At 35.0% G+C, this 115,343-nt stretch carries 104 protein-coding genes (2 of these 104 running past the window's edge); 61 read left to right on the top strand and 43 right to left on the bottom strand.

Annotated features, from left to right (window positions below):
- Positions 1 to 659: the 5' portion of a DMT family transporter gene (locus tag MKS83_RS07590; RefSeq protein ID WP_240582649.1), read on the bottom strand. It extends 256 nt beyond the left edge of the window; the window shows 659 of its 915 coding nt (coding positions 1–659); it begins with the start codon at positions 657 to 659; its stop codon lies beyond the left edge, outside the window.
- A 158-nt stretch (positions 660 to 817) separates the two neighbouring features.
- On the opposite strand from MKS83_RS07590, the gene purE reads away from it, so the two are divergent.
- On the top strand, positions 818 to 1,321 hold the full coding sequence (gene purE, locus MKS83_RS07585; protein ID WP_240582648.1) for a 5-(carboxyamino)imidazole ribonucleotide mutase: 504 nt from the start codon (positions 818 to 820) through the stop codon (positions 1,319 to 1,321).
- A 51-nt stretch (positions 1,322 to 1,372) separates the two neighbouring features.
- On the opposite strand, the gene MKS83_RS07580 is transcribed toward purE, so the two are convergent.
- The 3 genes from MKS83_RS07580 to ahcY form a co-directional block, all read right to left on the bottom strand.
- Entirely contained in the window at positions 1,373 to 2,935 is a 1,563-nt protein-coding gene (locus MKS83_RS07580) for a BspA family leucine-rich repeat surface protein (protein WP_240582647.1), read from the bottom strand.
- A gap of 147 nt (positions 2,936 to 3,082) precedes the next feature.
- Entirely contained in the window at positions 3,083 to 3,475 is a 393-nt protein-coding gene (gene yiaA / locus MKS83_RS07575; protein ID WP_039367415.1) for an inner membrane protein YiaA, read from the bottom strand.
- A gap of 119 nt (positions 3,476 to 3,594) precedes the next feature.
- Entirely contained in the window at positions 3,595 to 4,908 is a 1,314-nt protein-coding gene (gene ahcY, locus MKS83_RS07570; protein ID WP_240582646.1) for an adenosylhomocysteinase, read from the bottom strand.
- 235 nt (positions 4,909 to 5,143) lie between these two features.
- On the opposite strand from ahcY, the gene MKS83_RS07565 reads away from it, so the two are divergent.
- Positions 5,144 to 5,758 (top strand): 4'-phosphopantetheinyl transferase family protein, encoded by a 615-nt coding sequence (locus MKS83_RS07565; protein ID WP_240582645.1) that lies wholly within the window; start codon positions 5,144 to 5,146, stop codon positions 5,756 to 5,758.
- Here MKS83_RS07565 and MKS83_RS07560 read toward each other — a convergent pair.
- The 3 genes from MKS83_RS07560 to porU form a co-directional block, all read right to left on the bottom strand.
- Entirely contained in the window at positions 5,739 to 8,021 is a 2,283-nt protein-coding gene (locus MKS83_RS07560; RefSeq protein WP_240582644.1) for an FUSC family protein, read from the bottom strand. The two genes, MKS83_RS07565 and MKS83_RS07560, sit on opposite strands and share 20 nt — an antisense overlap.
- A 76-nt stretch (positions 8,022 to 8,097) precedes the next feature.
- On the bottom strand, positions 8,098 to 9,261 hold the full coding sequence (gene porV, locus MKS83_RS07555) for a type IX secretion system outer membrane channel protein PorV (protein WP_240582643.1): 1,164 nt from the start codon (positions 9,259 to 9,261) through the stop codon (positions 8,098 to 8,100).
- A 61-nt stretch (positions 9,262 to 9,322) separates the two neighbouring features.
- Positions 9,323 to 13,219: a type IX secretion system sortase PorU gene (gene porU, locus MKS83_RS07550; protein ID WP_240582642.1), complete on the bottom strand. Its 3,897-nt coding sequence runs from the start codon at positions 13,217 to 13,219 to the stop codon at positions 9,323 to 9,325.
- A 163-nt stretch (positions 13,220 to 13,382) separates the two neighbouring features.
- Here porU and gldJ point away from each other — a divergent pair, with 163 nt between their 5' ends.
- Together gldJ and MKS83_RS07540 are read left to right on the top strand one after the other, a co-directional pair.
- Positions 13,383 to 14,984, top strand: a complete 1,602-nt coding sequence (gldJ, locus tag MKS83_RS07545; protein ID WP_100376268.1) for a gliding motility lipoprotein GldJ — start codon at positions 13,383 to 13,385, stop codon at positions 14,982 to 14,984.
- A gap of 63 nt (positions 14,985 to 15,047) precedes the next feature.
- Positions 15,048 to 16,319, top strand: coding sequence for a UDP-N-acetylmuramoyl-tripeptide--D-alanyl-D-alanine ligase (locus MKS83_RS07540; RefSeq protein WP_240582641.1), 1,272 nt, complete (start codon positions 15,048 to 15,050; stop codon positions 16,317 to 16,319).
- 77 nt (positions 16,320 to 16,396) lie between these two features.
- Here MKS83_RS07540 and MKS83_RS07535 read toward each other — a convergent pair whose 3' ends face one another.
- On the bottom strand, positions 16,397 to 17,005 hold the full coding sequence (locus MKS83_RS07535; RefSeq protein ID WP_291887460.1) for an NUDIX hydrolase: 609 nt from the start codon (positions 17,003 to 17,005) through the stop codon (positions 16,397 to 16,399).
- 36 nt (positions 17,006 to 17,041) lie between these two features.
- On the opposite strand from MKS83_RS07535, the gene MKS83_RS07530 reads away from it, so the two are divergent.
- The gene (locus MKS83_RS07530) at positions 17,042 to 17,431 is read left to right on the top strand and encodes an orotate phosphoribosyltransferase (RefSeq protein WP_100376265.1); all 390 of its coding nucleotides are present in this window, start codon (positions 17,042 to 17,044) and stop codon (positions 17,429 to 17,431) included.
- A 30-nt stretch (positions 17,432 to 17,461) separates the two neighbouring features.
- Here the strand turns inward: MKS83_RS07530 and MKS83_RS07525 are convergent, their stop codons facing one another.
- Genes MKS83_RS07525 through MKS83_RS07515 form a run of 3 tightly spaced genes read right to left on the bottom strand, consistent with a single transcriptional unit; the run spans position 17,462 to position 20,431 of the window.
- The gene (locus MKS83_RS07525; RefSeq protein ID WP_240582640.1) at positions 17,462 to 18,505 is read right to left on the bottom strand and encodes an anhydro-N-acetylmuramic acid kinase; all 1,044 of its coding nucleotides are present in this window, start codon (positions 18,503 to 18,505) and stop codon (positions 17,462 to 17,464) included.
- A 9-nt stretch (positions 18,506 to 18,514) separates the two neighbouring features.
- A complete protein-coding gene (lptC, locus tag MKS83_RS07520) occupies positions 18,515 to 19,105 on the bottom strand; it encodes an LPS export ABC transporter periplasmic protein LptC (RefSeq protein WP_100376263.1) in 591 nt (196 codons plus the stop codon).
- Positions 19,106 to 19,108: 3 nt separating this feature from the next.
- Positions 19,109 to 20,431 carry a hypothetical protein gene (locus MKS83_RS07515; RefSeq protein WP_240582639.1) on the bottom strand — a complete coding sequence of 441 codons (1,323 nt, stop codon included), beginning with the start codon at positions 20,429 to 20,431 and terminating at the stop codon, positions 19,109 to 19,111.
- 222 nt (positions 20,432 to 20,653) lie between these two features.
- Between MKS83_RS07515 and MKS83_RS07510 the strand changes: the two genes are divergently transcribed.
- From MKS83_RS07510 to MKS83_RS07475, 8 genes are all read left to right on the top strand, one after another.
- Positions 20,654 to 21,772, top strand: coding sequence for an ATP-binding protein (locus tag MKS83_RS07510; protein ID WP_240582638.1), 1,119 nt, complete (start codon positions 20,654 to 20,656; stop codon positions 21,770 to 21,772).
- A 260-nt stretch (positions 21,773 to 22,032) separates the two neighbouring features.
- Entirely contained in the window at positions 22,033 to 22,659 is a 627-nt protein-coding gene (locus MKS83_RS07505; protein WP_240582637.1) for a TetR/AcrR family transcriptional regulator, read from the top strand.
- Complete coding sequence (locus tag MKS83_RS07500; protein ID WP_240582636.1) at positions 22,643 to 23,965, top strand: TolC family protein; 1,323 nt, start codon at positions 22,643 to 22,645, stop codon at positions 23,963 to 23,965. The genes MKS83_RS07505 and MKS83_RS07500 overlap by 17 nt, the downstream gene beginning before the upstream one ends.
- An 18-nt stretch (positions 23,966 to 23,983) precedes the next feature.
- Positions 23,984 to 25,087 carry an HlyD family secretion protein gene (locus MKS83_RS07495; RefSeq protein ID WP_240582635.1) on the top strand — a complete coding sequence of 368 codons (1,104 nt, stop codon included), beginning with the start codon at positions 23,984 to 23,986 and terminating at the stop codon, positions 25,085 to 25,087.
- Between the two features lie 189 nt (positions 25,088 to 25,276).
- Positions 25,277 to 26,851 (top strand): DHA2 family efflux MFS transporter permease subunit, encoded by a 1,575-nt coding sequence (locus MKS83_RS07490; RefSeq protein WP_240582634.1) that lies wholly within the window; start codon positions 25,277 to 25,279, stop codon positions 26,849 to 26,851.
- 160 nt (positions 26,852 to 27,011) lie between these two features.
- A complete protein-coding gene (locus MKS83_RS07485; protein ID WP_240582633.1) occupies positions 27,012 to 27,911 on the top strand; it encodes an EamA family transporter in 900 nt (299 codons plus the stop codon).
- A gap of 89 nt (positions 27,912 to 28,000) precedes the next feature.
- On the top strand, positions 28,001 to 28,399 hold the full coding sequence (locus tag MKS83_RS07480; protein WP_240582632.1) for a hypothetical protein: 399 nt from the start codon (positions 28,001 to 28,003) through the stop codon (positions 28,397 to 28,399).
- A gap of 186 nt (positions 28,400 to 28,585) precedes the next feature.
- Entirely contained in the window at positions 28,586 to 29,137 is a 552-nt protein-coding gene (locus MKS83_RS07475) for a DNA-3-methyladenine glycosylase I (protein ID WP_240582631.1), read from the top strand.
- 537 nt (positions 29,138 to 29,674) lie between these two features.
- Here the strand turns inward: MKS83_RS07475 and MKS83_RS07470 are convergent.
- The 4 genes from MKS83_RS07470 to MKS83_RS07455 all read right to left on the bottom strand — a co-directional run bounded on the left by MKS83_RS07470 (position 29,675) and on the right by MKS83_RS07455 (position 33,984).
- Entirely contained in the window at positions 29,675 to 30,184 is a 510-nt protein-coding gene (locus MKS83_RS07470) for a hypothetical protein (protein WP_240582630.1), read from the bottom strand.
- 112 nt (positions 30,185 to 30,296) lie between these two features.
- The gene (locus MKS83_RS07465; RefSeq protein ID WP_240582629.1) at positions 30,297 to 31,268 is read right to left on the bottom strand and encodes a hypothetical protein; all 972 of its coding nucleotides are present in this window, start codon (positions 31,266 to 31,268) and stop codon (positions 30,297 to 30,299) included.
- A gap of 42 nt (positions 31,269 to 31,310) precedes the next feature.
- Positions 31,311 to 32,897 (bottom strand): patatin-like phospholipase family protein, encoded by a 1,587-nt coding sequence (locus tag MKS83_RS07460; RefSeq protein WP_240582628.1) that lies wholly within the window; start codon positions 32,895 to 32,897, stop codon positions 31,311 to 31,313.
- A 187-nt stretch (positions 32,898 to 33,084) separates the two neighbouring features.
- Positions 33,085 to 33,984 carry a CorA family divalent cation transporter gene (locus MKS83_RS07455; RefSeq protein ID WP_240582627.1) on the bottom strand — a complete coding sequence of 300 codons (900 nt, stop codon included), beginning with the start codon at positions 33,982 to 33,984 and terminating at the stop codon, positions 33,085 to 33,087.
- A 72-nt stretch (positions 33,985 to 34,056) separates the two neighbouring features.
- Here MKS83_RS07455 and MKS83_RS07450 point away from each other — a divergent pair, with 72 nt between their 5' ends.
- The gene (locus tag MKS83_RS07450; protein ID WP_100376247.1) at positions 34,057 to 35,079 is read left to right on the top strand and encodes a 3-oxoacyl-ACP synthase III family protein; all 1,023 of its coding nucleotides are present in this window, start codon (positions 34,057 to 34,059) and stop codon (positions 35,077 to 35,079) included.
- Between the two features lie 66 nt (positions 35,080 to 35,145).
- Here the strand turns inward: MKS83_RS07450 and MKS83_RS07445 are convergent, their stop codons facing one another.
- From MKS83_RS07445 to MKS83_RS07415, 7 genes are all read right to left on the bottom strand, one after another.
- Entirely contained in the window at positions 35,146 to 36,306 is a 1,161-nt protein-coding gene (locus tag MKS83_RS07445) for a thioredoxin fold domain-containing protein (protein WP_240582626.1), read from the bottom strand.
- 176 nt (positions 36,307 to 36,482) lie between these two features.
- A complete protein-coding gene (locus MKS83_RS07440) occupies positions 36,483 to 36,701 on the bottom strand; it encodes a hypothetical protein (RefSeq protein WP_240582625.1) in 219 nt (72 codons plus the stop codon).
- A gap of 143 nt (positions 36,702 to 36,844) precedes the next feature.
- Positions 36,845 to 37,027 (bottom strand): cytochrome C551, encoded by a 183-nt coding sequence (locus MKS83_RS07435; RefSeq protein WP_240582624.1) that lies wholly within the window; start codon positions 37,025 to 37,027, stop codon positions 36,845 to 36,847.
- 250 nt (positions 37,028 to 37,277) lie between these two features.
- Positions 37,278 to 38,903: an L-glutamate gamma-semialdehyde dehydrogenase gene (pruA, locus tag MKS83_RS07430; protein WP_240582623.1), complete on the bottom strand. Its 1,626-nt coding sequence runs from the start codon at positions 38,901 to 38,903 to the stop codon at positions 37,278 to 37,280.
- Positions 38,904 to 38,983: 80 nt separating this feature from the next.
- A complete protein-coding gene (locus MKS83_RS07425; RefSeq protein ID WP_240582622.1) occupies positions 38,984 to 40,087 on the bottom strand; it encodes a DNA topoisomerase IB in 1,104 nt (367 codons plus the stop codon).
- Positions 40,088 to 40,098: 11 nt separating this feature from the next.
- On the bottom strand, positions 40,099 to 40,266 hold the full coding sequence (locus MKS83_RS07420) for a phosphatidate cytidylyltransferase (protein WP_100376241.1): 168 nt from the start codon (positions 40,264 to 40,266) through the stop codon (positions 40,099 to 40,101).
- Between the two features lie 26 nt (positions 40,267 to 40,292).
- Positions 40,293 to 40,730, bottom strand: a complete 438-nt coding sequence (locus tag MKS83_RS07415) for a DUF6526 family protein (RefSeq protein WP_100376240.1) — start codon at positions 40,728 to 40,730, stop codon at positions 40,293 to 40,295.
- 158 nt (positions 40,731 to 40,888) lie between these two features.
- Here MKS83_RS07415 and MKS83_RS07410 point away from each other — a divergent pair, with 158 nt between their 5' ends.
- The 8 genes from MKS83_RS07410 (at position 40,889) to MKS83_RS22305 (ending at position 50,353) form a co-directional block, all read left to right on the top strand.
- The gene (locus MKS83_RS07410; RefSeq protein WP_240582621.1) at positions 40,889 to 42,658 is read left to right on the top strand and encodes an aminopeptidase P family protein; all 1,770 of its coding nucleotides are present in this window, start codon (positions 40,889 to 40,891) and stop codon (positions 42,656 to 42,658) included.
- 275 nt (positions 42,659 to 42,933) lie between these two features.
- The gene (locus MKS83_RS07405) at positions 42,934 to 43,500 is read left to right on the top strand and encodes a Crp/Fnr family transcriptional regulator (protein WP_240582620.1); all 567 of its coding nucleotides are present in this window, start codon (positions 42,934 to 42,936) and stop codon (positions 43,498 to 43,500) included.
- A 54-nt stretch (positions 43,501 to 43,554) separates the two neighbouring features.
- On the top strand, positions 43,555 to 44,580 hold the full coding sequence (locus MKS83_RS07400) for a saccharopine dehydrogenase (protein ID WP_240582619.1): 1,026 nt from the start codon (positions 43,555 to 43,557) through the stop codon (positions 44,578 to 44,580).
- Positions 44,577 to 45,155 carry an NAD(P)H-dependent oxidoreductase gene (locus MKS83_RS07395; RefSeq protein ID WP_240582618.1) on the top strand — a complete coding sequence of 193 codons (579 nt, stop codon included), beginning with the start codon at positions 44,577 to 44,579 and terminating at the stop codon, positions 45,153 to 45,155. Before MKS83_RS07400 ends, MKS83_RS07395 begins: the two co-directional genes overlap by 4 nt.
- An 83-nt stretch (positions 45,156 to 45,238) precedes the next feature.
- Positions 45,239 to 45,421 (top strand): hypothetical protein, encoded by a 183-nt coding sequence (locus tag MKS83_RS07390; RefSeq protein ID WP_240582617.1) that lies wholly within the window; start codon positions 45,239 to 45,241, stop codon positions 45,419 to 45,421.
- 354 nt (positions 45,422 to 45,775) lie between these two features.
- Complete coding sequence (locus tag MKS83_RS07385; RefSeq protein WP_240582616.1) at positions 45,776 to 48,142, top strand: right-handed parallel beta-helix repeat-containing protein; 2,367 nt, start codon at positions 45,776 to 45,778, stop codon at positions 48,140 to 48,142.
- Positions 48,143 to 48,263: 121 nt separating this feature from the next.
- Complete coding sequence (gene mnmE / locus MKS83_RS07380; RefSeq protein ID WP_240582615.1) at positions 48,264 to 49,649, top strand: tRNA uridine-5-carboxymethylaminomethyl(34) synthesis GTPase MnmE; 1,386 nt, start codon at positions 48,264 to 48,266, stop codon at positions 49,647 to 49,649.
- Positions 49,650 to 50,035: 386 nt separating this feature from the next.
- On the top strand, positions 50,036 to 50,353 hold the full coding sequence (locus tag MKS83_RS22305; RefSeq protein ID WP_410679447.1) for a phage integrase SAM-like domain-containing protein: 318 nt from the start codon (positions 50,036 to 50,038) through the stop codon (positions 50,351 to 50,353).
- 368 nt (positions 50,354 to 50,721) lie between these two features.
- Here MKS83_RS22305 and MKS83_RS07375 read toward each other — a convergent pair whose 3' ends face one another.
- Complete coding sequence (locus MKS83_RS07375; protein ID WP_240582614.1) at positions 50,722 to 52,143, bottom strand: PLP-dependent aminotransferase family protein; 1,422 nt, start codon at positions 52,141 to 52,143, stop codon at positions 50,722 to 50,724.
- 101 nt (positions 52,144 to 52,244) lie between these two features.
- On the opposite strand from MKS83_RS07375, the gene MKS83_RS07370 reads away from it, so the two are divergent.
- From MKS83_RS07370 to MKS83_RS07350, 5 genes are all read left to right on the top strand, one after another.
- The gene (locus tag MKS83_RS07370; protein WP_240582613.1) at positions 52,245 to 52,745 is read left to right on the top strand and encodes a cupin domain-containing protein; all 501 of its coding nucleotides are present in this window, start codon (positions 52,245 to 52,247) and stop codon (positions 52,743 to 52,745) included.
- A gap of 20 nt (positions 52,746 to 52,765) precedes the next feature.
- A complete protein-coding gene (locus MKS83_RS07365) occupies positions 52,766 to 53,665 on the top strand; it encodes a dihydrodipicolinate synthase family protein (protein WP_240582612.1) in 900 nt (299 codons plus the stop codon).
- A 272-nt stretch (positions 53,666 to 53,937) separates the two neighbouring features.
- Positions 53,938 to 54,105 (top strand): 2Fe-2S iron-sulfur cluster-binding protein, encoded by a 168-nt coding sequence (locus MKS83_RS22300; RefSeq protein WP_367142539.1) that lies wholly within the window; start codon positions 53,938 to 53,940, stop codon positions 54,103 to 54,105.
- A gap of 127 nt (positions 54,106 to 54,232) precedes the next feature.
- The gene (locus tag MKS83_RS07355; RefSeq protein WP_240582611.1) at positions 54,233 to 54,679 is read left to right on the top strand and encodes a GNAT family N-acetyltransferase; all 447 of its coding nucleotides are present in this window, start codon (positions 54,233 to 54,235) and stop codon (positions 54,677 to 54,679) included.
- 881 nt (positions 54,680 to 55,560) lie between these two features.
- Positions 55,561 to 56,304 carry an HD domain-containing protein gene (locus tag MKS83_RS07350; protein WP_240582610.1) on the top strand — a complete coding sequence of 248 codons (744 nt, stop codon included), beginning with the start codon at positions 55,561 to 55,563 and terminating at the stop codon, positions 56,302 to 56,304.
- A 414-nt stretch (positions 56,305 to 56,718) separates the two neighbouring features.
- Here MKS83_RS07350 and MKS83_RS07345 read toward each other — a convergent pair whose 3' ends face one another.
- The 4 genes from MKS83_RS07345 to MKS83_RS07330 all read right to left on the bottom strand — a co-directional run bounded on the left by MKS83_RS07345 (position 56,719) and on the right by MKS83_RS07330 (position 60,352).
- Complete coding sequence (locus MKS83_RS07345) at positions 56,719 to 57,516, bottom strand: helix-turn-helix domain-containing protein (protein WP_240582609.1); 798 nt, start codon at positions 57,514 to 57,516, stop codon at positions 56,719 to 56,721.
- Between the two features lie 148 nt (positions 57,517 to 57,664).
- Positions 57,665 to 58,636: an SDR family oxidoreductase gene (locus MKS83_RS07340; RefSeq protein ID WP_240582608.1), complete on the bottom strand. Its 972-nt coding sequence runs from the start codon at positions 58,634 to 58,636 to the stop codon at positions 57,665 to 57,667.
- A gap of 174 nt (positions 58,637 to 58,810) precedes the next feature.
- Entirely contained in the window at positions 58,811 to 59,722 is a 912-nt protein-coding gene (locus tag MKS83_RS07335; protein WP_240582607.1) for a hypothetical protein, read from the bottom strand.
- Positions 59,723 to 59,809: 87 nt separating this feature from the next.
- A complete protein-coding gene (locus MKS83_RS07330) occupies positions 59,810 to 60,352 on the bottom strand; it encodes a helix-turn-helix domain-containing protein (protein ID WP_240582606.1) in 543 nt (180 codons plus the stop codon).
- A 172-nt stretch (positions 60,353 to 60,524) separates the two neighbouring features.
- On the opposite strand from MKS83_RS07330, the gene MKS83_RS07325 reads away from it, so the two are divergent.
- Positions 60,525 to 62,027 carry a carbon-nitrogen hydrolase family protein gene (locus MKS83_RS07325; RefSeq protein ID WP_100376234.1) on the top strand — a complete coding sequence of 501 codons (1,503 nt, stop codon included), beginning with the start codon at positions 60,525 to 60,527 and terminating at the stop codon, positions 62,025 to 62,027.
- 55 nt (positions 62,028 to 62,082) lie between these two features.
- Here MKS83_RS07325 and MKS83_RS07320 read toward each other — a convergent pair whose 3' ends face one another.
- The 4 genes from MKS83_RS07320 to MKS83_RS07305 form a co-directional block, all read right to left on the bottom strand.
- Positions 62,083 to 64,344 carry a glycoside hydrolase family 3 C-terminal domain-containing protein gene (locus MKS83_RS07320; RefSeq protein WP_240582605.1) on the bottom strand — a complete coding sequence of 754 codons (2,262 nt, stop codon included), beginning with the start codon at positions 64,342 to 64,344 and terminating at the stop codon, positions 62,083 to 62,085.
- A 271-nt stretch (positions 64,345 to 64,615) separates the two neighbouring features.
- Complete coding sequence (metQ, locus tag MKS83_RS07315) at positions 64,616 to 65,428, bottom strand: methionine ABC transporter substrate-binding lipoprotein MetQ (RefSeq protein WP_240582604.1); 813 nt, start codon at positions 65,426 to 65,428, stop codon at positions 64,616 to 64,618.
- 203 nt (positions 65,429 to 65,631) lie between these two features.
- A complete protein-coding gene (locus tag MKS83_RS07310; RefSeq protein ID WP_240582603.1) occupies positions 65,632 to 66,288 on the bottom strand; it encodes a methionine ABC transporter permease MetI in 657 nt (218 codons plus the stop codon).
- Positions 66,281 to 67,309, bottom strand: coding sequence for a methionine ABC transporter ATP-binding protein (locus tag MKS83_RS07305; protein WP_240582602.1), 1,029 nt, complete (start codon positions 67,307 to 67,309; stop codon positions 66,281 to 66,283). The genes MKS83_RS07310 and MKS83_RS07305 overlap by 8 nt, the downstream gene beginning before the upstream one ends.
- A gap of 416 nt (positions 67,310 to 67,725) precedes the next feature.
- On the opposite strand from MKS83_RS07305, the gene MKS83_RS07300 reads away from it, so the two are divergent.
- From MKS83_RS07300 to MKS83_RS07280, 5 genes are all read left to right on the top strand, one after another.
- Positions 67,726 to 68,022: a GNAT family N-acetyltransferase gene (locus MKS83_RS07300; protein WP_039367821.1), complete on the top strand. Its 297-nt coding sequence runs from the start codon at positions 67,726 to 67,728 to the stop codon at positions 68,020 to 68,022.
- 323 nt (positions 68,023 to 68,345) lie between these two features.
- On the top strand, positions 68,346 to 69,089 hold the full coding sequence (locus MKS83_RS07295) for a pirin family protein (protein ID WP_240583172.1): 744 nt from the start codon (positions 68,346 to 68,348) through the stop codon (positions 69,087 to 69,089).
- Positions 69,090 to 69,150: 61 nt separating this feature from the next.
- A complete protein-coding gene (locus tag MKS83_RS07290) occupies positions 69,151 to 69,897 on the top strand; it encodes a metallophosphoesterase (protein WP_240582601.1) in 747 nt (248 codons plus the stop codon).
- 458 nt (positions 69,898 to 70,355) lie between these two features.
- Positions 70,356 to 71,807 (top strand): serine hydrolase, encoded by a 1,452-nt coding sequence (locus MKS83_RS07285; RefSeq protein WP_240582600.1) that lies wholly within the window; start codon positions 70,356 to 70,358, stop codon positions 71,805 to 71,807.
- 261 nt (positions 71,808 to 72,068) lie between these two features.
- The gene (locus MKS83_RS07280) at positions 72,069 to 74,192 is read left to right on the top strand and encodes a type IA DNA topoisomerase (protein WP_240582599.1); all 2,124 of its coding nucleotides are present in this window, start codon (positions 72,069 to 72,071) and stop codon (positions 74,190 to 74,192) included.
- A 52-nt stretch (positions 74,193 to 74,244) separates the two neighbouring features.
- On the opposite strand, the gene MKS83_RS07275 is transcribed toward MKS83_RS07280, so the two are convergent.
- Positions 74,245 to 75,411, bottom strand: a complete 1,167-nt coding sequence (locus MKS83_RS07275; protein ID WP_240582598.1) for an FAD-dependent oxidoreductase — start codon at positions 75,409 to 75,411, stop codon at positions 74,245 to 74,247.
- Between the two features lie 24 nt (positions 75,412 to 75,435).
- Positions 75,436 to 76,188 carry a helix-turn-helix domain-containing protein gene (locus tag MKS83_RS07270; protein WP_240582597.1) on the bottom strand — a complete coding sequence of 251 codons (753 nt, stop codon included), beginning with the start codon at positions 76,186 to 76,188 and terminating at the stop codon, positions 75,436 to 75,438.
- Positions 76,189 to 76,308: 120 nt separating this feature from the next.
- Between MKS83_RS07270 and MKS83_RS07265 the strand changes: the two genes are divergently transcribed.
- From MKS83_RS07265 to MKS83_RS07250, 4 genes are all read left to right on the top strand, one after another.
- Positions 76,309 to 76,731 (top strand): PaaI family thioesterase, encoded by a 423-nt coding sequence (locus tag MKS83_RS07265; RefSeq protein WP_240582596.1) that lies wholly within the window; start codon positions 76,309 to 76,311, stop codon positions 76,729 to 76,731.
- A 77-nt stretch (positions 76,732 to 76,808) separates the two neighbouring features.
- Positions 76,809 to 77,153 carry a phage holin family protein gene (locus MKS83_RS07260; protein ID WP_100376221.1) on the top strand — a complete coding sequence of 115 codons (345 nt, stop codon included), beginning with the start codon at positions 76,809 to 76,811 and terminating at the stop codon, positions 77,151 to 77,153.
- A gap of 189 nt (positions 77,154 to 77,342) precedes the next feature.
- Positions 77,343 to 79,337, top strand: coding sequence for a S9 family peptidase (locus tag MKS83_RS07255; protein ID WP_240582595.1), 1,995 nt, complete (start codon positions 77,343 to 77,345; stop codon positions 79,335 to 79,337).
- Between the two features lie 163 nt (positions 79,338 to 79,500).
- Complete coding sequence (locus MKS83_RS07250; RefSeq protein WP_240582594.1) at positions 79,501 to 79,992, top strand: DNA-deoxyinosine glycosylase; 492 nt, start codon at positions 79,501 to 79,503, stop codon at positions 79,990 to 79,992.
- A gap of 47 nt (positions 79,993 to 80,039) precedes the next feature.
- Here MKS83_RS07250 and MKS83_RS07245 read toward each other — a convergent pair whose 3' ends face one another.
- On the bottom strand, positions 80,040 to 80,732 hold the full coding sequence (locus MKS83_RS07245) for an AIM24 family protein (RefSeq protein ID WP_240582593.1): 693 nt from the start codon (positions 80,730 to 80,732) through the stop codon (positions 80,040 to 80,042).
- 198 nt (positions 80,733 to 80,930) lie between these two features.
- Here MKS83_RS07245 and queA point away from each other — a divergent pair, with 198 nt between their 5' ends.
- From queA to MKS83_RS07215, 6 genes are all read left to right on the top strand, one after another.
- The gene (gene queA, locus MKS83_RS07240; RefSeq protein WP_100376218.1) at positions 80,931 to 81,980 is read left to right on the top strand and encodes a tRNA preQ1(34) S-adenosylmethionine ribosyltransferase-isomerase QueA; all 1,050 of its coding nucleotides are present in this window, start codon (positions 80,931 to 80,933) and stop codon (positions 81,978 to 81,980) included.
- Between the two features lie 48 nt (positions 81,981 to 82,028).
- The gene (locus tag MKS83_RS07235) at positions 82,029 to 82,376 is read left to right on the top strand and encodes a four helix bundle protein (protein WP_100376217.1); all 348 of its coding nucleotides are present in this window, start codon (positions 82,029 to 82,031) and stop codon (positions 82,374 to 82,376) included.
- Positions 82,377 to 82,417: 41 nt separating this feature from the next.
- Positions 82,418 to 83,452, top strand: a complete 1,035-nt coding sequence (rlmN, locus tag MKS83_RS07230; RefSeq protein ID WP_240582592.1) for a 23S rRNA (adenine(2503)-C(2))-methyltransferase RlmN — start codon at positions 82,418 to 82,420, stop codon at positions 83,450 to 83,452.
- A gap of 76 nt (positions 83,453 to 83,528) precedes the next feature.
- Positions 83,529 to 84,470, top strand: a complete 942-nt coding sequence (locus MKS83_RS07225; RefSeq protein ID WP_240582591.1) for a sterol desaturase family protein — start codon at positions 83,529 to 83,531, stop codon at positions 84,468 to 84,470.
- 74 nt (positions 84,471 to 84,544) lie between these two features.
- The gene (locus MKS83_RS07220) at positions 84,545 to 85,447 is read left to right on the top strand and encodes a hypothetical protein (protein WP_240582590.1); all 903 of its coding nucleotides are present in this window, start codon (positions 84,545 to 84,547) and stop codon (positions 85,445 to 85,447) included.
- Between the two features lie 72 nt (positions 85,448 to 85,519).
- A complete protein-coding gene (locus MKS83_RS07215; RefSeq protein ID WP_240582589.1) occupies positions 85,520 to 86,497 on the top strand; it encodes a polyprenyl synthetase family protein in 978 nt (325 codons plus the stop codon).
- On the opposite strand, the gene MKS83_RS07210 is transcribed toward MKS83_RS07215, so the two are convergent.
- Positions 86,498 to 86,791, bottom strand: coding sequence for a hypothetical protein (locus MKS83_RS07210; protein ID WP_100376213.1), 294 nt, complete (start codon positions 86,789 to 86,791; stop codon positions 86,498 to 86,500).
- A 137-nt stretch (positions 86,792 to 86,928) separates the two neighbouring features.
- On the opposite strand from MKS83_RS07210, the gene MKS83_RS07205 reads away from it, so the two are divergent.
- Positions 86,929 to 89,361, top strand: a complete 2,433-nt coding sequence (locus MKS83_RS07205) for a thiamine pyrophosphate-dependent enzyme (RefSeq protein ID WP_240582588.1) — start codon at positions 86,929 to 86,931, stop codon at positions 89,359 to 89,361.
- A gap of 105 nt (positions 89,362 to 89,466) precedes the next feature.
- Positions 89,467 to 89,961 carry a DUF4274 domain-containing protein gene (locus tag MKS83_RS07200; protein WP_240582587.1) on the top strand — a complete coding sequence of 165 codons (495 nt, stop codon included), beginning with the start codon at positions 89,467 to 89,469 and terminating at the stop codon, positions 89,959 to 89,961.
- A 65-nt stretch (positions 89,962 to 90,026) separates the two neighbouring features.
- Here MKS83_RS07200 and MKS83_RS07195 read toward each other — a convergent pair whose 3' ends face one another.
- Positions 90,027 to 90,416: a winged helix-turn-helix transcriptional regulator gene (locus MKS83_RS07195; protein WP_240582586.1), complete on the bottom strand. Its 390-nt coding sequence runs from the start codon at positions 90,414 to 90,416 to the stop codon at positions 90,027 to 90,029.
- A 121-nt stretch (positions 90,417 to 90,537) separates the two neighbouring features.
- On the opposite strand from MKS83_RS07195, the gene MKS83_RS07190 reads away from it, so the two are divergent.
- Positions 90,538 to 91,599, top strand: a complete 1,062-nt coding sequence (locus MKS83_RS07190; RefSeq protein ID WP_240582585.1) for an NADH:flavin oxidoreductase — start codon at positions 90,538 to 90,540, stop codon at positions 91,597 to 91,599.
- 184 nt (positions 91,600 to 91,783) lie between these two features.
- On the opposite strand, the gene MKS83_RS07185 is transcribed toward MKS83_RS07190, so the two are convergent.
- The 3 genes from MKS83_RS07185 to MKS83_RS07175 all read right to left on the bottom strand — a co-directional run bounded on the left by MKS83_RS07185 (position 91,784) and on the right by MKS83_RS07175 (position 95,393).
- Positions 91,784 to 91,945 carry a bacteriocin-like protein gene (locus tag MKS83_RS07185; protein WP_240582584.1) on the bottom strand — a complete coding sequence of 54 codons (162 nt, stop codon included), beginning with the start codon at positions 91,943 to 91,945 and terminating at the stop codon, positions 91,784 to 91,786.
- A gap of 131 nt (positions 91,946 to 92,076) precedes the next feature.
- Positions 92,077 to 93,279 (bottom strand): aminopeptidase C, encoded by a 1,203-nt coding sequence (locus MKS83_RS07180; protein ID WP_240582583.1) that lies wholly within the window; start codon positions 93,277 to 93,279, stop codon positions 92,077 to 92,079.
- Positions 93,280 to 93,476: 197 nt separating this feature from the next.
- Positions 93,477 to 95,393 (bottom strand): T9SS type A sorting domain-containing protein, encoded by a 1,917-nt coding sequence (locus MKS83_RS07175; protein ID WP_240582582.1) that lies wholly within the window; start codon positions 95,391 to 95,393, stop codon positions 93,477 to 93,479.
- Positions 95,394 to 95,643: 250 nt separating this feature from the next.
- Here MKS83_RS07175 and MKS83_RS07170 point away from each other — a divergent pair, with 250 nt between their 5' ends.
- The 15 genes from MKS83_RS07170 to MKS83_RS07100 all read left to right on the top strand — a co-directional run bounded on the left by MKS83_RS07170 (position 95,644) and on the right by MKS83_RS07100 (position 111,655).
- Complete coding sequence (locus tag MKS83_RS07170; protein WP_240582581.1) at positions 95,644 to 96,162, top strand: RNA polymerase sigma factor; 519 nt, start codon at positions 95,644 to 95,646, stop codon at positions 96,160 to 96,162.
- Positions 96,163 to 96,174: 12 nt separating this feature from the next.
- Complete coding sequence (locus MKS83_RS07165; RefSeq protein WP_240582580.1) at positions 96,175 to 98,688, top strand: vWA domain-containing protein; 2,514 nt, start codon at positions 96,175 to 96,177, stop codon at positions 98,686 to 98,688.
- Positions 98,689 to 98,804: 116 nt separating this feature from the next.
- A complete protein-coding gene (locus MKS83_RS07160) occupies positions 98,805 to 99,305 on the top strand; it encodes a GbsR/MarR family transcriptional regulator (RefSeq protein ID WP_240582579.1) in 501 nt (166 codons plus the stop codon).
- 79 nt (positions 99,306 to 99,384) lie between these two features.
- The gene (locus tag MKS83_RS07155) at positions 99,385 to 99,765 is read left to right on the top strand and encodes a hypothetical protein (protein WP_240582578.1); all 381 of its coding nucleotides are present in this window, start codon (positions 99,385 to 99,387) and stop codon (positions 99,763 to 99,765) included.
- A 51-nt stretch (positions 99,766 to 99,816) separates the two neighbouring features.
- Positions 99,817 to 100,161, top strand: a complete 345-nt coding sequence (locus MKS83_RS07150; protein ID WP_240582577.1) for a hypothetical protein — start codon at positions 99,817 to 99,819, stop codon at positions 100,159 to 100,161.
- A gap of 7 nt (positions 100,162 to 100,168) precedes the next feature.
- The gene (locus tag MKS83_RS07145) at positions 100,169 to 100,573 is read left to right on the top strand and encodes a hypothetical protein (protein WP_240582576.1); all 405 of its coding nucleotides are present in this window, start codon (positions 100,169 to 100,171) and stop codon (positions 100,571 to 100,573) included.
- A gap of 80 nt (positions 100,574 to 100,653) precedes the next feature.
- Entirely contained in the window at positions 100,654 to 101,037 is a 384-nt protein-coding gene (locus MKS83_RS07140) for a hypothetical protein (RefSeq protein ID WP_240582575.1), read from the top strand.
- Between the two features lie 369 nt (positions 101,038 to 101,406).
- Positions 101,407 to 102,219 (top strand): DUF393 domain-containing protein, encoded by an 813-nt coding sequence (locus MKS83_RS07135; RefSeq protein WP_240582574.1) that lies wholly within the window; start codon positions 101,407 to 101,409, stop codon positions 102,217 to 102,219.
- 94 nt (positions 102,220 to 102,313) lie between these two features.
- The gene (locus MKS83_RS07130) at positions 102,314 to 103,039 is read left to right on the top strand and encodes a YqjF family protein (RefSeq protein ID WP_240582573.1); all 726 of its coding nucleotides are present in this window, start codon (positions 102,314 to 102,316) and stop codon (positions 103,037 to 103,039) included.
- 120 nt (positions 103,040 to 103,159) lie between these two features.
- The gene (locus MKS83_RS07125) at positions 103,160 to 104,053 is read left to right on the top strand and encodes a TIGR01777 family oxidoreductase (protein ID WP_240582572.1); all 894 of its coding nucleotides are present in this window, start codon (positions 103,160 to 103,162) and stop codon (positions 104,051 to 104,053) included.
- A gap of 337 nt (positions 104,054 to 104,390) precedes the next feature.
- Positions 104,391 to 105,833, top strand: coding sequence for an alpha-L-fucosidase (locus tag MKS83_RS07120; protein ID WP_240582571.1), 1,443 nt, complete (start codon positions 104,391 to 104,393; stop codon positions 105,831 to 105,833).
- A 243-nt stretch (positions 105,834 to 106,076) separates the two neighbouring features.
- Complete coding sequence (locus MKS83_RS07115) at positions 106,077 to 108,740, top strand: glycoside hydrolase family 3 N-terminal domain-containing protein (protein WP_240582570.1); 2,664 nt, start codon at positions 106,077 to 106,079, stop codon at positions 108,738 to 108,740.
- A gap of 111 nt (positions 108,741 to 108,851) precedes the next feature.
- Positions 108,852 to 109,112, top strand: a complete 261-nt coding sequence (locus tag MKS83_RS07110; RefSeq protein WP_100376192.1) for a hypothetical protein — start codon at positions 108,852 to 108,854, stop codon at positions 109,110 to 109,112.
- 228 nt (positions 109,113 to 109,340) lie between these two features.
- Positions 109,341 to 110,729 carry a dihydrolipoyl dehydrogenase gene (lpdA, locus tag MKS83_RS07105; RefSeq protein ID WP_240582569.1) on the top strand — a complete coding sequence of 463 codons (1,389 nt, stop codon included), beginning with the start codon at positions 109,341 to 109,343 and terminating at the stop codon, positions 110,727 to 110,729.
- Positions 110,730 to 110,854: 125 nt separating this feature from the next.
- Positions 110,855 to 111,655 (top strand): patatin-like phospholipase family protein, encoded by an 801-nt coding sequence (locus MKS83_RS07100; RefSeq protein WP_240582568.1) that lies wholly within the window; start codon positions 110,855 to 110,857, stop codon positions 111,653 to 111,655.
- 37 nt (positions 111,656 to 111,692) lie between these two features.
- Here the strand turns inward: MKS83_RS07100 and MKS83_RS07095 are convergent, their stop codons facing one another.
- The 4 genes from MKS83_RS07095 to MKS83_RS07080 all read right to left on the bottom strand — a co-directional run.
- Entirely contained in the window at positions 111,693 to 112,124 is a 432-nt protein-coding gene (locus tag MKS83_RS07095) for a hypothetical protein (RefSeq protein WP_100376189.1), read from the bottom strand.
- 132 nt (positions 112,125 to 112,256) lie between these two features.
- Positions 112,257 to 112,952: an ABC transporter ATP-binding protein gene (locus MKS83_RS07090; protein WP_240582567.1), complete on the bottom strand. Its 696-nt coding sequence runs from the start codon at positions 112,950 to 112,952 to the stop codon at positions 112,257 to 112,259.
- Positions 112,953 to 113,027: 75 nt separating this feature from the next.
- The gene (locus MKS83_RS07085) at positions 113,028 to 113,582 is read right to left on the bottom strand and encodes a hypothetical protein (RefSeq protein WP_240582566.1); all 555 of its coding nucleotides are present in this window, start codon (positions 113,580 to 113,582) and stop codon (positions 113,028 to 113,030) included.
- Positions 113,583 to 113,941: 359 nt separating this feature from the next.
- Positions 113,942 to 115,343, bottom strand: partial view of a hypothetical protein gene (locus MKS83_RS07080; protein ID WP_240582565.1) — the 3' portion only. The gene runs 1,004 nt beyond the window's last position; only the last 1,402 of its 2,406 coding nucleotides appear in the window; its start codon lies beyond the right edge, outside the window — the gene reads right to left on this strand; its stop codon occupies positions 113,942 to 113,944.

Genomic DNA, 115,343 nt, shown 5'->3' with positions numbered 1-115,343 from the left:
ATAGCTGAAATACTTTTTATGCTCCAATTTCCAAAATTGTAATTTTCTGAGAAAAGCAAGGCAAAAATAATCTGTACAATACCAGCAAATATGAACTGGTAAAATAAGCTCAGCGAAATATTATGACTCTTAATATTCATTTTTTTTGTAATAAGAGTTCCTGAAGCCCAACCAGCAATGGCAATGAATAAAAATAATATTCCCATTGCATAATCCGGGTTTTGGAGATCCTGAATACCATCCCAAAAAATAACGACAATTCCGCTGAAGCACATCAGAACTCCTATCAATGCTCTTATACTGAATTTTTGCAAACCAAGTGCAACACTTCCAAGAAATATGAGGATAGGAGAACAGGCACTTATCAATGATGTCAGGCTACTGGTTACGGTTTCTTCAGCAACAGTAGTCATTCCGTTGGCAATCACTAACATTAATGAAGAAATCATCAGCTGATAAGACAGATTTTTCCATCCGATCCAGTGAAACTGTTTTCTCGATATAAGAATAATCAACATAATTATTCCGGCCAAAAACTGACGTATACCTGCTACAAACCAGGCCGGGATAGTTTCTACAGCCACACGTATGGATAAAAATGTCGTACCCCAGACAATAGCAACGGTGAGAACGGCAAAAAGAAGCTTATAATCTTTCAATTTGTGATATCAATGTAATAACAAAGATATTTATTTTAGAAACAATTTAATGGGTACAGTTGATCATGTTTTTTAGGGAACAGAACTTGAATTTTACTTTGGCTTTTTGTATTCAGACTTATTAATTCTTTATCTTTGAACATCTAATAAAATTGAAGATGGTAGGAATTATTATGGGCAGTCAAAGTGATTTGCCAATTATGGAACAGGCTGCAAATTTTTTAAAATCTTTAGACATTCCGTATGAACTAACGGTAGTTTCGGCTCACAGAACACCGGAAAGAATGTTTGAATACGCAAAAACGGCAAAAGAAAGAGGACTGAAAGTGATTATTGCGGGAGCAGGAGGAGCGGCACATCTACCGGGAATGGTAGCAAGCTGTACAACATTGCCTGTAATTGGCGTTCCTATTTTGTCTAGCAATTCTATTGACGGATGGGATTCGGTTTTGTCGATTCTCCAGATGCCGGGAGGAATTCCCGTAGCAACAGTTGCTTTGAACGGAGCCTTGAATGCCGGGATTTTAGCAGTGAAGATTTTAGGAACAGGAGATGAAAAGATTGCAGAAAATCTTCAAAAATATCAGGATTCTTTAAAAGATAAAGTATTAGGAACTGTGGATGATATTAAAGCCAAGCATCCTAATCAGTATGATTTGTAATTATTAGCCTTATATAAAAGAAAGCCTCATCATTGCGATGAGGCTTTTCTGTTACTTTTTAATGAATTTGAAAGTATGTATTTTGTCGTTGGCAGTTATGCTTAGAACATAGTTTCCGGGCGCAAGATTCTGAACACTTATGAAATCGCTTGACAGAATATCTTTCACAATGATTCTGCCGCTGGCATCCGAGATGATATAATTCTTTACATTAAAAACATTTTTCAGATGAATGATATTTTCTGCAGGGTTTGGATAGATTTCAGCTTTATTATTTTCTAAGTGGTTATCGTGCAGACCAAGTATTTCGCATTCTGTTGCTGAGTCTCCTGTGATGGTCCAGCCTTTTCCGAGCAGAATATTTCTTTTAGAGGTAATTGCAGTTGAATATTTTAAAGGTGAAACAGACCCTAAATAAATATTGTTGGCTGTTACCGGATTATCTGCCCATCCTGTTAAAATATAACTATAGTTCGCACACTTGAGCCCCGAGTTTAAAAACATATTGTCGGCAGAAATAAGTGTATTCAAATCCCAGTCTTGTAAGGTTTGATCAAAACCAGCTGCGCTTGAAAACATCGTATTGGTATCCGTTACTTTGCTAGTATCCCAGTTATTGATAGGCTGGTTAAATGAAGCGCATCCGTGGAAAAGATGACTCATATTGGTGACATTCGAAGTATTCCACTGATCAAGAGGCTGATTAAAATAGAGAAGATAATGAAACATGAAGGTCATATTGGTTACACTAGAAGTATTCCAATTGTTTAAAGGCTGGTTGAATGCCATACATTCTGCAAATGTGTAGGACATGTTGGTTACGTTCGAAGTATTCCAGCTGTTTAAGTTTTGATTAAACATTTTTCTTCTCATAAACATATAGCTGATATCCTGTGCTGAAGACATATTCCAATTCCCGATGGGTGAATTAAAGGTATCATTCAATGTATAGCCCAGAGGTGAACTGATATATCCGAACATATATTTGAAATTCTGAATGTTTGAAGTATTCCAGGTTGCCATGCTTGGATTTCCTGCAAAGTTATAGGCATTATGAAACATCATGGAGACATCCTGGACTCCGGAAAGATCAGGAGCATCTGTTGCGGTGAGCTGCATATACATACATTGTGTAAAGGCACTATTCATGGATTGCCAATGGATGTTTCCCCATTGTGCAATCTCTACAATTTTATCTGCACTTCCTGAAGTTTGTACGGTTACAAAATCCAGAATTGCAGATGAAGTTACATTAGTATTCGCAAACTTTATCTGCTTGAAAATACCATTCCCATTAAAAGCCTTAACCTTGAATGTTGCATCGGAAAGAGAAGGATTAAGTGGTGTCCCGAAGTCGATGAGAACACGGTCGGTAGAAGTTACATTATTAAGTATTCCTGTATGTTGAGGATAGCCCACTTCCTCCCAGCTTATGGTATAATTATCTCCGATTCCGGGGAACCATATTTGGTTTTGACCTGCAACAGGAAGAACGGGATTGACAAGCGCAACTGAACTCATGTTGGGTTTCCAAACCGTGATAAACTCATTTTGAGCTTTACTTAATTGAAATAAAAAAGTAAAAAGAATACAAGGTAGAAGTTTTTTAAACATATCAATATTTTGTGAAATAAAGATACTGAAAATAATAAATCCGACAAGTTTTCCATTATTTTGTAATAGAAGTGAGTGTTGTCTTTTTGAATTGATAATTTAAGCTCACTAAAATAAAAAACTCTCCAATTTGGAGAGCTTCGTTTTTTATTCCTGTATCATATTGTCCCTTGTATTTTTCTGAACAGCAATGGCTCCAAATAAAGCCAGTAAAAAAGCAAATCCATAGAAGCCTTTTTCGCTTGGCAGAATAGTAGCATTCCACAACCCAATTGCTAATAAAACAATAGATGATAAGGTTGCAAACCAGCAGATACCATAATAAATATCTGTCACTTTGATATTTTCTAATCTGTCACGAACGGCTTTCTGGAGAGAAACCACGGCGAATAACCCGTATAATAAGATGGTAAAATAATACCCTTTTTCATTAAGCTGCATTTCTGCTCTTGCCAAACCTACGATAAAGCCAATCATTCCTGCTCCTAAAGCAATCCAGGATGCGGCAACAAATGCATTCGATACTCCTTGTTTTTTCATTAATTATATTTTTTTGTATAGTGAGGTCAAATATATTGTTTTTTAATAATATTTCCCGAAAAATAAAAGACTCTTCAATTTTTGAAGAGTCTTCTTATCTGTAATAATATTAAAAAATATTAGTATCTGTAATATTCAGGTTTGAATGGTCCTTCAACCTCTACACCAATATATTTAGCTTGTTCAGGAGAAAGAGTTTCCAATTCAACGCTTAATTTCTTAAGGTGAAGAGCAGCTACTTTTTCATCCAAATGTTTCGGCAACGTATACACTTCATTTTTGTACGCTGCAGAATTGTTCCAAAGCTCGATTTGAGCCAAAGTCTGGTTTGAAAAAGAGTTTGACATTACGAAACTTGGGTGGCCAGTAGCACATCCTAAGTTTACCAATCTTCCTTCAGCAAGGATGATTACTTCTTTACCCTCGATTGTGTAAAGATCAACTTGTGGTTTAACCTCAGATTTGGTATGACCGTAGTTTTTGTTTAACCAAGCCATATCGATTTCATTATCGAAGTGACCGATATTACAAACGATCGCTTTATCTTTCATTTTAAGGAAATGCTCTCCTCTTACGATATTGAAGTTACCCGTTGTTGTGATCACGATATCAGCGTTATCAACCACAGTATCTAATCTTTTTACTTCATAACCGTCCATTGCAGCCTGTAGAGCACAGATCGGATCGATTTCAGTTACCGTAACGATAGAACCTGCTCCTCTGAAAGATGCAGCAGTACCTTTTCCTACGTCTCCATATCCGCAAACTACCACTCTTTTTCCAGCCAACATTACGTCTGTAGCTCTTCTTACAGCATCTACTGCAGATTCTTTACATCCGTATTTGTTATCGAATTTAGACTTAGTAACTGAATCATTTACGTTGATTGCAGGCATTACCAAAGTTCCGTTTTTCATTCTTTCGTACAATCTGTGAACACCTGTTGTTGTTTCTTCAGAAAGTCCTTTGATGTCTTTTGTAAGTTCAGGATATTTATCAAAAACCATGTTTGTTAAATCTCCACCATCGTCCAAAATCATATTCAATGGCTTTCTGTCCTCACCAAAGAACAAAGTCTGCTCAATACACCAGTCGAATTCTTCTTCATTAAGACCTTTCCAAGCATAAACAGGAATTCCTGCAGCAGCAATAGCAGCAGCAGCGTGATCCTGAGTAGAGAAAATATTACAAGAAGACCAGGTAACCTCAGCTCCAAGAGCAACCAAAGTTTCAATCAGAACTGCAGTTTGAATTGTCATGTGAAGACATCCAGCGATTCTAGCACCTTTTAATGGCTGAGATGGTCCGTATTCTTCACGGATAGACATCAAACCAGGCATTTCTGCTTCTGCAAGGGTAATTTCTTTTCTTCCCCACTCTGCCAGGGAAATATCCTTTACTTTGTAAGGAATGTATTGTGTTGTAGTACTCATATCTGATGAATAATTTTATTTCGGTTTATAACGAATTGCAAAATTACAACATATAATTTAGATATAAAACATCTTGTTTTGAGATGAAAAAATATTAAAATAAGTAGACCGAATGCTAAATGAAGAAATTATTCAAGTTTTCAATAATCTTTATATGTTTTTAAACGGCCTCATTTTGTTTTCTTGGTCTTTATTTTCATATAATTTCTTTTCATTATTTTTATCGAAAAAAAGAATGCCTCTTTATCGTGATTTTTCTGATGACACTGCTACAATTCTTGTTTGGAAATATGATGAAAACGAAGAATTGAATCCTGATGAACTTTTAGAGCCTGAAAATGCCGAAAAAGTAAAGGATTATCATCCGAAAAAATTATTGGAAGTATTAATGGTGAGAAAATTATTGAAAGGTCTGAAGCCACATTCTAAAATATTATATAAAGAAAGAGAACCATTTCTTTCTCCTAAAGATGCAGAAATTTCCATTACCCATTCTTTTCCTTTTGCTGCCATTGCCATTTCCAAAAATAAAATAGGGATTGATCTGGAAAAATTTAATCCTAAGATTTTAAGGGTAATTGACAAATTCACTTATGAAAATGAGCGGGGATTTATTCCTTTTGATAATGAAGTTACTTTTTATACCATTATCTGGAGTGTAAAGGAAAGTATGTATAAAATTCACCATTCCAAGCACTGGTCTTTGAAAAAACATTATGAAGTAAGACCATTCGAATTAAAGCATCTTCATCACATTAAATGTAGAGTACATGATGATCATATCTCGGATGAACTAAAAGCCAGAGTAGAATTTTTTGATGAGTATTGCTTTACGATTGTTGAGGAATAGGTTCAGAGGCTGCTGCACTTTCTGATTCATTTCTGTATTTTTCAATCACTTTTCGCTGTTCTTTGGCCACATCATAAATAAGCTCCAGGATATCATGAACGTTTTTCAACTCAGTTAGATGTGAAATTTTGCTGGGATCCCTGTAGTTTCTGGCTTCGTGTTCGGCAAGCTCAGTTTTTCTTTTTAAGATCAGATCGTCAAAAGAAGAATCTTCAGGCTCAATACGGCTTTTCATTTTTAGGGATTCGCTGATTTTATCTCCATTCAAAAGATTGGAAATCTGCTGAAGCTCTGCTTCTATTTTTTTACCCCATCCTTCCGAATCTATTTCAGGGTATTTTTCATCATTTTTTACATACTGGGAAAGCGAAGCAGTATAAGCGGTAATCAGATGTGAAGTTGCTACAAACTGATGAACCACTTCCAGTTTTTTCTGCTGATTTTTGGGTTCTGAGATCATTCTCTGGAAACTGTCGGAAAGATTGGCTAATGAGATAATCGCATTTTTACGCTTCATTTTATAATCCTCAATATCAAAATCTTCATCTAAAAATTTGGAAATCACGCTTTGAAAATAAAGGAAATTGGATTCTGCTGATTTTTTCATTAATTCTAAATTCTGGGTATGCTCCCAAACAGGAAGCACAACATAAGAAACCAAAGAAGCAATAATTCCGGCAATCATCGTATCCAGAATTCTGTCTTTAAAGATAATATTTACATTTCCAGGACTTAGAAAATTAAAGCTTAGAAAAACATAAATGGTCATAAATAGAACTGCCCAGAAATATTTTCCTTTTAAAAAGCTGAAACACATCACCATACTTAAAAGAAGTATGGTAAACAAAATCTCATTAATATGTATATAGTGTAGGATTCCATACGCAATGATAGCTCCCGCAATCGTTCCGTACAAACGGAGAAGGTTTCTTTGTTTGGTGATGGAGTAGGCGGGTTTTAAAATTGCCGTAATCGTAATTAAAATCCAATAGGTATGACCGATTCCCAAAAACTGAAATAAAGAAAATGAATATCCGAGCAATAAGGCAATGGTGATTCTTAAAGCATGACGGAAGTGTAAGGAAGAAAGTGATATATTGTTTCTTAAAACTTTAAAATTAATCTTCTCTTCATTCGGCATGAATTTTCTAAGATCTAAGCCGGTAGACAGACTTTTTGCCAGTTTTACATTTTGGGAAAAGACCTTATAGATTTCGTTGATCTCTTTGGTGATTTCATCAATACGCATTAATATCTGGCGCAGAATCATGAAATTCTCAAAGTTATCAGGTGAAATTCGCTCGTTTCTCAGATCAAAATAAAGGTGATTTAATTTTTTTAATTCGAGTTCCAGATCGAACATAGGTTTTGCTCTTGTTCCGATCTGAAGGGCGATTCCGATATTGGTGATCTCTTCGGCAAGCAGATTCAGGTAATCATGAATGTTTACCAAAATCATACTGTCATCAAAACTTTGCTGAAGTTGTTGATAATCGCTTTCTGAAGTCATCAGCTTTTCATGGAGATCCATTGAATTCAGGAACATCAACATCAGCAAACGGCTGGTTGTGGTAGATTCGTTGACAATGGTTCTGGTCTTAAACACCGTTTCGCGGGTATCTTCCTGCAGATTTTTGATTTCAATCTGTTTGGCTATTACCTGAATGGAAAGCTTATCAAAATCCGGATTTTTTTGATAGTAATTCGCTTTTATCTTTAAAAACTCGGCAAGTTGAAGGTAGTTTTCCCCAATCATCTGGCTTGCCAGTTTATAAGGCTGAATGGTTGTTACAATTAAGAATATCAATAAAAACCAAATACAGCCTGAAGCGAAGATCAGTAAACTTTTAAGGATGTTAGTTCCGGTAAGATGCCCGTCAATAAAAATAGCGAGTACAACTAAGGAAAGAGAACCGACCGCTGCTAATCTCTGTCCGTAAACTCCAATTAAAGAGAAAAACATTCCGAAAACAATAATCTCTGCAAAAACAAGGATTTTAACGGTCATTACCAGACTGGCAATAAGAGCAACGACAACAAAGCAAATAATAGCAAAAGCTAAAGCATTTCTTCTACGAATAAAGGGACCGGGCTGATCTGTTAAAGCTACAAAACTGGTTCCCAGAGGAAATAAAAAGTATTCTTTTAAGATTCCGAAATGCGCAAGAACTAAGCATGGTAAAACTGTCGCCAGTGTAATCCTGATGGCAGAATACACATATTGGCTGGTGACGAATTTTTTGAGCTCCGATGAATAGTTCATATTACAAAAATAATTATTGAAAAATAAAAAAGCCTCATAAAAATGAGACTTTTTTGAGCTTTTATATTATGTTTATTTAATAATCTACATTGGATGTTTCTTCTCCGATGTTCCAGGTTAAACCGAAACGAAGCGTATTATCTAGAGCCGTATTAATTTTAGACATATTGATCAGGTAAGATACGTCAAGTCCGAAAGAACGGTATTTTAATCCGATACCTGCAGTCGCATATTGTCTTGCTCCCTGTTCTTCACTTTCGTGGAAATAACCAGTTCTCACTGCAAAAGCGTTGTCATAAGAATATTCTAATGCACCGCTATACATGATAGAGTTTTTGTTTTTGAAAGATTTTCCAATCCCTGCAATAGGTCCTACATTTGGAACTGCATAGATTGGATTTCTGTTAACATCATACTGACCTGTAAATTCAGAACCAGGAACCAAAATTTTTGAACCTTCTACACTAAGACCAATTTTGTTCATGTCATCAAGATACATATCATAACCTACCCCTAATCTTGCCATTGTAGGAAGATAAGATCTGGATTCTTCGTTTCCTGTATAGTCTAATTTTGGACCAAGATTCTGTAATGCGAAACCAGCATTTAATTTTCCGTCCATACCTCCAAAGCTGGAAAACTTAGGAGAGGTATAATATGCAGAAATATCAACTGCAAAAGAGTTAGCAGGTTTCAACGTTGTATCAGTATTGAATCCTCCGGCTAAGTCTGAACGAATGAATCTACCGGTAACAGCTCCTGAGAAAGAATCAGAAAGCTTTAGAGCATAAGCTACGTCAATAGAGAATTCGTTTGGTTTAGAAACCCCGTTAGACTGTACCTGATTATCTACGAAAGAGGTAAGATTAACTTCTCCCATATTGAAATAGTAAATACTCGCAGAGATAGTAGATCTTTCTTCTTGTCCTAAAAACTTATGAAAAGCTGCATAAAGAAGGAAAACATCATTCGTAAGCTTTCCCATATATGGTGTATAATTTATACCAAAGGAAGAACTTGTTCTGCTAAAAGGATATTTTGCGGCATTCCAAAATTGAGAAAATGCATCTGGAGAAGTAGCAACCCCTTGATCTCCCATACCTCCGGCTCTTGCGTCTGGTGCAATTCTTAGAAAAGGAGCTCCGGTTAATACAGGATTCACCTTGCTCAAATCTTGTGAATAGCCTAAAAAACCAGCACTTAAACCTATTCCTAATAGCAGTTTAGTAGTTAAATTCATATGTTGTCTTTTAATATATTATCAGTTTTTTATTAATATTATTGTTTTTGTCATTTTAAAATTATTTCAAAAGTACCATTTTTTCTACAGCTGTAGCACTTCCTTTACATTTTTCTTGATTTTGACTTTTTGCAAATATCTTAAAAATATACGTACCTTTTGCTACTGTATCACCAAAATCGTCTTTTCCGTCCCATTCTATTGCTTGACGAGGTGTTCTAAAGCCCTGTAAGAAGGGTTCTGCAACCACTGCCTGAGACAAAGTTCTTACTAATTTTCCTGTTATGGTATAAATTTGAACATGTACATCTAAAATATCATCACAATTATGCTCAAATTGTATATAGGTCTTATTAGTAAACGGATTTGGCCAGTTTAATGGTCTGTTGATAATTAAATGCTGGTCGGCTTCATCCTTAACCTCAAAATTTAACGTAGCAGTTGTCGAATTATTGTTTATATCCCAAACTTTAAATGTTAATTGATGTTGCCCTATTGCCAGATTCCGGAAAGGATATGTTACATTTCCTTTTTGATAATCTGCCAAACTAGGACTTAAGCATCCATTTCCTTCTCCTGAAGCGTAGAAATCATTCAATACAACGGTATTAATAATTTGACCGTCTAAATATACGGTAATATCGTGACCAATACCAGATCCTGTAGAATTTATTCCTGTGTCATCAGTAACGCAGGCAAGCAACATAGGATTTTGATCTGTAATACCTCCATCCGCGAAGTTAGTGTTATTCATGTATAACTTTACTTTTGGCGGTTCATTATCATTGATTCCGTTAGGATTAATATCACCTACCTGTACAGCCTGATTATTGAAAACATCAGTCGCTTTATTGTCTGCATAGCCTAATAGCCTTCCTTCACCCACTGCATAATTGATATCCTTCGGAACATAGAATTCAATAGTGAAAACTCCATTTACAGCCATTCCTGAAGCTTTTACGATAGCACTTCCTTCTTCAGTATAGTTTAATACAGGAGTTAGGTTTCCATCATTGTTTAAGGTAGCTTTATTGAGTCTCTTATCGAAAATATTAATAACAACCCTTCCGTTAAACGTAGTATTGGTAGTTCCGTTAGGATTGTTGATGTGTCCTTTTATTTTAACAAAATCAAGCCCTCTTATTAATCCCGGAACAGGAGTTTCTATATTATCTATTACCAATAATCTTTGAGGTCTGCTCAATTTCATAGCCGGATCTCCCAGAAAGTTTACTTTTAAATGGTTCGAATCTCCGGGTTTTAGTTTTTTTGCATTTAAATGTGCATTCCCAATAGTGATAAAATCATCATTGGTAAGTTTAAACATCTGCTGTGTGTAAAGATTGGTGAACTGGATTCCATAATCTACACCAACAGCGCGGCTGGAAGTAATCATAGCAGCAGCTCCTCCCTGTTTTAGCTTTATAAATTGTTCTCCTACAGAAAAAGTACTTGGTTCATCCCAAAGCGTAAATTCACAGGTGATAGTGGAAACAAATGGGAATCTGCTGTAAACTTTAGAAAAATTATTGGCATTTTGTACTTCATCAGAAGTTAATACTCTTTCCTGTGACCAGCCATTGATTCCTCCATGCCCAAAATAGAACAGGTACAGACTGTTTCCTATATCATTAGAGATAGCTTGGTTTACTTGTGGATAACGCTGTCCCCCCGCGGTACTTTGAGCCTGGAATGCATCTAAATACAGTTTTCTTACATTGTATTCTTTAAGGAGCGTTCCTGTTTCAAATGTATTTACCAGTGTATTATTCATTACAGTATGGAAAGGAGTGCCACCATCGTTGTCGTCATCTACTACAAAATCAAGCTTCATTTTCCATTCTCCGAAAGGAGTGGACTGACCGGATAAAGAATTATAGTAAGCCAGCGTTTTGTCTATCATGTTGGTAGCTTCGGTTACATTTGCGGCAGGAATTCTACCTACCGGAAGGTCTGGCAAGGTGTTATAAATTAATAAATTTGTTGGAGGCTGCGGGCTGGTCATCACAATATAGTCGTCTGTTACAAACGAGCTTACAAAATCCTGAGAATCTTCACTTTGGTAACTTGGAACAACATTGGTGTTGTTTGGAATTCTGTTTTTATAATCATAAGAAGTATCTCCTAATAAAAAAACATATTTTAAGCTTCCCAGCGGAGTATTAAGTTTAGTGACAAAATCTCTGATCGCTGTAAGATCTCTGCTCCCGCTGCCAAATTCATTGTATATTTTATTAATATCTACGATTTGTACATTAAAACTGTTTTTTGTCTGGTGGTAACTCGCTAATCTTTGCGCCTGTCCCATCATTTCAGGAGTGGTAAGGATCAGGTAATCCACATTTTGTAATCCTGATAGATTCTGATTTCCGATTCTTTCAACAAATTGAGGAGAATAAGCTGCATCAGATCTGAAAGCGACAAATTCATTGTTGAAATTCTGGTCAGAAGCAACATATCCAAAATTAAAAATAGTATTTCCTGTGGCTTTATTTACTCTCCTTGTTGCATTTGTAATGTCGGTAACATCCCAGACTTGTTCAATAGCTGATGCATTATTAATGCTAAACCCGTATGATGTATTGCTCCCGCTTACAAGAGAAAAATCTCTGAAGTTCATTTGTGAACCGTTGAAACTTAAGTTTTCTTTATACTGAACTTCCAGGTAGTCAAAATAAAATACTCCGTTAGGATTTGTACTGATGTTAGGTTTGCAGGTAAGGGTAATTTGATTTCCTTGTAAATTATTTAAGGTTCCTTCATATTTCAATGGAAGATAATCATATACATAGTTTGGATCGTTTGGTGGAACCAAACGTGTTACGAAATTTTGATTATTAATGTTAAATTCAACTGAATTCTGCTGGGACTTAAACCCGATTACCTGTGCTTTATATCGTATTATATCTCCGCCCTGTATTGGTGAGTTGGTGGTGAATGTTACAGTTTTATCGGTAGTAAAAGGAGAATCTTCAACCCAGATTCTACCTATTTTTAACAAGTTTTTTTGGTCATTATTAACTACCTGATAACTATCGTATCTCGTAATTAGTGGAGTAGAAGGCAGGTTGATGTCCGCTGACTGAACTCTTTTTCCGGCTCCTTTATCAAAATTGATGAAATAATAAGAATAATCTTCGTAGATATTTTTTACGTTATTACTCACATTATTTCTTGTTTCGTATCTCTTAAAACCATTCCCGTTGGATTTATCATACAGATTATATCCATTAGGCCCTTGTGCATAGAAAATGGCATAATCGTTATCATTCCACACACCGTCATCTTCTCCTACAACCTGGATGGCATTTTCCTGAAGAGCACTATATTTTACATCTTGGTTATGTTCAGGAAGCATAATTCCTCCGTTTCCATAAATTCTGAAGTTCTTAGGGTTTATCGAACTAGGATTGATTCCGTTATCTTTTAAAAATTGAGTAGTAATTTTAAAAATACCCGATTTGTCTACTTTTATCTTGTAAAAAGTGCCGGTAGAAAGAGGATTAATAGTAGTTCCTACTTTAGCAGCAATATTTTTTGTACTGACAGTGGATTCGTTAACGTCGAATGAAGAAAGCCTTAGTATTTTTCCCTTTTCGTTCTTAAATAAAGCAACAGAAATGCTCGCATATCTTTCTCCTTCAAAATAATAATAACTGATATCGGCAATATCACGATTGGGGAGAAGGTCCTTTTTAATTTCATACAATTCCTTATACGAAACGGCTTCCCAGTTTAGATTTGAAACTTTTAAATCTCTTTCTCCTATTTTTTGTTTAGTTGATATAAAAATATTATTTTGGCCAAATGAAAACCCCTCGTTTTTGAAATTTGGGAGATTCAGTTTTGTTTCACCAAAATCTTGGATTTTAGAGCCGTTCCATTCAATGGTTGTTCTTTGAGCCCAAAATGATGATACAAAAGCGAATAGGAATAAAATCGATACTTTTTGTTTCATATTTATTATTGAAATTTCTGAATTACAAAATAAATGAAAATTTTATAATTAAATTGTGATACAATAAAATTAATTTGTTATCGTTTTTCAAAAAAATCAAATCTTTCTTGATTTATTGAATAATTTATTTTTTCTTTGTACTTTGAAAATATTTAAATCGACTATGAAAAAACTAAAGTTGTTTTCATTAATAGCATTAAGTTCTACACTTGCATTAACCAGTTGTGGAGGGTCAGGTACCAGCAAAGGAGGTGGTACTAAAAAATTTGTCAGCAAGACAGGTTGGAAACCAAACGAAAAACAAGGTTGGTTTTTTGCAGGAAAGCAACAGCAGCAGAAAGGGTGGCCGGGAATGGTATATGTAGAAGGTGGAACTTTTACAATGGGATTAGTGAAAGATGATGTTATGCATGATTGGAATAACACGCCTCGCAGAATGCAGGTAAGTTCATTCTTTATCGGAGAAACTGAAATTACTAACTACGAATACCGCGAATACCTTACATGGTTGAAGTATGTATTCCCACCAAGTGATCCAAGCTTCAAAGAAATTTACAATGGCGCATTGCCGGATACTTTGTTGTGGGACAACAAACTATCTAGAAATGATTTCAATGAAACTTATTTCCGTTCTCCGGAATATGACTACTATCCGGTAGTAGGAGTTTCTTGGACACAAGCCAACAGATATTGTGAGTGGTTAACAGACAGAGCAAATGAAAAGGCATTGATGAATGCTGGTATCATCGCAAAGGATTTGTATATCAACGAGTCTAATAATCAAGGTGGTACTGCTTTCAATATGGATAAATTCAAATCGAATGATCCTGAGATGCAGGGATATATCAATCAGCAAAGAAGACAGCAGAAATCTGGTATGAAAACTACCAACCAAAGACTTCTTGCTGCAAACGCTTCTCCTGGTTCTGCAATGGTTCAGAAATTCAGACTTCCTACAGAAGTTGAATGGGAATATGCAGCATTAGGAATGGAGAAAAACAGAGAATATAACAACTATCAAGGTAAAGCTCCAGGAATTGAATCTTTAAGAGGTACAAAAGGTAGAGAAAAAGGAATGTTGCTTGAAAACTTCAAACAAGGTAAAGGTGACTACTCCGGACCTGCTGGATGGAAAAATGACGGTTCTGCATTAACAGCTGATGTAAGAAAGTATCCATCTAACAACTTAGGTATCTATGGTATGTACGGAAACGTTTCTGAATGGACTGCAGATGTTTACAGACCTATTATTGATGAAGATTACAGTGATTTCAACTACTACAGAGGTAATATGCCTCAAGCAATTGTAAGAAACGGAGACGGTACTTACAAAGTGGTTGATGAAAGTAATATTAAATACGATACATTGGCTGATGGTAGATTAGTTTACAAAAATTTACCTGGTCAATTTGAAAGACAAACTATTGCTGACTATAGAAACTTTAGAGATGGTGATAGACAATCTTCTCTAGATTATAGAAATGCATCAGATTCTGCTACTACTTTTGATATGTACAACTCTCCTAAAAAGAGATTTATTGTAGATGCAAATGGTAAAGTAATCATGCAGAAGGATACTAAAGACAGAACATCTGCTATCTCAAACGATGTAAGAGTAGTAAAAGGAGGTTCTTGGCAAGATACTGCTTATTGGTTAGATCCGGGACAAAGAAGATATAAGGACCAAAATACAGCTTATGGTTGGATTGGATTCCGTGTAGCTCAGGATGCTAGAACTAATGATAAGAATAGAACTAGAAGATAATATTTATCAAAATAATTTTCAAAAACCTTCCAGAATTCTGGAAGGTTTTTTTATTTTTGATGTATGAATGTAGAACAGTTTTATCCTTTATTTTTAAGATCTGAAAAGGCGATTATTGACAGCAGAAAAATAGGAAAGAATGATATCTTCTTTGCTTTTTCAGGTGAAAATTTCAATGCGGCAACTTTTGCTGAAAAAGCTATTGATGAAGGAGCTTTGGCAGTTATTATAGAACAAAAGGATTTTGAAAATAAAGATAGAAATATTTTTTATGTCCCGTCAACCTTAGAATTTTTGCAGCAGCTGGCAATTTATCATAGAAGTCAGTTACAGATCCCCATTATAGGTCTTACAGGAAGCAACGGAAAAACGACTACAAAAGAAATTATTCATGCAGTTCTTTCAGAGAAATTTAATGTTCAGTATACTTTAGGGAATCTGAATAATCACATTGGAGTTCCTTTAACGATTCTTTCCATCAAGCCGGAGCATGAAATGGCGGTAATTGAAATGGGAGCTAATCATCAAAAGGAAATCGAGCTTCTATGTTCAATTTCTCAACCTAACTTCGGATACATTACCAATTTCGGAAAAGCGCATCTGGAAGGTTTTGGAGGTTTTGAAGGAGTGATCAAAGGAAAGTCCGAATTGTATGATTACCTTAAAAACCATCAGCAAACCATTGTTGTTAATGAGAATGATCCTATCCAGGTAGAAAAAACTGAAGGTTATTTACCTAAAATTACTTTTGGAAAAGAAAGCTCGGATTATGAGTTTGAATCATTTTCTGAAGAGCATTTTGTGGGTTTACTCTACAAGAATGAAGAAGCAGTTTCAAAGCTTACAGGGGAGTATAATTTTACCAATCTATGTGCAGCTGCGAGTTTAGGACTTCATTTCGGGATCAGTTTTACCCAAATTAAAAATGCGATAGAAAACTATACTCCCACCAATATGCGTTCTCAGATCGTTAAAAAAGATGGCAGAACGTTGGTACTGGATACCTATAATGCCAATCCAAGTTCAATGACTGCTTCTCTGCAGAACTTCATCACTTTTGAAGGCTCAAAAACAATTATTATTGGTGATATGCTTGAGCTGGGAGAGGAGAGCGAAAAAGAGCATCAGAATATTCTCAATTTAGCTCAGAAATTAGGATTCGATGAAATTATCACAGTAGGGAAAAACTTCAAACAGATCAATTCGTCTACAGTTTCTTTTGAAAATACTTTGGAACTGATTGAATATTTAAAGCAACATAAAATCCAGTCTGAAAATATCCTCTTAAAAGGCTCAAGAGGTATCGCACTGGAAAAATCCTTAGATTTTATTTAAGCAGATTTGCATCATGTACAAAAAATAAAGTTCACATAAGAAAAATTATGTGAACTTTTATTAATGTAAAAAGAGACTTAAGCTCTTGTATTCCAGAATTCTTTTATAATGAGCTTAATATTTTTAAAAGTACTTGGGAAAACTTCTTCTTCAATCTGAGAAGTGTTTTTCCATGCAACTTCAGTAATTCCTTCCTCTATTTGCGGTTTTGAGGTGTCTTCACCGTTGAAATTCATTTCAAACCAATGTGTACATTTCAATACTTTATCCCCATTTCTTTCAATATAAATATGGTAAGTTGTATTGATAAATCGTACCAGTTCTACATCCTTCAGACCGGTTTCTTCTTCAATTTCACGTACTGCAGATTCTTCGCGGGATTCTCCTTTTTCCATTTTACCTTTTGGAAGATCCCATTTTCCGAGCCTTTTGATGAACAGAATGTTTCCATCGGCGTCGTTTACAATTCCTCCTGCAGCTTCAATGATTCTGAAAAAATTCTGAAATTCAGTCCAGATCTCATCTATATTTTCTCCAAAAACATTCAATTCTTTTACAGATGTATTTTCAAGAAGATCAAGCGCAATCTCCAATGATGTGACGTTTTCATAACCAAGCATTTTTTCCAGGTTTTCAGGTTGCTTAGATAGCAATAATTTTTTTTCGTTCACAAAAACTTTATACATTTGTAATAATTAAGAATTTAAATACAAAAATAAAAAATGAATTTAGAAGGACGAAAGATTATTGTCAATAAATCATCCAAAGAACTGGTAGAACTCCTGAAATCTCCGGAAAACTATAAAGATTTTATGCCAGATGGTCTTCAAAAGTTTGAAACCAGAGAAGACGGATTTAAATTCGGGTTGCAAGGGATGCCGGAAATTGCTTTAAAAATTGATGAAGTGAATGATCAAAAAGCAGTTTTGAAATCTGCAAGTTCTAGTTTGGACTTTGCATTAACGGCAACTATAAATCCTATCAACGAAAATCAGACGGAAGTACAAATGTTGTTTGAAGGGAAATTCAATCCGTTTATCAAAATGATGGTAGAAAAACCTCTTCAGAACTTTATCAATACTTTGACAGATAAGATCGAAGCATATAAATAAAATGAAAAGCCTTCAGTAATGAAGGTTTTTTTATGCAATAATTCCGGAGCTGTGATCCTGAGAACTGCCTGTTGCAGATGAAAGTACATTAATTTCGTTATTGAGCCTTAAAACGCCCATGAAAGCAAAGATTAAAGCTTCTTTATATTCTATCAGTTCCTTTTTGGGAACAATGATTTCTGTAGTTGTTTTGTTTCTTATTTTTTCAATCAGATATTGATTAAAAGTTCCGCCTCCGGTACACAAAACGTTCTTTAAATGATTTTTATTAAAAACATTGGAAATTTGTTGTGCTGCATGTTCCGTAAAAGTAGCCAGAATATCAATTGCCTCAACATCTCGGAACATTGGGAAAATATTTTCATTACACCATTCAATTCCTAAAGATTTTGGATGAGGCTTCTGATAAAACTCCAATGAATTTAACTGAGATAGTAAATTTTCATGGATTTTACCTGTTTTAGCCAGATCACCGTTTTCGTCAAAGTCTTTATTCAACTCTTGCGCAAATTTATTTAAAACAATATTTACCGGAGCAATATCAAAAGCTATTCTTTTATTATTGACTTTTAAAGAAATATTGGAGAACCCGCCAAGATTTAGACAGGCATCATATTGAGAAAACAATAATTCATCACCAATAGGAACTAGGGGAGCGCCGTTTCCGTTCATCAAAACATCCTGACTTCTGAAATCATAGATTACGGGTAGCCCGGTCTCTATTTTAATGGCTCTTCCATCTCCAATCTGTAGAGTAAATTTCTTTTGTGGCTGGTGAAAAACAGTATGACCGTGAGAAGCAATTAAATCAATATGTTGAAGCTGATGTTTTTCAATAAAGTTTTTTACAGTTTTCCCTAGATAAAAGCCATATTCCGAATTCAGTTCCAGGAGCTCTTCAGGTGAGAGGTAGATCGAGTTTTTAAGCTGATCTTCCAATGCTTTAGGGTAGGGTATTGTTTCGGCTTTTATGATTTCAAAGTCCCACGCCTTTTGCTTTTCAAACTTTGCAAAGCAAATATCCAAACCATCCAGGCTTGTTCCCGACATTAATCCAATGGCTTGAAAAATCATAGTAGAGATTTATTTCTGATTTTCTGATAATTTTTTAGAATTGATATCTCCGGAACTATTAAAGAAAGTATATTCCGAGAAATCATCTTTAGCCGTCATACCTTTAGCTCCAACCAAAGTGGAACCGTCTTCCATGGTTACAAAAACAGTGTCCCGTGTATAAATCCTGTTTTTCTTCTGATCCCAGTAAATACTTTGCATGGCAAATCTTTGACCTTCATTGGTGGTGATCCTTACATTTCCTTTTGCCTCATAGAATTTTTTATACTCAAAAATGCGCGCATATTTTGCCGTAATCCTTCCCGGAGTCTTAGGTTTCTTTTTATCAAAGAACTCAATATTGATCCCCCTTTTAGCTACGATATAAGGACTGTCTATCAGTTCATACTTTTCAATTATAGGAGCGGTTGCTTTTAAAGTGACCATCCCCGAATCTCTCTGTATGATATGAGCGTTATTGATGATTTGTGAAGGAAAGTTTTTATTTTTATTATCGTTTCCTTTTGTGAGATCCTCTTCACAGGATGTCATAATAAAAAATATAGCACAACTGAGAAGATATGCTATATTTTTAAATTTTATTTTTGAATTCAAATTCATTTTTTAGTTATACAATGATTTTCTAAACCATTTATCCGCAAAATTGAATCCTATCTTTAAATTGATATAATTCTGATTGATCAAGTTGTTTTTTAATGTTCCTCTTTTCCCTAATTCTACTCCTACTTCAAGACCGCTCATCCTTGTAATACTGCTGTTTTTGAATGGAAGCAATACACCGGCAGAAATACCGAACTTATTAATGCTGTTCCCGTTTGGATCAAGCTCACCCTGTCCGTTTATAGAAAGACTTCCTTTCTCATAGAATGCTCCATATCTGTAAACCACTCTTGAAAAATAATTTCTGAAGTTATTATAGTTCGGCAAATACCACCCCCCTACAGAAACTCTGTAAGAATCCTGGAATTGTCTTGTCTGACCAAAATATAAAGTTTCTTCTCCTTTTTTGTAGTCAACCTGAGCAGAGGCAAACCATTGGTTTTCACTTCCATATCCTACTCCTAAAGAAGCCTGTAAAGGTAAAAGGTTTTTAGCATTTGACTGCTTTTCTTCAATAATGGTTTCGTAGCTTTTTGTTTCCATCGAAGCATCTGTATAAAAATAAGTACTATTTTTATAGCTGGTAATCATATTGCTGGTATTTCCAAAAGTAGCAGTTGCTCCAATGGTTAACTTTTTATCTGTACTTGTGTTAAGATGCTGGTAATTTGCTCCTAAAGTGAAGTTGAAGTTTCTTACATTGGTAGTCGTTTCATATCCATTGTATAATTCAGCATTAGAAGTGTGGAATTCATCCAGATCAGAAAGATTTCCGAAATAATAGTTGGCTCTTAAACCTACTGAGAATTCCTGAGCAACTTTATAAGCCAAAGCAATCTGGGCTGTATTTAATGTACCGCTTCCTTTAAATTGGTTGGTATAGGTAGCTTTTTCTAAAGTTTGAGGATTAGTAACTTCATAACTGTTTGTAATATCATAGCTTTTAGAGCTATATGGCTGATAAGATAATCCCATCTTTACCTTAGAAGACAAGGGAAACGCTAAAGAGATATTAGACAGATACGTAGAATGTTTGGTAGACTTTGTACTGTTGTAATCAGTTTTAAAATAATTGTTTTCGTTAGTCGCTTCAAGTTTAATACTTGTCAGTTCAAAATTAGCATTATTAGCAGGGTTTGCAAAGTTGAAGCTGCTGGTGAAATCACTGATATAAGCTGTTGATATACCTCCCATAGAGGAAGTTTCAATCGTATTATCATATTTTACATCTCCAATTCCATAAGCTGCATAAGGTGAGTTACCTAGATTTTGCGCCTGTAAGAAATATCCAACTGATATGAATGATAGTACAAAGATTTTTTTCATTCTATATTTTTAAAACAATGCGCAAATATCTTAAATATTAATGAATTGTAAAAATTATAAGAGGTTAAAGTTTGTTAAGGGGATGAATAGAGAGAATTATGGTGAATAGTGAGTTGCCAATTCGCTTTGCTGTTGATTTTTACATGAAATTCATGATTTATTTGCGAAGTAAAATTCACATTTCACAAATCATCCGTTCTAAAAATTCTTTATCTTTGGGCCATGAATTGGGAGAACATTGCCGGACAAGAAAATCTGAAAAAACTTCTAAGAGATAGTATTACCGAAAACAGAGTAAGTCATGCCCAGCTTTTCGTAGGAAAAGAAGGATATGGTACATTACCTATGGTTTTAGCCTATGCAAAAGAACTTTTGAGCCGTGAAAATGAACACGCTGCTTCAAAGGTGGAGCATTTAAATCATCTGGATTTGCATTTCAGTTTTCCCGTTTTTACGGATAATAAAAATTCTTTAAGCAAAAATAAGTTTGAAGAATTCCGCGAAATGATTCTTAAGTCTCCCTATTCAAGCTATGATGACTGGACGGCTTTTCTTGAATCTGAAAATAAGCAGCTGTTTATTTCTGCAGATGAAATTGATGATCAAAACCAGAAGTTTTCCCTTAAAAGTTTTGAAGGCGGAACCAAAATTCTGATCGTCTGGAGAGCTGATAAGATGAACGTGGCCGCTTCCAATAAATTTCTTAAGTTCCTCGAAGAGCCGCCTGCAAAAACAGTTATTTTATTGACAGCAGAGTCTTCCAACGATATTCTTCCGACTATTCTTTCTAGAACCCAGATTGTAGAAGTTCCAAGAATTAATGATGAAGATATTCAAGTGTATCTGAAAACTAATTTTAATGTTTCTGATGAAAAAATAAGGGAGATCGTTCATGAAGCTCAGGGAGATCTGAACGATGCTCTGAAACTTTTAGAATCCGGAAACAAGAACGAAGAGTTTGAAAAACTTTTTGTTCAATGGGTTCGTGATGCCTTTATGGTGAAAAAGAAGCCTGAATTTCTGAGAAGTATCATTATTTGGGCAAGAGAAATTGCGGGATGGAACAGAGAGAAGCAGAAAAACTTTTTAAATTACTGTTCTGAGATTTTCAGATTGGCCTTGCTTCAAAATTATCAATCTGAGGCTTTGGTATATAAGAAGATTGATGCCAATGGCTTTAACTGGAAAGGATTTTCAAAATATATAAGCGGAGCCAATATTGAAAGTATTTTGGAAGAAATCAATACTGCTGATCTGCACCTTACCAGAAACGGAAATCCTAAAATAGTCTGGACAGATTTAGGAATAAAATTATCAAGACATATACACAAGAATTCATAAATAAGTATCGAAAACTTTTTCTTTTTATCTTAAAAATCTCTTTCTGAAGCCTGAATTAGAAAGCTGTTTTGTCTTTAAAATTATAATAAACACAAAATTTATCATTTTAATTAATTTTTGAATAAAATTTAAATATTTGATTATTAGGATTTTAATATTTCATTTATTAAAAAAAAATTAAAATTAAATTAAAAATCAATCAATCGTTTGATTTATCAAAAATCGGTAGTATATTTGCAGCCTGAAAATAGAACATAGAAATGTTATCAAAAGAAGAAAATATATTGTATGCTGCTGAAAAATTATTTGCAGAGCTTGGGTTCGAAGGTACTTCTACCCGTGAGATTGCAAAAGCAGCAAATGTGAATATCTCTATGATTTCCTATTATTTTGGTTCAAAAGAAAAGCTTTATGAAAAATTAGTTGAATACAGGATGAATGAGGGGCAATTCTTTTCGAAGGATATCCTTGAAAGAACTGATATCAACGAATGGGAAAAAATAGAGAAAATTGTAGATCAGTTTGCTGGCAGGGTAAGAAACCATAAATGTTTCTACAGAATTATGCAGCGGGAACAGCTTCATACAAAGAATCCTCAGATCGTTGAGTTTTTGAAGCAGACAAAAATGGGATTCATTGCGATGTATTCTAAAATCCTGGAAAGTGGATTAGAAAAAGGAATTTTTACAAAGAATCCTCCTATATATCTTTTACATGCTACAGTGAGCGGAACTTTATTTTATGCATCCAATGCCAAAGAAATGTATAAAGAATTCCTGAATGATACTGAGGATGAAGAAGTTTTCGATGAAAAATATTACACAGAACTTAATAAACATATTAAATATTTACTAAAAGACCTTTTAGGTTATGAAGAAAATAAATAACTCAGTCCTTGCATTAGCTCTATTCGTAGGGTTTGCAAACGCAAATGCTCAGGAGAAAAAAACACTTACTCTTGATGAAGCTGTGCAATTGGGAATCCAGAACAGTAAAAATCTGAAGATTGATGCTGCAAAGATTGAAGAAGCTACAGCAGACCTTTTGGAAGCAAAAAACAGACAATTACCGGAACTGAAGGTTTCAGGAAGCTATATGTACCTTCCGAATAAACCCAATGTGAACATAAAACTTCCGGGGCTTTCATCAGAAGGAGGAAGCAGTAGTCCGGAAGTACATCAGGTTCTTTACGGATCAGCTAATCTTAGCGTTCCGATCTACAGCGGTGGAAGAATAAAATACGGAATCCAATCTGCAAAATATTTGGTGGAAGCATCCAAACTAACGACTGAAAATGACAAAACAGCAATTGCTTATAACGTTGCTCAGGCATATAATAATTTATTTAAAGCCAATCAGTCCATTAAAGTTTTAGAAGAAAATCTTACCGCTTCTCAAAAAAGAGACGAGACTTTCCTTAAACTTGAAAATAATGGAGTTATTGCAAGAAACGATCGTTTAAAAGCAAACCTTCAGACATCAAATATTGAATTGCAATTGTTAGAAGCTAGAAATAACTACAATATTGCCAATATCAATATGGACTTATTATTGGGTCTTCCTGAAACTACAGAAATTGAAGTAGATCAAAACTATATTGAGGAAGGAGAAGACGTAAAGCCTGTAGATTTCTATGTAAACGCAGCCAAAGAAAACCGTAAGGATCTTCAGGCTCTTGAGAAGCAAAGACAGGCAGCAGCATTGGGAACAAAAGCAGCAAAAGCGGAAAATCTTCCTTCCCTTGCATTTACAGGAGGCTATGTTGCAGCTGATATTCCTAAGTTTTTAACAATTTATAATGCCGTAAACGTTGGAGTTGGAATTTCTTATAACTTATCCAATATCTGGAAAGAAAATTCAGCTTATAAGCAATCGAAAGCAAGAGAGATGCAATTAGCAGCAACCAACGAATTGTTAAATGACAACATCAAGCTTGATGTAAACAGAGAATATCAGAATACAGATTATTCTAAAAAGAGAATTGCTGTTTTCGAAAAATCTGCGGAACAAGCTAATGAAAATTACAGAATCACAAAAAATAAATATGACAACGGTCTGGCTACCATGACGGAATTACTGGATGCAGATGCGGCTCAGATTGAGGCTAATGTTGGAGTAATCAATGCAAAGGCAGATGCTGCGTTGGCATACAGAAAACTATTACAAACTACAGGAACTTTAACAATTAAATAATTAAGAACGATACCAACAATGGAAAATAATACTACACAAGCGACTGAACCTAAAAAGAAAAAAAGTTTAGTTTTCCCAATAATCTTGGCGGTTGTTTTAATCGGTGGAGGAATCTACGGATATAGAACTTATTCTTACGGGCAGGTTCACGAAGAAACTGACGATGCTCAAATCGCTTCAAACTTAGCCCCTGTAATTTCTAAAATTTCAGGATATGTAACGGAAGTTAAAGTAAAAGATAACCAATTCGTCAAAAAAGGAGATACCTTGGTTATTTTAGATAACAGAGATCAGAAGATGGCGCTTGAACAAGCTCAGGCTGCTTTGGTAACGGCAAAAAGCAATATCGCGAACGCAGAAGCTACTACTACAGCAACCTCTAAAAACATCAATACTTCAGAAGCAGCAGTTACTACTGCCAATGCGCAAATTGAAGCAGCAAAAGTAAATGTTTGGAAAACGGGTCAGGATTTAAAAAGATATTCAGTATTGGTAAAAGATCATTCTATTACCGAGCAACAATATGAGCAGGCTTTAGCAGCAAAACAATCTGCCGACAGACAGTTACAGGTTTTAATTGACCAGAAAAATCAGATTGCTCAGCAAACTAACGTTGCGTCTTCTCAGACGGCAGCAAGCTCTCAACAGATTAGTGTTGCAGGATCCGTTGCAAAACAAAGAGAAGTAGATGTAGAAAATGCAAAATTAAACTTGTCTTATACAGTAATCGTTGCTCCGGAAGACGGATATGTCGGAAAAGTTCCGATTCAGGCAGGACAATATTTACAGGCAGGTTCTCAGTTATTTGCCTTAGTTAAAAATGACCAGAAATGGGTAGTGGCCAACTTCAAGGAAACTCAGGTGGATAAAATGGTGGAAGGCCAGAAAGTGAAGATCGAGATTGATGCTTTTCCTGATAGAGAATTTGAAGGAGTTGTAAGTTCATTTTCTCCTGCAACAGGAGCTACGTTCTCAATTTTGCCTCCGGATAACGCAAGTGGTAACTTCGTAAAAGTGGTTCAGAGACTTCCTGTAAAAATTGACTTTGTAAATCTTGATAAGGATATTGCAAAAAGATTGAGAACAGGAATGAACGTGAAAGCAGAAGTTTCTTTGAAATAATATATAAGTGAATTGTCAATTTTGCGAAGGCAGGTCAATGATGAACATGAAATGAAGACCGGAAATTGAGATGAAGTTGAGATAGGTTTTGTAAGAGAGGTCAGTGATGCAGTGTGAAATGAAGTAGTAAAATTGACAACAAAGTAGACTGATCATTGACAATTCACTTTTTACATCGTAAAAATAACTATGCAGGATTCATTAGTAGAATACGGTGCCCGAAGAGTAATCATTACGATTACGGCTATTCTTTGTGCACTACTGGAAATTGTGGACTCCACGATTGTAAACGTTGCCCTCAATGAAATGAAGGGAAATCTGGGAGCTACACTTTCTGAAGTAGGTTGGGTAATTACAGCGTATGCCATAGGTAACGTAATTATTGTACCTATGACGAGCTGGCTTTCCCAGCAGTTCGGGCGAAGAAATTATTTCGCGGCTTCCATCATCATCTTTACCGTATTTTCATTCTTATGCGGAAACGCAACGAATATTTGGGAATTGGTATTTTTCAGATTGATGCAGGGAATCGGAGGAGGAGCGCTACTGGTAACTTCTCAAACGATCATTACGGAATCTTATCCGATTGAAAAAAGAAGTATGGCTCAGGCGATTTATGGTCTGGGAGTAATTATTGGTCCCACATTAGGACCACCTCTTGGAGGTTATATTGTAGATAATTTCAGCTGGCCGTATATTTTCTATATCAATATTCCTATCGGAATTGCAGCAACTTTAATGACGCTTCAGTTTGTGAGAAGTCCGAAATATGCTGAAAAGCGTAAAGCTTCAGATGTTGACTGGATAGGAATTGGTTTATTGGCAATTACTGTTGGATCATTACAATATATTCTGGAAAGAGGTCATGAAGAAGACTGGTTTGCCAGTGAATGGATTGTCATATTCACAATATCGGCCGCTTTAGGATTTATCTTATTTATCTGGAGGGAGCTTACGTTCAAATATCCGATTGTTGAATTAAGAGTATTGAAGAACAGTAATTTAAGGATCGGTACCGTGATGTCCTTTGTATTAGGATTTGGATTGTATGGTTCTACCTTTATTGTTCCGTTGTATACCCAGAGTATTTTAGGATGGACGGCGCTTCAATCGGGAGCATTGATGATTCCTGCCGCGTTGACAACCGCCTTTATGATGCCTATCATTGGTAGATTGTTATCCAAAGGTGCCAAACAACAGATTCTTGTTTCTTTAGGATTATTTATATTCTTTATTTACAGTTTCTGGGGCTATAAAATTCTGACACCCGATACCGGTAAAGATGCTTTCTTCTGGATGCTGATTGTAAGGGGAGCAGGTCTTGGATTATTATTCATTCCGATTACTTCATTGTCTTTAAGTACACTGAAAGGCCAGGAAATTGGTCAGGGAGCGGCTTTCACAGGGATGATGAGACAGTTGGGAGGATCTTTCGGGATCGCAGCTATTACCACATTTATTGCTAATGCAAGCCAGAAATACAGGGTGAATCTGATTACCCATTTAGATTCTACCGATTTTGATGTTCAGCAGAGGGTGAATGCATTAAAAGCGAGTTTTGTAGCAAAAGGAATGACTCCGGATGCAGCGTTGAATGCAGCGTATAAAATGCTTGATCTATCGGTGACAAAACAGGCAACGGTATTATCTTATATGGATGTATTCCTTTATTTAGGGGTGATATTCCTGATCTGTATTCCATTTATCCTTTTCATTAAAGAAAGAAAAAGTAAAGAGAAAATAGATTTAAGTAGCGTACACTAGATTTTATTTTTAATCATATAAACCCTCTGAATATTTCAGAGGGTTTTTTGTGCTTATCAAGAAGTGACGGGTTATGCATTATAAAGTGATAAAGAACGTAGAATGGCTAATAATCGACTATCTTTGCCTACATTTTAAATTCATAAAAATCCAATTTCACTTGAAAAACCTGAAATATTATTTAGCTGCTATTTTTGCTTTTGCGACATGGGGGACTTTTAGTTTGGTTCTGAGACCATTGCATACTTATGCTTCATTGGATATTTTGTTTTACAGGGTGTTTAGCTGCGCGATTATTATGACTTTGGTAACGGTGCTTTTCAGAAGATTGAAATTAAAAGATAATTTTAAATATTTTAAAAGCCTTGATCAAAAGAATAAACAGAAAATAATAGGACTCAATATTCTGAGCAGTATTCTGCTCACCGGGAACTGGTTTTCCTTTATTTATGTTATGAATCATGTGAGTGTAAGAGCTACTTCGGTGGCTTATCTTGTATGCCCTATTATTACAACTATTCTTGCGTTTTTTATTCTGCGTGAAAAGTTAACTAAACTTCAGTGGCTGTCTGTTTTTCTGAGTGGACTAGGATGTATTCTATTATCTTATTCTAACCTTTTAGATATGCTGTACAGCAGTATTATTGGTTCCACCTACGCCTGTTATTTGATTACACAAAGCGTCAATTCCAAGTTTGATAAATTCCTGATTCTGAATTTCCATATGATCTTGGCTGCACTCATTCTGTTGCCGTTCTTTCCGTCGTATTCAGGGGCTATTCCTACCGATTTCAAATTCTATCTGTATATTGAAATCATTGCGGTTATGTATACCATTGTGCCTTTGCTGTTAAATTTATATGCTTTGTCCGGAATTGCTTCTTCAAAAGTAGGAATGATTTTGAATATCAATCCGATTATCGCATTTGTTCTGGCGGGAGCGGTTTATCATGAAGCACTTGGAGGAATTCAGGTTCTCGCTTATTCAATCATATTCCTTGCGGTCATTGTTTTCAATGCAAAAGAAATTTTCAGATTACAAAAAGATGTGGCAGTATAACAATGTTTATTTTAAAAATAAAATCTATAAAATAATTTTACTTATTAGGAGAAATAAATAATTTAATCAAACCAAAAATAATGAGAAGAATGAATAATTATATATCCTTTATCCTTATCCTCTTATTTCTGATTAATTGCCAAAATAAACCTATAGAGTGTGAAGGGGTAGATATACAAATAGAAAACCCGTGGTGTGAATTCAATGGCGGAATAAGAACTCTAAACGTAAAAAATAAGACTGACTTGGCATTTATCTGTAAAAGGATTAATCAGTTTTCTGAAGGAGAAGAAGTAAGAATTGCCTACAGTTATGGTGAGATTGATTTATATCTGAATACTAGGAAAATTCAGGCTATTTTCACATACAAAAACGGTGTTGTTTATAGGGTAGGTGTAGGAAGATATGTTCATGATGAAGAGCTTACTAATCGTATTCTGAAATTGATGAAAATAAACAATCGGTGTTGGGGTAAAGACTGTAAATAATAAATAAGATCGGCTAATTAAATGATCTTATATGCAAATTGCAATGGAAAAGAACTTCAAGAAGTGGGTGTTTTTTTAACCTGTTTCTGTTTAAAAATAGAAATTGAAGACTTGAAATTGATTCCTGACAAACAGTTGTCAATCCTTACCATTATCTTTACAACATAAATTATAATCAAAACAAAAATGAGTTATTGTTTAGCGATCGACGGAATGCAGCCTGAAAGCAGGAGGGAACTTCACAAAAATTACCACGATAACCATTATGGTTTCCCGATTCATGATGATAATGAATTATTCGGAAGGCTGATTATGGAGATCAATCAGGCTGGATTGAGCTGGGAAACAATTCTAAAAAAAGAGGAAAGCTTCAGAAAGGCGTACAGCAATTTTGAAATTAAAAAAGTAGCCTATTATACAGAAGCTGATCGAGAAAGGCTTTTGAATGATCCCGGAATTATCAGAAATAAACTGAAGGTAAACGCTGCTATTGAAAATGCAAAAACGATCCTCAGTTTGCAGGAAGAATTCGGTTCATTTGAAAAATGGCTGGAGCATCATCATCCCAAAACATTACCCGAATGGATGAAGCTTTTTAAGAAAACCTTTAAGTTTACAGGAGGTGAAATCGTGAATGAATTCCTGATGAGCATCGGCTATCTGAAAGGCTCGCATGCAGAAAGCTGTCCGGTGTACCATACTGTTTTGAAACAGAAACCTAAGTGGTTAACAGAATAGTTTCATTTCACACTGTCATTTCGATAACGGAGAAATCTGTACATGTAAAATAGTGAGATGCTTCGGCTCCGCTCAGCATGACAGTGACAATATAAGGCTTAAATGATTGACAGAATAGTTGTGTCGTGCTGCTGTCATTTCGACAACGGAGAAATCTTTCGTATAAAACTTGGGATGCTTCGGCTCCGCTCAGCATGACAACTTTAAGCTATTATTTCAATTGAGAAAAGTTTGACTCTGATAACTATAAAAATTCTAAGCGTTAGAATCGAGCGATCCTAACATCTTTAGATGGACGATTTCAACACCTAGAGACGCTCGGCTTTAACACTTTGGATGGATTAGAATATGTTCTCTATATTTTCTATCTAAAGAGCCGAAGGAAGTAATGGCTTCTGAAAACATTCGCTGCTGTCATTTCGACAACGGAGAAATCTTTCGTGTAAAACTTGGGATGCTTCGGCTTCGCTCAGCATGACAGTCACGACACTAATACTTGTATGTTGTTGAGATGATCGATAAATTTTTAAGGTTAGTTTATTTTAAACTTCTCACCGAAACATCGGGCTTTTCACCTTGTGGAACAATGAAAATAGCATTATCACTTATAGAATCTCCTGCATCAAAATAATAGCTTCCGGTGACAGGAATGGTAGAGTTGGTGAATTTTCCGGATTTATCATACGCTGAATACGTTACATTGATGATTTGTGCCTTCATTTTCAGCTGGATTTTCTTTGAAGTCAGCTTAGCTCCGGTAGCATTGATGCAGTCCAGTTCTACAATACCGATATTGCTTACGATTTGAGGAAATGAAGAAAGTCTGATATTATAAGACTTGTCCGAGTTATTTTTTACCGTTGCCGAAACTTTATAACGGTCAAAAGGTTTTCCTCCGACTTCAACACTTTCCTTATTTAAAATATTAAAAGTGACACTCATCCCGTTGACATCAACAGATTGTCCGTCTGATATTTTTTGGGCATTTAGGGACGTCCCAAGACTTATTGCGATAAAAAGAAAAAATGATAAAATTGAAGTTTTCATAGTTTTATATTTGTGATTGTGTTATTAAAACTACGGAAAATAAATATTGTTTTTTATTTTTTTAATATGTTTTTCTACAAATTTCTAAAAATCTATAGCTTGCCTTATAATATTATTTAAAAGACATATCCGTTTTATAGCGATATTTTAAAATAGCACTATTTTCCAGATCCTGTCTAAAATTTTTCTTATTATAATTAATTATACCTTGTTGGGTTTCAAATCTTTTTAGAAGTCTCTCCGTTGGATTTTCCAGTTTTTCAGTAAGGGTGTTACAAACAAGACATTTTTTATTAGCCACAGTACTGAGTACTGATTTTCTGCCACAGATCAAACATTTTTTTAAACTATTACAAAGCTCATGTATTTCTTCATGCTGAAATTTTGTTAGTAAACTGGCAGGTAATTTTTGTAACAGCTTAAAAAAGTTAAAGAATTCATTAGAGAAAGAAATGTAATCTCTTCCGTTATAGTCTTTAGTAATTTGTTCTTCAGGTGAAAGTTTGTTTAAGATAATATGAAAACTATCGTAACTATCTGTTTTCCATTCCACGTTATTTATTTCAGACCAAAAAACATGATGTCTTTTTTTATCAAAATAGGAAAACCCATTCTTATCAATATTGCTAATCCTGAACTTTTTTAAATATTTTAAATAACATTTTTTGCAGTAATAGGAATCACCATAACCTTTTACATTTCTTCTGCTTCCACAGTTTCCGCATGTAGACTCAAAAATCAGGATATATTTTTCTAAGATTTGTTCAAGTTTTGGACTGACTTCAGTATGAAATCCTCGAAAAGTCATACGGCCCCAAGATTCTTTATAATCCAAAGGTTGCTGAAAAGTCCATCCGTTGACAATAAGTTCTGCAAACATTTTTCTGGTTTCTCTTTCCCATCCGGAAAATAAATCCTTTACTACCAAACGGATATACGAATTCTGATTGAAATTGTCAAAATTGAAATTTCTGTCCCTCAATTCCATTTTCATTTGGGAATAAGAATCCTCATTATAATGGGTTTTATCCATAAAAAGTAGATAAGCTAGGAGGTCTGTTTTATAGTTATGAAAAGGATTCATGTTTGTATTTAGTTAAAAAATAACTAAAATACTCAAAATTCCTTATCCCACTGTCGGTGTATCTTCCTCTTTCAAAATCTTTTTTTCTTTCATAGACAGCATCATTCTTTCGTATTTATATTTTTCCCAGTCAAACTGATTAAGAAAATCCAGAGCAGCTTGGAAACCACGATTGAAAAGCTCTTCTTTTTCCTCTTTTTTCATGAAGAAATTCAGCCAGCTGCTTGTTCCGCAATTGACGGTCTGAATGCTGAAAAGACGGTAGAAAGAGTGTTTGGTAAGAAAAGTTTTATCATTAAATCCTTTTAGAGTGCTGATGATATTTCCGGCATAGGAAAACGGTGATTTTAAAATCTCTTCGCTGGTTTTTCCTTTTTCGGAGGCAATATCAGAATCGCTGGTCAGCTGTACTCCGAACAAAGGCATTCTTGGATAGAAAACATCATTGGCATGAAAGAGATCAATGGGAAAGTTGGAAATACTTCCGCCGTCAATAAAAACACCTACAGGATTGATGTCTTCCTTTTTGGTGTTCATCCAGAATTTCCAGGCATATTTTACCGAATCATCATCTTTGTTAATGCGTTTTTGCATGGGCTCAAAAAAGAACGGAACCGACATGGAAGCCCGTACGAATTCTGCGGGACTGATGTGTTTAAGCTCTTCTTCAGACCAATAAAGATTGGCCATGGTAGGAAGCTCAACTTTTATTTTAGCATTAATATCTGTCGTAACAATAACGTATTCAGATTTTAGCTGATAAAAAGGATTGTTTTTATAATAGTCATTATTTACAGAACTCTCATAGAATATTTTATACCGGGTAGAATCAATATGTTCTAAGTTCTTCTCTTTGATGTTTTCAATGCTTTGTAAAGCTTTATTATAATATTCCTGTCCGTTGCCATAGCGGTAATCCAGACCCAGCTCTCCTTCTTTTTGAATAAACTTTTTATTAAGTTCTGCTACGGTTTTTATTCCAAAGTTGTTGAGAACTTCTTTCATCTGGCTTAAGAAAGCATTTCCCGGATTGAAGCCGCTGTTTTGTTTTTTAAAGTCATTATACAGTTTCTTCAAACAGATCAAAGCAATAAGTATGGGGATTAAAGGGATCAAAAAAAGCAGTTTGGCTCGTAAGGTAGTTTCTGACGGAACAGCAAAGGGAATAATAACAAGAATGAGCATGAGAATGACAGCTAAGACTGCATTTATTTTAATAAAATTCTTGTTATTCAGCATGGCGTGGATGGTTGTCTTTACATAGGGTTTTCCATCCATAAAATCTGCAAAATTCCAGTTGAAAAGGATGCCTTTTATCACTTCGCTTTTGGCTTCTTCTTTAGTTTTGCAGGCGGCAATAAGCATCGTATTAATAGCTCCCGCACTTGTTCCTGCAACTTTCAGAAAACGGATCCCGAAGATTTCAAGACCATACAGATAGCCCACCAATGCACTTCCCCAGACTCCGCCTCCTTCCTGTACGAATTCCACATATTGATTGCCATTAGCATCCAACAGATCCGAAAATTCTTTGCAGGAGATTTTATCATACAATGTAGCAAGTTTTTCCTTAGAATCTTTGGAAAGGAAATCTTCCTCAAGAATTTTGTGTAAAGTTTCAGGTTTCATGTTTAATAGTGTTTATTCTGTCATTCTGAATGAAACGTAGTGAAATGAAGAATCTTGAGAACATTTACGAAATTCCTCCTTTGTCGGAATGACATTTAATTACAACAATATATTTTGTTTTATCATTCAAAGCTCATTATATTTAAAATATTTAATCCTAGTATTTTCACAATGTTTTGGAGAGAAGTTACCATTGTTTTCTGCGGGCATAAATAAAAGTGCATATCACTACAACAGCCATCAGTCCCAAGGTGAAAAAATATCCGTTTTTATGATGCAGTTCAGGCATATGGTCAAAGTTCATTCCATACACTCCGGCAATAAAAGTGATAGGTAAAAAGTAGACCGAATATATCGCTAAAACTTTCATGACCTGATTGGCTTTCTGATCAGAAAGAGCCAAAAACATGGAGATAAGGTTGGTGATTTGAATATTTAAATGGTCGAAATCTGCTACAACATCCTTATGCTTATCCTTTAAATCCACTACTTCGGAATCCTGCAAATTCAGTAATTTGAATTTATCAATAGCATCCGTAGAAATTGTCAGCACCCTTGAATTAAGTCCTGATTTTCTTTTTAATTTATAAAGTCTTCTGATCTGATTGGTGTGGTTGGTATTTTTAAGGAAAATTTCATTCTCAATATTATCCATGGTTTCCATCAGACTCACTGATTCATCATCGAAACTTTTCATGATCAGTAAAGCAATCATTAAAGCAATTTTGTCAGGAGTAGTATTGCCCTCTGTGGAAGAAAGCTCTTTTTTGGTATGAACAATACTTTTGGTCTTCATCCGGTGAATGGTGATGATGGTATTGTTGATAAGAAAAATCCCTATTTTGGTACTGATATCACTTATTGTATTGAGCGTTTTTCTTTCCAGTTCCGTACTTTCCCGCAGAAGAAAAAACTTTACGCTTCCGTCTTCTTCATACTTTGGTAAGTGGTTCGGATCTAAGGTATCCTCCAATAGCAGATGGTTGATTTCATACCTCTCATGAAGAAATTTTAGGTCTTCTTCGGTAGGAGCTTCCACATCTACCCATTCGCACAGGGAGTCTCTATATATTGTGTTAATTGGCATAAGTAAAAATAGTAATATTTTGAAATCCTATGTATTAAATAAATTTTATCTTTGCCAAAATTAAAAAACTATATGATTAAAAGTACAATAAAAGGGATTGGATTTTATGTTCCGGACAACGTTGTTACGAATGATGATCTAGCAAAATTAATGACGACCAATGATGAGTGGATTACGGAGAGGACGGGAATCAAAGAAAGAAGACATAGAAAAAACAGAAATGACAGTCAGGAAACCACGGCATATTTGGGCTTTAAAGCGTCTGAGAAAGCGCTAAAGAATGCAGGTTTGACCGCTAAAGATATCGACTATATTATTTTCGCAACGCTTTCACCGGATTATTATTTTCCGGGATGTGGGGTGCTGTTGCAGGATATGTTAGGTTGTGATACCATTGGAGCATTGGATGTAAGAAATCAATGTTCAGGTTTTGTCTATGCCATGAGCGTTGCCAATGCTTTTATTAAGTCGAATACATACAAAAATATTCTGGTGGTTGGTGCAGAAATTCATTCCTTCGGATTAGATTTTTCTGATGAGGGAAGAGGAGTTTCCGTAATTTTCGGAGATGGAGCAGGAGCGATCGTACTTTCTGCGACTGAAGATGAAAATGCGGGAGATATTTTGTCTTTCAATATGCATTCTGAAGGAAAGTATGCCGATGAGCTGTGTACCCAGTTTCCGGGTTCTAAATTCGGTTGGAGCGACAGAATGAGAAAGGAACCGGAAAATGTTACGAATAAAGAGGTATATCCAATTATGAACGGAAACTTTGTATTCAAACATGCGGTAACAAGATTTCCTGAAACAATGCAGGAAGCCTTGGAAAAAGCTGGAAAAACCATAGAAGACCTGGATATGTTTATTCCGCACCAGGCAAATTTGAGAATTGCTCAGTTTGTTCAGCAGAAGTTTGGATTACCGGATGAAAAAATTCATAACAACATCCAGAAATATGGAAACACAACGGCTGCTTCTATTCCGATTGCTTTAAGTGAAGCGATAGAAGAAGGGAAGATCAAAAGAGGAGATTTGGTACTTCTTTCCGCTTTCGGAAGCGGATTTACCTGGGGTAGCGTTTTATTTGAATATTAATTATACACAATATAAAAAAAGCCGAAGAATTTTCTTCGGCTTTCTTATTTATAATTTCTTGTACTCTTAAAGAGTTTTTAGAAGCTTTTCAGTATCTGCAGAATCCTGTCCTGTGCTTTTTGCCAGTTCAATTGATTTTTCCGCCCACAATTTAGCATTCTTTTTATCACCTATTTTATTGTAAAGGTTTGCTAAGGTATCCGTATTGGCATAGTTTTCATTTTTCTTTACAGACTCCTGAGCCCATGCTAATGCTTTTTCCAAAGAAGATTTGTTGCTTACGTTTTCAAAGAAATTCCAGGCGATAGAGTTCAATTCTTCTGAAGAGAGAGCTGAAGTATCTTTGTAGAGCTCCATCGTCAGTTTTTCATAGGTTGCAAAATCTTTATCTCTTAGCGCTCTTCCTGCCTGTACTTTCTTAAGGGTTTTTTCAGCCTCTTCTTTTGACATGAATTTTTGAGCTTCCGTCAGGAAATAATTATCATTCCAGGTTTTAGTATCCTTATTATATGACTTTTTGAAGAGTGTACTTACTTTGATGTTTTTATCAATCGCATCATATTGTTCAGTCGGAATAACCTTTGTGATCTCAGTCTTTTTAGACTGGAAAATTTTGTATAACGGACTGTCTGATGTTTGAGCTCCGGAAAGAAGCATCTGTACGTCATCTCTGTCCAATTCAGTCTTAGCAGCAAAATAACGCTCTAAAACTCTTCCTGCAAATTCAGCGTCGCTATAAATTGTAAGACCAGCAAGGTTTTTCAAAAACTCAGGATCTTTTTCTCCGTTCTCGAACTTTTGTTTCAAAGCGGTCAATCTTTTGCTCGGATCTTCTGCATCTTTTGCAAACTGAATGAAATCTTTTTCTTCTACATAACCTAAAGTTCTGTGCACGAGTTCTCCGTTTCCGTCTACGAAAAGATAAGTTGGATAAGCTTTTACATTGTATTTTTTAGCAAGCTCAATTCCTTCCCCTTTTTCCATGTCGATTTTTGCATTCACAAAATGGTTATTATAATAATCACCAACAGCCTGAAGTGGAAAGATATTCTTTGCCATTAGCTTACAAGGTCCACACCAAGTAGTATATGCATCTATGAACACCAATTTTTTTTCTTTTTTAGCTTTCGCTAAAATAGTTGCGAAATTGCCTTCTTCAAATTTCATTCCCTGAGCAAATGCTAATGCTCCAATAAACAGGGAAGATAATATTGCTAATTTTTTCATTTAAATTTTTTTGACCACTACAAATGTAATCATTAAGAGCATTACATTATTTGATTATTTAAAAAATATTGTAAAGTATTTACGGAAAGGAAATTAAAAAGATAAAACAACAAGAAAATCCGCAATATGTATTACGGATTTATATTAATGTTTTTCTGTTTGAGGGAGTTAAACTTTTATCTCTTTGGAGGGGTAAGACTGTCTTTAGACACTTTGGTTGAGTCAGCCAGAGTTGTCTGTGAAGGTTCAGAATTGGCTACGGCGCTGTCTCCCATAGAGTTCCTGATAGAATCTTTATTGTGAGCTTCTTTAAATTCTTCTCTGTTTTCTTTTTTGTCTGCGCAGCTTCCCAAAAACAGTAAGCCTAAACCGGTAACGATCCATAGTTTTTTCATATTGATTGTTTTAATGTTACTCAAATATAATAATAAAACATAAATGTTTAATAATTATAAAAGACAATGGCTTGAAGCAATAAAAATAGCTCAGCCGCGGAACGAAGTTCCGCGGCTGAGCTATTTTAAGATTAAACTTATCCTTATCTTGTTGCAGGTGGTACTGCGGTAGAATCAACCTTTAGAGTATCAATTTTTGCAGGGGTTGACCTTGTAGTATCTACAGAAGCTGAATCCAGATTGGTATTCTGCATAGATGATTCTTTGGTGCCGCAGCTCACGACAAAAATTCCTAACCCTATGGCTAGTAACAAAAACTTTTTCATACTATTTTATTTTTTGGTGTAGATGATAAAGTCCAATTATTATTCCGATTTGGGATGGTATAGTATTAAATATCAATAAAATAGACTAAATTTTGTTAAAAGTGGACAAAATCTTCTTATTGATGCCTTTATTTGAATGTAGTTATAAAACATTTCTTCCTGCTTTACAAAAAAGAAGCCCCGAAACCGAAATTCCGAGGCTGTATTTCAAATGAACAACAAGTAATCATTGTTCATTATGTATTGCTGATTACCCTAAGTACGGGTATTTATAATCTTTTGGAGAAACAAAAGTTTCTTTAATAGATCTTACAGAAGTCCATCTTAGTAAGTTCATTTTAGAACCTGCTTTATCATTAGTTCCAGAAGCTCTGCCACCACCGAAAGGCTGCTGACCAACAACTGCACCAGTTGGTTTGTCATTGATGTAGAAGTTTCCGGATGCATTTTCCAATGCCTTGAATGCTTCATTGATGGCATATCTGTCTTGAGCGAAAACAGAACCCGTTAATGAATAAGGAGAAGAAGAATCCACTAATTGTAAAGTTTCAGCCCATTTTGCATCTTCATATACATATACAGATAAGATTGGTCCGAAGATTTCTTCTACCATACTTTCGTACTGAGGATTAGTAGTTTCAATTACAGTAGGATTTACGAACCATCCTTTAGAATCATCTGTCTGTCCGCCGATTACTACATTGGCTTCACCTGAAGCATTGGCTCTGTCGATATATCCTTTACATTTTTTGAAAGAATTTTTGTCGATTACTGCGTTTACGAAGTTGGATGGATCTTCCGGAGAACCAATTTTAATGGAAGCAATCTGGGTTTCCATTACTTTCTTCACATCAGCCCAAAGAGATTGAGGAATATAAGCTCTTGAAGCCGCAGAACATTTCTGCCCCTGATATTCGAAAGCTCCTCTCACCAAAGCTGTAGCTACTGCTTCTACGTTGGCAGAAGGGTGAGCGATAACGAAATCTTTTCCACCGGTTTCCCCAACGATTCTTGGATATGTTCTGTAATTGTGAATATTATCACCGATCATTTTCCACATTCCCTGGAATACTTTTGTAGAACCTGTAAAGTGAAGACCCGCAAAGTCTCTGTGTGCCAGAACTTTCTCAGCAGTTTCTTTTCCGTCTGTAAAGATCATGTTGATTACCCCAGCAGGAAGTCCCGCTTCAGTTAAAACATCCATAATTACTTTTGCAGAATAGATTTGCTTATCAGAAGGCTTCCAAACCACTACGTTTCCAAGCATGGCCATACAAGTTGGCAAGTTTCCTGAAATTGCCGTAAAGTTGAACGGAGTTACTGCAAAACAAAATCCTTCCAACGGTCTGTATTCTACACGGTTCCAGATTCCTGCATCAGAAACCGGCTGCTCAGAATACATTTCCGTCATAAATTCTACATTGAATCTTAAGAAATCAATAAACTCACAAGCAGAATCAATCTCGGCCTGGTGTACGTTTTTCGATTGTCCGATCATGGTAGCAGCGTTGATTACATCTCTGTAAGGACCCGCTAAAAGATCAGCAGCTTTTAAGAAAATTGCTGCACGTTGTTCCCAACCCAGCTCGTTCCATTCTTTTTTTGCAGCCAATGCAGCGTTGATAGCATCGTCCACATGTTGTATTGTTCCTCTGTGGTAAAATCCGAAATCATGAGCATGATCCTGAGGAGACTGAAGTTGGACCTTATCATCAGTTCTTACTTCCTTACCATTAATGATCATTGGGATTTCTACTTTTTCGGCCCACATTTTCTTGTATTGAGCGATAAGGCTTTTTACTTCCGGAGTTCCCGGTGCATAAGAATTTACCGGTTCGTTTACTGCAAATGGTACTTGCGAAATTGCTTTAGACATATTACGTTGTATTATTTTTTAATTTGCTAATGATACAAATTTACAACATTTAATCCTGACAAAAAATCGATAGCACCTATTTACATCTTTTCGTTTTCTAATATTTTGAGAACCAGTTTTTCTTCCTGAGTTAAGCCCGCTTTGCCGTCATTTTCTTCTATTTTTTCCAGCTCATCAAGATATTTTTTGATGCTGTTGTTTTCATACAAAGTGATGACCAAAGGATGGACATAATATTTTTTACAGACTGTGCTTGTATTTCCGAGATGGGAAGCCACCATTTCGAGAGCTTCCTTCACTTTTCTTTTATATTCAGTGTTGGTTTCAGCGTACCCGATTTCTTTAAAAGCAATTAAAGCATTCACCGTTCCCGACCATGTTCTGAAATCTTTAGCTGTAAAATCTTCACCGCTGATTTCCTTAATATACTCATTCACCATTCCGGAATCGATCGAATGATGATTACCCTCATCATCATAATACTGAAACAGCTCCTTTCCCGGAATATCTTTACATTTCTGAACCAGTTTTGCAAGTCTTTTACTTTTAAGATCAACATTGTGCATAATGCCTTTTTTTCCTTTGAATGAAAAGGTGATTTTTTGCCCTTTGATTTTTACATGTTTATCTTTTAAAGTTGTTAAGCCAAACGAACCGTACAATTTTTCATAGACATTATTGCCAATTCGGATGTTTGTTTTTTGCATTAGGCTGACAATTAAAGCGAGGATTTTCCGCTTTTCAAAATTTCTTAAAGCTAAATCCTGTTCAATATGAAGTCTCATAGCAGGTAAAGCGTATCCGAATTTCAACATTCTGTAAAATTTCGTATGATTCCTCAATGCATTCCAAAGCGGATGATAACGGTACTGTTTTCTCTTTTTTACATCAAAACCAGTAGCCTGAAGATGACCATTATCCAATGCGCAAATCCATACATTTTCCCAGGCTGGAGGTATTACCAGTCCGTTTATTCTTTTGATCTCGTCTTTATCCTTTATTCTTTCCCCATCTTTGAAATAGGAATATTTTTTACCCCGTTTTTTTCTGATAATACCTGCTGATTCCGTATCTGAGGTATAGATAAGATTTACTGCTTTCGCGGAAGCTTCCGGGTCTTTCAGGATTTTAAGGATCTTAGAAGGTTTCAGATGAGAAATGATATCTAAGTCTGGATTATCCATTCTGCATCATTTTAAGAGTTTTTACCTCTGGAGAATAGCCATAAAATGATACCAATAACTCCGACTACTAAAATAATTCCCCACCACATTCCGGCTTTAAAGATGGTTTCTACTGCTTCACAGCTTGTTAATGATAGCAAACTGAACATCGCGAGACTGTATAAACTTAATTTTTTCATAATAATTTATTTTGGTGTTTAGTATTCTAAATTCTATGCAGATCGGGCCTCCAATTTTGAATTGACTTCTTGATTTCATCTCCTGAAATATTTTCATGAAGGGCTTTATAGAGCAATTCTTTAAATTCATCATCATAAGCGAATCTCAATGCTGCAATTTGATCAAATTTCAGTTTTTCTTCAACCTCATCAGATCTGTTTCCGAAAATTTCAAAATACCGCTGTTTGAATTCAAGTCTTACCAACCGGTTTTGAAGTCCTAAAGCATAATGTTGTCTCAGCATGAGAGCCAGATAGAAAAGCAGGAAAATAATAATTGAAAATAGTATCCAGAGCAGCTGATTCGTACTGTCGTTAAAAACTTTATAAATACCCAGAATTTCTAAAATAATGAGAACGGGTAGATAGATAAAATGGTGTGGTGGATAAAATTTTTTGTGATTTTTGTAATTCTGTCTTTCCATACTGTGAATACTGCAAGAATCTTTCCAAAAAAATAAAAATTAGATATTCATCTTTTAATACGTAATTGATTTGATAATAACCTGCTGTAAATTGGACGCTGAACTTTAATGTTAGAACCTTAAAAATTTGTAACTTTCCCTCTTTAAAAATCATAAAAATGACTTCAAAGGAAAAAGTAGCTGCGCTTCGCGAAGAAATGCAGAAAAATAATGTTGATGCATTTATAGTATATTCTGCAGATCCACATATGAGCGAATATTTGCCCGAAGAATGGCAGGAAAGGGCTTGGCTGTCCGGATTTTTAGGTTCTGCAGGTTTTGTAGTGGTTACAAAAGATAAAGCCGGACTTTGGACGGACGGAAGATATTTTACACAAGCAGCTATTGAGTTGGAAGGTTCAGGAATTGATCTTTTCAAAGACGGTATGGAAGGAACGCCTAATTATATTGACTGGATTATTTCCGAAATTCCTGCAAACGGAAAAGTAGCTGTAAATGCATTGGCAACAGCACATGCCAACTGGGAAATTTTAACTCAAAGATTAAATTCAAAAAATATAACGCTGGTTGATAACCCTCTTTTGAAGCAAATCTGGGTTAACAGAGGTACACCATCAAATAATCCGATTTTTGTGCATCCTGTAAAATGGGCTGGGAAATCGGTTACCGATAAAATTGCTGCTATCCGCCAGAAAATGGAAGAACAGGAAGCAACCGTTCACATTATTTCAAGTCTGGATGATGTTGCTTGGACACTGAACTTAAGAGGAAGTGACGTACAAAGCAATCCTGTATTTTTAGGATATATCATTATCACCAAAAATGATGCAATCCTGTTTACTGGTCTGGAGAAATTAGAAGTTGAAGCCAGAAAACAAATGGATGAATCTTTTGTAAAAATGATGCCTTATGAAGAGTTCTACAACCATTTAAAGGTATTCAAAAATGAAAAAGTTTTGGTTTCCCCAAACAGCAACCAATCTATTTTTGAAGCACTAAAATCCGATAATCAATTTATTAAAGCTCCGGTTCCCGGAAATTTAATGAAAGCTCAGAAAAATGAAACAGAGCTGGAAGGTTTCAGAAAAGTAATGGTGAGAGACGGAGTTGCCATGGTGAAATTTCTGTATTGGCTGACTCACAGTGCCGGAAAAGAAGCGATGAACGAATATTCAATCGGTGAAAAACTGAGAGGGTTCCGTGCTGAGGGAGAAAATTTTGTAGGAGAGAGTTTCGGAAGCATCGTAGGTTATAAAGACAATGGTGCCATTATGCATTATTCTGCAAAAAGCGAAGGAAGCAAAGAAGTAACGAATGACGCGAGTATTCTGGTAGATTCCGGAGGTCAGTATCTTGAAGGAACTACTGATATTACAAGAACATTGGCTTTAGGAACAGTTTCTGAAGAATTCAAAAGAAATTCTACCTTGGTTTTGCAGGGAATGATCCGTTTATCAATGGTTAAATTCCCAAAAGGAACAAAAGGTGTTCATTTAGATGCTATAGCAAGATTGCCTTTATGGATGGAAAGAAAAGATTTTAACCACGGAACGGGTCATGGGGTAGGAAGCTTTATGAATGTTCATGAAGGACCGCAGAATATCAGAAAAGATATGAATCCACAGGATCTTTTGGTAGGAATGGTTTGCTCAAACGAACCCGGGTATTATCTTGAAGGAGACTACGGAATCCGTCACGAAAACCTGATCGCAGTGAAGGAAGCAGAAAAAACGATCCACGGAACATTCTATGAGTTTGAAACATTGACGCTTTGTCCTTTCTTTAAAGATACGATTGTAAAAGAAATACTTTCAGAAAGTGAAATTAACTGGTTGAACAGCTATCATAAAACCTGTGAAGATAAGCTCGCTCCGTTTTTGGAAGGTGATATTAAAGAATGGTTCCTGAACCTGGTAAGCCCGCTTTAATACATTAAAAATAATAAAAAAGCCTTGTAATAATACTTACAAGGCTTTTTTATTAATTGAAATAGGGATAATAATAATTTATTTATTTTTCTCTAATTTGTGAAAAATAAATATTATATTTGTGTAGCAAAAATACCAAATCACACCTTTCATATACATTAGTAAATTCAAAAGCAGTAAGTCATCCCTTTTGGGGTGATTTTTTTATTTGCATAAATGTTTTTCTGTATTTTTGCTTGTTTCAGAAATATTTTCAATTGTAATTAATCTTAAAAATGATTCATCAATTCTTTCAAAAATTCGGTATTTTCTCGGACAGTGAGATTGAAGATTTTCTACAGCTTTTTGAAAGAAAAAGGTTAAGTAAAAATGACTTTTTCGTACATGAAGGTGAAAAATGTAAAGAAATAGCTTTCATAGAATCTGGTGTTTTCCGTTCTTATTATGTTTCTGATGAAGGAAAAGATATCACGTATTGTTTCAGATTTCCAAATGATTTAATTGCTTCATATTCTTCATTTATATCCGAAAAACCAAGCATGGAAAATATGCAGGCGATTTCGGACGCTGAGTTACTGATTATTAAAAAAGATAAAATTCAGAAGCTGACGGACGAAAATCCCAATTGGATAAAATTCCTAAAAACAATTGCCGAACAGGAATATCTTGAACTGGAAAAACGCTTTTTTCAACTTCAGAGAGACTCTGCAGCACAGCGTTATCAGTCATTACTTGAAAATCAACCTAACTATATTCAGGATATTTCTCTGCAATATCTTGCTTCTTATTTAGGAATTACGCAAAGACATTTAAGCCGAATCAGAAAAGAAATTTCTTTTTAGACATTTGTCCTGTATATTGAGATGCTGACTGAATAGTTTTGTAAAAAAAAATAAATGCAGTCAAATATTTTAATTATCGGAGGAAACGGATTGGTTGGGAGAACTATTGCCCGAATTTTAGGATCGAGAAACCCTGAAGTAAACATTTTTATCGGAGGCCGAAAAGGTGGTAAATCACAAAACGATTTGTTGATTGATGTTACCAAAATTTCAACTTTCAAAACTATTGTAGAGAAAAATATTAATCTCATTGTTCTTTCTGTAAATGATAAAGAGGATCAGGTCCTTCGTTTTGCAATTGAAAATAATATAGATTATCTGGATATCACAAAACCAACTCCGGATTTGAGGAAAGCCTATCAGTTGGCAATCCAGAAGAAAGTTAACAGCAGAATTGTTTTCAGTTCAGGGTGGATGGGCGGAATCGTTGCAGGTTTAGTAGGTTTTGCATCCAAAAAAATGAATACAATAGATGAGGTCAAGCTTTTTGTATATTATTCGGTGAAAGATTTGGCGGGTGAAAGTTCAGCTCATTTTATGGCGGAGAATGTAGCGAAACCATTTGTGAATTATAAAGATAATCAGCCTGTTTCCATAAAACATTTCCTGGACTCCGAATACTTTGATTTTTCTTTTGGAATCGGGAAAAGACAAACTTATAATTTCGATGTTCCCGATTTGTATATTTTAAATTCTATTGAAAAAATTCCAACTGTAAATGTGAAAATGACCTATAATTCAAAGTTCATTACATGGCTTTTGGGAGCTTTTCAGAGCATAAGATTTTTTAATATTTTATCTTTAAAAGAGCGGAAGATGATTTTTGGGTCGAGCGGAAATGGAGATCAGTCTGTTTTTGAAATTATCATTAAGAATAAATCGGAAACTAAAAAAATCAGCCTTCAAAGTTTAAAAGGTCAGGCGGAACTGACTGCTTTATCAACAGTTTTGCATATTGAGGAATTATTGAAAAATCAATTTGAAAATAAAGTGTATTTCAGCCATCAGCTTCATCAACCTGAATCTTTATTAAAGTCATTAGAAGATTATGGAACGATTAATATCAAAATGGATTCATGAAAAAAATAGTCATTATTAATGGGCATCCTAATAAAGAGTCTTTCAATTTTGGGATCGCAGAAGCTTACAAGAATGGGGCATTGAAATCGGGGGCTGAAGTAAGGGAAATTATTATTGCAGATTTAGAATTTGATCCCAATCTAAAGTTTGGTTATCAGAAGCGAATGGAGCTTGAGTCTGATTTGCTGGAAGCATGGGAACAAATACAATGGGCAGATCATTTAGTTTGGTTTCATCCCGTTTGGTGGGGCGGACTTCCTGCTATAACAAAAGGATTTATTGACCGGCTTTTTCTTCCAGGAATGGCTTTTAAATACAGGGAGAATTCTGTTTGGTGGGATAAACTTCTGAAAAATAAAACGGCACATATTATTACAACCTTAGATCAACCAGGATGGTATTACTGGTTGTTCTATGGTCGTCCAAGTGTCAATCAGCTGAAAAAATCTACTTTAGAATTTTGTGGTGTAAAACCTGTAAAAGTTACTTACGTAGGTATCATAAAAACATCGGATAAGCCAAAACGCATGAAATGGCTTGAAAAAATAAAACTACTGGGACAAAAACAAAAATAGGGAAGATCAATTTGGAGTTTATAAAATCGTGACAATAGATAAACGTTATAGCTCAGTGCCATTAAAAAACGTAAATCTGCAGCATGAATAACGATACCATTTGTGCGTTGGCTACAGCCAATGGAGTAGGAGCTTTAGGGATTATCAGAGTTTCGGGGAACGATGCTTTATCAGTCGTTAAAAAATCCTTTCCTGCAAAAAAGCTGGCGAAGCAGAAATCTCATACCATTCACTACGGATATTTTTTAGATGGGGAGAGACGATAGATTAAGTCATGCTTTCGATTTTTCTGGCTTCGAAAAGTTTTACAACATAAAATTCTATAAAGAACATTTTACAATTTAGAAAGATTTAATTTCAGAGCTTTTTTATTCAAATCTGCTTCGAGTTTTGTTTCATATATTTTTCTTCTTCTATACTATTTTCATTTTAATACGACGAGTTCTGGCGCCTTCAGTATCTACATTTACAGTATAATAAAAAGGTAAAAGATGAAAATTGATTTCAAGAATTTGGGTGGGATTTGGCCTAACCACCTTAAAAAATAGGGCTAAAAACTAGAGATTTCTAGTAAAATAATTTTCAAGACGAATTAAATAACCAATCAAATTACAAAAATCGTGTCAACAACACCAACAGAAAATCCGGCAACTTATCTTATACAGCTAGATGCTTTTAATATTACCAAAGACTGGGTGCCACAAAAACCTTATACCAATGCAGATTACGAAACGGCAAAAGCTAATGTGGACGGTATAAATGCGGCAATAGACTATGCTGTAAATACATTACATGTAAATATGGTGAAATTACCTGCTGGAAAATATACGTTTACCTATTTGAACAGGTCAATGGGGCAGGGACATATTTATGAAAATACAACGTGTGTTCTGATTCCGTCCCATACGACGCTTGATATTAGTGGTTGTCGTATCGAAATGATGTATGACAGCGTTAATAAAAGCCCATATGATATATCTTCAGATCCTGCTTATCTTTTTAAAGGCAATGTATTTGGTTTTTTCCATGCCGTAAAATCAAAATTAATAGGAGGAGAAATTCTGGGAGATCTTTATCAAAGAGATTTTGTTTCAGGAGAATCCTGGGTTGAATCTACTTATGGAGTAATGCATAATTTAGGATCAAGATATTGCGAAGTGGATGGGACCACTATTCGCGGATTTATGGGAGATAATATTATCATAGGAAATTATCCGGAAGTCGGTACTGGTGAAGGAACTGGCTGGGATCCTAAATTTCTTCTTGGAAATTTATTGGCAGATGGAACTGATAATACGGGATATGTATCACAAAATTTAAATAATTCTTATACAACTGATTTCATCAGCTTACCCGGCGATGCTAAAGACTATCGTAATGTATGTATCATTACAGGTGTGGGATACACGAGAATTCCTCCGTTTCAAAACGGTTATGTTACTTTTTATTGGTATGATGATAACCATAATGTTATTGGCTCGGAAGTGAATCAAATTTTTGAGGAAACTAAAAGACCGGACCGTGCGAAATATCTAAGAATTGTTACAGATAATCAGCCTTCCAATGATGCCGATGCGTATTTCAGTATTCAGTTGGCAAGCAATCCATGTACAAATTTCACAATTAAGAATTGCGATCTCAGTGATTCTCACCGTGGTGGCATTTCAGGAGGAACAAATCATACTTTGATCCAATCCTGCCGAATTTATAATAACGGAGTAGGCTGGAAAGAATCAGCACCGGGATTTCCGGATTCTACCCGCTATCAAATAAACTTTGAAGACAGTTATTGTTTAGGAATGACTGTAGAAAACTGTGATATCGGAGATGGTTTTCATGGAATACTAGCGGGTACCTATAATGCATTTATCAGCAACAACAGATTTTACAATTTAGGATATGGAGTTATTGCTTACTCTATAAATTTACTTCATGTACATCATAATAAATTCAATAACATCGAATTACCATTATCGCTTGAAAGCTCGCCTGAATTTAGTAAACGAAAAGTATTGTTCTCCAACAATTATGTCCGAAAGTTCACAGCAGTAGTAGCCTCTAATCCGGTAGAACTAAAATCAAACTATTTCGAAGATGGAAGAATGGATTTCGATTCTGAATCTACGATGTCAGAAAATCATTTTGTTGACTGTAATATTTCATCCAGTCAATTTGGACTTAAAACATATAACAATATATTTGAAAATAAAAACCTGTCTCATACTTATTTTATAGCTTATTCATCGGATATTACTGTTTATAAAAATACTTTCAAAAACTTTCTTTTTACAATTAATAATATTCCGACGAACAGAAAAATAGACTTTATTGGCTGCACATTAGATAATGTGGTTATTGCTCATAATCATGCTGTATTTTTGAAATCTGTAAACTATATAGATTGTATTATTAAAAACGGAACATATCACTTCAACGGTTGCTATGGAAGTCCGGCAAATGGAACTTTTCCTAAAGTAAATTTTATTAATTCCAAAATTTATTTGGGTAATGACAGAGTGAGTAATTATTTTGATGCACAATTTTCTAGCGTTGGCTTGGTGGGTACTTATAATAATAATCCTTCCAGGTTTGACAATGAAGTATCAATAAAAGACTGTATTATTTATCTCACAGGTCTAAATACTGCTACTGTATGTTATGTAAGCTATGGATGGGGCTTCACTAAGCTGAGCTTAGATAATGTAGATGTTAAAAAAGATGCTCTTAATACCGGAACACCTACGTTCCATTGGTTTAATAGTATTGATGACAACAGCATTAAGGTAAAAAATGGATTTACTGTAGAAGAAGGAATTACTTATACTGATATCCCGGATTCAAAATTTATGAAGAATACTTCTGCACCAATGCAATTACCTAAATTTATTGGAGAAGAATATATTTGGTTTGATACTTCCGGAAATGTCCATGTTTTGAAAGGAATAAATACTTCTAATATTTCCACTGCATGGGTAGAGGTGAATTAAAAAAATTTCAATTATAAAGTAAGAGCAGGAATTTCCTGCTCTTATCCATTAATAAAGGTGAAATGTGCATGATAGACAATCTGTATAATTCTTTGCAATTAAAAAAACGTAAATTTGCAGCATGAATAACGATACCATTTGTGCGTTGGCTACAGCCAATGGAGTAGGAGCTTTAGGGATTATCAGAGTTTCAGGTGACGATGCTTTATCAGTCGTTCAAAAGTCTTTTCCTGCAAAAAAGCTGGCGAAGCAGAAATCTCATACCATTCACTACGGATATTTTGTAGATGGAGAAGAAGCGATAGATGAGGTAATGCTGTCTATTTTTCTGGCACCAAAAAGTTTTACTACGGAAAATTCTCTGGAAATAGCTTTTCACGGTTCTCCGCACATTGGGAAACGTATTCTTGAGACTTTGATTAAAAACGGAGCGAGAATGGCAAAAGCAGGGGAATTTACCCTTCGTGCTTTTATCAATGGAAGAATAGACCTTTCCCAGGCTGAAGCGATTGCTGATGTTATTGCTTCTGAAAATGAGGCTTCAAGGAAAGTAGCTATCAATCAGCTAAAAGGAGGAATTACCAATGAGATCTCTTTTTTAAGGACTGATCTACTCAATTTTGTCTCTTTAATTGAGCTGGAGCTGGATTTTGCTGAAGAAGACGTAGAGTTTGCCGACCGATCGGCATTGGTAGAGCTATTGAATAAAATCGAACTGAAATTAAATTCATTGATCGAAAGTTTCCAGTACGGAAATGCCATTAAAAATGGAACTGCAGTAGCCATTATCGGAAAACCGAATGCAGGAAAATCTACGTTGCTTAATGCTTTGTTGAAGGAGGAAAGAGCGATCGTAAGTAATATTGCGGGAACCACAAGAGATACGATTGAAGAGGTGTTACACATTAAAGGTCATGCATTCCGATTAATCGACACGGCCGGATTGCGTGAAACAGTGGATGAAATTGAAGCGATTGGTGTAAAAAAAGCTAAAGAAAAAGTAGAAAATGCCAACATTCTTGTATACTTGGCAGATGCAGGAACTGAGGATTTCTCTGAAGATATTGAGATGATAAAATCTTTGTTGAGAGAGGATCTGAAACTGATTATCTGTTCAACGAAAATTGATGAGGTTTCCCCGTCAATCTATGAAAAAGTAGAAGATATTTTCAGAAATGAGATTGCACACGATTTCGATTTCATTAAAATTTCTGCGGTAGAAAATCAAAATATTCAGGATCTTAAAAATGAATTGTCTTCATATGTTGAACAATTAAAAGCATCTGAAAATAACGTCGTAATTACCAATCAACGTCACTTCGAAGCTTTACAAAAATCTTTGGATGCTGTACATAAAGTAAAAGAGGCGATTACCTTCCAAATCTCTACGGAATTATTGGCCTATGAACTTAGGAATGCTTTGGAACATCTTGGTGAGATTTCCGGTGAAGTGACCAACGATGAGGTTTTGGGGAATATATTTTCTAAGTTTTGTATCGGTAAATAATTCAAGTTTTCTTAGATCTTTTTAATTTGATTATCAGGGCGTTTATATAAATTTTATTTTCTATTTTTTAGCGGTTATTTTCATATTTGTACGCCTGATGTACACCTTGAGCTATCAAAAGTAGTATAAAGGTGTACGAATGTACACTTCAAATAAAAGAAAGAAAAAGAAAGCAAAGAAACTAAGGCTCTTGCCGAAAGTATTTTGGCAATTAAAAAAGCTGAATATGTCCAATGACGCTATGACCTGAAAGACACTGTAAAAAGTAAAAGAACTTTTTTAACATATTTTGAGGAGTTAGCAGAAGAAAAGCAAAAGCAAGACAATTCTAACAATTACGATAATTGGTTCTACTCCACAACATCTCAAAAAGATTTTCTAAAAATATGATTTTCAATGAAATTGATGAAAGTTTCGTCAAGAAAGTTCACCGATATTTTGAAAAGGATGCTTTTAAAAGTGAACTGCCACTTTCTCAAAACTCAAAATATTCTTATTTCAATAAGTTCGAAGCTGCACTCCGAAATACTTTCGATGGATATTTGACAATAAATTACGCATCAAAAGTCAATTCCTTGAAGAAGCGGAAAGCCAAATGGTGTAGAATATCTCTATATCTAAAAAAAAGCCGGAGAATTGTTAGGCAAAAGACAAGATTCGCAAGAAAGAGTTTTCAAAGGTTTGAAATATGGAATGACCTATAATACTGAAATTATTCGCTGGTTCAATCGAGCTGCAGCTCCCTAAGCATATTACTTTTCACTTAGCCTGACATACGGACGCAGTTCTATTGCTGGAAAACGGTGCAGATATTTATACGATTTCTAAAAGATTGGGACATCGAGAATTAAAAGCAATGCAGATTTATGCAAAAATTATGGATAGTAAAATGAAAGAAGCTGCCGAGATTATTCCGGAATTAAATATCGAGTTATGAAAATTCCGGTTTCTTTTTGAACTCAATGAAAATCGCTTTTTAATCCAGAATAATCCAGAATAATCTTTTTAATTGTAAAGCCCCAAAACGATAGGTATGTACATCAATTAGTTTTCGCCATAATCAATCTGATTATCATAACATTTTAGCCAAAGTAATAATCCCATCTTCCAATTCTTTTTCAGAAAGCGAACCATAGCCCAATCTTATACCATTTAAGGTTTCATCGAAGCTATAAGTATCCGGAGTAATGATTTTGATGCCTTTGGTTTTTAGTTTCTTGGAAATTTGTATCCAGTCCACGCACTTATTAGGAACAACCCAAAAAGCCAAACCACCTTCAGGAATAGTATAAGTGGCTTTGTTCGTAATATGTTTATTCAGCATCGTTGCCATAAATTCCCTTTTGGCTTTATAGTGATTAGTTGCCTTTTTGATATGCCTTTTGATTGTGCCGTCTTTGATAAGTTGTAAAACTGCCTGCTCCATTATGCTGTCGCCCTGCACATCAATAATTTTTCGTAAACTGCCCACTCTTTCAATCAAAGAGCTGTCATTACTTGCCAAATAACCGATACGCAAAGCAGGGGCAATCACCTTGCTCATTGTGCCAATGTAAACGTAGTTTTTCAGTTCTGTAAAACTTGATAACGGTAATATCGGACGATAACCAAAATGAAATTCATTATCGTAATCATCTTCGATAATCGTAAAACCGTATTTGTTGGAAAGCCATATCAATTCCAATCTTCTTTTTAGGTTCAACGTTACCGTCGTCGGGTATTGGCGGTGTGGCGTAACATAAATTGCCTTTATCTTTTTGTGGGATTTCAGATACGAAATGACATCGTCAATCAGTAAACCATCTTTATCCATGCTGACAGGTAATAATGTTGCACCTGCATTTTCAAACGCAGACCAGGCAGGTTTATATCCCGGGTTTTCAATCAGCACATAATCACCTTTTGTAAACAGGCATTGAGCTGTCAGGTACATTGCCATTTGGCTGCCACGCGTGATGCAAATACTTTGCTCATCGACTTGCATTCCCCTCTGGTGGTTAAGCATTTGAACAATAGCTTTTCTAAATTCCAAATCGCCCAGTTCATTTCCGTAGCCCATCATCTGCCACCTTGCTTTCTGATTGAATATTTGGCGGTACGCCCTTGCTAATTCCGCAATGGGTGCAATTTTGCTGTCGGGGTGTCCATCATCAAATTGTATGTGATAATGCCTGCTTGCTGTCTCTTTTACTACGGTAGTTACAGGATTATTTTTTTGTACCTCTTTGAAATCGGGCAATGTCTCGGCAACAAAAGTTCCTTGCCTTTCTTTGGAAACCAGCCAACCCTCAATGAGTAGTACACTAAGGGCTTCTACAACTGTATTCCGATTGATTTTCAGAAGTTGTGCAAGATTTCGACTGCCGGGTAAGGCATCGCCGGGCTTTAGCCTGCCCGAATGGATGTCTTTTATTATGGCATCGGCTATTTGCAGATAAATAGCCTTATCCGATTGATCGTCTAACTGTATTTCAAATTTCCAACCTCTTAACATCTGGACTGTTTATTTTTGTAAAAACTGTATCATTTTGATGGTCCAAATATACGATACTTTTGTATTGCAATAATGCAACAGAACAATAAAAATTTTCAGTTATGTCAAAATTAGAAACTGCGACAGCAGTAAAGAAGTCAATCCATGTAGAGCAAAAACAGTTCAGCTCAAAAGATTTTCATCAAACATTTGCAAGACCAACGTATGTGAAGCCCTCCCATGTCATTCACAAGAACGTTGAAAATGCAGGCGTGCACAACCAGTTTTCGGAAGAAAGGAAACACCCTGTTTTCTTTGTGGATTTACCGAGTAAAAATGTCAGTATGACCATTGGCGGCTTGTTGCCGGGACAGAAAACACACCTGCACCGCCACACCTACGAAACGGTTCTTTATGTTATTGAGGGAAAAGGCACGACACGTGTAGAAGATGAAATTGTAGAATGGGAAGCCGGTGATGCTGTTTATATTCCGTCCTGGGCGTGGCATCAACACCAGAATTTAAGCGAAACTGAATCCGCAAAATACATTGCTTGCGAAAATGCCCCACAACTACAAAACCTAGGCGTTGCCTTGCGTGAAGAAGAAGGAAGAGATTTTTAATTTTTAAAACAGGAAGATAAATGAATAAAGTACCTTTTAAAGGTGTAATCGCCTACCCGGTTACCCCGTTTGACGACAACGAAAATGTGGATATTCCACTATTCAAAAAACAGGTTGAGCGATTGGTTGCAACAGGTTCTCACGGTATTGCTCCATTGGGAAGCACAGGCGTCATGCCTTACCTCAATGATGCGGAAAAAGAAGCCATAACCGAAGCAACGATGCAACAGGTTGCTGGCAGAGTGCCTACATTGGTAGGTGTTTCCAACCTTACTACGGACAAAACCGTTTACCATGCGCAATTTGCCGAAAAAGAAGGTGCAACGGCAGTCATGATCATCCCGATGAGCTATTGGAAACTAACCGATGACGAAATTGTAAAACACTATGATGCCGTTGCTTCCAAAATTTCCATCCCCATAATGGCATACAACAATCCCGCAACAGGCGGAGTGGATATGTCGCCAGTATTGTTGAAACGTTTGTTGGAAATTCCGAACGTAACGATGATAAAAGAAAGTTCAGGCGATGTGCAACGTATGCATTATTTAAGAAAAGAGTTGGGTGAGGATGTAGCATTTTTCAACGGTTCGAACCCATTGGCATTGGCTGCTTTTTCGGCAGGAGCTACAGGCTGGTGCACCGCCGCTCCCAATCTGATTCCCGAACTCAACTCCGCTCTTTACCAAGCCATCCAAGCAAACGATTTGGAGAAAGCCCAAAGCATTTTCTATAAACAGTTTGATTTATTGAAATTCATTGTGGCAAAAGGTTTGCCGCGCTCCATCAAAGCTGGTTTGGATCTCTTGGGAGTAGGCGGAGGTGGTTTCAAAAGCCCTTTAAAACCACTCAACGAACATGAAATAGCCGAACTGGATAGCATACTCTCGGCTATTGAGAACGAAGTTTGTCAGTATTAATTATGAAATTAAAACAAAATAAAATAGCAAAAGCAATTTTTATTATGCTATCCTATTTGTGTAAGCAGAAAAAGATATTTTAAATCTTATACCTGAAAATCAGGTTGAAGTAATTCATTTGGATATAGACAAAACCAAAGTAAGAGATGCAGAAATTGCAGGTGTACAATCTGTTCCTGCATTGGTTATACCCAATCAATTTTGGAGCTTCTATTGAAGATTTAAAATAACCATTCTAAAAAGCCCGAAAGCGATAGGAAACTTTCGGGCTTATACAGTTTTCTTTCAGTAGTAAGTTAAAACGAGCAAATAGCGGTACGTGTGACACTTGTGTATGCAAACTGGAGAAGGGCGAAGTATGTTTAAAACGGAATTTTGTCCTATCTGAAGTTCATAGACATCAAGGTTTAATTTTAGCTTGTGTGTCTGTTCCTATTTAAGATAAACTATGAAGAGTTTTAAAGCTGTTTAGTATTTTCTGGACTGCCTACTTATCTAAAAACTGCACCATACAGCTAATCCTGCAATGCCATACTTTTGTGCCATCAATAAAAATAATTTATAGAAATGGAATACAACATCAAAAAAGTAGGTCTAAACGATTTAGACAGCACCGCGGCATTATTTAACCTTTATCGGGTATTTTACCGTCAGGAAGACGATTACGAAAAGTGCAAACAGTTTATTAAGGAGCGATTAGACAATGACCAATCGAATATTTTTGTCGTATATGCAGACAGTAAAGCAGTTGGTTTTGTCCAGTTGTACAAACTGTATCATTATATCAGATTGGCAAAGCAATGGTTGTTGAGCGACTTGTTTGTTCACCCCGATTATAGAGGCAAAGGACTTTCGGTAGCGTTGATAGACCGTGCTAAACAATGGTGCGGTGAAACAGATGCTTGCGGACTGATGCTGGAAACCGAAAAAACAAACGACATAGGCAACAAGTTATACCCACGCTGCGGATTTGAGTACGATGGCAACCACAATTATTACTATTGGTGGAAATAAAAAGAAAAGGCGGACTCAAATTCAGTTCGCCTATAATAGGTCGGGTAGTAGTGGTTAGACAAAGGTTTGCAAACCCTTTACAGTGATTCAAATCCACTCCCGGCCTTTTCATAAATACTAATGTTATGACTCACTTCTCGTTTATAATTTTTATCTAATTGATTGAGATCATTGGATTGGATAGTCCTTTTTTTGCAGTTTGTTCTGCCGACACTTTTTATATTACACTAGCTCTGCTAATTTCTCTTTTAATTCGTTTTGAAAATTAAATCTTGATAAGGCTTGCTCATTCATGTTCCCTTTACGTTTTTGACCCAAACTTTAAAGCTTTAGATCTATAAGGCTAAATTGATATAAAATAACTTTGCAATAACAGCACTTACTTTTCTGTTTTAATAATTTTAGTATACCATTCTTTAAGACTTGCAGATCATAAAAAAATTATTTACCTTGCAAAAGATACTAATTAGTATGTTTATGAAAAAGGTGAACTCACAAGATTAACCATCTTTCAGAAGGCCCTATGAGCTTATTTATAAAAAAGCTATCTGGCAACGAGTATTGATGAGATTATTTTAAGGCAAAAGTCGCTAAAAGTACTTTTACTATCATTTCAAGAATAAAGATGAAATGATAGTTGCTGTTGTTAATGAAGTATTAAGATCAACATTCATATCAATATTGAGGAATTTGAAACTTTGGTAAACTCCAAAACTATAAGTCGGTATATAAATACTACCTGAATGAGCTAAAAGTTTTCCTGGAAAATTTAAAATAAATTTTTTTTGCGATAAAAACATACTAATTAGTATTTTTTTAAAAACAACATAAAAAATATCAGTTGTTTACATTAAAATCATATAATCAAATAAACTTTCTATATGGAAATTATTTTACCAGCCTCCGGCATTTTAAGCAAGAGTGAAGTTCAGAAGTTTAAGCTCATGCTGATACAGTCCAAATTACAGGAAAATATTAATAAATTACTGTCAGTGGCCAAACTGAAGCAATATTCAAAAACTGATTTTAAAAATATTGTAATACCAGATTCCCCACTTGCAAAAAAAGCTGTTGAAGAAGCTCAGGAAACCTGTAATTCTATCCTATTTTACCATTCTTATCGAACCTATTTCTGGAGTAGTGGATTTGCCTTATCTGAAAATCTGAAAGTGGATGCTGAATTGCTTTTTGTTTCATCTCTTTTACATGATATAGGACTTACTGATAATCACAATCATATCTGTTCAAAACAATGTTTTGCAAATTATGGAGGAGAGTTCAGTCAACAATTCTGTTTAGAACACGGTCAGGACCAAAAAAAAGCATCAGCTGTTAAACAGATCATTGAACTACATCTTTACCCTATTGTGAATAAACATAAATATGGAAATGAAGCTTACAGTCTTTCTAAAGGAGCAGCTATGGATGTTGTTGGGGGCAACAGGTTCCAACTAAGCAAAAAATATATAGATGACGTAAACAGGCATTATTCAAGACAGGGTTTTAAAGAAGATATATTAAATACCATGGAAAATTTTCATCATAAGGAAGGAACAAGAGCCGATATCCTCTACCGCATGGGTTTTGCGAAAATGGCCGGTAAAAACCCAATGGATATGGAATAAGTATCAAAAAAGGCTTATGTGATAAGGCCCGCATTTATTTATAAAGGAGATATACTTCAGGAATCCAAAAATCCGCTTTAGTTTTTCTATTGCGGATTATTATTTGAAAGATATTTTTTCCTTTAACGGAAGATCTTATAGTTTTTTGCTGAATATGTTTATCTTCTACTGGTCAAGTGAAAAGTTATACATCAATATGATGAAATGTCGGATATATTTTTTGAAAGTATTGTCCGATACACAAATAGATCTATTTTTCCAATTTTTATATCTTTGATATAGTTGAGTTATAGAGATTAAAACTTTATCTGCCCTTAATATACGCAACTGCCTCGAAAAATAGGCATTGTTTACAGTTTGTAAAAACAAGAAATTAATTAAATCTAATTTTGTATATCTGAAAGTAATGGTTCTCTATGTAATTTTAATCTTTCCGATATTTGACGGAGATATTCCAAATTCTTTTTTGAAAACAAAAGAGAAATGGGAAAGATCTTCGAAGCCAAGTTCAGTGTAAATATCAGTAGGCTTTTTACGCTCTTTATCTAAAAGAAAATATGCTTCATCCAAACGTTTTTTCATCAGCCATTTTCCTGGAGTGGTATTAAAAATAGCTTTAAACTCTCTTTTGAAAGTTGATAAGCTCCGCCCGCTCATAAATGCAAACCTTTCCATACTGATGTTGAATTTATAATGTTGATTCATAAAAGATTCCAGTTCAATTTTGTACGGAACATTGAAATTAAAAAGTATATTTTTCAGCTCAGAATTATTATTGAGCAAAATCATCAACAATTCTTCACGTTTGATATCAACAAAAACATCATCCAATTGTTCGGTTCCATTGTAGTAAGGCTCTAGAGACTGTATAAAATTATTGATCAGCTTATCTTCCTTGATAAATAGAAATGCGTCATTACTGGTAGATGGTTCGGTTTGATAAGGGTGGCGTGCAAGAAATTTCTTTAAAAAGACTTCATCAAAAGCAATAATTACTTTTTCAAACTGTCCCTCGTCTTTGTGTTTGGTATAACGAACAAAATGATTTTTTCTTGCAACACAGTAATCTCCGGGTTTCATCTCGTAATGTTTGTAGCCGTCATATGAAATCATGGATCCTTTAAGTAAAAACAGAAAGAAATGCTCCGGAATAAACTGTTCGGGTGATATTTCTGGCCCTAAATGGCAGGATTGTAGATTATTTAATTTCATGATGTTAATTTTCTTCGACCAGTTAAAAGAAATAAGGTTCCGGGCATAATTGTTTATAGCTTTTGGAAAACTGTACCGAAAAATTAAGTGTTTCATCAAAATTTCCGATACAGTAATTTTATTGCTGTTTAAAACTAACAAAATTTCATCAAACATTCATTACACTGTCTGCACTTGCCAAGAGCGCTTCTTCCCGGCTTCTTGGGTTCCAACTAAGTACAGATCTGGCCTTTTCGTTGGACATTTGTTTGTAATATACTCTGTCAATAGGTTCCAGTTTGTTCATTTTGTTGGTGAATTGTGGTCTTTCTTTTTTAAATAGTTCAGCTACATCATAAAAACTCATTGTCCCCTCTGAAGTTGCGATAAAACGTTCACCGGCAGCATTAGGATGAAGCATTGCTTTGATATGGATGTCTGCTACATCTCTCACGTCCACTACACCCATAGTAAAATGAGGTGTCGACTCAAGATTTCCGTTTAAAATTCTTATAACGGCAACATCCAGGGAAGCGGAAGTAATACCCCCAATTGCAGGACCAAATATTCCAACAGGATTAATGACGGACAGTTCCAGATTATTTCCTTCTTCTTCGATAAACTTCCATGCAGATTTTTCAGCTACAGTTTTAGATTTAATGTAAGCAGGAAGATCAATATTCGTGTCTGTCCAATCTTTTTCCGTGAAAATATAATTTTCAATATCAGTACTGTAACCGACTGCAGCAAATGAAGAAGTCAATACCACCCGTTTTACTCCTCCGTCTCGTGATGCTCTTAAAACCCGTAATGCTCCGTCTCTTGCAGGAATTATAAGCTCATTTTCATCTTTTGGATCCTGTGCAGGGAAGGGGGATGCAACGTGAAGGACATAATCACAATCTTTTACAGCTTCATCCCAATTATGGTCACTTGTTAGATCGGCTTCAATAAAAGAAAGAAGTGAAAAATCTGTAATTCCTGATTCTTCCAATGCTTTAACTATCTGATCTTTTTTTGAAAGTGAACGAAGGGTTGTTCTGACTTGATAGCCTTGCTGTAATAACTGCAGAACAGTATGAACTCCTAAAAACCCTGTTCCGCCGGTTACCAACACTTTTGTTTTTTGTGCGTTTTCCATTTTTTTAAAATTTACAGGACAAAGTTGAGGATTATTTTAATCGTTCATTTTGTTGTGGAGTTCAAAATTTGTTTGTTGTAGGGTCCACATAATAATGTTATTTATAGCTTTACATTTGTGATAAAAACTTATTTTTCGCACTTCATATTTCGCCAAGTTGTATTTAGATTTTAATCAGTCTATAGCTATTTTTTCATTTTTGCAATCGAGATATAAAACATTGTTCAGAAAAATTTTATTCCCGAGCATTCCTGTCATTCCTGAAAATTTCATAAGTGCGTATTGCATTTGTGAAAATCCTTCTACATAGGTAACATGGCGAAGTGGAATCTTTTTATTTTGAAATTCAATATTCTGATCACAAGTCGCAGTATAGGTGGTCAGGATATTCTGCCATGATTGGGCTTGTTCGGTGACCACACCGGAATGAGGAGATTTTAAATTCTTCCATTCTTCTTTTTGGGTAAGCAATTCATAAGCGCTCGTTCCGGAATCGAACAGAAATTGTTTTTCTTTTCCTTTCAATATTCCTTTCAAAATAATCTTTCTCTTTTTAAACTTAAAATCCATTAGTTGGTCAGTATATTGAGAGGGAGCCTTAGTAAGATTAAAAACCAGATAACTGTTTTTAAAATTAATGAGAGTTCTGTTGTTTTCCAGGATGTCAGCTCCCAAAGTTCCGATAACAGGAAGAGTGTCTTTATGATAGTTTTTACCCTGATTGATTAGCTTAAACCAATTTGAAGATATTTCAGTTTTTCCTAAAGTGAAGAATGCTTTTGCGTGGTCATGACTGATCTGTATTGCTTTAATGTTTTTAATAGCCTGTGTGTACAGCACTGTTGAAGGAGAACCGGTATCAAACTGTAAATAATAAGTAGTGGAATCTGTTGGAAAATGAATAGGGACAAGCAAAATATTTTTATCATTTCCTAACCATATCATAGGAACTTTTCCGCTTTCGTTTTTTACCGTTAAATAATTTTTTTCGGGAGTGAATTTTTGATCGAAATAAAAATATGTGCCAATCAATACCAGAATTAAAGGGCCTAAAAAAGCCGGTACAATTTTCTTAAAAATTTTCATTGTTATTTTTTTTGCAAGATTCGTGGATTTCAATCAGAATTCTTACAAAAATAAGGCGACAATTTTACGACAATTAAAGTTTTTAAACTATAAAAAATTGGTTTTCAGTTTGATATGCAAAGTGTTGTTTTGGTTTAAACTGATGCCATTTCTAATGATGATGAACAGTTTTACACCGAGTAAACTGATAAGAGGAATGAGAAAAAGAGGAAACCGGATTCCTGAAAGATGCTGAATAAACGGACTGATAATCATAAAAAGAGACAGAACGGCGGCTAATAAAATTTGTATGCTGATAATATCTTTTCCGATTTCTTTGGTTTTAGGGTCTTGGGTTTTATGGGTTAGGATCAGAGGCATAATAATTCCTCCGAATGGAATGATGAGACCAACTAAAGAAGAGAGATTAATAAGTTTAGCTCTATTGTTTGGGGTCTTTTCCTGAACAGATGGCACGATCTTTTCGGTTTCAATTTCTAGGGCTTTTGCAATAGCTTTTAAAGTAAAACCTTTAGGAGTACTTCCTGCTTCAATCCTCTGAATGGTCCTTAATGAAAGTCCTGATTTTTCAGCAAGCTCTGCTTGGGTCATATGCTGTTGTTCTCTGAAGGTTTTAACCTGATTACTCATTTTGTATTAGTTCAATAAATAAATTTCAGTAAGTTAAACTTAACAAATAATTAAAAAGAACACAAGAATATTACTCTTAAAAATCAAAAATTCCGTATATTTTAGTTGTATTAGCAGTTAGCCGTATATGGAATAGTTATTACACTTTTACAAATCATAAAAAAGAAATAATATGCAAATTGAAACACGATCGTTAAAGCTTGAAGATTACGATGAACTGGTAGAAGTTATGAAGCTTGCCTATCCGAAAATGTCAGAATATGTTTGGGCGAAGAAAAGCATTGCCAAGCTTACTAAAATTTTTCCTCAGGGCCAGATTTGTATTACAGTAGACGGAAAACTGGCGGCAGTCGCTCTTTCGATTATAGTAAATTATGAAGATTTTGGAGATGATCATACCTACAGCGATATTACAGGAAATTATACGTTCAATACCCATTCTTCTACAGGAAATGTTTTATATGGTATCGAAGTTTTTGTAGATCCGCAGTATCGTGAACTGAGACTGGGACGCAGGCTCTATGATGCACGTAAAGAGCTTTGTGAATTGCTTAATCTGAAATCTATTGTATTGGGCGGAAGAATTCCCAACTATCACGAATACAGCCACGAACTTTCTGCCAGAGATTATATTCGCAAGGTGAGAGATAAAGAGATATATGATCCGGTTCTTTCGTTTCAGCTGTCCAATAACTTTCTGCCTATCAAGGTGCTGAAAAAATACCTTCCGGAAGATGAATCGTCCAGAGAAAATGCTGTTTTGCTGCAATGGAATAATATCTATTACAGTAAAAAGCCGAATACGATGCAGGACAGTATCATAAGGATCGGTCTCGTGCAGTGGCAGATGAGACAGTTTAAGGATATTGATGCCTTCTATGAGCAGGTAGAGTTTTTTGTCGATGTAATGGGAGACTATAAATCGGATTTTGTTCTGTTTCCGGAACTTTTTAATACGCCTTTATTAGCGCCATTCAATAACTTATCGGGAAGAGACAGCATGATTGAGCTGGCAAAAATGACTGAAAGTATTAAAAACAAAATTTCCGAATTGGCGATCAGCTACAATGTGAATATTATTTCAGGAAGTATGCCCGTATTTGAGAATAATGATCTGTATAATGTAAGCTATCTTTTGCACAGGGACGGAAGAATTGATGAATACCGAAAAATTCATATTACCCCGAATGAGAGAAAGTATTATGGGATGAAAGGAGGAAGTGAGATCAAAGTTTTTGATACTGATTGTGGTAAAATAGGACTGGTAATCTGCTACGATGTCGAATTTCCTGAGCTTCCAAGAATATTAGCCGATCAGGGAATGAAAATTCTGTTTGTACCTTATCTTACCGATACTCAGAATGCCTATATCCGGGTAAGGCATTGTGCGGCAGCCAGAGCAATTGAAAACGAATGTTACGTTGCCATTGCAGGCTGTGTAGGAAACCTTCCGGGCGTTAATAATATGGATATTCAGTTTGGACAGGCAGCGGTGTTCACACCGTCAGATTTTGCATTTCCTTCCAATGCGGTAAAAGGAGAAGCAACACCCAATACGGAAATGACCTTAATTGTTGATGTTGATCTTAATCTTCTGAAAGATTTGCATTATAATGGTTCTGTACAGGTTTTGAAAGATAGAAGGACAGATTTGTATGAAACTTATTTAAAATAAAGAAGAGTCCAGCAATTGGACTCTTCTCGTTTTAGAAATATATATAAGTAAAATTTTACTTCAAAGTAAACTTAACTTTCGTCTTGATTGCATCAGAAGAATTTCCGATTTGCGCTTCAAAATCTCCCGGTTCAGCTATCCAATCATGTTTTTGAGGATCAAAGAAACTTAAAGCAGATTTGTCAATAGTAAATGTGACCTCTTTTTCTTCTCCCGGATTTAAAAATACTTTTTCAAAACCTTTCAGTTCTTTGGTAGGTCTTTCCACAGAAGATTTCAAATCAGAAATATATAATTGAGCAACCTCGGCTCCGGCTCTTTTTCCTGTGTTTTTAACAGAAACTGTAAACGTAATTTTGTCGTCCTGAGACATTGTTGTTTTATCAGCTTTTGCTTTTCCAAATTCGAAAGTAGTGTAGCTCAAACCATGTCCGAAACTGAATAATGGCTTAATTTTTTTCGTATCATGCCATCTGTATCCTACAAAAATTCCCTCGTTGTACGTAATATTGATAGGGTTTTTCTGATCTTTTCCTTTTCCGGCTGCCAATTCCTCTTTATTTCCAGGATATTCTCCCAATTGGTGGGCTGAATTATCTTCCAGCTTTACAGGAAAAGTAAACGGCAATTTTCCTGAAGGGTTAGCATCTCCGGCTAAAATTGAAGCGATGGAATTTCCTGCTTCTGAGCCTAAATACCAGGATTGTAAAACGGTTGGAACCTCTTTGATCCAAGGCATAGCCACTGCATTTCCTGAAATTAAAACTACTGCAAGATTTTTATTTGCTTTTGCCAATGCAGCAATTACATTATCCTGATTGTATGGCAATCCGTAGCTTTTTCTGTCATTTCCTTCACTGTCCTGGAAATCGGCTTTATTCAATCCTCCGACGAAAATGACGTAATCAGATTTTTTTGCCAGTTCAACAGCTTCATTCAGTAATTCAGCAGGAGAACGATCATCTTTTAAATCCTGTCCGGATTTTACACCGTTATATTCTCCGCCAATATCTCCCACATAACCTCTTGCATATTGTACATCGGATTGTTTACCAAATCTTGCTTTAATTCCGTCTAAAGGAAGCGTTTCATATTTAACTTTTAATGAAGAAGAACCTCCACCAACAGTCATGATCTTGATCGCGTTTTCACCAATTACTGCAATTTTTTTAGCTTTATTGATGTCGATCGGAAGTACATTTCCCTGGTTTTTCAACAAAACAATTCCTTCTTCTCCGATTTCTTTAGCAATCGCTTTATGTTCCTCAGAAGCAATATTTCCGAAAGGCTTGTTTCTGTTCATTGTTGTTTTATAAGCTAAATTTAAAAGTCTCGAAACTTTGTCATCAAGCTCTTTTGTTCCCACTTTACCGGATTTTATTAAATCTAAGTAAGGTTTTGCTAAATAATAATTGTCGTAAGCGTTTTTTGTTCCTGCTGAAAGTCCGTTGGTCCAGCTTCCGAATTCTAGGTCAAGTCCATTGTGAATAGCCTGTTCAGTATTGTTTACAGCACCCCAGTCTGAAACAACAACGCCTTTATATTTCCATTCCCCTTTTAAAATATCATTCAAAAGATACTGGTTCTGACTTGCATATTGGCCCTTGTACATATCATAAGCTCCCATGATGGTCCATGAATCTCCTTCCGTTACAGCCGCTTTAAAAGCCGGAAGGTAAATTTCATATAAGGTTCTGTCATCCACTTTCACGTTACTTGTATGACGGAACATTTCCTGATTGTTCAATGCAAAATGTTTCACAGAAGTTGCAACGCCATTGGATTGAACTCCTTTAATGTAAGGAACCACCATTTTTGAAGTCAGATAAGGATCTTCTCCCATATATTCGAAATTTCTTCCGTTCAGTGGAGTTCTGTAAATATTTACTCCGGGTCCCAGAAGAATGTCTTTTTTTCTATAACGGGCTTCTTCTCCAAGCGCTTTTCCGTAGTTCCATGACATTTTTTTGTTCCAGGTTGCGGAAAGTGCCGTCAAAGCAGGATAAGCAATAATGGAGTCATTCGTCCAGCCTGCCTGGTTCCATTCGTCCCACATTACTTCAGGGCGAACTCCATGAGGTCCGTCTGTTGTCCAGAATTCAGGAATTCCCAGTCTTGGAACTCCCGGAGAACTGAATTTCGACTGTGCATGAAGCATGGCCACTTTTTCTTCCAGTGTCATTCTGGAAAGTGCATCCTGAACTCGTTGCTCAACGGGTTTTGATTCATCTAAATAAACAGGTAGAGTAGTATTTTGAGCCATATACGAAGCAGAAATAAGAGTAAATAAACTTACAATGGCGGTTTTCTTTAACATAAAAGCCTTCTTTTTTGATTGGTAACAAAAATAGCAAAAAAAAATTATTATCTCAAATTGAGAAAATATATTTTTTTAATAAATGTCTAATTATCATCAGCTTTTATCAAAAAGTAAATCAAATGGGAAAATGAAATTAAAAGAAAAGGCATCATTTCAAAAAATATGAAACAATGCCAACAATATATAATAATAGACTTCTTTAATAGTCAAAGTGAATAGTGAATTTTGCAGAATAATGGAAAAATTCACTCATAGGCAATTCACTAAACTAGTTCCAGCCTTTAATGGCCCCTCCTTTAAAAATCTCCTCCGCTTTTTTCGCGACCTCATCGGATTCATAAGCCTTTACAAAGTTTTTTACTTTTTCGGAAGTCTTGTTGTCTTCTCTGGAAACAATTACGTTCACATAAGGTGAATCCTTATCTTCCTTAAAAATTCCCTGTTTTTCGGCATCCAATCCTGCCTGTGCTGCGAAATTGTTGTTAATAACAGCGATTACAACTTCCCTATCATCCAATACTCTTGGTAATTGTGGAGCTTCTATTTCAAGGATTTTTAATTGTTTAGGATTGTCAACAACATCAGTTACCTTAGGTAGGAGACCGATTCCGTCTCTCAGTTTCAACAATCCATTTTTCTGTAATAAAAGTAAAGAACGTCCTCCATTTGTCGGGTCATTAGGAATGACAACAGTGCTTCCATTCTGAAGCTCACCAATGTTTTTAATTTTTTTTGAATAGGCAACAATCGGATAGACAAAAGTATTTCCTACAACAGCTAATTTGTAGCCTCTCTGTTTGGACTGTTCATTTAAATAAGGAACATGCTGAAAAGCATTTGCATCAATATCTCCGTTATTCAACGCTTCATTCGGAACAACATAGTCATTGAAAGAAACCAGTTCTACATCAAGGTTGTATTTATCTTTGGCCACCTTTTTAGCCACTTCGGCAATTTCCTGTTCCGGACCGGAAGTGATGCCGACTTTAATCACATTCGGATTATCTTTTTTCGGTGAACTGCAGGCTGTAAATAATAACAATCCCGCTGCTAATGCTCCTAAAATCTTTATTTTTTTCATTGTCAACTATTTTCTTAAAAAATGGCGAAAAAGCAAAAAGGCAATCTTTAAATTCTTTGATAATAATAAAATATGGCTTTATACCTTTTTGAATTACCTTTTTCGCCGGATCGATGGCTGAAATCATCAAACCACCACACTATTTCACATTCACACTATATTTTTAAAGTGCTTACACACTATAATTCTTGTTTAAATTTCAATTAACGATGATCAAATCTTTTGGCTAATCGGTCCCCTGAAAACTGAATAATAAATACGATAGCCACCAATAAAGCCAATACCAGATTCATGATCACTGCATCATAACCAATATATCCGTACTGATAACCGATTTGTCCCAATCCTCCTGCTCCGACTGCTCCTCCCATTGCAGAATACCCTACCAAAGTGATCAAGGTTATCGTAGCATTGTTAATTAAAGACGGAAGCGCTTCCGGTAACAACACTTTTCGGATGATCTGAAATGGAGTAGCTCCCAATGCTCTTGCGGTTTCAATCAATCCGTAAGGAACTTCCAACAAACTGTTCTCTACCAATCTTGCAATAAAAGGTGCGGCTCCAATACTTAAAGGAACCAAAGCGGCATTTATACCAATTGATGTTCCGACCAGACTTCTTGTAAACGGAATCATCCATACAATCAGAATGATGAAAGGAATGGATCGGAAAATATTCACCAAAACAGATAAAATCCTGTTATAAACTGCATTTTCCAAAAGCTGTCCTTTTCTAGTTAAAAATAATAGAATTCCAACCGGTAAACCTAATACAAATCCAAAAAATCCTGACACGAATGTCATATAAACCGTCTCCCAAATTCCTTTTGATAAAAGAGAAATCACCGTATCACTAAGCATATCCTCTTACCGTATTTTGAATTTTATTCTGGTTGAAATAATAGATAGCCTGCTGGTTTTTTTCCTCTTCACCCTGAAGTTGCAATAATAGCTTTCCGAAGTTGGAATCTCCTAAGTATTCAACATCAGCTTTTAGAAGTTTGTAAGGAATTTTATATTTATCATACACTATTGAAAGCAGTTCTTCAACAGATATTTGTTCATTAAGTTCAACCTCAACAAGAGGGAACAGTCCGTGTTGCGGTTCTTTTTGTAGTTTTTTATTCAGTTCCTGTGGTATAGTCATAACACTAGAGTTTAAAAATTGTTTAATGATAGGATTCTCTTTGTTGGAGACAATCTCATTTAAAGTTCCTTTGGTTACCAGTTTTCCTTTGTCAATGACAGCAACGTGGTTACAGACTGTTTTAATGACCTCCATTTCGTGGGTGATCAGCAAAATGGTGATTCCCAACCTTTGATTAATATCCCTCAACAACTGTAAAATGGATTGAGTGGTTGCAGGGTCTAGCGCACTTGTTGCTTCATCACAAAGCAGGAGATACGGATCATTGGCTAAGGCTCTTGCAATGGCAACCCTTTGTTTTTGTCCGCCCGAAAGACTTTTAGGATAGTCATAGGCTTTATCTTCCAAACCTACAATTTTCAGCAGTTCATTGACTTTTCGATGGATTTCCGTTTTGTTGACATGGTCCAGTTCCAATGGAAGAGCAATATTTTCAAAAACCGTTCTTGAAGAAAGAAGATTAAAATGTTGGAAAATCATTCCTATTTTTTTTCTTTCTCGGGCTAATTGTTTGGAATTTAATTTCGTGAAATCCTTTCCGTTAATAATAATTTCACCATTATCCGGTTTTTCAAGAAGATTCACCGTTCGGATTAAAGTGCTTTTTCCCGCTCCTGAAAATCCGATGATTCCGACAATGTCGCCTTTTTCAATAGTCAGGCTTACATTATCCAGCGCTTTAAAAGACTGTTTTGTATGGTGAAATGTTTTTGAAATGTTCTTTATCTCTATCATTTTTGATGCTATTCTTATTAAACAAAAAAGGCTCTACAACGTGGTAAAGCCTTTAAAAATATGTCATATAAAAGTAAGGTCAACCACAGCAATTTCGTAATCCAGGCATACAGCAATACATCATCATAGTATTGATGGTATGCTTTTTAATGGATTGATTTCTAAAATTCGATTTCATTTTATTTTTAATGTCCTGATTACGGTTGCAAATATAAGGGATAAATTTTCATTAGTCCACTAAAAAAGTAGACTTTTTGAAAATAATTTTGAGTTTATTTTTTAATATATTGATTTATAGTGTGTTATTTGTGTTTGTTGATAATTTAGAAAAATGAAAAACTTTTACCGAAATTATCATAGATCATGATATAATCTTGTAGGAGGTCTTAACTTTGTTATTATTAAAAATTAAAACAATGGAAAGAACAGAAGTAGTTTTAGGAAACGTAAGAGGAGAAGTTCAACTTTTCTCAGACGACAACAAAGCCGGAAAAATGGATATTTCAGTCATTGGAAATAAATTAACGGTTTACCATACAGAAGTGAATCCCGAATATGAAGGAAGAGGATTTGCAAAATTATTATTGGAAAAACTGGTTTCTTATGCCAGAGAAAATGATTTAATGATTGTTCCGTTATGTCCTTACGTTCATGCTCAGTTCAAGCGTCATCCGGAAGAATATAATGATGTTTGGTTCAAAGAAACATTGTAAGAAACTGAACTCTAATTTTAATCCTTAATTTATCTGAAATGAAAATGCTTAATTTTTTAGTCCTCGGAAAAAATCAGGAAATTCTTGATGTCTTAAAAAGAATTATAGAAAAAAATGAAGGCTGGAAAGCAGAACTTTTAAGCTTTGAAAATAAAGCTTATGATTATATCAGCAATAATAAAGTTGATATTGTTTTATTGAGTTCCGGGCTGGAAGATCAGTTTGAACGAGATATTAAAGCTTTTTGTGAAAATTTAGGCAAGGAAATTAAGGTAATACAACATTACGGAGGAGGAAGTGGATTATTACAGAGTGAAGTGAATATTGCTTTTTCCAAACCGGATGAAACTAAAAATGTTTTGCATAAAGCTGATTCCAGAGGAAAAACTGAGAATGAGTGGTTGGTAAGTGAAAAAACTTTTAGCTTTGGTGATTATTACGATCCTGAAAGAATTCAATTTGGTGCTTTGAGAGTATTAAATGATGATACTTTAGAAGCAGAAAAAGGATTTGGAGTGCATCCGCATGATAATATGGAAATTATAAGCATCCCTCTTGAAGGCAGTTTGGAACATGAGGACAGTCTGGGCAATAAACTGGTTATAAAAAGTGGTGAAATCCAGGTGATGAGTGCCGGAACCGGGGTGATGCACAGTGAATTCAGCAAAAGTGATGAGGAACTAGGAAAGTTTCTGCAAATCTGGATCTATCCCAGAAAAAGGAATGTGAGCCCGAGATATGATCAGATTACGCTGGATCCAGCAAAAAGCAAAAACAGATTCCAGCAGATCCTTTCTCCCAACGCAGATGACGAGGGAGTCTGGATTTATCAGGATGCATGGTTTCATTTAGGAAATTTTGAAAATACTACGGAAACCCAATATCAGATCAGGAAAAAAGAGAATGGCGTTTATGCTTTTATCATTAAAGGAAGCGCAGAAATTGATGGCCAAAAACTGGAAGAAAGAGATGGCTTAGGAGTCCAAGATATTTCTGAATTAAAGATTAAAACAACTTCAGAAAACACGGAGATTCTTTTGATGGAAGTTCCTATGGAAATTAATTAATTTTATAAATATTGTTAGAAAACTCTCTTCTTTAAGGGAGTTTTTTCTGTAATTTGTAAAAATGAAAATACAAATCATAAGTGATCTGCATCAGGAATTTGGATATACCAATATACTATTTGATAATGCTGATATAGTTGTTTTAGCAGGAGATGTAAATTTAGGAATAAAAGGGATTGAATGGATTAAGTCTAAAATTCCCGGTAAGCCTGTAATCTATGTTCTGGGAAACCATGAGTATTATAAAGGTTCCTATCCAAAAACATTACATAAAATAAAAGAGGCAGCACTAGATTCCAATATTTTTGTACTGGAAAATTCATTTGTGGATATTGAAGGAATTCGCTTTCATGGAGCTACGTTGTGGACAGACTTCTCAATTTTCGGAAATCCGATAGAATACGGAATGATTTGTCAGTCAGTCATGAATGATTACAAAAAAATAAAACGTGATCCTTCTTATTCGAAAATGAGGACTGTTGACATATTTAAGATTCATCAGTTATCTAAATTATGGTTACAGGAAAGTTTAGAAGCAGCAAAAGGAATGAAAAATATTGTGGTGACTCATCATGCTCCAAGTATTCACTCAGTTCCGGAACAATATAAAAATGATCCGGTAACGTCAGCTTATGCTTCTAATCTTGAAGATTTAGTTCAGGAATATCAGCCTTTATATTGGATTCACGGTCATATTCACACACCTTCAAAGTATGAAATCGGGAATACGAAAATTATTTGTAATCCGCATGGGTATATTGATGAAAAATATAACGGCTATGAAAAAGAATTAATTATTGAGATTTAAGAAAAGAATAAGTATTAATAAAATGGAGGTTCAATTTTTTACACTCCAAAACGAAATTTAAAAAAATATATTGAAGGGTATTATTTTATATCCGAAAAAGATTCCCCGAAATCAAATAAATATTTGACATTCCCCAGTAATAACTGTATTGTAACTGTATGCCAGAATGCAAATATTGTTTCTGAAAACAATAAAATTCGGATCATTCCATCTGGCAGCAAAAAATATTTCATCCGACTTTTTTTATAATATTTCTTTTCCGACATAAGTTTTTTATGAAAACCGATTAATGAAATTACAATGTATTTCAGACCATTAGGCGTACAGTATTTTTCGGATGATTTTTTAAAAATATCGACACGGAGTCCGGCAATCTTTGGCTTTTTATATAACGGTTTACATTTTTACAATGTTTTTATAGAAACGGCGAGTAATTTTGTTTTCTCAAAAAGCTGAACATGAGAAATTATGAACTAAAATTACTGCCTGTCATCATTGTGTTTTGCCTGAACTTTGCTCATTTCGTATATGCACAGAAACCTGGCATTAATATAATTGAGCTCAACCAGCAATTAAAAAAGCTTGAGAAAGAAAATTATCTGAGCGGGGTTGTTCTTATTGCTAAAAATGGGCAGCCTGTATATAAGGAAGCTTTCGGCTTTGCAAATCTCGCGGACAGTATTCCTAACAAAACGAATACAAAATTCAACCTAGCTTCAATGAATAAAATGTTTACGGCTATGGCTGTTTTGCAGTTAGCGGAAGCAGGGAAAGTTTCGCTTCACGATAAAGTAGGTAAATACCTTACGGATTTTCCCAACAAATCCATTGCTGATTCGGTAACAATACATCAATTATTAACTCATACTTCAGGAATGGGGAACTTCTGGGCAGAGCATGAGAAATCAGCAAAGGAAAAGTTCAGAACAGTTGCAGATTATCTTCCTTTGTTTGTTGATCAAAAACTGGCTTTCAGGCCGGGTTCCGATTTCCTGTACAGCAATTCCGGATATATGGTGCTTGGATTAATTATTGAAAAAATAACGGGCAAAAGTTATTTTGATTTTGTAAAGGAAAATATTTATATGTCTGCAAAAATGCTGGATACAGATGCTTATGAGCTGGATGAAGCTGTTCCCAATTTAGCTACAGGATATACCATGTCGACAGAAAAGCCGGGGCAATGGAAAAACAATATCTTTTCAAATGTTGTGAAAGGAACCCCTGCCGGAGGAGGTTATTCCACTGCCGACGATCTATTGAAATTTGCCAACGCCTTACAAAACAATATCCTTTTAAATAAAGAAAGTATAAAACTCTATACTACAGGCAAAGTAAAATATAGGGAAGGGATGTATGCCTACGGAATCATAGAAAACAAAATAAACGGCCATCGGATGATCGGGCATACCGGCGGGCATTTGGGTATTGCAAATGAACTGATGATTTTTCCTGATTCAGGCTATACTGTTGTAATTCTCACCAATGGAGAGGTTGAAAATTATTGGGAAGTGAGCAATCTTATTAAAAAACAATTAGCCGGTTCAACGCCTTCCATTGATAGTTTTTTTTATACTAAAGAAATGATTAAGGAAGCCTGTAATAAAGGTTATGAAGCCGCCATAACAAAAATAAAAAGCAACCCGAAAAAATATTTAAAAGAAAACCTTATTGAAAGATACGGATATAAGCTGTTATTCGAAAAGAAATACAATCAGGCAATAGATTTGTTTAAACTGAATATATATAGTTTTCCAGGCTCTGCTTATGGTTATTACAATATCAGTGAGGCCTACAGGTTATCCGGCCGCAAGGATGAAGCAATAAAATTTCTGAAAATCTATATTGAAAAAGAGCAGGATGATAAAGAGGCATTATTAAAATATGAAATGCTAAAAAATCCTAAATAAAAATGCCCAGAAAAAAAATCCTAATATCAGCTTTAAAAATATATAAAGTAAAATTACCGATTATCAGATTAAGGAAAGGATGATGCAGTAGAAACTATAGATTAAGATATATACTTATAACCGTAAAGCCTTACTTAACTAAAAATTTATCACACTCATTCTAAACCATCAACTAACAACTATCAATCAACACCTATTAACAAATTAGCAAAATCCAAAAAAAATCCCGATTTTTGCCCTCCTCTATAATTCCGAAAATTCATGAAACTTTGTATTGCCGAAAAACCCAGTGTTGCCAGAGATATTGCTAAAGTATTGGGCGCTACTACTCCGAAGCAGGGCTATATGGAAGGAAACGGTTATTGCGTGACATGGACGTTCGGACATCTTTGTACCCTGAAAGAACCTCATGATTACGGTCCGCAGTACAAATCATGGAATTTGTTTTTGTTACCGATCATTCCTAACAACTTTGGGATCAAACTAATTCCCAATAAAGGCGTTGAAAACCAGTTTAAAGTGATTGAAAGATTAGTTGAAGAATGTGATGAGGTCATTAACTGTGGGGATGCCGGTCAGGAAGGAGAACTGATTCAGAGATGGGTATTGCAGAAAGCAAAATGTAACAAACCGGTTCAGCGTTTGTGGATTTCTTCCCTTACCGAAGAAGCGATTAAAGAAGGTTTTGCAAGCTTAAAACCAGCTGAAGATTACAAAAATCTGTATCTAGCAGGAAATGCAAGAGCGATCGGAGATTGGTTATTGGGAATCAATGCGACACGACTTTTTACGAAAAAATTCGGAGGGAATAAAGCGGTTCTTTCCATCGGTAGAGTTCAGACGCCTACATTGGCGATGCTGGTTCAGCGTCAAAAAGAAATTGATGCCTTTACCACCGAAGAATATTGGGAACTTAAAACCAAATACCGGGACGTTATTTTCAACGCGGCAATCGACCGTTTAAAAAGCTTGGAACGTGCTGAAAAAGGATTGGAATATCTGAAAGTAAATCCTTTTGAGATCGTTTCTTTCGAAATTAAAGAAGGAAAAGAAAAAAATCCGCGACTTTTCGATTTGACGGGACTTCAGGTCGAAGCCAATAAAAAATATGGGTATTCTGCAGAGAATACATTGAATTATATTCAGAGTTTATACGAGAAAAAGCACGTGACCTATCCCCGTGTTGATACAACCTATCTATCCGAAAGTTTATATCCTAAAATAGAAGGGATTTTGCGAAAAATGTATTTCTATCAGGATTTAATATCACCTCTGCTGGAAGCTCCGATTCCGAAGTCAAAAGCGGTTTTCGATGATACCAAAGTTACCGATCACCATGCGATCATTCCAACTGAAGTTCCACCGTCTCAAAATCTGAGCAGAGAAGAAAAGCTGATTTATGATTTGATTGCCAAACGTTTCATTGCTGTTTTTTATCCTGAATGTAAAATTTCAAATACTTTGGTAGAAGGAAAAGTGGGAACAATTCCTTTCAAAACCAGTGGAAGACAGATTCTTGAACCGGGATGGAGAGCCGTTTATGCTAAAGAACCCAAAGAAGAATCCAACGATAAAGAAAAAGAGAAGGAAGAAGAACAAACGATTCCGGAATTCACGGTTGGAGAAACCGGACCCCATGATCCGATGATTCATCAAGGGAAAACTTCACCGCCAAAACCTTATACGGAAGCAACGCTTTTGAGAGCTATGGAAACGGCCGGAAAACAGGTGGAAGATGAAGAACTCCGGGAATTGCTAAAAACCAATGGAATTGGTAGACCATCAACGCGAGCCAATATTATCGAAACCCTTTTCAAACGAAAATATATTGAAAAGAAAAGGAAAAACTTAATTGCCACTCATACCGGAATTCAATTAATTGACACGATTGAAGATGAATTGCTGAAAAGTCCCGAACTGACAGGGGAATGGGAATTGAAACTTCGCAAAATAGAAAGCGGTGAATATGAAGCCAATCAGTTTAAAGAAGAACTGATCCAGATGGTAACCGAACTCACTAAAAAAGTAGTGGACGGAAAAGGAAAAGTGATTACCCTGGAAGAAGAAAAAGTGGAGGTTAAAGAAAAGAAAAAGAGGGAACCTGCCGTTAAAAAAGAACTTCAATCCTGGGAAGAAACCCAATGCCCGAAATGCAAAGCTCATCATTTAATGAAAGGGAAAACGGCTGTCGGTTGCTCAGATTTTAAGAATTGTGGATTTAAAGTAAATTTTGAAATCTTCGGAAAAAAATTATCGGATAAACAGTTGATGGATTTAGTATTAAAAGGCAAAACATCAAAACTAAAAGGGTTCAGTTCACATCCTGAAAGTGTGACAGAAGGAGTTTTATCCTTTAATGATCAGTTTACTGTCATTATTCCTTAAAGTCAAAATATATACAACATAAAAAAGAAACGGTATTAACGTTTCTTTTTTATTATTCATGAGGTCCGTTGAAAAAATTCAGCATATTTTCAAGAGCGTTTTCAGCATGCATCAATTCTCCGTTGTCGAGAGATTCTTTTGCAATAAGGGCGGCTCTTTTTCGCATCTGGATCTCATATTCGGAAATAGCTTCCTGTAAAGTTTTATATTGATCTGATGTCAAAGATTCGCTTAATTCCAATGCATCCAGCATCGCCATATTAACACCTTCTCCGGCAAACGGACGCATTACATGAGCAGCATCTCCGATTAGGGTTACATTGGATTGCGCTTCCCAGGTCTGGTCAAAAGGAATACAGTAAATAGGACGTGGAATAAAGGGGGGGGCTGCATTTTCAAATAATTCAAGCCACATAGGGTTCCATTCGGGATAAGTAGATTTGAACCAATCCAGCATTTGAGCTTTGTCATTATAATCTAAACCACTGTTTGTTACCCAGCTCTCATCAATTTTAAAGCTTGCGTAAAATCCAATATCACCGTTTCCTTTTTGACCCATCAGAAGATTTTTTTTGTTTCCGAAGGCCATTATTTTCCCGCCCTTCAATAAGGCATTAACTTTTGGAGCATTCTCTTTGGCCTGCAGAATATTTCCTTCAAGCATAATAATTCCGGTATAGAAAGCTTTGTAGTCCGTGATATAAGGACGGATTTTTGAGTTGGCTCCGTCACAGGCAATCACAATATCTGCGTATACTGTTGTATTGTTTTTGAAATGTAAGAGCCATCCTTCATTCTGCTTCTCCATAGAAACGAAATGGCTGTCCCAGACTACGGTTTCAGGCTGTAAAGATTCCAGTAAGATCTTTCTTAAGGTTCCACGATCGATTTCCGGGCGGAAATGCTGATGCCCGAAATTTTCTTCAGGTTTGCCTTCATGGTCACTGAAAAATATCTCTGCATTTTCATTAACGATAAGCTCTCTGTCGGCTCCCACAAGATAATTCTGTTTGAATTCTTCCAGCAGATCTGCTTTACGGATTGCAGCCAATCCTGAGTTGTCATGTAGATCAAGAGGAGCTCCCTGAACGCGGGCATTTTTATTAAGATCCCTTTCATATACTTTTACATCGGCACCTTTTAGATGTAGCAGTCTTGCTAATGTTAATCCTCCCGGACCACCGCCCACAATGGCAATTGATTTATCTTTTATAAGCATAATTTTAAATTTTATGCTGCAAAATTAGGAGGTGTGATACACCAAAAATTGTAAAAATCGGTCGTTTTGATTTTTAAATAGTTCTTTAGGAGAAACTCCGGAAAGTTTTTTGATTTCTTTTATGAAATGAGACTGGTCTGTAAAATTAAGCTGCGGAAAAAGGTTTCCGTCTTTAATATGATGAAGAGAAGCCTGAAAACGTAAAATTTTACAGTAATACTTTAAAGAGATTCCCAATTGTTTATTAAAATAGCGGTTGATCTGGCGTTCGCTCCAAACGATCTGTTCTGAAAGATCTTTAACGGTGATTTCTCCATGAGTCGAAAAAATAAGCTCAAATAATTTGCGTTTTCGTTCATCAATGTCTTCAGGCAATAAGGTTTTTATTTTTCGAGAAGCTTTCGCACAAAATTGTTCAAAATCGTTAAGATCATCAATACTGAAATCCCAGAAATTATTGGGTAATTCTTTTCCGCTGTTCACAAATTCTGCAATGGACTGATGAAGAATATATTCTAATGCAAGAGGATTGAAACTGATCGCGAAAAAATCTGAAAATTCCGTTTCCGGCATTGGTTTAGGTTGAGTTTCCAGTCCCATCAAAACAATCTGAAACCGATTATCGGTGGTTTTACAGAATAGCAGATCGATTTTTCCGTTGGGAATGATCACGCCTTCTTTAAATGTTGACAGATTCTGCAGCGAAGAATAACCATACACAAAATCGGTAAGGGATTTTTCAGGTTTCATGAATTGATAGATTAATTCGTTGCTCATGGAATATTTCTAAGCTGTTTCAGTTGAACGAATTTACAGTTTATTGTTTTTATAGATGAATAGTGTCTGAAAATTTTCACGTTTTTTAAGGTTATGCTACATTTGTTTTAAATTAAAATAATGACTTCAGAAAAAAAACAGCTCATCTTAGATAGCTTCAGCCGCTCCGAAACCCTCAAATTTTACAAAGCAGAATTATTAGCGGTAGAAACCGATTATATTTCCATCAAAATTCCTAAAATGGAAATGATGACCAGAAAAGCAGGAATGTTTAACGGTGCGATGATCGCTTCTCTGGTGGATGTTTCTTCGGGATATGCTGCTGTAAGTCACTATGAAGAAGACTGCTATGTGGTAACGGTTGAGCTGAAAGTCAATTATTTAAGACCTGCTATAGGAGAGGCGTTGGTTTCAAAATCTTATGTGATAAAAGGAGGAGGAAAGATATGTGTTGTAAGAACAGAGATTTATGTTGTAGATGAAAATGGGGAAAATGAAAGCCATGTAGCAACTTCATTAGTGACCATGATGAAAATAAAATAAGTGGTGATAAACCTTTTTCACATGAAAGTGGAATGAGTTTTGTTCACTAGTTACTACAAATAATAAAAATAAATAACATGAACTTCATTATCCGATTATTGATCACTGCCATTGTAGCATATCTTCTCACTAAAATTTTGCCGGGAGTACATTTTGAAGGATTTAGCACAGCCATTATTTTTGCCATCGTTTTAGGGGTGCTGAATGTAATTGTAAAACCGATACTAAGCTTATTCGGATTGCCACTTACTATTATTACATTAGGTTTCTTCGCTTTGGTAATTAATGCTTTAATTATTTTATTAGCAGATTATTTTATTGATAGCATGGAAATCGATGGATTTTGGTGGGCATTTCTTTTCAGTATTTTGCTGTCAATCATTACTTCTCTGGCCAACTCAATGTTTTCAGATGGAGATTAAAAAAATCCCTTAAACAATATAAAATCCGTCAGTTTTTAACCGACGGATTTTTCTTTTGAGATAAGAAATAACTTAAATGTTAATTCTTTCGTTCATTTTTATTTTAAATATTAACTTTGGCAATCTTTGAATTTAGGAGTATGAAATTGAGTAAGATTTTATAGATCCGTTAAAAATGAATATCAGAATATGAAACTTAAGTACAGTCTGCTGGCTTTGGCAGCTCCGCTTTTAATGAATGCACAACAAGTAATGACGCCTGAAATCCTATGGACTTTGAAAAAAGTTGGAGTACAGGCAGTTTCACCGGATCAGTCCTCACTTATCTATAAAGTGGGGCAGGTTGATCTTAAAACCGAAAAAACAAAAAGTGAGAACTATTTCCTAAATGTTCTTAATAATCAGTCCACAAAAATTGATTTTGGTAAGAAAGCGCTTATCCAGTGGGATAAAAACGGAATCTATGCCCAGGAAGGTGACAAGATTTTTCTTTCCAAAGACAATGGTAAAACATGGTCGGAATTTTACACAATCGGGGAAGCTGATAATGTGGTAATTTCTCCTGATGGTAAAAAAATTGCTTTCAGTAAGCAGGTTTTGGTGGAAAAAGTAATGGGAAAAGACAAATATTCCGATACTCCCAAGACTACAGCGCAAGTGTATACAGATTTGAACCACAGACATTGGGATTACTTTAACGAAGGGAAATATAATCATGTTTTTGTAGTCAACACTTCAGATAAGGTGGATGCTGCAAAAGACTTATTGGAAGGAAAAATGTGGGATTCTCCTCAAAGACCTTTCGGCGGAGCAGAAGATTTCATCTGGAGCCCGGATTCTGCACAACTTTTATACGTAACGAAACCGAAAAGCGGTAAGGAATATTCTACAAGTACCAATACAGATATTTTCGCGTATGATTTTGCTTCAGGAACAACAAAAAATCTGACAGAAGCTAATAAAGGATATGATGTAAACCCAAAATTCAGTCCGGACGGAAAATCTTTAATCTGGCAGAGTATGGCCAGAGACGGCTATGAAGCGGACAAGAATGATGTAAAAATCATGGACTGGAAATCAGGAAAAATTTCAAACTTAACAAGCAGTTGGGATGAAAGCGTTTCCGGAGATGTTTTCTGGAGCGGAGATTCTAAAACGATTTATTTCACTGCAGCTTTCAGAGGAACAAAACAATTGTTCTCATTAGATCCTAAAAGCGCTAAAGTGCAGCAGATTACGAGAGGTGATTTTGATGTGAATGAAATCTTTGCAGATCAGAAAAGCTCACTTTTAGTAGGAAGAACTGACATCAACCATGCAACGGATATTTTCTCTGTCAATATTAAAAACGGAGAAATGAAGCAGATCACTGAAGCAAATAAAGATATGTATTCAAAATTAGCTCAGGGAAAATCTGAATTGAAAATGGTGAAAACTTCCGATGGGAAAGAAATGGGAGTATGGTTTCATTACCCACCAAACTTTGATCCGAATAAAAAATATCCGACGTTGGTATATTGTCAGGGAGGTCCGCAGTCTGCATTGACACAGTTTTTCAGTACAAGATGGAACTTTGCATTAATGGCAGCAAACGGATATATCGTAGTAGCTCCAAACAGAAGAGGAATGCCGGGTTGGGGAACGAAATGGAATGAAGAGATCTCAAGAGATTGGGGAGGACAGCCAATGAGAGATTATTTGGCAGCTACCGATTATGCAAAAACGTTACCTTATGTAGACGGAGACAGAGTGGCAGCAGTTGGAGCAAGTTACGGAGGATACAGTGTATTTATGTTGGCGGGAATTCATGAGAACAGATTCAAAACATTTATCGCTCACGACGGATTGTTTGATATGAAATCTTGGTATTTAACGACTGAAGAACTTTGGTTTGCGAACTGGGATTTAGGTTCTCCTTGGGAAAAACCTTTGCCAAAAGCATATACGGAATTCAATCCGAGTAATTATGTAGAGAAATGGAATAAGCCAATTATGATTGTTCAGGGAGGAATTGATTTCAGAGTTCCTTACGAACAAGGTCAGGAAGCTTTCCAGGCTGCTAAATTAAGAGGGTTGAAATCAAAACTGGTATACTTTCCGAACGAAAACCACTGGGTTCTTCATCCACAAAATGGGTTGGTTTGGCAGAGAGAATTCTTTGACTGGTTGAAAGAAACTTTGTAATTCCAATTCCCCTCCTCTGGAGAAGTGTCGAAAATTCGTTAGAATTTTTGACGGGATGGTTAAAACCAGGTAATATTTTGAAATTACCAGAAACTATAAATAAAAACGGGCATTTTTGTCCGTTTTTTGTTTTAATTCGAATTCAAAAATATAAATTTGATCTATGCAAAACAGAATTTTTTCTTTTTCACCCATTATTGATGATCATTCTAAAATTTTAATATTAGGCTCAATTCCTGGAGTGAAATCTCTGGAAAAACAACAATATTATGGCCATCCTCAAAATAAATTCTGGAAAATTATCTTTGAATTATTTAATGAAAGCTTCACTGATGATTATGAGGAAAAGATTAATGTTTTAAAAAAACACCATATTGCACTTTGGGATGTTATCGATTCCTGTGAAAGAAAAGGAAGTCTGGATTCAGAAATAAGAAATGAAGAAGCAAATCAGATTGAAGAACTTTTGGAAGAATATCCGAATATCCACGCAATCTTTTGTAATGGTGGGAAATTTTATAAGAATTTGCAGAAAATTTTAGGGAAGAATTATAAAATTCCTATATTTTTATTGCCATCAACGAGCCCGCTACATACAGTTTCTTTTGAAAAGAAATTGGAGGAATGGAAAAGGGTTTTAGAATTTCTAGAATAAAAAAGCAGAAATAAAAACTATTTCTGCTTAAATTTATCTAATTATCATTATTTCTCAATTCTATAAACCTCTTCATAAGGCTGTATCAAAACCCAGCCACTTCCTGAAAATTTCATCTGAAATTCTTCACCACTTCCTCTTCCGATCAGACTTTTGAAAGAAACATTGGTTTTTAGCTCCGGACTTAAATTTCCGGACCAGGCAACGGTCGCATTGGGATCTGTGAAAACCGGAGCATCTGGGGTTACCATTAAAGTCAACGGTTCACCATGAGTTGTGATAGCGATATGCCCGGTTCCTGAAAGTTTTACCTGGAAAAGTCCGCCAGACATAACCCCGGCGATACTTTTTAACATCGTGATGTCACTTTTTATACTCTGTTCGTGTGCCAAAACGTCGTTTCCGTTTACACAAACAGCTTCGTTGTTAAGATAAAGAATACGGACTTTTTTTCCTTCGTCCGCTACATATAATTTTCCGGTTCCTTCAGCTTTCATCAGTTTGGACCCTTCTCCGCTAATGGCTTTTTTCAATAAATTCCCGATTCCTCCAGAAAGCATTCCCTGTCTTTCAAAATTGATGTTCCCAACGTAGCCGACCATACTTCCTGTCTTTGTCCAGACCGATTGGTTGTTTAAGTTGATTTCTAAAAGTGCGGGTTTTTCCAGTTCAAAATAATCTCTTTCTTGCGAATTTTCTTTTGTTTCGTCTACAAAAGATTCAATTGAATATTTGCTCATAGTGTAAATTTTAATGTTCCCAAAAGTAGCGTTTTTAAGTGTCAAAAATTATCGTAAAATCACGGTTTTTTGTTTCAATTAAAATTAATTTAATATCTATTTAAATAATACTTGACAAAGGGGTGTCTCATGTCGTATATTTGCACCTCGAAAATTACACCTTGTAATTTCAATAATTTTTAAACCGTAATTTAAAAAATGAAAACATCAGATTTTAATTTTGATCTTCCTGCAGAATTATTGGCAGAACACCCATCCGAGCACAGAGACGAAGCGAGATTAATGGTTTTGAACAGAAAAACCGAAACTATTGAGCATAAATTGTTCAAAGATGTTGTTGATTATTTCGATGAAGGGGATCTTTTTATTTTCAACAATACTAAAGTTTTCCCGGCGCGTCTTTATGGAAATAAAGAAAAAACAGGAGCTAAGATTGAAGTTTTCTTGTTGAGAGAGCTTGACAAAGAAACTCGTGTTTGGGATGTTTTGGTAGATCCTGCAAGAAAAATCAGAATTGGTAATAAATTATTCTTCACAGAAGATGAATCTTTGGTAGCAGAAGTTATTGATAACACGACTTCAAGAGGGAGAACATTGAGATTCTTATTCGATGGTTCTTACGAAGAATTCAGAGCCAAATTAAAGGAATTAGGAGAAACTCCGCTTCCAAAATATATCAAAAGAGATGTTGAGCCGGAAGATGCAGAAAGATACCAAACGATCTACGCAAAAGTAGAAGGAGCGGTTGCTGCACCTACTGCAGGTCTTCACTTTTCAAAACATCTGATGAAGAGATTGGAAATCAAAGGAATCGATTTTGCTGAGGTTACGCTTCACGTTGGTTTGGGAACTTTCAACCCGATTGAAGTGGAAGATCTTTCTAAGCACAAAATGGAGTCTGAAGAAATCTTCATTGATGAGAAAAACGCTCAGATCATCAACAATGCCGTTGAAGCGAATAAAAGAGTTTGTGCTGTTGGAACTACAACAATGAGAACATTGGAAACTTCAGTTTCTTCCAACAAGAAAATCTCTGCTTTCCATGGCTGGACGAATAAATTCATTTATCCTCCACACGAGTTCGGAGTTGCCAACTGTATGATCACCAACTTCCATACGCCAAAATCTACATTAATTATGATGATTGCTGCGTTTGCAGGAAGAGATTTCGTAATGCACGCATACGAAGAAGCCGTAAAAGAGAAGTATAAATTCTACTCTTACGGAGATGCAATGTTGATTTTATAACAAAATAAGTAAAAAGAACCAGGTTAAAAGTAAAAAGTATACGTTGAGATGAAAGAAAATGATTTACTTACAAGAACTTTTATATTTGGAGTGAATTGTCTTAAGTTTTTAAGATCACTTCCAAATGATCCTGAAAGTAAGTTAATAAGATTTCAACTTGGTAAATCAGCAACTTCAATAGGAGCTAATTATGAAGAATCACAAGCCGGATCTTCTAAAGCAGATTTTAAAAATAAAGTGAAAATTGCTTTAAGAGAAGCCAGAGAAAGTAATTTTTGGCTTCGGATTTTAGAAAAATTAGAAGGCTATGATTCTGAAGAATTTAAAGCTTTATTAAATGAAAGTGCTGAATTAAAGAATATTTTAGCTGCAATAGTTAATAATACCAAACTTTAAAACTTTTTAATTTTTACTTTTAACTTGGCTCTTTAAATAATATGAAAGATATCCGTACATTATCATTAGACCAGCTTAAAGACTATTTTGTGTCTTTAGGAGAAAAGCCGTTTCGTGCGAAGCAGGTGTATGACTGGTTGTGGAGTAAAAACCTCCATTCGATTGATGAGATGACGAATCTTTCAAAACAGCTTCGGGATAAAATCTCTGAAGAATATACCATAAACCCTGTTTCAGTTGATCTGCTTCAGAAAAGTTCTGACGGAACCATTAAAAACGGAGTAAAGCTTCATGACGGTTTAATGGTAGAATCCGTTTTAATTCCAACGGAAACCAGAACAACGGCTTGTGTGTCTTCACAGGTTGGCTGCTCTCTGAACTGCGAATTTTGTGCAACAGCGAGACTCAAAAGAATGAGAAATCTTGAAGTTGCAGAAATCGTGGATCAGGTTGCTCTCATTGACAGTCAGAGTAAGATGTATTTCGATAGGCCGCTTTCCAATATTGTTTTTATGGGAATGGGAGAGCCGATGATGAATTACAAAAATGTTGTGGAAGCTATCAGAAAAATCACCCAGCCGGAAGGTTTGGGAATGTCTCCGAGAAGAATCACCGTTTCTACTTCGGGAATTCCAAAGATGATCAAAATGTTGGCTGATGAAGAATTGAAAGTGAAACTGGCTTTGTCACTTCACTCGGCAATTGAATCTAAGCGTAACGAGATCATGCCTTTCTCGGATAAATTTCCTTTAACGGAAATCATGGAATCTCTTCAATACTGGTACAAGAAAACAGGTTCTGTAATCACTTTTGAATACTGTGTCTGGAAAGGAATCAATGATGGCGATGAAGATATTAAAGCTTTAATCAGATATTGTAAACAGGTTCCTTCTAAAGTAAATCTTATTCAGTACAATCCTATTGGTGACGGAAAATATGATCAATGCAACAAACAAGCAGAAGAAAACTACATTCGTCAGTTAGAAAATGCAGGAATTGTTTGTGTAGTGAGAAAAAGTCGTGGAGGTGATATTGATGCTGCTTGCGGTCAGCTTGCCAATAAGACTGTAGATTAAAATTTCATTAAAAAAATCAAAAAATATTCTTAATGATCTCTTAAAATTCTAAATTTGTACTTAAACTAAGTAACAGATGATGGATTATTTTATGAGTGAGAATGGGTTGGAAAGTGTTTATGCTTGGGCTATTCCTGTTCATGCTACCGTTATTTTAGCGGAAATGATTTATAGCAGCGTAGCACAGGCGCATTTGTACAGTCGAAAAGATCTCTTTACCAATATATATCTTGCACTGATGAACTTCGGTCTGGATCTGGTGATGAAGGCTTTTGCGATGGGCGTAATGTTCTTTTTCTTTAGTTTCAGACTGTTCGATTTTGATATGGGAACCTGGTATTATTGGGTATTGTGTTTCCTTGCAACAGATCTGGCCTATTATTTCCATCATTTGGTAGATCATAAATCCAGGGCTTTTTGGGCAGTACATATTACTCATCATAATTCCGAATATTTTAACCTAACAACAGGCTTCCGGAGCCCGGTTTTTCAGCCTTTATATCGTTATCTGTTTTTCTCCCCTTTGGCATTTTTAGGCTTTAATCCTTGGACAATCATGGTTTGTTACGCTATTGGTCAGGTTTACGGAACATGGGTGCATACACAGACTGTAAAAAAAATGGGTTTCTTAGAATACATTCTGGTGACGCCTTCTCACCATAGGGTTCATCATGGATGTAATATCAAATATTTGGATAGAAATATGGGAATGGTTTTTATATTCTGGGATAAAATTTTCGGGACTTTTGAACCTGAAGACCCTAAAGTTCCTGTGAAATTCGGAATTTATCCTAAAATGCCGGATGATGGGCCGATAACGACCTTACTATATGAATGGCAGAAAATAGCAAAAGATCTTAAGCAACCCAATCTTACTATTAAAGACCGCTTTAATTATATATTCAATTCGCCGGGATGGAGACATGACGGAACAGGAAAAACTGTTAAAGATTACCAACGGGAATATTGGGAGAAAAAGAACAGGAAAAAAGAACAGATTCACGAGAAATCTGCGTAACGAAAAACTATAATATCAAATGGACGGGCTTTTGCCTGTCTTTTGTTTTATCGGAAAAAAGCTAATTTTGCTGTATGAAAAAATTCTTCCCAATTGTTTTTCTCTTAGTTTCCATATTTTCACTCTCTCAGCAACCAGGAATTTTTAAAATCAGAAAATACAGGGTGAACTATTTGGATGCGAAAGTTCAGGAAACATCTGGATTAAGTATGCTAAATGAAAAGCTTTACACCTTTAACGACAGTGGCAATACTCCTGATCTTTTTGAACTCAATAAAGATAATGGTGAAATAATCAGGATATTCAAAACAAACTTAACCAATACTGATTGGGAGGCTTTAACGAATGATGGTGAAAATTTCTATATAGGCGATTTCGGTAATAATGCTGGTACAAGAAAAGATCTTACCATTTATAAAATATCTTATAAAAAACTTCATGATGCTAATCAGAGTTCTTTCTCAGAAACAGTTTTAGATGCTACTTCAATCCCATTTTTCTATTCTGAGCAAACCGATTTTACACCCAAGAATTTAAAAACCGATTTCGATGCAGAGGCTATGATTTTTTTAGACGGTAAAATTCATGTTTTTACTAAAGAATGGGCATCAAAATCTACAACACATTATACTGTAGATCCCACAATTTCGGAAAAGCAGGAGGCCAAAAAAATCGAGGCTTTTAAAATCAATTTTGTAGTAACAGATGCTGCTTATTTTGATAAAAAACTGTATTTGGTAGGCTATACAAAGAAAACAGAAGTCTTTTTAAATATTTTCAGAGAAACAGAACCCGGAATATTCTTTAAAGAAGATCCGGAGCGTTTTTATCTGGGAAGTGCACTTTCAATAGGTCAGATTGAGGGGGTTGCTGCCGATGAGTCAGGTATTTATATTTCAGGTGAGAAATTCCATTCTCCATTGGGAGGGGCAAAACAATGCTTATATTTTATTCCTGAAGATAAACTCAAAGATTAATTTCTCTTAAAATTGCCTGAAAAAAATTATCTTTGTGAGAATTAATAATTATTTATCCATCATTCGCAGATTGTGGCAAACATCGTAGAAGAAATCAAGCAACCGATCAATGAGGAAATAAAACTTTTTGAACAGAAGTTTTATGAATCAATGCAGAGCAAAGTACCTTTATTAGATAAAGTCACTCGTTTTATCGTTACGACAAAAGGAAAGCAGATGCGTCCTATGTTTGTATTCCTTTGTGCAAAGCTTATCGGGGATGTCAATGAAAAAACTTATCGTGGCGCTTCGATGATCGAGCTAATTCATACTGCGACTCTGGTTCACGATGATGTGGTGGATGAAAGTTTTAAAAGGCGTAATTTTTTCTCCATCAATGCATTATGGAAAAATAAGATTGCGGTTTTAGTGGGAGATTTCTTATTGTCAAAAGCAGTTTTACTTTCTACGGATCATAAAGATTACGATCTGCTTGCAGTGATTTCAAGAACCATCCGTGAAATGTCTGAAGGTGAGCTTCTTCAGCTGGAAAAGGCCAGAAAATTAGATATTACAGAAGAGGTATATTACGAAATTATCCGCCAGAAAACAGCTACTTTAATTGCTGCCTGTTGCGAGATCGGGGTGTTATCTAACAATGCTGATGAAAATTTAGCTAAAAAAATGATGGACTTCGGAACTTACACTGGATTGGCTTTCCAGATTAAAGATGATCTTTTTGATTATCTAAGCTCAAATGTAATCGGAAAACCTGTGGGAATTGATATTAAAGAGCAGAAAATGACGCTTCCTTTGATTCATACCTTAAAAATAGCTAACGAAAAAGATAAAAAATACTATTTTAATACGATAAAACGTTATAATAACGACCAAAAACGTGTAAAAGAGTTGATAAATTTCGTGAAATCCTCAGGAGGACTTGATTATGCTATTTCTGTGATGAAAGATTTTCAGCAGAAAGCAAAAGATATTCTTGATGAATTTCCTGATTCTGAGGCTAAAAAAGCTTTACATTTGATGCTTGAGTATGTAATTGAAAGAAAATTTTAATTAAATAATTTTCATTGTTACAATAATAACGGCTAAAACAATGCAAAATAAAGCGGTTAAAAATAAATAATCCGCAATGGTTTCAAACCTGTTTCCACGCTTTTCGTTCCTTGTTCTGATCGATAGGAAAGAAAAAAAGCAGCTGAAGGCAAAACATAAGCATGCTACCCCGGCAAATTCATCTAAATAGGTGCTGTGGCTGATTCTGGAGATCTTCAATGACGTTATTATCAATAAAGAAAACCCCAAAAGATTGCTCGATGCATTTAAGATATGTGTAGATTTTTTTTCCATCCATACAAATTTAACCAAAATAAAACACAATTTTTTTTATTATCAAATTTTTAAAAAAGATTAATAAAAATTAAAATTAATTTAAAAAGTGTATATTAGCAAAATACTTCGAGAATTTAAAAATTTTATATTTGGCTATGCAAACAACCTATATTGAAACACAGCAAATTTCCTTTCAAGATTTTAAAAATCAGATACTTGAAGACTACAAGTTAGGGAGAATTTCTCGTGAAATGTCCTATTTAGGAAGAAGAGAAGTTCTTACAGGAAAAGCTAAATTTGGTATTTTTGGGGATGGTAAAGAGCTTCCTCAGCTTGCAATGGCGAAGGTTTTCAAAAATGGAGACTTCCGTTCAGGATATTATAGAGATCAGACTTTTGCATTGGCTGTAGATGCGTTGACAGTAGAGAGCTTCTTTGCACAGTTATATGCAGATACAAGTGTTGAAAGAGAGCCTGCATCGGCCGGAAGACAGATGAACGGGCACTTTGCAACAAGAAGTTTAAATGAGGACGGAAGTTGGAAAGACTTGACAGCCCAGAAAAATATTTCTTCGGATATTTCTCCTACAGCAGGACAAATGCCGAGATTATTAGGGTTGGCTCAGGCTTCAAAAATATATAAATCAGTTAAATTCGAAGGTTCTGAAAAATTCTCAAAAGAAGGTAACGAAATCGCTTTTGGAACAATCGGGGATGCTTCTACTGCAGAAGGACATTTCTGGGAAACTTTGAATGCAGCTTGTGCGCTTCAGGTTCCGATGATTGTTTCGATTTGGGATGACGGGTACGGAATTTCAGTTCCCACAAAAAACCAGAGAGCAAAAGCTGATATTGCTGAAATGTTAAGTGGTTTCCAAAGAAAAGAAGGTGAAAACCAAGGTTGTGAAATTATTCAGGTAAAAGCATGGGATTATGCTGAATTATTGGATGCTTATGCAAGAGCAGAACAATTTGCGAGAGTTGAAAGTGTTCCGGTTGTGGTTCATGTTATTGAAGTTACGCAGCCTCAAGGTCACTCAACTTCGGGGTCTCATGAAAGATATAAAAACGAAGAACGTTTGGCTTGGGAATCTCAGTTTGACGGATTAGTTAAATTCAAAGAATGGATTTTAAATTATTCCATCGAAATTGACGGTAAAGAAGAAGTTTTGGCAACTGCGGAAGAGTTGGATGCCATTGATGAAGAAGCTAAAAAAACGGTAAAAGCCGGACAAAAACAGGCTTGGGAAAACTATCAGAAGACAATCACAGATTTAATCAGTTCAGTGTTACCTTTAGTTGAAAATTTAAAAGGTCAAAATGCTGAAATTGAAAATTATATCAATCAGTTCAATAAATTAGTTTCAAAAGCTAAAAAAGATGTTTTCCATTTGGTAAGAAGATCTTTATTGGCAACTAGAGGAACAAATTCTGCAGAAAGAAACCAATTGATGCAGAAATATAATGAGATTTTTGAGGTTGAAAAAGACAACTATTCTTCTCATTTATATTCTCAGTCTCAGTGGAAAGCGGAGAATGTACAGGAAATCAAACCAGTTTATTCTGATGCTTCCGAAGATGTTGACGGAAGAGTAGTGGTAAGAAATAACTTCGATAAAATTTTCGAAAAATATCCTGAAACTTTAGTATTTGGTGAAGATGCCGGAAATATTGGTGACGTAAACCAGGGTCTTGAAGGAATGCAGGAAAAATACGGTGACGTTCGTGTTGCCGATACAGGAATCCGTGAAGCAACTATTTTAGGTCAGGGAATTGGAATGGCAATGAGAGGTCTAAGACCAATCGCTGAAATTCAGTATTTAGACTATATTTTATACTGTTTACAAGGAATGAGCGATGATTTGGCAACCGTTCAGTACAGAACAAAAGGAGGTCAAAAGGCTCCGGTAATCATCAGAACAAGAGGGCACAGATTAGAAGGAGTTTGGCATTCAGGTTCTCCAATGGCGGGAATTCTTAATCTTTCAAAAGGGATTTTAGTATTGGTTCCAAGAAACTTAACAAAAGCTGCCGGATTCTATAACACAATGCTTCAAAGCGACGATCCTGCCGTAATTGTTGAATGTCTGAACGGATACAGATTAAAGGAAAAACAACCGGATAACTTGGGTGAATTTACTGTTCCTGTTGGAAAAATAGAGGTTACCAAAGAAGGAAGTGATGTTACATTGGTAACGTACGGTTCTACCTGGAGAATTGTAATGGAAGCAGCAGAAGAATTAGGAAGATTAGGAATTTCTGCAGAAGTTATTGATGTTCAGTCATTAATTCCTTTTGATTTGACTCATGAAATTGCTGAATCGGTAAAGAAAACCAACAGATTAGTTGTCATCGATGAAGATGTGGAAGGTGGAACCTCAGCATTTATCCTTCAGCAGATTTTAGAAAAACAAAAGGCATTCAGATTCTTAGATTCTGATCCGTTGACGATTTCTGCAAACGATCACAGACCTGCATATGCAAGTGACGGAGACTATTTCTCTAAGCCATCTGCAGATGATATGGTTGAAAAAATCTATGCCATGTTTAATGAAACAAATCCTCAGAAATATCCTGCGATATTTTAATTGAGATTTTAGATAAATTTTTAAACCGCTTTCTTTTTGGAGGCGGTTTTTTTATTATTAGATATTTAAAATTTGTAAATTGTTTAAAATTAATAACTAATACAAATGATTGTCAAACCAAGCCGTGAAAATTTTATTAAAGAAAATTTCTTTGAATTGTCTTTTCGAGATGAAAAACCAGATTTTGAAAAATTTAAAACATTAAGTTCTGCCGAACTCCATTATCTTGTTGATATTTATAATTGGGATGATGGTGTTGAAGTTTTATTTTGGATTGTGAACTCTACCAAATGTGATAAAGCAACAGCTTTGATGATTTTTTGGAGAGCTTGTCCGGATTATTACTTTGAAAAAACAGAAAGCGAATTAGAAGTTTATGAAAGGGAAATTAATCATTTATTAAAAACAATTATAGAATCTTTCAAATCCAATAAATTTAAAAGATCGTTATTTAGTTATAATCCTCAAGAGGATTTTGAGATTCAGGATGATCAAATTTTAAATTGGAATATTCCAGTTGAGATGACAAAAACAATAAAAGGTTTTAATCCTATTTATTTTGGAAGAATACTAAAATTCCTTAAAAACCAATATAAGTAAGGTTTTGAAAATCAATTACTGTATAAAATTTTAGAATTAAAAGAATGTATGAAGGTAAAAAGTTGTCAAACGACAGCTTTTTTTATTTTCTTTTCTTCTAAAACAGTTTTACAGTCTTTCTCTTTATTCGGATCATGCACATGGTATTTCCTTTCCCACTCTTCAAGCTGATATAAAATGGGCAACAATGCCAATCCTTTTTCTGTTAAGGAATATTCAACTCTTGGAGGAATTTCTTTAAACTCTTCACGAATGACCAATCCGTCGGCTTCCATTTCGCGTAATTGGTCGGTTAAAACCTTTCTTGAAATTACATTAATGCGTACCGCAAGTTCTCCAAAACGTAATTTTCGGTCCTTAATGACCAATACGATGATCGGTTTCCATTTGCTTCCTAAAGCAGACATTGCCTTTCCTAAAGGACAGCTGTAAGCCATTAATTCATTTTGCTTCATATGTTACTTTTACGTTACTAATGTAAGTTACTGCAAAGTTACCACTTTTTTAAATGTAAAAGATACAAAAGTGAACTATTATTAGTTACTTTGTGTAACAATTATAAAAACATATTTAAAAATGAGTACAGAATCATTATTTAAACCTTTTCAATACAAGAATTTAGAACTAAAAAATAGAATCGTAATGGCTCCGATGACGAGAGCTCAATCTGATAATGGAGTTCCGACTCAGCAAATTGCAGATTATTATGCAAGAAGAGCGGCTTCAGAAGTTGGATTGATTCTTTCGGAAGGAACTGTAATCAACAGACCGGGATCAAAAAATATGCAGAATATTCCTGATTTTTACGGAACTGAAGCATTAAAAGGATGGAAAAACGTAATTGATGCCGTTCATGAAAATGGTGGAAAAATGGGACCTCAGATCTGGCATGTCGGAGACACGAGAATGTCTGAAGATTATCCTTTGATAGATATGGAAAAAGCTTCTACAATGACGTTGGAGGATATTCAGGATACGATTGCACAGTTTGCGGCTTCTGCAAAATTTGCGAAAGACCTCGGTTTTGATGTTGTTGAGATTCACGGAGCACATGGATATTTAATCGATCAGTTTTTCTGGGAAGTTACCAATACGAGAACCGATGAATACGGAGGAAAAACGTTGAAAGAAAGAAGCAAATTTGCTGTAGATGTGGTGAAAGCAATCAGAGCTGCAGTAGGAGAGGATTTTACAATTATCATCCGTCTTTCTCAATGGAAACAGCAGGATTACGGAACGAAATTAGCGAATACTCCGCAAGAAATGGAAGAATGGTTGTTGCCATTAAAAGAAGCCGGAGTTGATATTTTCCACTGCTCACAAAGACGTTTCTGGGAAGCTGAATTTGAAGGTTCTGACTTGAATTTTGCAGGTTGGGCAAAGAAAATCACAGGTCAGCCGACAATTACTGTAGGTTCTGTAGGTCTTGAAGGAGATTTTATGGGAGCATTTGCCGGACAAGGGACAGGAAAAGCAGATTTAACTGAATTAACGAAAAGATTAGAAAGAGGTGACTTCGATTTAGTTGCTGTAGGAAGAGCGCTTTTACAGGATCCGGAATGGGTGAGAAAAGTGAAAGAAGGAAAAACGGAAGATCTTTTGGATTTCAAAGCTGAAAGTATGGCAACTCTTTATTAAAAAAATACTGTGGATTGTAAATCGTGATTTTGTTTTGCCTTCAATTTTTTACAACTTTTCTGGCTTGACGTAGGAAAAATAAAATAACTTTTAGCAATTCACTTTTTTATATTTAAATTTTTACCTATCAATTATTTTTAAACGAAACCGCTTCAGGATTATTCCTAAAGCGGTTTTTTTAGTTTTAATTCGGACAGCCAAAAGTTATTGAAATACATTTCCAGTATCCGGGATTTCCATTTTTAGGCGGATAATAGCATTCAACTGTATCCACCGGACATTCCGGAGCATTTCCTCCGTTGATCTTTTTTAAGTCTGATTTTACTAATTTTCTTAAATTTTTCATAGTCAATAATTTTGATGAAGATCAAATATAATATTTCTCTATTGATTGAAAAAATAAAACCGTTCTCAATTTGAAAACGGTCTTAACAGATTTAAATATCTAAATTGCCGGTAAAAGGCAAAAAGTGATTCTTACAATCCAATATTTTTAGTTGGCTTCAACTGCTTTTTAATAAATTTTGGAAGCGCATCTTTGTGAAGAAGAATTGCTGTAGATTTGTACTCAACATAAGGTCTTGTTACATAGATATATCCTTCGAAATCATTGGTAACTCCCCAAGAATTCTTCACCATATAATATTCTTTACCAGACTGATCTTTTGCCAATCCTACAATGTGCATCCCGTGATCATCCGTTGTGGAAAGATTATTTAAGGCCTTTTGACGCATATCTTCAGTGATCGTTTTGTCTTTTTTAGGCTCTGTAAATAAAGTTCCTTTGTTGTCTTTGGTGATCTGATCCAAATCCATATCCGGAACATAAGCAACGCCATTTTTATAAGAGAAATACGGTTCAGAAACGTCAGTTGCCCAACCTACGGAATATCCTTTGTTGACAGCGTTATCAATAATTGCAGTTAAATCTTTCATTGGGACATTCCAGTCAGAATCGTGGCTCCAGTTATCAGGAATCGGAACTACAAATTTCTGGTAATAAGGATAATCTTTATAAGAAGAAATTTCTACATAATCTTCAGGATTAATCCCTACAACTTCCTTAGCAAAGGTTTGCGGAGTATAAGATTTTCCTTCATACGTAAAGTTGGTTGGAACTTTTCCTAAGTATTCATCCAAAATAGCATCAACAGAAGCCATCCAGTTATCGGTTAATTTTCCTTTGGAACCAGCCTGAACCAAGCTATCTAAAACGGGTTTTAATTTGCCCTGCATTTCAGAGAAGTTATTTAAAGTTTGTCCCTGTTTTAAACCAGTGTAAACATCTTGTGGAACTGCTCCGTATTTTTTATACATATTAATAACGTCGTGCAATTCTCCTCCGTCACCCCAGCTGATCGCGCCATTATTTAAAACATATAATTTTGCTTTATCATGATAAGAATTTCTTGCAGTGAAGATTTCCGCTAAATCGACAGGTTTTTTCCCCATTCTCTGCATTTCAGATTCAAGGAAAGAGTTTCCTGAATAGCTCCAGCAAGTTCCTGAAGAACCCTGATTTTTTACCGAAGTTGCTCCTACATCTTTCAATGTTGTGAACTGGAAATTAGCATTTTGAGATTGGTTGTTTTTTAACTTGTTGATTAAGTCATCCTGAGCAAACATCATACTTCCTGCAGACAAAACAAAAAGTAATGACACAATTTTGGTATTTTTCATTACTATAAAAAAGATTATTTATATGAATAGTCGTTCATATTACAGATTTGTTACAAAGGGAAAGGTTAAATTAATACTTAATTTTTTTACTATTTATAGGAAATTTTATTCATCATCATTTCATCAATATTTGTGTCTTTTAATAAAAAAAGTGCCTTCCAGAGAAAGCACTTTATGATAAGGTTATGTATACGTCATTATTTTTTTACGATTTTCTCGGTAACAGTCGCAGACTTGGTTTTAAGTTTTATGTAATATATTCCTGTCGGCAGATTGGAGAGAACTATCCTCTCTTGTGTCGAGCTGAAGTTACCTTGCTTCATAAATTGCCCGGTTGCTCCATAGATCTCGTAAGAAACTAATAATTCTTTACTTTTAATATGAAGAACATCTTGTACAGGATTCGGGTATAATTGTATTCCTGCCTGAGCAGCCGTTTCTTCTACCGACATCTGGCTGCATGCTGATTTCGAATATTTTGTAATAAAAGACTGGGACTTTCCTCCCGTTACATTCACTGTCATCGTGTTGACATTATCATTGGTTTCTGTAAACAGCTGGTCATGAAAAAGACCACCTAAAACATAATTCCCGTTTTTGTCCACAGCAATGGCTGTAAATTCATCCTGAACCTGAAAGTTGCTGTGAATTTCACCAGTACCAATTACCGTTCCTGTATCTTTATTAAAACGCACCAGCAAAGGATCTGACAAATCCGAATTGGGACGTGTCATTGAAAAAGCTCCCCAAATTTCATTCCAGCTTCCTTTGGCAAATGCCAGTTCATTCCCGTTAAGTGCAATTTTTCCTTTCATGAAACGGTAAGCAGAAAAACTGGTAAGCCCGTCCGGAACTTTTGCCCATTGTACTACTCCATCAGCATTAAGTTTCATCACAAAAGGAGTCTGCCCCTGATAATTTTGTACAGGAAAGGAATAGCTTCCGAAAGTTGTAGGAACAGTTCCTGAAAAATAACGCCCTGAAATGTAAATATCTGAAGAACCTGCAGCTTTGATAACGGAATGAATTTCGTCATCCATAAACCCGGATAAGCTGTTATCAAATTCTTTCCTCCATAGCTCCGCTCCGGTACTGCCGTTAAATGCAAGCAAATAGGCATTTTTCGTAAACGGGACATTATTGTACGAGAAGCTTTCCATATTGCTGGTATAGTTACCAATCATTCTTTTACCAGCCAGATAATATCTGTTTAAAGTTTCATCATACAGCAGGTTCACTTTCCCATCTGTTCCTCCGGCTGTTAATCCTCCGGTAAGAGGAAGCAACAAAGGAGTTACAGGTGTCATATTCCCATTGTCGTAATTAAATTTAACCAGATAATATTGAAAAGATGTAGTAAATGTTGAAGGCACCGTAATTAAACCATTTAAATGAGTACCTGCCCTGAATCCCATAATAGCATGAATATTTTTGGATGAATCCATATACATCATCTGTACATCACAACGTCTGCTGAGATAATTGACGTCTCCCTGTAAAGCTTTGCTCCAATCTAGTGTTCCATCAGCAGTTTTATATTTGAGCAGATAGCCTGCTTTATGTGCAGGTTCCACCGTCTGATCATAATAGGTATACAAGGGCATTGTGTGGGTAGTATCAAAATGCATGGGAGCAGCAGTTGGATCTCCACTATAGGAGTTATTATAAAGAGTAGCCATTACATATAAACCACCATTATTATCTACTTCTATATTCCAGGCATTTTCTCCATCTTCCGACCCGCCGATGACGGTAGACCATAATGTATTACCCTGACAGTCTGTAGCAAACAAAATAAGATCACGAAGTCCATAACTGGGAACAGATAAACCGTTCAGGTTTTGATTTCCATTCCATACACTTGCGAGATAATAGGTATTGTTATTATTATCAACCACAATATCCCGGATAGATTCATCAAATTGGTAATTAAACCCTGGATCGGCAGAACCAGATTGCCCACCTGCTTGTTTTCCCCATTGCCATTGATAGGCTTGACTGAAAAATAATGTAGGTAGTATTAAAAAGAGCATCCACCATTTTTTACTTTGAGTTTGGATGGGGAATTGAGTAAAGTTTTTTTTCTGATTTGTTCCTGAATTAATAATTTTCATGGTTAAATGCTAATATTTTTCGAAGATAGTAAATAAAAGTATTTGAAATCATGATTGTGTGAAGTATTTGGAATATAATATAGTAAAATCGATATTTTTTGAATTCATAATATAAAATACCTTAAAAGATCAGTTTTTAAGTAAACGGATAATTACTGTCTTAAAAAAGAACTTTATATTTAAAAAAAAGTTTTACATGTTTCCAACCCGATTCAAAAATTCTGCATCTATTAGAATATAAAGCCAATCTATGGAACACGAATTACTAATAGCATGTCAACGGAATGACCGCAACGCACAGCGGAAAGTCTATGAAAATATGGCGGGCAAACTTTACTCGGTTTGCAGACGTTACCTGAAAAATGATGAAGATATAGAAGAAGTACTGGCCGATACTTTTTATAAAATTTTCACTAAGCTCAATCAACTGCAAAACCATGATATTTTCGAAGCCTGGGCAAAAAAAATCGCAGTGAATGAATGCTTGCAGAAATTGAGAGCAATGAAAGCGCTTCATATTTCTCTGGATGAAAACTTAGTTGAATCTTCGGATATACCCGCAGAAAGCATCTCTTTCGAAAAAGATATTCTTAAGTTACTTAATTTCCTCCCGGAAGGCTGCAGAGCAATTTTCAATCTTTTTGCTATTGAAGGGTATCCTCACAAGGAAATTGCAACCATGCTTTCCATCAGTGAAGGAACATCAAAATCCCAACTGAATTTCGCCAGAAAAAAGCTTCAGGAACTCTTGGTTAATCACAACATTTAAAACTTTACAGCAATGGAAAATAATCACGATATCGATAAAAAATTCAATGAGGCTTCTAAAGCGGAAGAGCCAGCGACTTTCCCTGGTTTTGATAAAGTTTGGGCTCAGGTTGAAGAAAAATTAGATACAAAAGAAAATAAAAAAAGAATTATCCCGATTTGGCTTCCTTATGGAATTGCAGCAAGTTTAATCATCGGTTTAGGCGCATTTTATTTTATTAATAAAAATAATATTTCAGAAATAAAAAAAACTACAATTGTTCAGAAGACGGTTTCTCCAACATCAAACCCAAATATTCAGACAATTGATAGTATGGTGAAATCTAATATAGAAAAAAAGGTTAAAGGAGAGAATATATCAAAAAAGACTTCTCAAGTTTTAGCTTATGAAGATGTATCGTCAAAACCGAATAATAATTCTCTTTTTGAGACTTCGAATGAAAAAAGTAAAAACATAGAAACTGGGATCATTGAGAATAAGCAGTACCAAAAACAGCGTGACACTAATTTGATAAAAAGTATAGAAGAAGTAGTTGTGACGGGCTATTCAACAGTACGAAAGAAAGATTATACATCTAGTTCTGTTGTTGTAAGTTCAGCTGTTATTACGGCCAATAAAGTCAAACAATATAATGATTCAAAAGTTTCTACTGGAGGTTATATTGCAGGTAATGATAAAGGATATTTTGACAATCAGCCCTATAACAATAAGACAGTAAACTCTTTGAAGCAAGATATTCTTCCTAGTGCTAGTGTCATAAATATTCTTCAAGGAAATGTTTCAGGATTAAATATAAATTCAGGAATCGAGCAACCTGGAGCAAACTCACAAGTTACTATCAGAGGTATAGCTAGTTTAAATGGAAACACACAACCTTTATATATGATTAATGGGAAAGTTTCAAATGCTAAAGCATTTGGAAAACTGAATCCAAACACTATTGAAAGTGTCAATGTATTAAGAGGTCCTTCCGCAACAGCAATATATGGAAGCAAAGCGTCAAACGGAGTTATTGTCATTACGACTAAAAAGCTTTCAAGAAAAGAAAGAAAAGCATACGAAAAACTTCAAAAAGCTCAGGACAGCATTAAAAAAGCAAAATTTATTGAAAAGCAAAATGATGAAGAATATGATGCATTTATAGAAAATCCTTTTGAGCTGACTAAGAACCAATCGGTTTCTACATTTTCAATAGATGTTGATAATGCTGCCTATTCCAATATCAGGAGAATGATTAATAATGGGGAAATGGTAGATAAAAATGCAGTAAGAATTGAGGAAATGATCAATTACTTTAAATATTCCTATCCACAGCCGAAAAACGATCAGCCTTTTTCCATCAATACAGAATATAGTGACACTCCATGGAATCCTAAACATAAATTGCTAAAGATAGGTCTTCAGGGGAAAAATATTCCGGAAGATATGCTTCCTGCGTCCAATTTTGTATTCCTGATTGATGTTTCCGGCTCAATGGATGCAGCCAATAAATTACCGCTACTGAAGTCTTCTTTTAAAGTTTTGCTGGATCAGTTAAGACCTAAAGATAAAGTTGGGATTGTAGTATATGCAGGAAGTGCAGGAATGGTTCTTTCCCCCACCTCAGCAGGTGAAAAAGATAAGATTATTGGAGCTTTAGACAAGCTTCAGGCAGGAGGAAGTACTGCGGGAGGAGAAGGAATTGAACTGGCTTATAAGCTTGCTCAGGAAAATTTCATAAAAGGAGGGAATAACCGTGTTATTATTGCAACAGATGGAGATTTTAATGTGGGTGCTTCTTCAACGGAAGATCTTCAAACTCTGGTAGAAGAAAAAAGAAAATCAGGAGTTTTTCTTACCTGTTTAGGTTTCGGGATGGGTAATTTTAAAGACAACCGTATGGAAACTTTAGCAGACAAAGGTAATGGGAATTACGCCTATATTGACAATATGCAGGAAGCGAATAAATTTCTCGCAAAAGAGTTTGCAGGAAGTATGTACGCAATAGCCAAAGATGTAAAAATACAGATTGAATTTAATCCGCAATATGTAAAATCTTACCGATTGATTGGGTATGAAAACAGAAAGCTGAGAAATGAAGATTTTACCAACGACGTTATAGATGCAGGAGAATTGGGAAGTGGACATACGGTAACGGCTTTATACGAAATCATCCCGAATGATGTATCGTCTGATTTTCTCCCTAAAGAAACTGAGCTTAAATATAGCAATCAAACTTCGAGACCAAACTTTGGAGATGAACTGGCAACCGTAAAATTCAGATATAAAAAGCCGGATGGTGACAAAAGTACTGAAATCACCCAGGTGGTAAAAAAATCTGATGTTTCTATTTCCGGAGCGAGTGACGATTTTAAATTTGCTTCTTCTGTAGCATGGTTCGGTTTGATTTTAAGAAATTCAAAATTGATACAAAATAAAGATCTGAAACAAGTAGAAAGTCTTGCAAAAAAAGGAAGAGGTAAAGATGATGAAGGTTACAGAGCAGAGTTTATCAGATTGGTGGAAAGTTATAAAACACAACAATGATAATAAAACAGGCATTCGAAAGGATGTCTTTTTTTTATTTAAAATTTAATTTTCAAAAATTATTGAAAATTCAAAAATTATAATTATATTTGTATAAGAAATTAAAAGTAATACAAATGCAACTTTCAGAAGCTAAAGAAAAATATATTCAGACTTGGGGAACTTTGGCAACCAATTGGGGAATCAACCGTACGATGGCACAGGTTCATGCTTTGCTTTTGGCTGAAGGAAAACCGCTTTCTACAGATGAGGTGATGGAAATGCTTGCAATTTCAAGAGGAAATGCCAATATGAATCTAAGAAATCTTATGGATTGGGGATTGGTAAGAAAAGAATTGATGAAAGGTGACCGAAAAGAATATTTTTTTGCCGAAAGAGATATGTGGTATCTTTTTAAACAGTTGGTGAAAGAACGTAAGAAAAGAGAAATCGAACCTGTTTTAAGTTCAATTTCCGAATTAAAAAATATAGATGAAAATACCGAAGAAGCTCAAAGATTTTCCGCTTTAATGGAGGAAATGGAAAACGTGACGGGAAAAGTATTCAATATCATGGATCTTGCCATAAAGAGTGATGATCACTGGCTGGTTGGAAAAATTACTAATTTATTAAAATAGAAAGGACTTCAAATCCTTTTTTATTTCAAATTAACTTTCAAAAAATATTGAAAATATTATAATATTAAAAACTTTAAAAATGAAACTAAATATTTTAAAAACGGAAGTGGTATTTCAGTCTCTATTAACCTTCATAAGCCTTGCATATGTTATTTTTGATTATGTTCAAAAAACTGAAGGAACAGAATTTTTTATTGCACTTTTCTTTATTGGCGTTTCAAATTTGCTGGGTTTTTTATTGAGAATTTCTCTCGTTCCAAGTAAATTTCATCGCTATTATTTCTTTGGGGTTATTTTGTTTTTTCTCATTTTATATTGCATAACTTCTTTAACAGTTGATTCCCACACAGAATTTGCGATATATTTTATGGGAATTGGAGGAATGCTTTTTAACGTCTATTATTTGGTTTATGGTTTTTGTCTTATTAAAACGATGAAACAAAATAAGATAGCAGAATAAATTTTTTTGAATCTATATTTCATAAATTATTGAAAATATAATATTTTTAAAATGTTCAATATAATTTCATATATACTTTTTCTTTCCGTCAGTTCGTACATCACGATTGATGTGGGGAGAAGATGTTACAATGCAGGAAAGTATTATTTGGATTATCTCATTCACGATGCAAACCTTTGTTTGACAATCAACAGAATACTGCTGGGATGTTATTACCTGATCAATCTCGGTTATATTTCAATTAATCTTAGCAACTGGGATAAGGTGAATTCTTTGGAGCAGGTTTTTACAGTTACCGCCATCAAAATAGGATATATCACTTTAATCCTTTGCTTCTTACACTTTATAAACATTTTTACCCTTTACTTTTTAAGAAAAAATTTAACTATAAAATAATACTACTATGAATGCAACAATTTTAACCACAGCAACCTATAATTTTTCTGCCTACATGATCTATTTACCTATTGTCATTATCTTGACGATTTGTGTATCTCAATTCTTGTTTAAAAATTCTAAAACTTTCATGATCGATATTTTCCACCAAAAAGAAGATATTGCGATGGCAACAAATTCACTGTTCAAAATCGGTTTTTATCTTTTAAACATTGGTTTTGCCCTATGCATAATTGAATTTTTTCAGATTGAAACAGTAGAAAGATTAGTCGTTGCTTTGAGTAAGAAAATTGGCGGATTCTCTATTTACCTTGGAATAATTATGCTGTTGAATCTGTTACTTTTCCTAAAAGGCCGTAAACACGCTATGAATAAAGATAAAATCATCAAAAATGAAAATGCTGATATTTAAAATCTGGATGTATTTCACTTTCAAAATACGGAATAAAAGAACAAGAGGAGATTTTTTGAACTTTTAAAGAATTAATGGCCATGAAAACTTTTGCTAAAAACGATTTTTACTTTCAGTTAACAATTTTTGTTGTTATTTCGATTACAGTTATAATTGCATTATTGGCAGGAAATGAAAAAATTATTTGGCTTTTTTATTTTGGAATAGGAATTTCACAGCTTGTAAGCTATTTGATAAGATGTTCTTACAATTATAAAAAATCATTGATTTTTAAAATATATGGCTATTTAATCTTGCCTATTTTTCCATCATTGATTTTACTGGCTATTTTTGGAAATATTGATACTGCAGCTGGAGTTTTTATTGTAATCCCTATAATTTCTTTTTTTTATAGCCCAATATTGGCGGTTCTCTATCTCATAGATTGTCACAGTTTTTATAAATCTCAAAAACAAAAACCATGAAAACTTTCATAAAATATGACTTTTACATTCAGATTTTATTTTTAATAACAGGAATTGTTTCAGTTTTTATAGACGAATCTTATATTAGAGGTTTATCATTTTACTTTTTAGTGGGAATTCCGCAAATTGTCAGTTATATAATTAAGCTCTTCTTTGATGTAAAAAAATCTTTAATTTTTTTATTTATGGATTTTTTATTATACCAGTTTGGATTTCTCTGATTTTATATTTGCTTTTTGGATCATATTCTTATGAGCTTTCTAATTTATTCATAGCAATTCCATTTTTTGGTTTCTTCTACAGTCCGATTTTAGCACTTCTCTACACTTTTGATTGTTATAAGCTCTATAAATTTTAAAAACAAACACAATGAAAACCCTCAAAAATCACACGCTCATCTACGACAGCGAATGTCCGATGTGCAACATCTATTCAAAAGGTTTTATAAAATCCGAAATGTTGGATGATAACGGAAGAGAAGCCTTTACAGAACTGAGTTTAAAAAATAAAAATCTGATCGATTTTAATCGTGCAAGAAACGAGATCGCTTTAGTTGATCATGAAAAAAATAAAGTGATTTATGGTTTGGATAGTTTATTATTAATTATCGGAAATTCATTTCCGTCATTAGAAAAGATTGCCAGAATAAAACCTCTGTATTGGTTTTTCAAAAAGCTGTATTCTTTTGTTTCTTACAACAGAAAACAAATTATTCCTTCAAAAAAAGATAATACAGAAGAAGCTTGTGTTCCTGATTTTAACTTGAAATACAGAATTGCTTACATGGCTTTTGTTGTAATTATTTCAGGATATATTTTAAGTTTATTTTCAGTAAAATTAGGATTAGGTTTAAGGCTGAACTTTTGGAGAGAACTTACAATTTGTGTTGGACAAGTCGTTTGGCAGACTGTATTTTTAACATCTTATTTAAAAGATAAAACCTGGAATTATCTGGGAAATATGATGACTGTTTCTTTGATAGGGACTTTACTCTTAATTCCCGCATTATTTTTAAATCTAAATCAGGTTTTCTCAGTGATTTATTTCGGAATTATAGTATTCATAATGTTTCTCGAACACATAATAAGATGTAGAATTTTAAAATTAAACTCTTTTCCGACACTCTCGTGGATGATTTTCAGAATGACAACGATAATCATTTTAATCCTATTAAATCAATAAAACAGTTCGTATTAGCAATGTTATACTAAGCCTGTCGAAGCATCTCAAACATTAAAAGCTAACAACCGACAACAATCAACTAAAACCAAACACAATGAACTTCCTAAAAGCCGAATGGCGAAAACTAGCGATCATCAACTATGAAATCGATCCCAAGATTTTAGAAAAATATCTTCCCAAAGGAACAGAACTCGATTTTTACCAGGGAAAATGTTATGTAAGTGTCGTAGGATTTATGTTTTTAAATACCAAATTACTCGGACTTCCCATTCCTTTTCACAGAAATTTTGAAGAAGTGAATCTGAGATTTTATGTAAAGAAAAAAGAAGAAAATCACTGGAAAAGAGGAGTCGTCTTTATCAAAGAAATTGTTCCGAAACCGGCTTTGAGTTTTGTTGCTAATTCGGTTTATAAAGAAAATTATATAACGAAGCCAATGAAAAATAAAATGCATCAGAAAGATCAGGAATTGTTAATAAAATATTCATGGAAAGATAAAACATGGAATTCCATAGAAATCACTGCTGAAAATCAGCCTTTGAAAATGGAAACCAATTCTGAATTTGAATTTATTACCGAGCATTATTACGGTTTCACGAAAAAAGAAAATAAAACTTCAGAATACGAAGTCTGTCATCCAAAATGGGAGTATTATGTAGTCAAAAATCATCAGCTTGAAATAGATTTTCAAAAAGTCTACGGAAATGATTTTGAATGTTTAAATCATCAAAAACCTATCTCCGTTATGCTCGCAGAAGGTTCTGAAATTGAAGTGAAAACGAAGACGTATATCAAGAGCCAAGTAAAAAGAATCAAGTAAAAAGTTTCAAAACAGTTAGTATTAGTATTAGTATTAGTATTAGTATTAGCGATGTCATGCTGAGCTTGTCGAAGCATCTCACATAAAGATAAACCATCAACTAAATACCATCAATCCAAAATGAAAATAATCATAGCCGCAGGAACCGGCTTCCTCGGAAAAAATCTTGAAAAATATTTTTCAGAAAAGGGACATCAGATTTATATTTTAACCCGAAATCCAAAACGTGAAAATGAAATCTTCTGGAGTGCAAAAACGTCAGGTGGATGGAAAAATCTACTTGAAAATTCTGACGTTTTAATCAATCTCACCGGAAAATCTGTTGATTGCCGATATACAGAAAAGAACAAAAAAGAAATTTACGATTCAAGAATTGAAAGCACAAAAGTTCTTCAACAAGCAATTGATCAATGTATCAATAAACCTAAAGTTTGGCTAAATGCAAGTTCGGCAACCATTTATATTCATTCAGAAACTCATTTAAACACAGAAGAGAACGGAATTATCGGCGACGATTTTTCTATGAACATCTGTAAAAGTTGGGAAAAAGAATTTTTTAAAGTAAAAACAGAAAATGTGCGAAAAGTAGCTTTGCGGACTTCCATCGTTTTGGGAAATAACGGAGGCGCTTTTCCAAAGCTGAAAACGATCACAAAACTAGGTTTAGGCGGAAAACAGGGAAGAGGAAATCAGAATGTAAGCTGGATTCACATTGATGACTTCTGCAGAGCTATCGAATATATTATCAATAATGAAAATATTGTGGGAGAAATCAATATTACAGCTCCAAATCCTTTATCCAACAAAGAATTCATGAGAAAATTAAGAAAAGAAATAAAAATTCCGTTTGGATTGAATGCTCCTGTTTGGCAGTTGGAAATCGCATCTATATTCTTAAAAACCGAAACAGAATTAATACTAAAAAGCAGAAATGTTTATCCTGAAAAACTGATTCAAAATGATTTTCAGTTTCAATTTTCTACGATTGAAAAGGCTTTTCGAAGTTTAGTTTAATTAACATAAAACTAACAGAGTAATTAGTGATAATGTATAAAAATCTCCTGCAGATTTCACAGATTTTTTATGATCAATTGTAAAGAATAGTATTGAACTCAACAGAAAATCTTTGATTTTCAAACTTATGTGTTCTAAAATATTTAAAAGTAGTAAATTATAAACTGATGTGACTATGTGTTTAAGATTTGTGCAGAATTATCTATTTTATCTTTTCAAACCTTTTTTGAACTTTTCAAAAGCAAAAATTTAAATTTTAAAATAACATAGAGAAAACTTTTGTTCCTTTTGTGGTAAAACTAAACAGTAAACATTAATTTAGCAAAAACTAATCTTAATGTTCATCAAACCAAAAGCTAAAACCTTTTTTCTTTCATCATTATTTACATCGGCCACACTTTTTTCACAGGCTCATAATGTTTCGGAAGGTTACCAAAAACCGACAGATCCGTTGGTCGTTCAAAACCTTGAAAACTGGCAGGATCTTAAATTCGGATTGTTTATGCATTGGGGAACCTACAGCCAGTGGGGAATTGTGGAAAGTTGGAGCATTTGTCCGGAAGATGAATCGTGGACGCAGAGAAAACCGGAATACGGAAAATCGTACTACGAATATGTAAAAAATTATGAAAATCTTCAGACGACTTTTAATCCGACTCAGTTCAATCCTCAGAAATGGGCAAATGCAGTAAAAAAGGCGGGAATGAGATATGTGGTGTTCACAACAAAACATCACGATGGTTTTGCTATGTTTGACACGAAACAGTCTGATTATAAAATAACTTCTATAAAAACACCCTTTTCCAAAAATCCAAAAGCCGATGTAACAAAAGAAATTTTCAATACATTCCGAAAAGAGGGTTTTAAAATTGGTGCTTATTTCTCAAAACCCGATTGGCATTCCGACGATTATTGGTGGTCCTATTTTCCTCCAAAAGACCGAAATGTAAACTATGATCCGAAGAAATACCCTGAAAGATGGAACAGTTTCAAGAATTTTACATTCAATCAGTTAAATGAAATCACTTCAAACTATGGTAAAATCAATATTCTTTGGTTAGATGGAGGCTGGGTTCGTCCCTTCAAAACGATTGATCCAAATGTTGAATGGCAGCGAACTATTAAAGTTGAGCAGGATATCGATATGGATAAAATCGGAATGATGGCTCGAAAAAATCAACCCGGAATTATCATTGTAGACCGCACGGTTCCCGGAAAATGGGAAAACTATGTCACTCCAGAACAGGCCGTTCCTGAAAAAGCACTTTCAATTCCGTGGGAAAGCTGCATCACAATGGGTGATTCATTTTCGTATGTTCCGAATGACAATTACAAATCCTCTCAAAAAATCATTGAAACATTGGTGAAAATTATTTCAAGAGGTGGAAATTATCTTATGAATATTGCTCCGGGACCCAACGGAGAATATGATGCTGTTGTTTATGAAAGATTAAAGGAAATTTCAGGCTGGATGGATAAAAACCAGTCAGCAGTTTTTGCGACGAGAAGTGTTGCACCTTATCACGATGGGAATTTTTACTACACCCAAAGCAAAGACGGAAAAACGGTGAATATTTTTCATTTAGATGAAAAAACAAATTATGAATCTCCATCAACATTAAGTTTTGCAATTCCTGATAATTTTAAGCCAAAATCTTTGAAAGTTTTAGGATTATCCAATAAAATTCAATGGAAAAAATCAGGAAATTCAATTGAAATTAATTTACCAAAAGAAAGAAGTCAGTTAAAATATTCAACCGTAATTCAAATTACACAATAACTATAAACAGTCTTTAAAAACGACCTAGGAAATCGAAGCGTTAAGAAAATAACTCTGTGAACGTTAAGAAAATTCTACTGTTTGAGCGCGAGACGAATGTTGAATTGAAAGACAAACATCAAATTCGCGCGAGTTTTAGAATTTTTAGTGAACAGATTTTATTTTTAGCGGAGAGTTCCAAGTCTTGAACTTTTGGTTCTTTTGTTTCAAGACAAAAGAACAATAATTAAATCAAATTATTTTATGTGCTCTAAATTCCGTTTTAAAACCATATCAATTTTAATATTTAGTTCTGTAATTATTTCAGCTCAAAAACCTTTATACAAAGACCCTAAACAACCAATTGAAGCCAGAGTTCAGGATTTGCTGAAGCGAATGACCCCAGAAGAAAAATTCTGGCAATGCTTCATGATTCCCGGAGATTTGGATAACGTCCCGAAAGGGCAATATGCTCACGGAATTTTCGGGTTGCAGGTAAGTGCGGGAAATCAAGGAGGTGGAGTTGCAGGACAATTGTTGAAGTACAATGCGAATGAAGATGCGGAAAGATTAGCAAAAAAAATAAACGCTATTCAGAAATATTTCGTGGAAGAATCCCGATTGGGAATTCCGATTATCCCTTTTGATGAGGCTTTACATGGATTGATGCGTGAAGGCGCGACTGCTTTTCCACAGGCGATCGGTTTATCGGCGACATTCAATCCTGAGCTGATGAAAGAAGTTTCCACAGCGATTGCCAAAGAATCAAAATTGAGAGGAATCCGTCAGGTTTTGACTCCGGTTGTGAATCTGGCGAGTGATGTCCGATGGGGAAGAACGGAGGAGACGTACGGCGAAGATCCGTTTTTAACTTCCGTGATGGGCGTGAATTTTGTCAGTTCTTTTGAAAATCAGGGAATTATTACAACTCCGAAACATTTTTTAGCAAATGTTGGTGAAGGCGGGAGAGATTCTTATCCAATCCATTGGAGCAAAAGATATTTGGAAGAAACGCATCTGATTCCTTTTCAAAAAGCCTTTCAACAAGGGAAAAGCCGTTCGGTGATGACTTCTTATAATTTGTTGAATGGAAGACCTTCAACGGCAAATCATTGGTTATTGACTGAAAAACTAAAAAAAGAATGGAATTTTAAAGGATTTATCATCAGCGATGCAAGTGCGGTTGGTGGAGCAAACGTTCTGCATTTTACGGCAAGAGATTATGATGATGCTTCCGCACAGGCGATCAATGCTGGTCTCGATGTGATTTTCCAGACCGAATATCAGCATTATAAATTATTTATTCCGCCGTTTTTGGATGGAAGGATTTCGAAGGAGAGAATTGATGATGCAGTAGCAAGAGTTTTGAGAGCAAAATTTGAGCTCGGTTTATTTGAAAATCCCTATGTTTCAAGCAAAGATATTGATGAATTAAAGAAAATCTTCAATAAACCTTTGGCGGAAAAAACGGCTATCGAATCTTTTGTTTTACTTCAGAATAGTAATCATACGCTTCCGGTTTCAGAAAAATATAAAAAGATTTTAGTAGTTGGAACCGATGCTGTCGATGCCAGATTGGGCGGTTATTCAGGACCGGGAAATAAGAAAGTGAGTATTTTAGATGGAATTAAAAATTACGTTAAAAATAAAAATATTGAAATCACTTATTCAAAAGGAATAGATTGGGATGTAAAGAATTTTGTTACGATTCCCAGTGAGTTTTTATCTTCAGAAAATCAAAAAGGATTGAAAGGAAATTACTTTTCCAATGTTGATTTAAAAGGAAATCCGGCGTTTGAAAAACAGGACGAACAATTAAATTTCAAATGGACATTATACTCTCCAAATCCGGATAAACTGCAACCCGACAATTACAGCATTCGTTGGACAGGAAAACTGGAAGCTCCTAATTCTGAAAAATATCAATTAGGTTTGAGAGGAAATGACGGATTTAGATTATATTTAAACGGAAAATTGGTAATTGATAATTGGGAAAAGCTGAGTTATTCGACCAAAACTGTCGATATTGATTTCATTAAAGGTCAAAAATATGACATCGTTGTGGAATTCCACGAAAACAGGGGAGAAGCCAATATCGAACTGATCTGGAATTATGGTTTAAACGACTATCAGAAAGATTTTGATGAAGCATTAAAACTCGCTCAACATGCGGATTACATCATCGTTACAGCCGGGATTCATGAGGGAGAATTTCAGGATCGTTCCTCGTTGAGTCTTCCGGGAAATCAGGAAAAATTTATTCATGAAGTCTCAAAACTAAATAAGCCGACAACGGTAGTTTTAGTTGGTGGTTCAGCAATAAAAACTACGGACTGGAAAGATAAAGTCGGTGCGATTTTAGACATTTGGTATCCAGGAGAAGAGGGTGGAAATGCCGTTGCAAAAGTGCTTTTCGGTGCAGAAAATCCTTCGGGAAAATTGCCGGTCACTTTTCCTATTGAAGAAGGACAACTGCCTTTGACGTACAATCATCATCCGACTGGAAGAGGAAATGATTACTACGATTTAAGTGGTGAACCTTTATATCCTTTTGGTTTTGGATTAAGTTATACGACTTTTGAAATTTCTGATTTAGAGTTAAATCAATCAAAATTTGCTGAAAATGATACAATCATCGCAAAAGTCAATGTGAAAAATACAGGCTCAAAAGCAGGAAGTGAAGTTGTTCAGCTGTATGTCAAAGATTTGTTAGCTTCGGTTTCAAGACCGATCATTGAGTTGAAAGGATTTAAAAAAGTAGAGTTAAAGCCGGGAGAATCAAAACAAATTTCAATTGAAGTTCCTGTGAAGGAACTACAGTTTTTAGATTCAACAATGAACTGGGGTATTGAAAAGGGAACATACAGGGTTTTTGTTGGAAATTCATCTAAGAACCTGCCTCTAAAACAAAATGTTGATGTTGAATAAATTATTAGCAAAAATAATTGTGGTACGATATATGTAATATTTACTTTGAATTCGAATGAATTTAATTGAAGATTGTTATTTAATTAAAAGCATTCATAAAAAGTAAATGTCATGAAAAAGTTTTTTATATCAACGATTTTATTGATAGGTTTATCAACAAGTGCGTTTGCACAACAACATCCGCCTGTACCACCGCATCCTTCGAAAAGCGAGCTGATCGCTATAAAATCGAAAGAACTTGATAAGAGATATAATCAGGAAAAAAAGGCAATTTTGAACCATCCATTGGCAACCAAGCAAATGAAAAGGGATCAGCTAAAAGCTTTAAATCAAAAATATCAGGAACAGAAACGATTACTTAAAAAGATGTAATATCAAATAATTTTCAAAAATATTAAAATTGAAGAAACTTATTGTTGTAGATTCGATTTTATGAAATTTTTAAAGTAAAATAAAATTTATTAAAAAGAGAATGCTTTTGTGTTCTCTTTTTTAGTTTAAATTAAAAGAAACAACATTTACTATGCATCGCTTCACGAATTTTCAGAAACGTGCTTCATCCAATATTTTTCCTTAAATTCGCATAAAAATTTTAAACTAATGAATTACGATATTATTGTCATCGGAAGTGGTCCTGGTGGATATGTTACTGCAATTAGAGCGGCGCAATTGGGTTTCAAAACTGCAATTATCGAGAAAGAGAGTTTAGGGGGAATTTGCCTTAACTGGGGATGTATTCCAACTAAAGCTTTGTTGAAGTCGGCTCAGGTTTTTCATTATATTAACCATGCTGAAGATTATGGTTTGAACAAAGTGGAAGGAAGTTTTGAATTTCCGAACGTAATTCAGAGAAGCCGTGGTGTTGCCAACAAAATGAGCAAAGGGATTGAATTCCTGATGAAAAAAAATAAAATCGATGTTATTTTAGGAACGGCTAAAGTACAGAAAGGTAAAAAAGTCTCTGTTACGGATAAAGACGGAAAAGTAACCGAATATACAGGTACTCACATCATTATCGCAACGGGAGCCCGTTCAAGAGAATTACCTAACTTGCCACAAGACGGTAAAAAAGTAATCGGATACAGACAGGCATTATCTCTTCCTGAGCAGCCAAAATCTATGATCGTTGTAGGTTCCGGAGCTATCGGAGTGGAATTTGCTGATTTCTATAACACAATGGGTACAAAAGTGACTGTTGTTGAATTTATGCCAAACATCGTTCCTGTAGAGGATGAGGAAATCTCTAAACACTTAGAGAAATCTTTGAAAAAATCAGGCATCGAAATCATGACGAATGCTTCTGTAGAAAGCGTTGATACAAGCGGAGAAGGAGTGAAAGCTACTGTAAAAACTGCTAAAGGAAATATCGTTCTTGAGGCAGACATCTTATTATCTGCTGTGGGTATTGCTGCAAATATCGAGAACATCGGTCTTGAGGAAGTGGGAATCCAGACAGATAAAGGAAGAGTTTTGGTCAACGAATGGTACGAAACTTCAGTTCCAGGATACTATGCAATCGGAGATATCATCCCGACTCAGGCTTTAGCACACGTTGCTTCTGCTGAAGGGATTACTTGTGTTGAGAAAATCAAAGGAATGCACGTTGAGAAAATCGACTACGGCAATATTCCTGGATGTACGTACTGTCATCCTGAAGTGGCTTCTGTTGGTCTTACTGAAAAGCAGGCTAAAGAAAAAGGATATGAAATCAAAGTGGGTAAATTCCCTCTTTCTGCAAGTGGAAAAGCTACGGCGAACGGAAATACGGATGGTTTCATCAAAGTTATTTTCGATGCTAAATACGGTGAGTGGTTAGGTTGCCACATGATCGGAGAAGGAGTTACAGATATGGTTGCTGAGGCTGTTGTGGCTAGAAAATTAGAAACTACAGGGCATGAGATCATCAAGTCTATTCACCCGCACCCGACAGTTTCTGAAGCTATTATGGAGGCTGCTGCCGCTGCTTACGGAGAAGTGATCCACATTTAATCTGAGGTTATTATTTTAAATATTAAAACCACAGATTTTCTGTGGTTTTTTTATTTTCCGAAAAATTAACAAAATATTTAGATTATTAAATACATTGTGTAACGATGTTTTCTTAAATTTATTCAATGAACTTTGAAAAAACAGGATTGGTTTTATCGGGTGGTGGTACCAAAGGTATTGCTCATGCAGGAGTTTTAAAATTTTTGCTTGAAAAAAATATTGATGTAGATATTTTGGCATGTTGTAGCGCAGGTTCTATTGTGGGATGCCTTTATGCAGTAGGGAAAACACCGGAAGAAATCCTTGATTTTTTTCAGTCGGTTTATTTCTTTAACTGGAAACATTTTACGTTCAATCAGCCGGGGCTGGTTTCTTCTGTTATTTTTAACAATTATCTGAAACCTATTTTTCAGGATATGAAAATCGGGGATTTAGAGAAACAGGTTAAGATTGTGGCTACCGAGCTGGTTTCCGGAACTGAAAAGATCTTTGATGATGATTTCCTGGTTACCGATGCCATTATAGCGTCCTGTTCTATTCCGGGAATTACGACACCCTATATTTTGGAGGAAGAAATGTTTTGTGATGGGGGAGTCCTTAATAACTTTCCTGCTGATATTATTCGGGATGACTGTGATAAGCTGATCGGGGTTTTTGTCTCTCCGCCTCATGATATTAAAATCAATGATTTGAAGTCGATAAAAGCTATAGTTTCACGTTCTTATGATCTTCTTTCTTACAGAATTGAAAAAGTAAAATTCGAGTATTGTGACTGGTTCATTTCCTCTCAAAAATTATCCAGTTTCGGAACCTTTGAAAGAAAAAAAGACCGCCTTGAGCAGATTTTCAATATAGGATATAATGCAGCCAAAGAAAGTTTTGATGAAAGTAATTTTTATTTGAAAATAAAACCAGCAGGTACATAAAAATAAAACTCTCACTGTTTATGTGAGAGTTTTTATTTTAATTTTTTACGATTTGTCCATCCTGATTAACGATTGTTTTTCCGTTTTGATCAGTCACCACAAGAGTATAAGGTGCTTTTTTAGGCGAATCGGTTAAATAATTTCTCCAGACCTGATAAGTATAGCCATTATTGTTAAATTCATAGTAATAGTTTCCTCCGGTTCCGTCAGGAATCAACTCTCCGTCAGAAATAATCATGCTCGGTTTTGAAGTTACTTTTCCGGTCGCTGCCCAAGATTGATAAAGATATTTCCCGTTGGGCTGCTTATCTATTTTGAGCTTGAACTTTTTCGTTTTAATAATGACTGATTTTGGTACTTTTTCCTGTTTATAATTTTCTTTTGAAACAGGATTCTCATGGATTGTATGTGCTGTAAATAATGAACACTGAGCAATACAAAGCGCTGTAAATAAAAGTTTTTTGATCATTTTTAATATTTTTATTGGTGATGTTAAATTTATCAAATTAAAGCTAATTAATCCTATTTTTACAAGAAACTTTATGACTAATAATTGTTAAAGAAAAGAAGAACGCCCGAAATTTTTCGGGCGTTCTTCTTTTTATGCGGTATAGCTTGCAAAAGCTTCTTCAAGGCTTTCAAATTTACCTTTAAACTCTTCAATAGGGCAATCCTGAAGAATATTTCCTTTATGGATAAGAATTACACGGGAACAAAGTGCTTCAACTTCCTGCATGATGTGGGTAGAAAGTAAAACTGTTTTTTGCTGACCGATTTCTTTTACCACATTTCTGATCTCAATGATTTGGTTGGGATCAAGACCGTTGGTAGGTTCATCCAGAATCAATAAATCCGGCTGATGAATGATGGCCTGTGCAAGACCTACTCTTTGTTTATATCCTTTAGAAAGTTGTCCTATTTTTTTAGATTTTTCCGGAGTAATTCCTACTAAATCGATCACCTCATCTACTCTTGATACAGGAATTTTATGAATATTGGCTACAAATTGCAGATATTCCTTTACATACATTTCCAGGTAAAGAGGATTATTCTCTGGTAAAAAGCCAATTTTTCTCTTGCTTTCTATCTCGTTTTCTGTAATGTTTTTCCCGTTAAAAATAATTTCACCCTCATCTATGGTAAGTGCACCGACAATGGATTTCATAAGTGTGGATTTTCCGGCACCGTTTGGGCCCAGAAGACCAATGATCTCATTTTTATCAATTGAAATATTAATATTGTTAAGCGCAGTTTGTTCTGCAAACTTTTTCGTTAATTGAGTTATTTGAAGGGACATAATCTGATGAGAATCTTTTTTTACAAAAATAAAAATAAAAAACTCATCCTAAGAGAATGAGTTAAGTATTATTGATTATTTTTTTGATTTCTTTCCTTTTGTGGTTGCCGGTTTTGCTGTTTCAGGAGCAGGCATTGGATTCACAGGGGTCAGATTGTTCTTTGCAACAGGTTTATACAATGCTGATTTGGTTGTTCCTATACCAAAGATCTTGTCAACCTGCTTTTTATTTAAAAACTGGGATTTCCCTACATACTTCCTGTTCTTATTGATGTACTGAATAAACTGAACAGTAGGCTGTCCGTAGTTTTTTTCATAGTGCAGTTCAATAATATCATTAGGAAGCTCCAGAGTAATGTTTCCTGTTGGTTGATCTATAAGGCCATCGGTAATTAATTTATAGAGGCCTTCTACATCCCCATTGACATCTAAAAATGAAAATGATCTGAATGTATTGAGATTACTCGTATTGAGGTCCTGATAATTAATAGTGAATTTATCGTCTTTTTTGAATAAACCTACAGAATTATCTTTTCCAATTTCTACTAAAGTCTCGTTTTTTAGTACTTTAATTTGCGAAAAAACCGAAATACCGAACGAACAAGTAAGGAGTAGAATTAATTTTTTCATTTGGGTGAATTTTAATATTTCATAAATTGGTATGTCTAATGTAATAATAAATCTTCTATTAGACAACATTTATAATTCTTCACAAAAATAGTACTTTTTTTAATATTGCTATTGGAAAGAATGCTAGGTTATTGCCATAAAAACATTTGTAGTTGATTTTAAATACTTTATTTTTCAAAACTCCTGTGTTTTGATAGATTATTTAACGAAATCATTGCAGATTACTGTTTAAAGTTGGACAACATTTATGTATTTCCTCCATAATGATGAGTTCTTGTAATGGACAGGAGATTGTTATCAGTGATTCTAATTATAAAATTAAAACGGCATTACTTTCAAGATAGTAATGCCGTTTAGCTTTATTTTAAAATTTCCTGATCATAAAGAAGGTTATCGTCTTCATCAAAGCTTATGATAAGCATTTTATATTGTTTTGCAGAGTCATTATTGAAAAACTTAATTCTCGGAGGAACATAATCACTGTCAAACAAATTAGGATTCCAGTACAATGTTTCTCGGGTATCATTTTCAATTTTAGCCGGAGAATCATTATCAATCATTTCAATAGGGAATTCCGAAGGTTTATCGTATCCTTTTACTATGGCCAGATTATTATTTTGTGTTGCTTTTTCACTTTCATTGCTTTTGGATTTCATATTTCCTTTCATGGTATAGATTAATACGGCATCACCTATTAATCCGGCTCCTTTAATAATTTTCACCATAGCAATATTGGTTACGGGGAGACTTGCAATCATACTGGGATCGGTTTGAACTTCATCTAAATAGAGTTTTGCCTGACTGCCACGAATATAGGGTACATTCACTCCTGAATTGTCCCGTTGAAATGTTAAACCGGCCGCTCTTCCCTGCAGCCAGTCAAAAATATTGTTGGATCCTCCAACATGCTGGTCTTCATTTACAAAATCGAATATAGTAGAATTTATAGAACTGAACATTCCTGTAGAAAGTTGTTTATCCAATTCTTCTTTGGGATCTTTTTTCTTTCCTATTAATTTTACTTCTTCAATTTGTACATCAACATTCTCAGTTTTTTTAATATTCTTCTGCGTATTGATAGCTCTGGAAATTGTTGGAGCAAGCTTTCTGTTTTCATTGGCTGTTACCAATTTGTATTTTGTGGTTGGAAAGTTGCCTTTAAATGGTGTAGGAAGTACCAGTGGTTCTACGGTGATGAATAAGTTATCCGTACTGGATTCTTTATCTTTTTCTGCATTTACAAATAAGGAGACAGTTAAAGGCTCGTCAAAGCTGAGATTATCCAGATAGACATATCCGTTCTGATCCGTTTTAAATAAATTAATAGTAGGTTCATTCTTCCCTAGTTTTAATGCTAAAGTAACATTGGTATCTTTCAGCATAGCATTGTTTTTAAGAGGTTTTACCCTATAAGAAAGAAATTTTTGAGAATTGTTTTTAATGGATGGCACAGATCCGTTAAGAACAGAATTCCAGTCAAATCTGTTCCAGTTTTCAGAAATAAGCAAAGCGTCTAAAGCTTCACTATTGGCATTGCTGGAGAAATATTGCGCCGGACTGTCTATTTTTGAAGTAAAATCTCCCGTTAACCAAAGGCTGCTCAGAAGGTTCTCTTCTTCCGGTGTATTGTTGCCATCGTTTTCGCTTACCAAAACGGTATAGTTTTTAAAATATGATTCCGGGGAAAGATCAATACTGTTGAAAGATCTTGGCGTAATTTTTAAATTTTTACTAATAATATCTGCCTTTTCAATCTTTAAA

Source organism: Chryseobacterium sp. Y16C, from assembly GCF_022488405.1.
GTDB classification, from domain to species: domain Bacteria; phylum Bacteroidota; class Bacteroidia; order Flavobacteriales; family Weeksellaceae; genus Chryseobacterium; species Chryseobacterium geocarposphaerae.
This window is presented reverse-complemented; position numbering and strand designations above follow the sequence as displayed.

Excerpts from the sequence above, each read along its gene's own strand:
- MKS83_RS07170 (WP_240582581.1), top strand. The coding sequence starts at position 95,644 with ATGGAACACGAATTACTAATAGCATGTCAACGGAATGACCGCAACGCA.
- MKS83_RS07190 (WP_240582585.1), top strand. The coding sequence starts at position 90,538 with ATGAGTACAGAATCATTATTTAAACCTTTTCAATACAAGAATTTAGAA.
- MKS83_RS07125 (WP_240582572.1), top strand. The coding sequence starts at position 103,160 with ATGAAAATAATCATAGCCGCAGGAACCGGCTTCCTCGGAAAAAATCTT.
- MKS83_RS07120 (WP_240582571.1), top strand. The coding sequence starts at position 104,391 with ATGTTCATCAAACCAAAAGCTAAAACCTTTTTTCTTTCATCATTATTT.
- porV (WP_240582643.1), bottom strand. The coding sequence starts at position 9,261 with ATGAATTTAACTACTAAACTGCTATTAGGAATAGGTTTAAGTGCTGGT.
- MKS83_RS07085 (WP_240582566.1), bottom strand. The coding sequence starts at position 113,582 with ATGAAAAAATTAATTCTACTCCTTACTTGTTCGTTCGGTATTTCGGTT.
- MKS83_RS07255 (WP_240582595.1), top strand. The coding sequence starts at position 77,343 with ATGAAACTTAAGTACAGTCTGCTGGCTTTGGCAGCTCCGCTTTTAATG.
- MKS83_RS07245 (WP_240582593.1), bottom strand. The coding sequence starts at position 80,732 with ATGAGCAAATATTCAATTGAATCTTTTGTAGACGAAACAAAAGAAAAT.
- MKS83_RS07260 (WP_100376221.1), top strand. The coding sequence starts at position 76,809 with ATGAACTTCATTATCCGATTATTGATCACTGCCATTGTAGCATATCTT.
- MKS83_RS07415 (WP_100376240.1), bottom strand. The coding sequence starts at position 40,730 with ATGGAAAGACAGAATTACAAAAATCACAAAAAATTTTATCCACCACAC.
- MKS83_RS07355 (WP_240582611.1), top strand. The coding sequence starts at position 54,233 with ATGGAATACAACATCAAAAAAGTAGGTCTAAACGATTTAGACAGCACC.
- ahcY (WP_240582646.1), bottom strand. The coding sequence starts at position 4,908 with ATGAGTACTACAACACAATACATTCCTTACAAAGTAAAGGATATTTCC.
- MKS83_RS07345 (WP_240582609.1), bottom strand. The coding sequence starts at position 57,516 with ATGAAATTAAATAATCTACAATCCTGCCATTTAGGGCCAGAAATATCA.
- MKS83_RS07540 (WP_240582641.1), top strand. The coding sequence starts at position 15,048 with ATGAATGTAGAACAGTTTTATCCTTTATTTTTAAGATCTGAAAAGGCG.
- metQ (WP_240582604.1), bottom strand. The coding sequence starts at position 65,428 with ATGAAAAAAATAAAGATTTTAGGAGCATTAGCAGCGGGATTGTTATTA.
- MKS83_RS07235 (WP_100376217.1), top strand. The coding sequence starts at position 82,029 with ATGAAAGAAAATGATTTACTTACAAGAACTTTTATATTTGGAGTGAAT.
- MKS83_RS07365 (WP_240582612.1), top strand. The coding sequence starts at position 52,766 with ATGAATAAAGTACCTTTTAAAGGTGTAATCGCCTACCCGGTTACCCCG.
- MKS83_RS07490 (WP_240582634.1), top strand. The coding sequence starts at position 25,277 with ATGCAGGATTCATTAGTAGAATACGGTGCCCGAAGAGTAATCATTACG.
- MKS83_RS07470 (WP_240582630.1), bottom strand. The coding sequence starts at position 30,184 with ATGAAAACTTCAATTTTATCATTTTTTCTTTTTATCGCAATAAGTCTT.
- gldJ (WP_100376268.1), top strand. The coding sequence starts at position 13,383 with ATGAAAAAACTAAAGTTGTTTTCATTAATAGCATTAAGTTCTACACTT.
- MKS83_RS07155 (WP_240582578.1), top strand. The coding sequence starts at position 99,385 with ATGAAACTAAATATTTTAAAAACGGAAGTGGTATTTCAGTCTCTATTA.
- MKS83_RS07300 (WP_039367821.1), top strand. The coding sequence starts at position 67,726 with ATGGAAAGAACAGAAGTAGTTTTAGGAAACGTAAGAGGAGAAGTTCAA.
- MKS83_RS07185 (WP_240582584.1), bottom strand. The coding sequence starts at position 91,945 with ATGAAAAATTTAAGAAAATTAGTAAAATCAGACTTAAAAAAGATCAAC.
- MKS83_RS07425 (WP_240582622.1), bottom strand. The coding sequence starts at position 40,087 with ATGGATAATCCAGACTTAGATATCATTTCTCATCTGAAACCTTCTAAG.
- MKS83_RS07395 (WP_240582618.1), top strand. The coding sequence starts at position 44,577 with ATGAAAAAAATAGTCATTATTAATGGGCATCCTAATAAAGAGTCTTTC.
- queA (WP_100376218.1), top strand. The coding sequence starts at position 80,931 with ATGAAAACATCAGATTTTAATTTTGATCTTCCTGCAGAATTATTGGCA.
- MKS83_RS07100 (WP_240582568.1), top strand. The coding sequence starts at position 110,855 with ATGAACTTTGAAAAAACAGGATTGGTTTTATCGGGTGGTGGTACCAAA.
- MKS83_RS07440 (WP_240582625.1), bottom strand. The coding sequence starts at position 36,701 with ATGAAAAAACTATGGATCGTTACCGGTTTAGGCTTACTGTTTTTGGGA.
- MKS83_RS07320 (WP_240582605.1), bottom strand. The coding sequence starts at position 64,344 with ATGTTAAAGAAAACCGCCATTGTAAGTTTATTTACTCTTATTTCTGCT.
- MKS83_RS07325 (WP_100376234.1), top strand. The coding sequence starts at position 60,525 with ATGCAAATTGAAACACGATCGTTAAAGCTTGAAGATTACGATGAACTG.
- MKS83_RS07160 (WP_240582579.1), top strand. The coding sequence starts at position 98,805 with ATGCAACTTTCAGAAGCTAAAGAAAAATATATTCAGACTTGGGGAACT.
- porU (WP_240582642.1), bottom strand. The coding sequence starts at position 13,219 with ATGAAACAAAAAGTATCGATTTTATTCCTATTCGCTTTTGTATCATCA.
- MKS83_RS07135 (WP_240582574.1), top strand. The coding sequence starts at position 101,407 with ATGAAAACCCTCAAAAATCACACGCTCATCTACGACAGCGAATGTCCG.
- MKS83_RS07525 (WP_240582640.1), bottom strand. The coding sequence starts at position 18,505 with ATGATTTTTCAAGCCATTGGATTAATGTCGGGAACAAGCCTGGATGGT.
- MKS83_RS07305 (WP_240582602.1), bottom strand. The coding sequence starts at position 67,309 with ATGATAGAGATAAAGAACATTTCAAAAACATTTCACCATACAAAACAG.
- mnmE (WP_240582615.1), top strand. The coding sequence starts at position 48,264 with ATGAATAACGATACCATTTGTGCGTTGGCTACAGCCAATGGAGTAGGA.
- MKS83_RS07370 (WP_240582613.1), top strand. The coding sequence starts at position 52,245 with ATGTCAAAATTAGAAACTGCGACAGCAGTAAAGAAGTCAATCCATGTA.
- MKS83_RS07130 (WP_240582573.1), top strand. The coding sequence starts at position 102,314 with ATGAACTTCCTAAAAGCCGAATGGCGAAAACTAGCGATCATCAACTAT.
- lpdA (WP_240582569.1), top strand. The coding sequence starts at position 109,341 with ATGAATTACGATATTATTGTCATCGGAAGTGGTCCTGGTGGATATGTT.
- MKS83_RS07145 (WP_240582576.1), top strand. The coding sequence starts at position 100,169 with ATGAATGCAACAATTTTAACCACAGCAACCTATAATTTTTCTGCCTAC.
- MKS83_RS07460 (WP_240582628.1), bottom strand. The coding sequence starts at position 32,897 with ATGAAACCTGAAACTTTACACAAAATTCTTGAGGAAGATTTCCTTTCC.
- MKS83_RS07435 (WP_240582624.1), bottom strand. The coding sequence starts at position 37,027 with ATGAAAAAGTTTTTGTTACTAGCCATAGGGTTAGGAATTTTTGTCGTG.
- MKS83_RS07530 (WP_100376265.1), top strand. The coding sequence starts at position 17,042 with ATGAATTTAGAAGGACGAAAGATTATTGTCAATAAATCATCCAAAGAA.
- MKS83_RS07290 (WP_240582601.1), top strand. The coding sequence starts at position 69,151 with ATGAAAATACAAATCATAAGTGATCTGCATCAGGAATTTGGATATACC.
- MKS83_RS07565 (WP_240582645.1), top strand. The coding sequence starts at position 5,144 with ATGCCTCTTTATCGTGATTTTTCTGATGACACTGCTACAATTCTTGTT.
- MKS83_RS07465 (WP_240582629.1), bottom strand. The coding sequence starts at position 31,268 with ATGAATCCTTTTCATAACTATAAAACAGACCTCCTAGCTTATCTACTT.
- MKS83_RS07180 (WP_240582583.1), bottom strand. The coding sequence starts at position 93,279 with ATGAAAAATACCAAAATTGTGTCATTACTTTTTGTTTTGTCTGCAGGA.
- MKS83_RS07340 (WP_240582608.1), bottom strand. The coding sequence starts at position 58,636 with ATGGAAAACGCACAAAAAACAAAAGTGTTGGTAACCGGCGGAACAGGG.
- MKS83_RS07505 (WP_240582637.1), top strand. The coding sequence starts at position 22,033 with ATGTTATCAAAAGAAGAAAATATATTGTATGCTGCTGAAAAATTATTT.
- MKS83_RS07560 (WP_240582644.1), bottom strand. The coding sequence starts at position 8,021 with ATGAACTATTCATCGGAGCTCAAAAAATTCGTCACCAGCCAATATGTG.
- MKS83_RS07210 (WP_100376213.1), bottom strand. The coding sequence starts at position 86,791 with ATGGAAAAAAAATCTACACATATCTTAAATGCATCGAGCAATCTTTTG.
- MKS83_RS07150 (WP_240582577.1), top strand. The coding sequence starts at position 99,817 with ATGTTCAATATAATTTCATATATACTTTTTCTTTCCGTCAGTTCGTAC.
- MKS83_RS07095 (WP_100376189.1), bottom strand. The coding sequence starts at position 112,124 with ATGATCAAAAAACTTTTATTTACAGCGCTTTGTATTGCTCAGTGTTCA.
- MKS83_RS07310 (WP_240582603.1), bottom strand. The coding sequence starts at position 66,288 with ATGCTTAGTGATACGGTGATTTCTCTTTTATCAAAAGGAATTTGGGAG.
- pruA (WP_240582623.1), bottom strand. The coding sequence starts at position 38,903 with ATGTCTAAAGCAATTTCGCAAGTACCATTTGCAGTAAACGAACCGGTA.
- MKS83_RS07225 (WP_240582591.1), top strand. The coding sequence starts at position 83,529 with ATGATGGATTATTTTATGAGTGAGAATGGGTTGGAAAGTGTTTATGCT.
- MKS83_RS07400 (WP_240582619.1), top strand. The coding sequence starts at position 43,555 with ATGCAGTCAAATATTTTAATTATCGGAGGAAACGGATTGGTTGGGAGA.
- MKS83_RS07500 (WP_240582636.1), top strand. The coding sequence starts at position 22,643 with ATGAAGAAAATAAATAACTCAGTCCTTGCATTAGCTCTATTCGTAGGG.
- MKS83_RS07250 (WP_240582594.1), top strand. The coding sequence starts at position 79,501 with ATGCAAAACAGAATTTTTTCTTTTTCACCCATTATTGATGATCATTCT.
- MKS83_RS07200 (WP_240582587.1), top strand. The coding sequence starts at position 89,467 with ATGATTGTCAAACCAAGCCGTGAAAATTTTATTAAAGAAAATTTCTTT.
- MKS83_RS07285 (WP_240582600.1), top strand. The coding sequence starts at position 70,356 with ATGAGAAATTATGAACTAAAATTACTGCCTGTCATCATTGTGTTTTGC.
- MKS83_RS07410 (WP_240582621.1), top strand. The coding sequence starts at position 40,889 with ATGACTTCAAAGGAAAAAGTAGCTGCGCTTCGCGAAGAAATGCAGAAA.
- purE (WP_240582648.1), top strand. The coding sequence starts at position 818 with ATGGTAGGAATTATTATGGGCAGTCAAAGTGATTTGCCAATTATGGAA.
- MKS83_RS07090 (WP_240582567.1), bottom strand. The coding sequence starts at position 112,952 with ATGTCCCTTCAAATAACTCAATTAACGAAAAAGTTTGCAGAACAAACT.
- MKS83_RS22305 (WP_410679447.1), top strand. The coding sequence starts at position 50,036 with ATGATTTTCAATGAAATTGATGAAAGTTTCGTCAAGAAAGTTCACCGA.
- MKS83_RS07445 (WP_240582626.1), bottom strand. The coding sequence starts at position 36,306 with ATGAAAAAATTAGCAATATTATCTTCCCTGTTTATTGGAGCATTAGCA.
- MKS83_RS07220 (WP_240582590.1), top strand. The coding sequence starts at position 84,545 with ATGAAAAAATTCTTCCCAATTGTTTTTCTCTTAGTTTCCATATTTTCA.
- MKS83_RS07175 (WP_240582582.1), bottom strand. The coding sequence starts at position 95,393 with ATGAAAATTATTAATTCAGGAACAAATCAGAAAAAAAACTTTACTCAA.
- MKS83_RS07515 (WP_240582639.1), bottom strand. The coding sequence starts at position 20,431 with ATGAAAAAAATCTTTGTACTATCATTCATATCAGTTGGATATTTCTTA.
- MKS83_RS07140 (WP_240582575.1), top strand. The coding sequence starts at position 100,654 with ATGAAAACTTTTGCTAAAAACGATTTTTACTTTCAGTTAACAATTTTT.
- MKS83_RS07205 (WP_240582588.1), top strand. The coding sequence starts at position 86,929 with ATGCAAACAACCTATATTGAAACACAGCAAATTTCCTTTCAAGATTTT.
- MKS83_RS07330 (WP_240582606.1), bottom strand. The coding sequence starts at position 60,352 with ATGAGTAATCAGGTTAAAACCTTCAGAGAACAACAGCATATGACCCAA.
- MKS83_RS07390 (WP_240582617.1), top strand. The coding sequence starts at position 45,239 with ATGAATAACGATACCATTTGTGCGTTGGCTACAGCCAATGGAGTAGGA.
- MKS83_RS07495 (WP_240582635.1), top strand. The coding sequence starts at position 23,984 with ATGGAAAATAATACTACACAAGCGACTGAACCTAAAAAGAAAAAAAGT.
- MKS83_RS07350 (WP_240582610.1), top strand. The coding sequence starts at position 55,561 with ATGGAAATTATTTTACCAGCCTCCGGCATTTTAAGCAAGAGTGAAGTT.
- MKS83_RS07455 (WP_240582627.1), bottom strand. The coding sequence starts at position 33,984 with ATGCCAATTAACACAATATATAGAGACTCCCTGTGCGAATGGGTAGAT.
- MKS83_RS07270 (WP_240582597.1), bottom strand. The coding sequence starts at position 76,188 with ATGAGCAACGAATTAATCTATCAATTCATGAAACCTGAAAAATCCCTT.
- yiaA (WP_039367415.1), bottom strand. The coding sequence starts at position 3,475 with ATGAAAAAACAAGGAGTATCGAATGCATTTGTTGCCGCATCCTGGATT.
- MKS83_RS07450 (WP_100376247.1), top strand. The coding sequence starts at position 34,057 with ATGATTAAAAGTACAATAAAAGGGATTGGATTTTATGTTCCGGACAAC.
- MKS83_RS07195 (WP_240582586.1), bottom strand. The coding sequence starts at position 90,416 with ATGAAGCAAAATGAATTAATGGCTTACAGCTGTCCTTTAGGAAAGGCA.
- MKS83_RS07405 (WP_240582620.1), top strand. The coding sequence starts at position 42,934 with ATGATTCATCAATTCTTTCAAAAATTCGGTATTTTCTCGGACAGTGAG.
- MKS83_RS07475 (WP_240582631.1), top strand. The coding sequence starts at position 28,586 with ATGAGTTATTGTTTAGCGATCGACGGAATGCAGCCTGAAAGCAGGAGG.
- MKS83_RS07110 (WP_100376192.1), top strand. The coding sequence starts at position 108,852 with ATGAAAAAGTTTTTTATATCAACGATTTTATTGATAGGTTTATCAACA.
- MKS83_RS07510 (WP_240582638.1), top strand. The coding sequence starts at position 20,654 with ATGAATTGGGAGAACATTGCCGGACAAGAAAATCTGAAAAAACTTCTA.
- MKS83_RS07165 (WP_240582580.1), top strand. The coding sequence starts at position 96,175 with ATGGAAAATAATCACGATATCGATAAAAAATTCAATGAGGCTTCTAAA.
- MKS83_RS07375 (WP_240582614.1), bottom strand. The coding sequence starts at position 52,143 with ATGTTAAGAGGTTGGAAATTTGAAATACAGTTAGACGATCAATCGGAT.
- MKS83_RS07265 (WP_240582596.1), top strand. The coding sequence starts at position 76,309 with ATGACTTCAGAAAAAAAACAGCTCATCTTAGATAGCTTCAGCCGCTCC.
- rlmN (WP_240582592.1), top strand. The coding sequence starts at position 82,418 with ATGAAAGATATCCGTACATTATCATTAGACCAGCTTAAAGACTATTTT.
- MKS83_RS07335 (WP_240582607.1), bottom strand. The coding sequence starts at position 59,722 with ATGAAAATTTTTAAGAAAATTGTACCGGCTTTTTTAGGCCCTTTAATT.
- MKS83_RS07535 (WP_291887460.1), bottom strand. The coding sequence starts at position 17,005 with ATGTATAAAGTTTTTGTGAACGAAAAAAAATTATTGCTATCTAAGCAA.
- MKS83_RS07420 (WP_100376241.1), bottom strand. The coding sequence starts at position 40,266 with ATGAAAAAATTAAGTTTATACAGTCTCGCGATGTTCAGTTTGCTATCA.
- lptC (WP_100376263.1), bottom strand. The coding sequence starts at position 19,105 with ATGAATTTGAATTCAAAAATAAAATTTAAAAATATAGCATATCTTCTC.
- MKS83_RS07480 (WP_240582632.1), top strand. The coding sequence starts at position 28,001 with ATGAATAATTATATATCCTTTATCCTTATCCTCTTATTTCTGATTAAT.
- MKS83_RS07275 (WP_240582598.1), bottom strand. The coding sequence starts at position 75,411 with ATGCTTATAAAAGATAAATCAATTGCCATTGTGGGCGGTGGTCCGGGA.
- MKS83_RS07280 (WP_240582599.1), top strand. The coding sequence starts at position 72,069 with ATGAAACTTTGTATTGCCGAAAAACCCAGTGTTGCCAGAGATATTGCT.
- MKS83_RS07580 (WP_240582647.1), bottom strand. The coding sequence starts at position 2,935 with ATGTTTAAAAAACTTCTACCTTGTATTCTTTTTACTTTTTTATTTCAA.
- MKS83_RS07115 (WP_240582570.1), top strand. The coding sequence starts at position 106,077 with ATGTGCTCTAAATTCCGTTTTAAAACCATATCAATTTTAATATTTAGT.